Below are 114,369 nucleotides of genomic sequence, written 5' to 3'. Positions count from 1 at the left end.
GCCTTGGCGCACGGCGTGCTGCAAGGTCGCCACTGCGTCGGGCGACCAGATGTGGGCCTCGCCGCGCATGCGGAACATGTATTCGCCGCCGACCTCGAGGCTGTTGCGCAGCACCGGGTCGTTGCCGAAGCCGTCGGTGTGGCGGCTGACCGTTTCGGCGGCGATCTCGTCCAGCCCGACGCCTTCGATCAGCGTCGCCGTGCCGGTGAAGTACTTCTGCACGAAGTCCGACTTGAGCCCGATGGCGTCGAATATCTGCGCGCCGCAATAGGACTGGTAGGTCGAGATGCCCATCTTGGACATCACCTTCAGGATGCCCTTGCCGATCGACTTGATGTAACGGGAGACGACTTCGTAGGCGTCGACCTCCGCCGGCAATTCGCCACGCTTGTGCATATCGAGCAGCGTGTCGAAAGCGAGATAGGGATTGATCGCCTCGGCGCCGTAGCCGGCGAGACAGCAGAAATGATGCACCTCGCGCGGCTCGCCGGATTCCACGACGAGCCCAACCGACGTGCGCAATCCCTTGCGGATCAAATGATGGTGCACGGCCGCAGTCGCCAGCAGTGCCGGAATGGCGATGCGGTCCGGGCCGAGCTGACGGTCCGACAGGATGATGATGTTGTAGCCGCCGGCGACCGCCGCCTCGGCGCGCTCGCATAGCCGGTCGATGGCGCCCTGCATGCCGGCCGCGCCTTCATTCGAACCGTAAGTGATGTCGATCGTCTTGGTGTCGAAACGGTCTTCGGTGTGGCCGACGGAGCGCAGCTTCTCCAGATCGCCATTGGTCAGGATCGGTTGGCGCACTTCGAGCCGCTTGCGGCGCGAATTGCCGACAAGATCGAAGATGTTGGGCCGCGGCCCGATGAAGGACACCAGGCTCATCACCAGCTCCTCGCGGATCGGGTCGATCGGCGGATTGGTGACCTGTGCGAAATTCTGCTTGAAATAGGTGTAGAGCAGCTTTGATCTGTCCGACATTGCCGAAATCGGCGTGTCGGTACCCATCGAGCCGACCGCTTCCTGGCCGGTGGTCGCCATCGGCGACATCAACAGCTTGGTGTCCTCCTGGGTGTAGCCAAACGCCTGCTGGCGGTCGAGCAGTGAGACATCCCTGCGCAGGGCGCGCGGCTCGACCGGGTTCAGATCCTCGAGGATGAGCTGTGTGTTGGCGAGCCAGCTCTTGTAGGGGTGCCTGGTCGCGATCTCCGACTTGATCTCCTCGTCGGAAACGATGCGGCCCTTGTCCAGGTCGATCAGCAGCATGCGGCCGGGCTGCAGCCGCCACTTCTTGACGATCCTTTCCTCCGGCACCGGCAGCACGCCGGCTTCCGAGGCCATGATGACGCGGTCGTCATCGGTGACGATGTAGCGTGCCGGCCGCAGCCCGTTGCGGTCGAGCGTGGCACCGATCTGGCGGCCGTCGGTGAAGGCAACCGCCGCCGGCCCGTCCCACGGCTCCATCAGGGCTGCGTGATACTCGTAGAAGGCCTTGCGGTCCTGACCCATCAGCTTGTTGCCGGCCCAGGCTTCCGGGATCAGCATCATCATGGCGTGGGCGAGCGAATAGCCGCCCTGCGTCAGGAATTCGAGCGCATTGTCGAAGCAGGCGGTGTCGGACTGCCCTTCATAGGAGATCGGCCACAGCTTCGAGATGTCGTTGCCGAACAGTTCGGAATCGACCGAGGCCTGCCGCGCCGCCATCCAGTTGACGTTGCCGCGCAGCGTATTGATCTCGCCATTGTGGGCGACCATGCGGTAGGGATGCGCCAGCTTCCACGACGGGAACGTGTTCGTCGAGAAGCGCTGGTGGACCAGGATCAGCGCCGTCTCGAAACGCGGGTCGGTGAGGTCCTTGTAGTAGGCGCCGACCTGATAGGCCAGGAACATGCCCTTGTAGACGATGGTCCGCGACGACATCGAGACGACATAGAAGCCGTTGTCGACGCCTTTGGTCTCTTCGTGGATACGGCCGGAAATGACCTTGCGCAGGATGTAGAGCCGCCGCTCGTAATCGTCGTCGTTCTCGATCTCGGCGCCGCGGCCCAGGAACACCTGCCGGTGCACCGGCTCGGAAGCGGCGATGTCGGGCGCCTTGGACAGCGATGAATTATCGACAGGCACGTCGCGAAAGCCGAGCAGCGGCTGGCCCTCGAGTTGCGCCACCTCGGCGATGATGCCTTCGATATGCGCCTGCAGCTCCGGGTCGCGCGGCATGAACACGTGGCCGACGGCATAGTGGCCGGGCTTCGGCAGTTCGACCCCTTGCTTGGCCATCTCCTCGCGGAAGAAGCGGTCCGGCAGCTGCACCAGCACGCCGGCGCCGTCGCCCATCAGCGGATCGGCGCCGACGGCGCCGCGATGCGTCAGGTTTTCGAGCACGGCAAGGCCGTCCTCGACGATCTGGTGCGACTTCACGCCCTTCATGTTGACGATGAAGCCGACGCCGCAGGCATCATGCTCGTTGCGCGGATCATAGAGGCCGTGCGCGGCATAGCCGGTGCTGGTTCGCCCAATATTGGTCAGGGACGGATTTTTGACGGCTGCCGCTTTCGTCTGCGCGGCCTTCGTCGCAGATGGCGTCATGTCCGTCATCGTCCTGTCCTCCGTTCCGTCCCCTTCGGGCGCTGGTTTCCGTCGGGAAGCGCGTGGCTCCCCTTTCAATCTTGCGGCACGTCTTGCGAAATTCTTGCCGACCGTGCGGCTTTCCGCATCGTTCGCATATGGTATTCGTACAGGCCGGAGCCAGGCTGTCTAGCTGTCGCTCGCGGCAATGCCGCAGAGGCGCAATCATATGCCAATGCGGCCAGTTTTGTGCGACAAAATAAGACAGCACTACTGTCCTAAATTTTTATGACAGAAATTTTGGATGCACACAAGACCGATTCACAAAATTCTTGAGGCTTTCGCGACAGAAAATTGCGCGGAACGCCGTGTCAGCGTAGCCTTCAGTCGCTGCATCTACGCTCATGCGTTTCGCTGGCTTTAGCGGATTTTCGGCATCTGCCACTTGCGGCCGGCATGCGAAAGCGGCCAAGCTCGCATCGATTTCCCCAGCATAGGCAGACGCATGATTTTCGCTTCCGACAATTGGGCAGGCGCCCATCCCCGTATCGCTGCCGGCCTGTCGGGCCATGCCGACGGCTTCTCCACCGCCTATGGCGACGGTGCCCTCGACAAGGCCGTTTACCAGCGCTTCAATGAAATCTTCGAATGCGAGGTCGCGGTGTTTTTCGTCGCCACCGGCACCGCTGCCAATTCGCTGTCGCTGACTACCTATAACAAGCCAGGCGGCATTTCCTTCTGCCATCGCGAATCGCACGTCATCGAGGACGAATGCGGTGCGCCGGAATATTTCACCGGCGGTTCGCGGCTTTATACAGTCGAAGGCGCACTCGGCAGGATCGATGCCGGCAATCTGGAACGGGCGGTGGACCGTTTCGCACCCGAAAACGTCCATTCCGGGCGGCCGGTTGCCGTTTCGATCACCCAGTCGACCGAAGTCGGCACCGTCTACACGCTGAACGAAATCGCCAGGATTTCGGCGATCGCAAAGCAGCATGGACTGCCGCTGCACATGGATGGGGCCCGCTTTGCCAATGCGCTCGTCGCGCTGGAAACGACGCCGGCCGAAATGACCTGGAAGCACGGTGTCGACATCCTCTCCTTTGGCGGCACCAAGAATGGCTGTTGGTGCGCCGAGGCGATCGTGCTGTTCGACCTCGAGCGAGCCAAGGAATTGGCCTTTTTGCGCAAGCGCGCGGCCCAGCTGTTCTCGAAATCGCGCTTCATCGCCGCGCAATTCGATGCTTATTTCAGGGGTGGGCTATGGCTCGACACAGCACGGCACGCCAATGCGATGGCGGCACGGCTTGCCGCGGCGATAGAAGATTCCCCTTCGGCCCGGCTGGCCTGGCTGCCGCAGGCGAACGAGGTCTTCGCAGTCATGAAAAAGGCCGAGGCCGAAAGAATGCAAGCGGCAGGGGCGGCCTTCCACGACTGGCACAGGCCGCTCGGCTACGACAGCTACATTGGCGAAGACGAAGCGCTCTATCGCTTTGTCACCAGCTTCGCGACCACGCCCGACGAGGTCGACCGTTTCGGCTACCTGCTCGCCGGATAGCAAGCCTTGCCCACCAGCAAAAAGAGCGGCGCATTGCTGCACCGCCCTTTCTTCCCGGGGAGTTGGCGTCCCGGAGTTTAGCTGCCTGGCTTAGGCGACAGTCTTGGCCTCGATCTGCTTGGCCTTGGCCGGAGCCGAGGTGATCGCGATCTTGCGCGGCTTCAGCTCTTCGGGGATGTTGCGCTTGAGGTCGACGAAGAGCAGGCCGTTCTTCAGCGCGGCGCCGACAACCTCGACGTGATCGGCAAGCTGGAAGCGGCGCTCGAAGGCTCGGCTGGCGATACCGCGATAGAGCAGTTCGGAGCCTTCGCCATTGCCTTCCTCCTTGCGCTCACCCTTGACGGTCAGCACATTGCGGTGAGCTTCGATCGAAATCTCATCTTCCGAGAAGCCGGCCACAGCCATCGAGATGCGATAGGCATCCTCGCCCGTGCGCTCGATGTTGTAAGGCGGATACGTCTGGCCTTCCGGCTGCGCAAGTGAATCGAGCATGGTGAACAGCCGGTCAAAACCGACGGTCGAACGGTAGAGCGGGGAAAAATCAACGTGACGCATGGTGTGTTCTCCTGTTGAGCAACAAGGTTGCGTATGGCCGGTGCGAAACCCGTGACGGCGTTCCGGATGGCCAGCGGCCCCGACATTGGCGACCGCATGACAAATTTGGGAAGCCGGCGACGGCATTTCAAGATTTCCCGCGTCCGAACGGGACCGGTTCCGGCCCACGTCCCGATGCCGATGAACGGCAGATGAACCGTGGCTTCGGCGAGCGTTCAGCCAGGCGGCACTAAAACTGTTCTCGAGATCACGAACAGGTCGCCGGAAAAGGCGACACGACGAGGCCGAACCGGGTGTAACGTCCCTTCCTCCCGGTCGACAGAGGCCGGAAGCACGCCAAGGCTGCTTCCGGCCTTACTTGTTCGCTGCCTGGGTCGACCTCCCCGGCGTCCCGAATTCCTTTGCTTTTGGCGCATGGGCGTTTATGCCTGACTTGCGCCCACGCCGGCACCGACACCAACCAAACACCGTATGACCGATCTTCTCCACCAGCCCCCTCTCTTCCACGAAACTCCGGGCAATCCGCTGCCGGAAAACACGGCCGGCGGCTTCTTCACCACGCGCGACGGCAAGAAGATCCGCTATGGGCTGTTTGCCGCGGTTGCCCGCCCGATGAAGGGCACCGTCGTTGTCCTGACCGGCCGCAACGAGTGCATCGAGAAGTATTTCGAGACCATTCGCAACCTTACCGACCGGGGCTTTGGCGTGGCAACCCTCGACTGGCGCGGCCAGGGCGCTTCCGACCGGCTGATCGGCGACCGACAGCGCGGCTTCGTCCGGAGCTTCTTCGACTACACCGGCGATCTGGAGCAGTTCTTCGAGGAGATCGTGCTGCCCGATTGCCGAGGACCCTACTACATACTGGCCCACTCGGCCGGCGCGGTGATTGCGCTGCTCGCCGCGCCCTCGATGGCGAACCGCGTGCGCCGCATGGTGCTGATCGCACCGTTCTTCACCGTGCCGGACCTGCCGGTTTCGGTAAAAACCGTCCGCCGCATCTGTTCGCTGTTCTGCCTTCTCGGCCTTGGCCGACTCTATGCCGCATGGGGGCCGCGGCCCAAGGAATCGGTGCCCTTCGCCATAAACAAGCTGACCAGCGACCCGGAACGCTATCGGCGCAATACGCTGATCTACGAAACCTATCCGCAGCTGGCGCTCGGCGGACCGACGATCCGCTGGCTGAAGGCGGCGACGGAGGCGTCCTTGATCGTCAGCGACCCGGATTTCATGGCCAAGATCCACGTGCCCTTGCTGATGATCGCCGCCGGCGCCGACCAGGTCGTCTCGACCAGGGCAGTCGAGGCCTATGCGAGACGTCTGCGCGTCGGCTCGCTAGTGATGATCGACGGCGCCCGCCATGAGATCCTGCAGGAAGCCGATCTCTATCGCGAGCAGTTGCTAGCCGCATTCGATGCCTTCATCCCCGGAACCGGTGACGTCTGAGCCACATACCTTGTCCGGCTTCAGCTCGTGCGGGCGAAATCCATGATCCAGTTGGTCTCCCATGCCTTGCCGCCGTCCGGCGAAAAGGCCTGCTCCCAGCGCGCCGACCCGTCCGTGATCCGCGACCACAGGAAGCGGACCTGGATCGGCTGGCCGTCGAAGACGTCTTCGCACAGGAACGTGCCGACGCCCGCCACGAAAGTGCCGCGCATCGGAACATCGATGGTCGACGGATTGCGGCCGTCGATCCACCAGATCGACCATTGCCTCGCCGCAGGGTCGAAGGTCCGCAAGGTGGCGGCGCGATAGGGCCCGCCGGGCAATTCAATCCAATTGTCGTCGACATTGCCGAGGCCGCCAAGGATCGGCCGCACCTCGCACGTGCCGCCAAACACATCCCAGTTGCCGTCGCCCTGCAGCCGCTTCTGCAATCTTCGATGGCCGACGGTCCAGCGCCCGAAAAAGAAATCGAAATCGCTCCGCCCGTCCGCCGGAGCATCGGAATGGCTGGCTGCTGGCTGCGTCGGCATCTATGGTCCTCCCCGGCTGACAGCGTTCCATAGCGCATGCCAACTGACATCATCCTGTCAGGAGGTATGGCAACGATCTTGCCTGGGCAGCAATGGCCAATCTCAGCCGCGCAGCGCCGCCATTGCTGCCGCGTGCAGCTCCGGTGTCGCCGCCGCCAGGATGTCGCCGCCCTTTTCCGCCGGTCCGCCTTCGAAAGTGGTGATGACGCCGCCCGCCTTCTCGATGATCGGGATCAGCGCGACGATGTCGTAGGGCTTCAATCCGGGATCGGCGACGATATCGACGCTGCCCGCCGCCACCATGGCGAAGGCATAGCAGTCGGTGCCGTAGCGGGCGAGTTGGACCTGTTGCTCGAACAGGTCGTAGCGCAGGCGCGCGTCTCCCTTGAACAGCGCCGGCGTGGTGGTGAACAGCGTCGCCTCGGCGAGATTCGTCGTCTTGCGCGTCGCGAGTTTTCGCGGGCCACCGGGACCTTCATAATGCGAGCCCGAGGCATTGGCGTAGAACAGCTCGCCGGTGAAGGGCTGCGACATCATGCCGGCGACGGCATCGCCGTCGACCGTCAGCCCGACCAGCGTGCCCCATACCGGCAGGCCGGAAATAAAGGCGCGCGTGCCGTCGATCGGATCGATCACCCAGACATGCCGGCTGGAGATGTTTTCGCCGCCATGTTCCTCGCCGAGAATGCCGTGATCGGGGTACTGCGCTGATATCAGCGCCCGGATGGCGCGCTCGGCCTCGCGGTCGGCCTCGGTGACCGGGTCGAAGCTGCCGCGCTCCTTGTTGGTGACCGCGCCCTGGTTGCGGAAGCGCGGCAAGGTCTCGGCTGCGGCGGCACGCGCAATGCGCCGCATGAACTCGATGCTGATGTCCAACTGATTCTCCCGCTCCAGCATGTTTGGAGATGCCCGTTTGCCTACGGATTTATGCCGAAACAAAGGCGTTCGGAGCCTCTCGCATGGTGCCAACTGTTGCTCGAATGCAACGCCGCCGTCATGGAAATGCAGTTTCCACTTCACAGTGAATTAAAAAAGCCGGAACGCGCCTTGACATTTGTGCAGCGCACAATACGTTTGTTCTCGGACAGGGGTTCCTGTCCATGCCCTCCTTGGGCGTTTCCTCCCTAGACTTCGACCGTGTCGTGCAAACGATGCGGTCTTTTTTTACGCTGCCGCATGAGCGGCGAGTACCGCGATTCCGCGGCTATTCCGCGGCCAGCGGCAGATCCATGAAATTGTGATCGGGCATCGCCATCAGTTCGGCCGAAAACCGCGCCAGATCGTCGGCCAGGGCGTCGAAACCAGCCGATCTCTGGAACGTCCGCTCATTCATGTAGAGCCCGCGATTGACCTCGATCTGCAGCGCATGCAGATGGCGCACGGGGCGGCCATAGTGCTCGGTAATGAAGCCTCCGGCATAGGGCTTGTTGTGGGCGACGCTGTAGCCCATGCCGGTGAGCAGGCCGATCGCCGTCTCGGTCAACGCCGCCGCGGCGGAAATGCCAAAGCGGTCGCCGACGATGAAGTCCGGCCGCAAGCCGCTGTCGCCGACCCTTATGCTTGCCGGCATCGAGTGGCAGTCAATCAGCACGGCGTAGCCGAAGCGCGCATGGGTTCTGGTCAAAAGCCGTTTCAGCGTCTCGTGATAGGGCTTGTAGACCGCTTCGATGCGCGCCACGGCTTCCGCCAGCGGCAAGCGGCCGGAATAGATGTCGAGCCCCTCGCCGACCAGCTTGGGCACGGTGCCGAGCCCGCCGGCCACCCGCGCCGAGCGGATGTTGCAGAATGACGGCACCGGTTCGGCGAACATGCGCGGGTCGAGTTCCCACGGCTCCCGGTTGACGTCGAGATAGGCGCGCGGGAAGTTTGCCGCCAGCATCGGCGCCCCGAGCGCGACGGCGCCGCCGAACAATTCCTCGACATAGCAGTCCTCTGAGCGGCGGATGGCGTTGCGGTCCAGCTTGGCCATAGCCATGAACCGGTCCGGATAGTAGCGGCCGCTATGCGGCGAGTTGAAGAGGAAGGGAACGCGCTGTTCGGCGCCCGATCGGATTTCGAAGGGTGGAACGACCGAAAAATCCTCGGCTGCCGTTTTCAATTTGAACGAACCCGGAAATACCAATGCATCATGATAGGAAAGTGCCACCTCGCCGCCCGCATGTCCAGCCGCCGAAGCGCAAGCCAAAACAGGATTGTGCGGCCAACGTTCACTTGATGTTTACCGTCGCCTCCTCATATACAGCATGGTTAACGGGCTTGCCGCACGGCATTGTCGGTTGGGTGATTCGGACGGGACAAGATGGCACGCATTCTGCTGGCGGAAGACGACGACGACATGCGCCGGTTCCTCGTCAAGGCGCTGGAGCGCGCCGGTTATCAGGTCAGCGATTTCGACAATGGCGCCAGTGCCTATGAGCGGCTGCGCGAGGAACCTTTTTCGCTACTTTTGACCGACATCGTCATGCCCGAGATGGATGGCATCGAGCTCGCCCGTCGCGCCACGGAGATCGATCCCGACCTCAAGGTGATGTTCATCACCGGCTTCGCCGCCGTCGCGCTGAACCCTGATTCCAAGGCGCCGAAAGACGCCAAGGTGCTATCGAAGCCGTTCCACCTGCGCGACCTCGTCAACGAAGTCGAAAAGATGCTGCAGGCCGCCTGACGCGTTTTTTCTCGCGTCTTGACCGACCCGGCAAGCCAGCCATTCTTTCGCTTTTCCCGCTATTGACGTGCCGAACCAAAAATGGTGTATGCGCGGCTTCGGATGGGCGTGTAGCTCAGCGGGAGAGCACTGCATTGACATTGCAGGGGTCACAGGTTCAATCCCTGTCACGCCCACCATCCAGACAATCCCTCGATTGGCCGTCGGTATTTTTCGTCGACTGACGTTCCCGGCCTATACCGGCGTCAGGCCGCACCGAGGCGCAGATCGCCGGTCTCGATGTGCTCCAGAAACCAGGCATAGGTCTGTTCCAATCCGCTGCGCAGCGAGTAGCGCGGGCGCCAGCCGGTGGCGAACAGACGCGACACGTCCATCAGCTTGCGCGGCGTGCCGTCCGGCTTCGTCGCATCGAACGTTATCGCGGCATCGGCGCCAGCGACCGACACGATGGTGCGGGCAAGGTCGGCAATGGTGATGTCTTCTCCCGAGCCGACATTGATGTGGCTCTCGCCCGAATAATTCTTCAGCAACCAGACCAGCGCGTCGGCGGCGTCGTCGACATGCAGGAATTCACGCATCGGCGTGCCTGATCCCCACACCTCCAGGCTCTTGCGGCCGGCGCGCCTGGTCTCGTGCGCCTTGCGCATCAGAGCGGGCACGACATGGCTGGAATTGAGGTCGAAATTATCGCCCGGGCCGTAGAGATTGGTCGGCATCGCCGAGATGTAGTCGACGCCGTATTGGCGCCGATAGGCCTGGCATAGTTTCAGCCCGGCGATCTTGGCGATCGCATACCATTCGTTGGTGGGTTCGAGCGGCCCGGTCAGCAAGGCGTCCTCGGAGATCGGCTGCGCCGCGAATTTGGGATAGATGCAGGATGAACCGAGAAACAGCAGCTTCTGCACCTCGTTGCGGAAGGCGCTGTTGATGACATTGTTTTGCATGACGAGATTGTCCTGCAGAAAATCGACCGGAAGCCTGTTGTTGGCCAGGATACCGCCGACCTTGGCCGCCGCCATCACCACTGCATCCGGCTTGCGGTCGGCCATCCAGCGCCGCACGCCGGCCTGGTCGAGAAGATCGAGCTCGGCGCGCGAGGCGGTCAGGACTTCGCAATCCTCGTCGGCCAATCTGCGCAGGATGGCGGAGCCGACCATGCCGCGATGTCCGGCCACGAAAACGCGCTTGCCTTGAAGTTCGAAGGTCATCAGCTTACCCCATTGCAGAACGGCAGCTATGCCAGTTGGCCGGCGGAGCGCCGGATCGGCTTCTCTGTTGCCGGACGCATACCGCATACAGATTTGCCCAGACAAGGCAAATCGCAAAGCCACCCGAAGCAACCTTTGGATCGGACGCTGTAGCGCTCGCGATCAGACGCCCGCTACCGCACAGAGGCTTGTCATTCTGGCAATGGCAAGCTCGGGGTCGGCCAGCAACCCTGCCTGGTCGGCAAGGCGAAAGACATCGGAATAGTGACGGATGCCGCGCGCCGATTGCATGCCGCCGACCATCGAAAAATGCTCCTGGTGGCCGTTCAGCCATGCCATGAAGACGATGCCGGCCTTGTAATATTCGGTCGGCACCTCGAAGATTTTGCGCGACAGCGGCACTGTCGGCGCCATCAGCGCGTCATAGCCGGCGCGGTCGCCGTCGGCCAGCTTTGCCAGCGCTGCATTGGCGACCGGCGCGATGGCATCGAAAATGCCGAGCAGCGCGTGCGAATGTCTGTCGCCGTCGCCGGCGATCAGCTCGGGGTAATTGAAATCGTCGCCGGTGAACATCAGCACGCCCTCAGGCAGCCGGTCCCTGAGCGCAATCTCCTTGCCGGCATCGAGCAGCGATATCTTTATGCCTTCGACCTTGCCGGCATGGCGTTCGATGATCGCGACCACCGTCTCCAGCGCAGTTTCGAAATCGCTGCTGCCCCAGTAGCCTTTCAGCGCCGGGTCGAACATGTCGCCCAGCCAGTGCAGGATGACCTTGCCGGAGGCCTGGGACAGGATGCGGTCGTAGACGCCGATATAGTCGTCGGGGCCTTTGGCGACCGCCGCCAGCGCCCGGCTGGCCATCATGATCGCCTTGCCGCCAAGCCCTTCGATGAAGCCGAGCTGTTCTTCATAGGCCGCGATGACATCGTCTAGCCTGCTGGCGCCCCCCGCCAGATGGTCGGTGCCGGCGCCCGACGCAAGATCGGCGCCTTCGACGCTGCGCGCCTCGGCGATCGAGCGGCGGATCAATTCCTTGGCATTCGCCCAGTCGAAACCCATGCCGCGCTGAGAGGTGTCCATCGCTTCGGCGACACGGAAGCCAAGCCGCCAGAGGTGATGGCGAAACGCCATCGTCTTGTCCCAGTCGACCGCGGGCCTCGACCACGGATCGGTCATGGCGAGGGGATCGGCAACGACATGGGCGGCGGCGTAGGCGATGCGCGAGAAGCGAGCGCCGGCCACAGGCTGCACCGGCTGGCCGACAAGCCGGTAGCGGACACGGCCGGCGCCTTCCCCGGGCAAGGTGATGTCCATGGCTCTCTCCCTTACCAACGCCTATTAAATGGAACGTTCCAACAAATCAAGATATTTTGCCGCCCTGCCTCGTGCAGCGAAAATTGCTGCATCGCAGCAGCCGAAAGCCCTGCTTGCCGGAGAATTGCGCCACCGAGCCGCATTTTTCCCGGGTTCGCAAAAACGCGATTGACTCAAATGCGCCGCAGGGATTAGATCGTTCCAATAAAATCGCACAAGAAACCACCGGGAGGACGGATCTGGATGGCCAGCCGGGCCAAGGCAACGATACTCGACATAGCCCGTGAGGCGGGCGTGTCCAAATCGACGGTATCGCTGGTGCTGCAAGGCAGCGGGCTGATCCGGCCCGAAACCGCGCTCAAGGTGCGCAAGGCGATCGAGGACGTCGGCTATGTCTACAACCGCGGCGCCGCCAATCTGCGCAAGGCCCATTCCAACGTCATCGGCATGGTCATCAACGATCTCACCAATCCGTTTTTCGCCGAGCTCGCGGTCGGCATGGAGCGCGTCTTCCAGTCGGCCGGCGTCGTGCCTTTCATCGCCAATACGGCTGAAAACCCGGTGCGCCAGGAAGAGGTTCTGAAATCGTTGATGGAGCAGGGTGTCGCCGGGCTCGTCGTGTCGCCGGCGCGCGGCACCACGCCTGGCGCGTTCCGTCGCCTTGAGACCGCAGGCGTTCCGGTCGTCTTCGTCATGCGCCGGCTTCCCGAAAGCCGTATCCCGGTGATCACGCCCGACAATCATCGCGGCGCCTATCTCGCCACCGCCCATCTGATCGGCAAGGGCCATCGCCGGCTGGCCTTCTTCGGCGGCTCGTCCGACCTTGTCGTCTATCACGAGCGCCTGGGCGGCTTTCGCGAGGCCTGTGAAGCGCTCGGGATCGAACCGGCCGACAGGCTGGTCTTCGAGGGCGAAACCAGCCGCAAGGGCGGTATTGCCTGCCTGGAAACCGCACTTGCCATGGCCGCGCCGCCGACCGCGGCCCTTTGCTTCAACGATGCGGTCGCCTTCGGCGTCTTGCTGGCGCTGCGCAAGCGCGGCCTGGAACCCGGCGCGGACTTTGCCGTCGTCGGCTTCGACGACGTCGCCGAGGCCGAGCACTATATGCCGGCGCTGACCAGCGTCGCGGTGAACACCGCCGGCCTCGGCGAGCGCGCCGCCCATGTCGTGCTGAAGATGATCCAATCGCGCACCACGCGCGCCGAGGATCATATCGGCGCCGTCAACCTCGTGGTCAGGGAAAGCTGCGGCCCCGATCGCAACGAGCATGGCTGTGCAGGAATGGGAGACGCGGCATGACCGTCAGTTGGGGGCTGATCGGCGCCAGCACGATCGCAAGACAGTTCATGATCGGCGCCATCCGCGCGCAGAAGGACGGCGAGATCGCCGCGGTGATGAGCTCCAGCCCGGAGCGCGCCGCCACTTACGCCAGTGAAAACCGCATTCCGGCGGCGGTCTCGACGCTCGACGCCCTGCTCAAATCCGATATCGACGCCGTCTACATCTCGACCACTAACGAATTGCATCTCGAACAGGCACTCGCCGCCATCGAGGCGGGAAAGCATGTGCTGTGCGAAAAGCCGCTGGCGCTGACCAGCGCCGACGCGCGCAAGATGGTCGCGGCGGCCAGGGCCGCCGGCGTCGTGCTCGGCACCAATCACCATCTGCGCAATGCCGGCTCGCATCGGGCGATGCGCGAAGCGATCGCTGCCGGCCGCATCGGCAGGCTGATCGCCGCGCGCGTCTTCCACTCCGTCTATCTGCCGGAAAACCTGCAGGGCTGGCGCATCACCAGGCCGGACGCCGGCGGCGGCGTGGTGCTCGACATCACCGTCCACGATGCCGACACGCTGCGCTTCGTGCTCGGCGACGATCCCGTCGAGATCTCGGCATTCACGCAGTCGGCCGGCATGGCCGCCGGCGGACTGGAAGACGGCGCCATGTGCCTCTGGCGCTTCGCATCGGGCGTCATCGCCCAATCGCATGAGGGCTTCACGACAAAATTCGCCGGCACCGGCTTCGAGGTGCATGGCAGCGAAGGCTCGCTGATCGCCAAAAATGTGATGACGCAGAAGCCGGTCGGCTCGGTCTTGCTTCGCACGGCACAGGGCGAGGAGGAATTGAGCTTCGACCGCGAAGACCTCTATGCCCGTTCGCTGCGCGAATTCCACGCAGCGATCCGTGGCGACGGCCAGCCGTCCGCCACCGGCGAGGACGGCGTCTGGTCGCTGACATCAGCCGAGGCGGCATTGCAATCGGCCAGGTCCGGAAACGCCGTTGCCATCGACCCGAAGCTCGGGAGCGCCGCGTGAGCAAGCTCGTTTCAGCGGCTGAAGCTGCCGGCCTGATCAGGGATGGCATGGTCGTTTCCGTGTCATCGTCGAGCGGCCTCGGCTGTCCGGATGCGGTGCTGGCTGCCGTCGGCGAGCGCTTCGACGCGGAAGGCCATCCCAGGGACATCACGACGCTGCATCCGATCGCCGCCGGTGACATGTACGGCATCAAGGGCATCGACCATCTAGCCAAGCCCGGCCTGTTGAAGCGCACTTTGTGCGGCTCCTATCCGTCCGGGCCGTCATCGTCGGAACCGCCGCAGATCTGGAAGATGATCGGCGACAATTCGGTCGCCGCCTATAACGTGCCGTCCGGCATCCTGTTCGACATGCATCGCGAGGCCGCGGCCAAGCGCCCCGGCGTGCTGACCAAGGTCGGGCTCGATACCTTTGCCGACCCGCGCCATCAGGGTTGCGCCATGAATGCTGCCGCCAGCGAGCCGATCGTTTCGGTGCAGCAGTTCGACGGCGAGGAATGGCTCTATTTCCGCTCGATCGTACCGCAGGTCGCGATCATCCGCGCCACCACGGCGGACGAGCGCGGCAACCTTACCTATGAGCATGAGGGTGCCTATCTCGGCGGCCTCGAACAGGCGCTGGCCGCCCGCAACAATGGCGGCATCGTCATCGCGCAGGTCAAGCGCGTCGTCGCGATCGGCACGCTGAAGCCGCACGATGTGCGCGTGCCCGGCGTGCTGGTCGACCATATCGTGGTGGCGCCCGACCAGTTGCAGACGACGCTGACGCCTTACGATCCGGCCATCTCCGGCGAGATCTTCCGGCCACTGTCGAGCTTTCGCAACGCCGAGATGAACGTCCAGAAGGTCATTGCGCGCCGCGTCGCCATGGAGCTTGCCGACGGCATGGCGGTCAATATCGGCTTCGGCATCTCGGCCAATGTGCCGCGCATCCTGCTCGAGGAAGGCCAGCACGGCAAGGTCACCTGGGTCATCGAACAGGGCGCGGTCGGCGGCGTGCCGCTGCTCGATTTCAAGTTCGGCTGCTCGTCGAATGCCGACGCCTTCATGCCTTCGCCGCACCAGTTCATCTATTTCCAGGCCGGCGGCTTCGACGCCTCGCTGCTGTCCTTCCTGCAGATCGACCGCCACGGCTCTGTCAATGTCTCGAAGCTTTCGGCGCGGCCGCATGTCACCGCCGGCGCCGGCGGCTTCGTCGACATCACCGCGCGGGCGAAGAAGATCGTCTTTTCCGGTTTCTTCAATGCCGGCGCCAAGTTGTCGCTTGCCGGTGGCGGCATCCGCATCGACCAGGAGGGCAAGGTCAAGAAAGTCGTCGGCGAGGTCGAGCATATCTCCTTCTCGGGCAAGCGTGCCGTCGCGCAGGGACAGGATATCACCTATGTCACCGAGCGCTGCGTGATGAAGCTGACGCCTGCGGGGCTGATGGTGACCGAGTTGGCGCCGGGCATCGACCTCGAGCGCGATGTGCTGGCGCAGGCCGAGATCCCGCTCGCCGTCGCCAACGACCTGAAAGTGACGCCGGATGCGCTCTACCGGGACCGGCCGATCGGCCTATCGCTCAATGGCGGCGCGTCGCTTGGAGGCGCACATGGCTGAGCGTCTGGTAACCTTTGAAACCGACGGCGCCATCGGCATTGTCACGCTGCGCCGGCCGGAGAAATTCAACGCGCTCGATATTCCGATGCTGCGGGCGCTGGAAGCGGCACTCGACGAGGCCGAGACAGCAACCGGCGTCCGCGTCGTGCTGGTCTGCGGCGAAGGCAAGGGCTTTTGCGCCGGCGGCGACGTCGAGGCTTGGGCAGAAATGAGCGCTGCCGATTTCCAGGTGCAATGGGTGCGCTACGGCCACCGCGTCTTCGACCGGCTGGCGCGGCTGCGGCAGCCGACGATCGCCGTTCTTGCCGGCCATGCGCTGGGCGGCGGGCTGGAACTGGCGGCGGCTTGCGACTTTCGCGTGGCGGAAACGCAGGTGAAGTTGGGGTTCCCCGAAACCTCGATCGGCGTCGTTCCCGGCTGGTCCGGCACCCAGCGCGCCGTGCGCCGCTTCGGCGCGCAGGCAGTGCGGCGGATGGCGCTCGGCGGCGAGGTGTTTCTGGCTACCGAGGCTCTTGCTCTGGGGATTGTCGACCGGGTGGTCGAGACCGGCAAGGCGTTCGCCGAAGCCAAGGCCTGGGCCGGCAAGATCGCCGAGCGCGGCCCGCTCGCGACCGAAGCCGCCAAGCTGATGATTACAATCGCCGAGGGCGAAGAGAGTGCTGCCGCGACCGAAGCGCTGGCCAGCGGCTTCATCGCGCTGACAAGCGATCTCAGGACCGGCGTCGAGGCTTTCAAGACCAAGCAGAAGCCGGCGTTCTCAAGATCTTAGGAACCTGGAAATCACATGAACGCACCCCTCAACATCGCCATGCCCGCCGAGGCAGCCGCAGCGCCGAAAAGGTACCGGCTGCTGATCGGCGGCAGGTTCATCGACGCCCAGGACGGCCGCACGCTGGAGCGCAGCAGCCCCGGCCACGGCTTCACCGTCTCGCGCTATGCACAGGCCGGCGCGGCGGACGTAGAGGCGGCGGTTCAGGCCGCGCACAAGGCCTTCGAGACCGGCCCGTGGCCGCGCATGAAGGCAGCCGAACGCGCCGCGATCCTGCTCAAAGCTGCTGACCTGATCGAGGCGCGGCTGGACGAGATTGCCCGGCTCGACGCACTGGAATCCGGCAAGCCGATTGCGCAGGCGCGCGGCGAGATCGGCGGCGCCGTCGATATCTGGCGCTATGCCGCGGCACTTGCCCGCACGCTTCACGGCGAAAGCTACGCCAATCTCGGCGACGCCATGCTCGGCGTCGTGCTGCGCGAACCGATCGGCGTCGTTTCCATCATCACGCCGTGGAATTTCCCGTTCCTTATCGTCAGCCAGAAACTACCCTTCGCGCTCGCCGCCGGCTGCACGGCGGTGGTCAAGCCGAGCGAGATGACCTCGGCCTCGACTTTCGTGCTCGGCGAGATACTGATGCAGGCCGGCTTGCCGGACGGCGTCGTCAACATCCTTGCCGGGTTGGGCGCCGATGTCGGCGCACCGATGGTCAGCCATCCGCTGGTCGAGATGGTGTCGTTCACCGGCTCCACCCGCGTCGGCAAGATGACCATGGCGTCTGCCGCCAACTCGCTGAAGAAAGTCGCGATGGAGCTCGGCGGCAAGAACGGCCAGATCGTCTTTCCCGATGCCGACCTCGAGGCCGCCGCCGACGCGGCGGTGTTCGGCGGCTTCTTCAATGCCGGCGAATGCTGCAATGCCGGCAGCCGGCTGATCGTCCATGAGGCGATCGCCGACGAGTTCCTCGGCGCCGTCAAAGCCCTCACCGCCAAGGTGGTTGTCGGCGACCCGCTCGACGACCGCACCAAGGTCGGCGCGATGATCTCCGCCGACCATATGGCCAAGGTCACCGGCTACGTGACGGCAGCGGAAAACGGCGGCGGCCGGATCTGTAGCGGCGGCAATCAGCTTGCTTCGAGCGCCGGCCAGTATCTTGATCCGACCATCGTTCGCGATGTCACCGAAGACATGGCCATTGCACGCGAGGAAGTGTTCGGTCCGGTGCTCTCGGTGCTGACTTTTGAATCGATTGAAAGGGCGTTGCACATCGCCAACAACACGCCCTATGGTCTGTCGGCGGGCGTGTGGAGCGCCAGCATCGATACCTGCATGTCGGTGGCGCGGAATGTGCGTTCGGGAACCGTTTGGGTGAACACGTTCATGGAGGGTTACCCCGAGCTGCCTTTCGGCGGCTACAAGCAGTCCGGTCTCGGACGCGAACTCGGCAAGCGCGCCGTCGAGGATTATACCGAGGAAAAGACAATCCAGTTTCATCGCGGCCAGCGCACCGGATGGTGGGTCGGCTGAGTTGGGAAGAACCCGGTGGGCATCCGCCGGTCGTGTAAGTTCAACAAGGGAGGAAGTACATGTTGCGCAAACTGCTTATCGGGACGGCTCTCGCATCGGGCGTTGCGTTCGCGGCCCATGCCGAGGACGTCAAGGAAGTCCAGATGCTGCATTGGTGGACGTCGGGCGGCGAAGCTGCCGCTCTGAACGTGCTCAAGCAGGATCTGGCCAAGGAAGGCTTTGCCTGGAAGGACGTGCCGGTGGCCGGCGGCGGCGGCGACGCTGCCATGACCGCGCTGAAGGCGATGGTGGCAGCGGGCAACTACCCGACCGCCTCGCAGATGCTTGGCTATACCGTGCTCGATTACGCCGCAGCCGGCGTTATGGGCGACCTGACCGAGACGGCGATAAAGGAAGGCTGGGACAAGTCCGTTCCCGCGGCCCTGCAGAAATTCTCCGTCTATGATGGCAAGTGGGTCGCGGCTCCGGTCAACGTCCACTCGGTCAACTGGCTATGGATCAACAAGGCGGTGATGGACAAGATCGGCGGCACCGAGCCCAAGACCTTCGACGACTTCATTGCGTTGCTGGACAAAGCCAAGGCGGCGGGCGTCATCCCGCTCGCGCTGGGCGGCCAGAACTGGCAGGAAGCGACAATGTTCGACTCAGTCGTGCTGTCGACCGGCGGGCCTGAGTTCTACAAGAAGGCCTTCAACGACCTCGACGAGGAGTCGCTGAAGTCCGACACGATGAAGAAGTCGTTCGACAATCTCGCCAAGCTCGTCACCTATGTCGACCCGAACTTCTCGGGCCGGGACTGGAACCTCGCCACCGCCATGGTCATCAAGGGCGATGCGCTGGTGCAGGTGATGGGTGACTGGGCCAAGGGCGAATTCAACGCCGCCAAGAAGGTCCCGGGCACCGACTTCCTGTGCTACCGCTTCCCGGGCACCGACGGCAGCGTCGTCTACAACTCCGACATGTTCGGCATGTTCAACGTTCCGGAGGACCGCAAGGCCGCCCAGATCGCCCTGGCCACCGCCACGCTGTCGAAGAGCTTCCAGTCGGCCTTCAACGTCGTCAAGGGCTCTGTTCCGGCCCGCACCGACGTGCCGGACACCGATTTCGACGCTTGCGGCAAGAAGGGCATGGCCGACCTGAAGGCCGCCAATGAAGGCGGCACGCTGTTCGGTTCGCTGGCGCAGGGCTATGGCGCGCCTCCCGCGGTTGCCAACGCCTACAAGGATGTCGTCTCGAAATTCGTGCACGGCCAGATCAAGACCTCGGACGAGGCCGTGACCCAACTGGTCAGCGCGATCGAAGACGCCAAGTAAGGCACCCGCCCATGTGAATGATCTCCCCGGCGCAAGCCGGGGAGATCCCCTGCGGCGAGGTTTTGCGGTTGCGCCGACCGGCACGCTTTCGTGCCGCAGAGCCCGAGACAGCAGAATTCCGGACCCGCCATACGGAATGGACAGATGAGCACAGTTGCTGAAACCAGTATCACGCTGACGCCGGAGCACGATGCCCGTCCGGGCGCCACGGTGCGCTCGCGCCTTCAGGACGCGCTGCCGAAGCTCGTGCTGGCGCCGAGCTTCGCCGCCACTATCGTCTTCGTCTACGGCTTCATCCTGTGGACGATCTATCTGTCCTTCACCAATTCCAAGACCTTTCCCTCCTATGCGATCACCGGGCCACGCGCCTATCAGCGGCTATGGCGCTGGACTTTCGAAAGCGATCCGCCGTCCTCCTGGTACACGTCGATCACCAATATGGGGATTTTCGGCTTCCTCTATATTTCCATCTGCCTGGCGCTCGGCCTGTTCCTGGCGATCCTGCTCGACCAGAAGATCCGCGGCGAAGGTGTGCTGCGGCCGATCTACCTCTACCCGATGGCACTGTCGTTCATCGTCACCGGCGTTGCCTGGAAATGGTTTCTGGACCCCGGCCTCGGCCTCGAGCAGACGCTGCACCAATGGGGCTGGACGAGCTTCCATTTCGACTGGATCAAGAACAAGGATTTCGTCATCTACACAGTGGTCATCGCCGGCGTCTGGCAGGCGTCGGGCTTCATCATGGCGATGTTCCTGGCCGGCCTGCGCGGCATCGACGGCGAGATCCTGAAGGCGGCGCAGATCGACGGCGCCACCACCTTCCAGCTCTACCGTCGCATCGTCATCCCGCTGCTGCGGCCGATCTTCCTGTCCGCCTTGATCGTCCTCGCGCATCTCGCCATCAAATCCTACGATCTGGTGGTCGCGCTGACCAGCGGCGGGCCGGGCGGTTCGGCCTGGCTGCCGTCCAACTTCATGTATGAGTACACCTTCAAGCGCAACGAGATGGCCGTCGGCTCGGCCAGCGCCGTGATCATGCTGATGACCATCACCGCGATCATCGTTCCCTATCTCTATTCCGAGCTTCGGGAGAAGCCGCGATGAGCGCCGTGGCCACTCCTGCTCGCCAGAGCACTGGCGGTATCAGCGCCAGGACGGTCAACCGTATTGTCATCTACGGGCTGCTGGCGCTGTTCGCGCTGTTCTATCTGATGCCGCTGTTCGTCATGCTGGTGACCTCGTTCAAGACCATGGACGAAATCCAGAACGGCAACATGCTGGCGCTGCCGCAGGAGCCGACCTTCGCACCTTGGATAAGGGCGTGGAGCGAGGTTTGCTCGGGTCTCACCTGCGTCGGCATGAAGGGTTATTTCTGGAACTCGATCAAGATGGTGGTTCCGGCCGTCATCATCTCGACCCTGCTCGGCGCGCTCAACGGCTATGTGCTGACGAAATGGCGCTTTCGCGGGGCGACGCTGGTGTTCGGGCTGATGCTGTTTGCCTGCTTCATTCCGTTCCAGTCCGTCCTCTTGCCGATGGCAACGATCCTCGGCAGCCTCGGCCGGTTCGGCGTCAAGCTGCAGAACGCGACCGGCCTCACCTTCGGCTTCGGCAATCCGACCGTGAACCTGGTGTTCGTTCACGTCGTCTACGGCATCGGCTTCACCACCCTGTTCTTCCGCAATTATTACGAAGCGTTTCCGAACGAGCTGGTGAAGGCGGCGCAGATCGACGGCGCCAGCTTCTTCCAGATCTTCCGGCGCATCATGCTGCCCAACTCGCTGCCGATCATCGTGGTGACGGTGATCTACCAGTTCACCAACATCTGGAACGACTTCCTCTTCGCTTCCGCCTATGCCGGCTCAGGCGACGTGATGCCGATGACGGTGGCGCTGAACAATGTCGTCAACACCTCGACCGGCGTCGTCGAATACAACGTCAACATGGCGGCGGCGATGATCGCCGCGCTGCCGACGCTCCTCGTCTACGTGCTCGCCGGCCGCTATTTCGTGCGCGGCCTGATGGCCGGCGCCGTCAAAGGATAATCGCATGGCTTTTCTGGAAATTGACGGGCTGAAGAAGCGTTTCGGAGCGGTCGAGATCCTGAAAGGCATCGACCTCGACCTGGAAAAGGGCGGCTTCCTCGTGCTGGTCGGGCCTTCCGGTTGCGGCAAGTCCACGCTGCTCAACACTATTGCCGGCCTGGAAACCATAACCGAAGGGGAAATCCGCGTCGACGGACGCACGATCAACGATCTCCACCCCTCCAAGCGCGACATCGCCATGGTCTTCCAGAGCTACGCGCTCTATCCGAACATGACGGTTGCCGGCAATATCGCCTTCGGCATGGAGATGCGCGGCGTGCCGGCCGGCGAGCGCCAGAAGGCGATCGACAAGGTGGCGAAGGTCTTGCAGATCGGCCATTTGCTGAAGCGCAAGCCAAGCCAGCTCTCCGGCGGCCAGCGCCAGCGCGTCGCCATGGGCCGGGCGCTGGTGCGCGATCCAAAGCTGTTCCTGTTCGACGAGCCTTTGTCCAATCTCGATGCCAAGCTGCGTGTCGACATGCGCATCGAGATCAAGCGCCTGCACGCCACCACCGGCACCACCATCGTCTACGTCACCCACGACCAGATCGAGGCGATGACGCTGGCCACCAAGATCGCGGTGATGCGCGACGGCGAGGTGCAGCAGTTCGGCACGCCAGCCGAAATCTATAACAATCCGGTCAACCTGTTTGTTGCCGACTTCATGGGCTCGCCGGCGATGAACCTGATCCCGGCGACGATCGGCAGCAACGGCAGCAGCTTCTCCGTCGTCATGGAGCGCGAGGCGCGCCAGCCGATCTCGCTGCCGCTGGGCAATGCGCCGGCCGGCCTGTCGGCATTCCAGGGAAAACCGATCATCTTCGGCGTCCGCCCGGAAGCACTGACCGATCCCGAGGGTGCCGAACGCAACGCCTCGAACATCGCCCGCGCCGACTGTCACATCGAGGTCATCGAGCCGGCCGGCTCGGATACGTTCGCGGTCACCAATCTCGGCGGCAAGGCGGTGGTGGCGCGGCTGCGCGCCGATGCCAAAATCCAGCCCGGCACGGTCACGCCGCTCGCCTTCAACCTGACCAAGGCGGTGTTCTTCGATCCGGCGACCGAGAAACGCATCGTCTGACCGCCATGACAAATCCCGACATCGTCATCATCGGCTCCGGCATAGGTGGCGCCACGATCGCCTCTGGCCTTGCCGGCGGTGGCGCCTCGATCCTGATGCTGGAGCGCGGCGAACCACTGCCAGCAACGCCGCACACACGCGACACCCGCGCAATCTTCGTCGATGGCCACTATAGGCCGAAGGAGATGTGGCTCGAGGCCGGCGGAGCGCCTTTCAACCCGGGCAATTACTACTATGTCGGCGGCAATTCGAAATTCTACGGCGCGGTGCTGATCCGCTACCGCAGGGAAGACTTTTCGGAGATGGAGCACTATGGCGGCATCTCGCCGGCCTGGCCGTTTTCCTATGAGGAATTCGAACCCTGGTATTCCAGGGCCGAGCAGCTTTTCCGCGTGCGCGGTGCACTCGGCGAAGACCCGACCGAGCCGTTCCACTCGATGCCCTACCCTTTCGGGCCGGTGCCCGACGAGCCGCCAATCGCGCGTGCCCGCGCCGAGTTGAAGAGCCTGGGCCTGCACCCGGCATCGCTGCCGCTCGGCGTCGACATCGAAGCCTGGCTGAAAGACGGCAGCACGCCGTGGGACGCTTTTCCCAACACCGGCGTCGGCAAGGTCGACGCCCAAACGGGACCGCTGGCCGCCGCCCTTGCCGACCAGAAGATCAAGCTCGAGACCGGCGCCCATGTCGAATATCTCGAGGCATCGCCGGATGCGAGGACGATCATCGCCGTCCATTATCGACAGAACGGTACGCTGAAGAAAGTCGCGCCGAAGCTGGTCATCCTATCGGCCGGCGCAGTCAATTCCGCCGCCATCCTGCTGCGCTCGCCCACCCCTCAGGGCAGAGGCGGTGGCAAAGGCCTGGCCAACCGCTCCGACCAGGTCGGCCGCAACTTCATGAATCACAATTCGAGCGCCATGCTGGCGATCGATCCACGCCGCCGGAACAAATCCGTCTACCAGAAGACGCTGATGCTGAACGATTATTATCTGTCCGACGGCAAGTGCGGCAAGCCGCTCGGCAATGTCCAGCTCCTCGGCAAGCTCGACGGCAACATCCTCAAGGCCAATGTCAGGCGCGCGCCCAAATTCGCGCTCGATTTCATGGCCGGCCGCGCCGTCGACTGGTATCTGATGTGCGAGGACCTGCCCGATCCCGAGAGCCGCATCATGATCGACGGCAAGGACATCGTCATGCAGTGGCGGCGCTCCAACATGCAGTCGCTCGACGGACTGACCAAGGTGATGCGCGAGAATTTCCGCGCCTGCGGCTATCCGATCGTCCTGTCGCGTCCGTTTGACAAGCGCACGCCCTCACATCAGTGCGGCACGGTGAAGATGGGCAACGATCCAGCGACCTCGCCGCTCGACCCGTTCTGCCGCTCCTTCGACCACAGCAATTTGTTCGTCGTCGATGCCGGCTTCCTGCCGAATTCGGCCGCCGTCAATCCGGCGCTGTCGATCGCCGCACAGGCGCTGCGCGTCGCCGATCATATCCGCAAGACGGAGCTTGCAACATGAGCCGCCCGGCAGCGATCGTCACCGGCGGCGCGCGCGGCATCGGCCTTGCTTGCGCCGAGGCGCTGGCCGACGCAGGCTTCGACATCCTCCTCTCAGACCTTGCCGACGAAGCCGCCGACGGGCTCGCCGCCGACATCACCGGGCGCGGCGCGAAGTTCGCCTATGCCAGCAGCGACATCGCCGACCTCGACGGCCACGCAGCGCTGATTGATGCCGCGACAAGCGCCTTCGGCCGCATCGACTGCCTGGTCAACAATGCCGGCATCGGCGCCGTCCTGCGCGGCGATCTGCTCGAGCTCAAGCCCAAAAATTTCGACCGGGTGCTCGGCATCAATCTGCGCGGCACCGTATTCCTCAGCCAGGCCGTCGCCAAAGCGATGCTCGGCCTGCCAAGCGATGGTGCGAGATCGATCATCACCATCACCTCGGTCAGCGCCGCCATGGCCTCGCCGGAACGTTCCGATTACTGCATCTCCAAGGCTGGGCTTTCGATGTGGGTGAAGAACCTGGCGCTGCGGCTTGCCACCGAAAACATCGCCGTGTTCGAGGTGCGGCCGGGCATCATCCGCACCGACATGACCGCGGGTGTGACCGCCAAATATGACGGGCTGATCGACGGCGGGCTGGTGCCGGCGATGCGCTGGGGCGAGAGCGAAGATATCGGTGCCGCCGTGGCAGCACTCGCCGGTGGCAAGTTCGGCTTTTCGACCGGCTCGGTCATCAATGTCGATGGCGCGCTGTCGGTGCCGAGGCTATGAACAGGTGACGCCATGACGGACTACATAATCGTCGGCGCCGGCCCGGCCGGCTGCGTACTCGCCAACCGGCTGAGCGAAGATCCGTCGCATCAGGTGCTGCTGCTCGAAGCCGGCGGCAAGGACTGGCATCCGCTGATCCACATGCCGGCCGGTTTTGCCAAGATGACCAAGGGCATCGCCGCCTGGGGCTGGTCGACGGTGCCGCAAAAGCACATGAACGACCGCGTCTTCCGATACACGCAGGCCAAGGTGATCGGCGGCGGCTCGTCGATCAACGCGCAGATCTACACGCGCGGCAACGCCCGCGACTACGACGCCTGGGAGAAGGAAGAAGGCCTTGCCGGCTGGGGCTATCGCGACGTGCTGCCCTATTTCAAGCGCGCGGAGAACAACCAGCGTTATGCCAACGATTTCCACGGCGACCAAGGCCCGCTCGGCGTGTCGAACCCGATCGCGCCGCTGCCGATCTGCGAGGCCTATTTCCGTGCCGGACAGGAGATGGGCATCCCCTTCAATCCCGACTTCAACGGCGCCAGCCAGGAGGGCGTCGGCTATTACCAATTGACGCAGAAGGACGCGAAGCGCTCCTCCGCCTCGGTCGCCTATCTCAGGCCGATCCGGGAGCGCAAGAATCTCACCATCAGGACCGGCGTTCTAGTGACACGCATCGTCGTCGACAAAGGCCGCGCCGTCGGCGTCGAGATCGTCGACAGGCCGGGCGGCCAGCCAACGATCCTGCACGCCGAGCGCGAGGTGATCGTCTCGTCCGGCGCCATCGGCTCGCCGAAGCTTTTGCTGCAGTCGGGCATCGGCCCGGCCGACCATCTGAAGGCGGTCGGCGTGACACCGGTGCACGATTTGCCCGGCGTCGGCTCCAACCTGCAGGATCATCTCGACCTGTTCGTCATCGCCGAATGCACCGGCGATCACACCTACGACAACTACGCCAAGCTGCACTGGACGGCTTGGGCCGGGCTGCAATATCTGCTCCTGAAGAAAGGCCCGGTGGCCTCCAGCCTGTTCGAGACCGGCGGCTTCTGGTACGCCGATCCGACCGCCGCCTCTCCCGACATCCAGCTGCATCTCGGCCTCGGCTCCGGCATCGAGGCCGGCGTCGAGAAGCTGAACAATCCGGGCGTGACACTGAACTCGGCCTTCCTGCGCCCGCGCTCGCGCGGCATGGTGCGGCTGAACAGTGCCGACCCGGCCGACCGCCCGCTGATCGATCCGAACTATTGGTCCGATCCCTATGACCGTGACATGTCGATCAAGGGGCTGAGGCTGGCGCGCGAGATCATGCGGCAGAAGGCGCTGCAGCCCTATGTGCTGCGCGAGGTACTGCCGGGACCCGACCTGCAGAGCGGCGACGAGTTGTTCGACTACGCTTGCCGCAGTTCCAAGACCGACCACCACCCGGTCGGCACCTGCCGCATGGGCCACGATGCGATGAGCGTGGTAACGCCAGATCTCAGGCTGCGCGGTATCGAGGGCCTGCGCGTCTGCGACGCCTCGGTGATGCCGCGCATCCCCTCCTCCAACACCAATGCCCCGACGATCATGGTTGGCGAAAAAGGCGCCGATCTGATCCTTGGCCGCGAGCCGCTGCCGCCGGCGGTGTTTTCCACCAACCGAGCGGCATGAGGGACAAAGAATGATCAGGCATTGTGTCTTCGTCAGATTTCGCAACGATGTCGCCGACGCCGAGCGCGCGGCAATCCATGCCGATCTCGAAGCGTTGCGGGCTGTGATCGACGGCATGGGCAAGGTCGAATTCAGCGCCAATACCAGCCCGGAACCCTTCGCCCGCGGCTTCACGCACGGCTTCACCATCGACTTTCGCGACGCTGCGGCACGCGATGCCTATCTGGAGCATGAAGCGCACCAGCGAGCCGGCGCAAAACTGGTCGCGGCGCTCGAAGGCGGCACCGACGGGCTGATGGTGTTTGATCTGGAGATCGCGTGACTATCCCATTCTCAGCGCAACGACGCCGGCAACGATGCTAAGCACCGCGGCACCTCGCCATGCCGTCATCTTCTCGCCGAGCGCGAAGACCGAGATCATCATGGCGAACAGGATCGATGTTTCGCGCAGCGACGCCACCGAGGCGATCGGCGCCTTGGTCATCGCCCACATCACGATCCAGTAGGCGCCGCCGCTGAGCACGCCGGTATAGATTCCGGCCTTCCAGTCGCGCGCCAGCACCGGCAGCGCCTGTGGGCCGCGAAAGACGACGCATAGCACCAGCGCCCACAGCGCATCGCAGACGAACAGCCAGGCGGCATAACTCGACGCGGTGGCGGCCAGCCGCGCGCCGCTGCCGTCCGACAGCGTGTAGCTGGCGATGAAGATCGATGTGCCCAGTGCGAAGCCGACGGCGCGCAGGTTCAATTTCTCCAGATGCGCGCCGCCGCGAAACGACAGCACCAGCGTGCCCGCCGACAACAAGAGGATGCCGAGAATGGCGAGCGGCGCCGGCATCTCGGCAACCACCACAACGCCCCCCAAAGCGGCCAGCAATGGCGCGGTGCCGCGCGCCAGCGGATAGGTCTGGGCGAAATCGCCGGCCTTGTAGGCGCCGATCAGGAACGTCCTGTAGCCCATGTGGAAGACAACCGAGGCGAGGATGTATGGCCACACTTCCGGCTTCGGCACCTCGACGAAAGGCAACGTCACCAGCGCAGCGGCACCCATGCCGAGCGTCATCAGTGTGATCGACAGAAAACGGTCGAGATGGACCTTGACCAGCGCGTTCCAGATCGCATGCATGGAAGCGGCGGCGAGCACCGCGAAAAAGACAAACAGGCTCATCGGCGGTTCATCCGCCGCCCGTCCCGATGACGATCGGCGTCTCCAGGTCGATATCGACCCAGAGCGGAAAATGGTCGGAAGCGATTTGCCCGATATCGGCGCTGACCGAGCGCACGCGCCCGGCAAACATGCCGCCGACGAAGCAATGGTCGAGCCGGCGCTTTGCCAGCCTACCATCGATAGTCTTCACATGGGTGTGGAAATCCGCTGTTGCGACGGCGGCGGCATCGACAAAACCGTCGAGATAGGCGGCACCGCGATGATAGGGCGCGCTGCCGACAATGCGCCGGTACTCGGCGCTATCCGGCTCCATGTTGAAGTCGCCCAACCAGATCGCCGTTACGGGGTTTTCTGGCTCCTGTTCGCCATTGCTCCAGTTGCGCGCCGGCTCGTCGTCGGCGCCGCTCCATGGACCGCCCTCGGACGGCGCGCGGCGATGCTCGGCGAGCAAATAGTCGATCTGCTCCAGCCGCTCCTCGGCCGCGATATGCGCCAGATGCAACGACAGCACCCGCACCGGACCGGCAGGGGTGCGGATCATGCATTCGAGTGCGGCATTGCGGGTGTTGAGCGGCCGCAGCGTGCGCCTGAGCGGCAGCGTATGCAGCCGCGACCAGACGATCGGAAGCTTCGACAGAACCATGGTGCCGAATTGCCGCCGCCGGTTGACGATGCGGCCTCCACGCCGGTGGCTGGCATCCATGTCGAAGGCCGGCCCGTAGACCCAATGATAGTCGGGCAGCAATTGCGAAAGAAGTTCCGGCTGGTCGTCCTCGTTGCTGCGCAACCAGTGCCGTTCCACCTCCTGCAAGGCGACGATGTCGGCGCCGGCCACGACCTTGGCACAACGCGCCAGGTCGTAGCGGCCATCGCTGCCGAAGCCGTACTGGATGTTATAGCTGACCAGCTTCATTGCTTATCCGGCTCAGTTTCCTGCTGGCAGTAGCCGTTCGCTGACAGCCTTGCAATGTGCAGCCGGGCGGAGGGAGCTTGGGCCAGATGCTAAGTGGTCAGCGGCTGGAACCGACCGGGCGGGGATGCTGCCAGTTCCGACCAGTCGATTTCTTCCTCAAGGCGGTGGTAGGCTTCGTCGCCGATCGTCCCGTCGATGCGCAAACGCTCCAGCGCATCGCGCTGGCTCTTGATGGCGTAAAGACGCAATCTGTCATACTCGGTCGCCGCCTGGGCATCCTCCGGGTTTTCGGCGATGGCGCGCTGGGCGGCATATTGCTCTCGCACCGCCCCGGCCGCGCTCGATGTCTTGCCGCTGAGCACGTCCAGCGCCGCCTGCATGATGGCGACGCGCGCCTGCGCCACCTCCCGGTCGACCGTCCGGTCGAGGTCGAGATTGAGCAGAAGCAGCAACGGTTTCAGGCTGACGCCTTGCAGCACCAATGTGCCGAGCACGACCGTGAAAGCGGCGAGCACGATCGGATCACGGCCCGGAAAGTCGGCCGGCAAGGCGAAGGCTGCCGCAAGCGTCACCAGGCCACGCATGCCGCACCAGCCGATGAGCACGCCGCCGCGCAATGTCGGTGCGTCCTTCCGCCTGTCCTCGTCGCCCAGACGTGCCAGCGCTCTGAGGATCGCGCCGCAGCCCAGAACCCAGACGAGCCGCGATACGATGACGACGGCCAGCACAGCCAGGGCAAAGACGAACGCCTCGCTTTGTCCTTGCTCGGCAAGTCGGCCGACGATGGACCGCGCTTGCAGGCCCATCAGAACGAAGGCCAGCACGTTGAGCACGAACACCGCCGTCTCCCAGACCGAGTAGGAGCTGACACGATTCCTTGCCGGCATGCGGCGCGGCGATGTACGTGCGATCGTCATGGCATAGACGACGATCGTGATGATGGCGGAAAGCCCTATCCTGTCGGCCAGGATCCAGACGCCGAAGGTTGAGGCGAATTGCACCACGGTGCCGCTCGCCGGGTCGTCGATGCGGCCGAGTATGGCGAGAGACAACCGGCCGAGCACATAGCCTGCGGCAAGGCTGCCGACCGTCGACAGCAGGATCATTGGAACGGCACTGCTCAACAGGATGGAGCCGGCGGCTGCGGAAACCGACATCCTGTAGATCAACAGCGCCGTGGCGTCGTTGAGAAGGCTCTCGCCTTCCAGGATGGCGGTGATGCGGTGCGGCACCTTGAACTGTCCGAGCACGGCCGCCGCCGCCACCGCATCGGGCGGCGCTACGATCGCGCCGAGCGCTATGGCCGCGGCAATGGGCAGGCCTGCCATCGTCCAGCCGACCAGCGCGACCGTCACGGTGGTGAAGATGACGGCGCCAAGCGCCAGCAGGATGAGCGAAACCTTGTAGCGGTTGAGATCGCGCAGCGACGTGTCATAGGCCGCGTCGAGCAGAACCGGCGCGATGAACAGAGCGAGCGCCAGCTCCGGGTCGATCTCGATGGTCGGGGCAAACGGCAGGAAGGCGATGCCGGCGCCGGCCAGCGCCAGCAATGACGGATAGGGAATCTGCAGACGCCGCGACAGCGCGGTCAGGGCGACCGCGATGAGAAGCAGGACAAGGGTGAGTTCAAAAAGCGCCATGCCTTATCGTAGCGGTGAAGCCGGGCGATTGGCACTGCAAAAAACGGCCACGGCTTAGGCTGCTGGTGAATGGTGAATGGTGAATGGTGAATGGTGAATGGTGAATGGTTGCTTGCAGAGCAATTTCGGCGCGTAAAGCGCATTCTCACTATTCACTATTCACTATTCACCATTCACTCTTCTCCTAATGCAGCACCAGCATGTCGCCCGACGAGAACGAAATTTCGGCCTTTTCGCCGACGGCCGGCGGCGGCGTGGCCGGGCTGTTGAACGTGTCGAGCGAGACCGTGCTGCCACCGATGCCGACGCGCACCCGGATGACCGAGCCGAGGAAATGCACCTCGGCGATTTCGCCCGAAAGGCTGGAGTCGCGGCCGGGGTGACGCCCGAGCGAAATCGCTTCCGGACGCAGTGCCAACGACAGCGTGTCGCCGGATTTCGAGCCGTTGAGCTTGCCCTTGAGCGAGACCTCTTGCGAATTGACGCGAACCTTGCCCGAAGCCGCGTCGGTGACCGTGCCTTCGAGCACGTTCAGCGTGCCGACGAAATTGGCGACGAATTTGGTTGCCGGCCGGTTGTAGATCTCGAACGGCGTGCCGACTTGCTCGGCCTTGCCGCCATACATCACCGCGATACGGTCGGAAATCGACAGCGCCTCTTCCTGGTCGTGGGTGACGAAGATGGTGGTGATGCCGAGCTTCTTCTGGATCGAGCGGATTTCCTCGCGCAGCGACACGCGCACCTTGGCGTCGAGTGCCGACAGCGGCTCGTCGAGCAGCAGCAGTTTCGGCTTGGGCGCAATCGCCCGCGCCAGCGCGATGCGCTGCTGCTGACCGCCGGAGAGCTGATAGGGATAGCGGTCGCCCATCTGCGGCAGCTTGATGATGTCGAGCATCTCGGCAACGCGCCTGTCGGCATCGGCCTTCGGCATGCCGGCGACCTTCAGCCCGAAGCCGATATTCTGTGCCACGGTGAGGTTCGGAAACAGCGCATAGGCCTGGAACACCATGCCGACATTGCGCTGGTTGGGCTTCAGCCGGGTGATGTCCTTGCCGGCCACGACGATCTTGCCGGCGCTTGGCTCCTCGAAACCGGCGACCATGCGCAGCACCGTCGTCTTGCCGCAGCCCGACGGGCCGAGGAAGGAGACGAATTCGCCCGGCTCGACGTCGAGGTTGAAATCCTGCACCACGGTGATGGGGCCGAAGGATTTTCGCACATGCTGGATTGAGAGGAATGGCTCGGTCATGGCTTTTTCCTTCGGGTCAGTTCGGACGGTTCGCCGATCGCGGCGCGAAGCGCGACAAGATCTGGATCAGCGACATGCAGCCCCAGGTGATGGCGAAGGCGATGATGGCAAGCGCCGCCGGCTCGTAGGCGCGGTTGGCGCCGACGTTCTGCAGATAGGGTCCGAAAGCAGGCCGGTTGAGCAGGCTGGCCATGGTAAATTCACCGATGACGATGGCGAAGGTCAGGAAGGCGCCCGACAGCACCGCGATCAGCACGTTGGGCAGGATGACCCGAGTGATGATCGTGCCCCAGCCGGCGCCGAGGATCTGCGCCGCCTCAGTCAGTGTCCGCACGTCGATTGTGCGAAGCCCGGTGTCGACGGCGCGATACATATAGGGCAGCGCGAGTGTCGCATAACCGATGACCAGCAAGGCATTGGCTCCTGTCTCGCTGGCCAGGAACGGCAGCGGTGAGTTCGACCCGTACATTCTGATGTAGCCGAAGACGATAACGATGGCCGGGATGACCAGCGGCAACAGCGTGATGAACTCGACGACGGGCCTTAGCTGCGGCAGCCGCAGACGAATCCAGTACGCCGCCGGCACCACCACCAGCACGCCAAGGACGATAGTGAAGATGGCGGCGACCACCGAATAGATGAAGGTCGCCTGGAAGCGGGGATCGCCGAGCACGACCTGATAAGCATCGAAGGAATAGGCGCCGCGCCGCATGCGCATGGAGAATTCCACGGTCGCGATCAGCGGAATGAAGAAATAGGCCGCGCCCAGCGCGAAGACGATCCAGGCCCAGAATCTGCCGGACTTCATTTGAGCCACCTCTCAGAGCGCGTCCGGAACCAGATGTAGAAGACATTGGCCAGCCCAGTGATGACGATCATGCCGAAGGCGATGGCGTAGCCGAGATGGGCATTGTGCAGCACGTCACCGCGGATCTGCGCGTAGAGCAGGATAGGGACGATATTAAGCGAGGAGCCGGTCAGAGCGTAAGCGGTGGCGATGGCACCGAAGGCGTTGGCGAACAAGAGGATGACGGTGCCGAGGAAACTTGGCCAGATCACCGGAATGACGACCATGCGCCAGAACTGCGCCTGGGTCGCGCCAAGCGTTGCCGCCGCTTCGCCCCATTCCTTCTTCAGCCCATCGATCGCCGGCACGATGATCACCACCATCAGCGGGATCTGGAAATAGACATAGGTCAGCGTCAGGCCCCAGAACGACAGGATGTTGAAACCATGGGCATAAATGTTGAAGCCGACCAAGACGTTGAGCAGCACCGTGGCGAGCCCAAGCCGGCCGAGCGTCGCGAGAAAGGCGAAGGCCAGCGGCACGCCGGCAAAATTGGAGGCCACGCCGGAAAAGGTCAGTGTCGCCGAGCGTATCCACTCCGGCAGCCCGCCGCGCACGATGGCGATGGCAATGGCAAGCCCCGCGAAAGCACCGATCAGCGACGAGGCGAGGCTGACCTTGATTGAGATCCAGTAGGCGGCAACGATCGACGGCTGCGCCAAGGCCGCTATGTTTTCGAAAGTGAATTCGCCGGCATCGTTCCGGAATGCGCCCAGCATCAGATAGAGCGTGGGCAGGATCAGGAACATGATGGCGAAGATGAAGAAAGGCGCAACGCCAAGCCATTGCGTCGGCAGCCTCATGCTGCGGGCGTCGGCAGGAGGCGCGGTCTTCCCGGCAACAGCGTGATCGGACAACGAGATATCGGTCATGCGCCGGCTACCGTCCTGGAGGTATGCCGGGCGGCGATCTAAGCCGCCCGGCTGATCTCAAGTCTTACTTGACGTTGGCGCCGACGACGGCATCCCAGTTCTTGGTGATGGCTTCCTTGGCCTTGCCCTGCTCGTCGAGCGTCGGGAACACCGCGGCTGCATAGGACTCGGCCGGCGGCAGCTTGGCCATCACGTCAGCCGGGAGCTTGCCACTCTTGGCGAGGTCGTTGAAGCGGATCGGGTGACAATAGCCCTTCAGCCAGCCGATCTGGCCTTCGTCGGAATAGAGATATTCCAGCCATAGCTTGGCAGCATTCGGGTGCGGCGCGTAAGCACTAATCGCCTGAACATAGACGCCGGCGACGACACCGGTCTTCGGCACGACGACGTCGACCGGCGGATTGCCCTTCAGCGTATCACGGCCGGCAAGCGCGTTATAATCCCAGGTCACCAGGATTGGCGTCTGGCCTTGGGCAAGCGTCGCGGGCTTGCCGATGACCGGCACGAAATTGCCGGCGGCGTTGAGCTTCTTGAAGAAGTCGAGACCAGCCGTGCCGGCGGCTTCGCCGGCAGCCGCACCGCCGGAAAGGCCGGCGGCATAGACTGCCTGGATGGCCTGGTTCGAAGCACGCGGGTCACCGGCGAGCGCCACGGTATTGGCGAATTCCGGCTTCAGCAAGTCGGCCCAGTCGGCCGGCGCTTCCTTGACCAGGTCCTTGTTCACCAGAAACGAAAGCACGCCGTAATAGTCGCCGGTCCAAAAGCCTTCGGCATCCTTGGCGCTGTCCGGGATCGAGTCCCAGGTTGATACTTTATAAGCCTGGATCAGGCCATCCTTCTTTGCGGTCGGGCCGAAGCTCAGGCCGACGTCGATGACGTCGGGCGCTTGCGGGCCCTTGTTGTCCTTGTTGGCCTTGATCGCCTCGACCTCGTCGCCGGAGCCGGCATCGGGGTTGAGCTCGTTGATGGTGAGTTCCGGATATTTTGCCTTGAAGCCGTCGATGACCGCGCCGTAGCCGCACCAGTCATGCGGCAGCGCGATGACCGTGAGCTGGCCTTCAGCCTTGGCTGCGGCGACCAGTTCATCCATGGACTGGGCCGACGAGATGGCAGAGGTCGCCATCAGGGCGACGGCCGAAAGGGAAAGCAGTTTTCCCGTGAATTTGAACATGTGTTCTCTCCGTTGAACTGACGCCGTTGGACGCCTGCGATGCGGTATCGTTTTCGTGTGACAGCCAGATGAAAGCTTTGTGAAAGCGATGCCCCGCAGTACGAAAAAGTAAACTCTTTTTAACCGGCTGTAGCAATCGCTTCGCGATTCTTTTTCCGGCTAACTAGTTTCGATCTTGCCTTTCATCTTTCCCCCTTTCCTTTGCCTCTTTTCCCAAGTCGATTTCCGATGCGAAAATTTTCTCAGACGGTGCCGGCGATGGCGTTTTCGAGCAGCGTCAGCGCCGCCTTTTTGGTCAGCTTGACCGGGTTGCCGCCGGCGGTCGGATCGACCACCGCCATGTCGGCGATCAGGCCCTTGCGTTTCTTGTCCATGTCGAGCCCCTTGATCAGGCCGGGCAGCGCATGCGGCACCTTGAGCTCCTTGCGCAGCTTGATGATCGCCTTCGCAAAACCGTCGAAGCCGCCCTTGATGCCGCAATAGGCGGCGAGCCGGGCTATGCGCGGCTCGATCGCCTCTCGGTTGAAGGCCAGCACGTAGGGCATGAACACGGCGTTGGTCATGCCATGGTGGGTGTCGTAGAGCGCGCCGATCGGATGCGACAGCGAATGAATCGCTCCAAGCCCTTTCTGGAAGGCGGCCGCTCCCATGGCAGCGGCGCTCATCATGTTGGCGCGGGCGACCAGATCCTTGCCGTTGGCATAGGCTTTCGGCAGGTTTTCGAAGACCAGCCTTATGCCTTCCACGGCGATGCCGTCGGCCATCGGGTGATAGCCCGGCGCGCAATAGGCTTCGAGGCAATGGGCAAGCGCATCCATGCCGGTGCCGGCGGTGATGAAGCCCGGCATGCCGACCGACAGCTCCGGATCGGCAATGACGATCGCCGGCAAAAGCTTTGGATGGAAGATGACCTTCTTGGTATGGGTCGCTTCATTGGTGATGACGCCGGCGCGGCCGACTTCCGAGCCGGTGCCGGCCGTGGTCGGCACGGCGATGATCGGCGCGATCGCATCGGCATCGGCGCGCGTCCACCAGTCGCCGACATCCTCGAAATCCCAGACCGGCCGCGTCTGCCCGGCCTGGAAGGCGATCAGCTTGCCGAGGTCGAGCGCCGAGCCGCCGCCAAAGGCAATGACGCCGTCATGCTTGCCCTTCTTGAACACGGCAATGCCGGCGGTCAGGTTGGAATCCACCGGGTTCGGCTTGACCTCGGAAAATACGCCATACGGCACCTTGGCGTCGTCGAGGATCTTCAGCGTCGAGGCCACCACCGGCAGCCTGGCCAGTCCCGGATCGGTGACGAACAGCGGCCGCTTGATGCCGGTCGCCGCCAGCACCTCCGGCAGCTCCTTGATGCGTCCGGCGCCGAAGCGGACGGTCGTCGGGTAATTCCATTTGGAAACGAGTTTTGTCATTTCGACCTTCTTGACTGCTTTCGTGCTCTCGGATGTCGTCAATTCACAAAGGTATTGGCCACACGGTCTGACCGCATCATGTACGGAATCCAGATGGCTGCGGCCCAGACGGAACGGTAAATTCCGCGCATCGTTTCGCTGTCGAACGCATCAGCCAAGGTTGGAAAGCTCTCGCGAAAAACCAGATGCGCGGCCCATGGGTCGAGGATGGCATATACCGGCATCGCGACTGCCCAAATCATGTACCAGCCCGGGAATATCTCCCAGCGCTTGAACATGAAGAACAATAACAGGACCGGGGCTGTAAGGCTTAGAACGCCTGCTGTCACCAGTTCGGCAACGAGCAGCGCGCCTTGAGAAAAACTGAAGGCCTGCCAGTCGAAGCCGAGATAGTCGGTATTGTGCAGTTGTACCAACCCCAGTATCGGCGTGAGCATCAACCCGAGCATCGGCAGGACAAGCCATCCGCCGATACCCTCGGGACCCTCACCATCTGGCAGCACCGATTGTTGTGTATCCGCCATTACTCCCCCTCAACAGCGATCGCATGCCTGTCGATCGCCACCTTAGATCACCTCGCGCAGATGGTATGATTTCGGCCTGGTCAGATTGTCGTAGCCGATGGCCGACAGTGCCGCGCCCTTGCCGGTGTCCTTGACGCCGGTCCAGACCAGCGCCGGGTCGAGATAGTCGCAGCGGTTCATGAACACGGTGCCGGTCTCGACGCGGTCGCCGATCGCCGCCGCGTGGTCGGTGTCGCGCGTCCAGATAGAGGCCGTCAGCCCATAGGGGCTATCGTTCATCAGCGCGATCGCCTCCTCGTCGTTGCGCACCTTCATGATGCCGACGATCGGGCCAAAGCTTTCCTCGCGCATGACGCTCATCTGGTGGTCGACCTGGGTCAGCACTTCCGGCGCCAGATAGGGGGAACCTTGCCTGTCGTTGGCCACCTTCATATTGATGTGTGCCCTGGCGCCCTTGCGCAGCGCCTCGGCCTTCTGCTCGCGGATCAGGTCGGCGAAGCGCGCCTGCGCCATCGGCCCCATGGTGGTCGCCTGGTCGAGCGGATTGCCGACGACGTAGTTCCTGGTCTCGGCAATGAAGCCCTCGACGAATTCATCGTAGACCTTCTCGTGGACATAGACGCGCTCGATGCCGCAGCAGCACTGGCCGGAATTATAGAAGGCGCCGTCGACCAGATTGGCAACGGCATGGTCCATCTTTGCGTCCGGCAGCACATAGGCCGGATCCTTGCCGCCGAGTTCGAGGCCGAGCGTCATGAAGGTGCCCGCCGCCGCGTTCTCGATGGCGCGGCCGCCGGCGACCGAGCCGGTGAAGTTGACGTGGTCGATCTTGCCGGAGCCGAGCAGCCTTTCAGTCTGCGCGTGGTTCAGGACGAGGTTCTGGAACAGGCCCTTGGGCAGGCCGGCCTTATCAAACGCCTGCTGAAACCGTTCGCCGACCAACAATGTCTGTGCCGCATGCTTGAGGATGACGGCGCTGCCCGCCATCAGCGCCGGGACGATGGTGTTGACGGCGGTGAGATAGGGATAGTTCCACGGCGCGATCACCATGACGACGCCGAGCGGCATCTTCTTCACATAGCGCCGAAAGCCGTCCTTCGGGTTGGAGGCCATGACCGGCTTCAAGGCCGCCTCGGCGATCTCGACCATGTAGCTGACGCGTTCCCTGACGCCGCCGAACTCGCCGCCATAGCGCACCGGCCGGCCCATCTGCCAGGCGATCTCCGGCACGATCTCGTCGGTCATGGCGACCAGCGCTTCCAGCATGGCAAGCATGTACTTGCCGCGCTCGACGACCGGCGTCTCAGCCCACTTCTCCTGCGCCGCCTTGGCACGTTCGACCGCGGCACCGATCGCCTGGTCGGTGGCAAGAGGCCGTTCGGCATAGATCGAACCGTCGACGGGGGATTTTATCTTCACGGTTTCCAAAGAGGTCTCCAAATCAACAAGGCACTGTTTTGACGAAGCCGGCCGCGCCATAGGCAAGGATTGCGCGATCGCGGGTGATGATCTCGAGGTTTTTCGAGCGCGCCGTGGCTATGATGATCCGATCCGTTGGATCGTTGTGAACGACGCCGGGCAGGAACGAAGACTCGACCAAAAGCTCACTGTCGATCCCCTCGACGCTCGCTGCCCCGGTCTGCACGAACCGTTCGAACCATGCGAGCGGTGACTTGATGAATGGCAACCGGCCCTTGGCTACAAGCATGCCGATTTCCCAGGCGGACATCACGGAAACGGCGATCACGCTGCCATTTTTGCGTGCGCTGGTCACCTTCTCGACCGCAGCCCTCGTGACCGGCTGCTCCGTTGACAGCAACAGCATGAAGCATGTGTCGAGCAGAACCCCCTCACTCGTCATAGACATTGCCCCAATCCGGATCGGCGGGCGCGGTATAGTCGACGTCCGGAAGCAGGGTGAGCGTCCCGGCCATGCATCCAAACAACGGATCGGCACCCCGAGGCGGCACGATGTACTCTTCCTTGTTGCCATTCATGTCGTCCACGAAATCCACTTGCCCCTCCTTGAAACCAGACCGGCGATCAGGCTCCGACGGCCTCGCCGCATGATTGGAACTTCCGAGGTGCACCAATATCTCGCTCTCCTGCCGGTCGAGAATTTCAGCGATCTTGCGTATCTCGTCGACCTGCATACGCCGCTCACCGTTCAGTGTCCGCGACAAGGCGCTGTAGTGTATGTTCATGCGGCCGGCCATGCTGCGTACCGTGAGCTTGCGCTCGTTCATTCGACTCATGAACCACGCCTTGTCGACATGGGCTCTACCTTTGGGCAAACGCTGCCTCCTGCGTGTTGCTGGTGCGATACCCGCAACAATATTGCGTAAAGCGCAACGCCGTCAATACCGTTCGAACCCCCTGTGCAGTTCCCAGTCCGTAATCCGGCGGTCGTACTCCAACTGTTCCCAGTGTGCCGTGTGGACGTAATGTTCCAGCACATCGTCGCCGAGCGCCTGCCTCAGCATTTTCGATTCCGCCAGCGTCGCGGTGGCGTCGCGCAATGTCTTTGGAATTTCAGGCAGCTGCGAGGCCTGGTAGGCATCACCGACGAAGGGCTTCTGCAGTTCAAGCTTTTCATCGATGCCGGCAAGCCCGGCCGCGATCAGCGCGGCGAAAGCCAGATAGGGGTTCAAATCGGCGCCGCCGATGCGGCATTCCATGCGGATGCCCTTGGAGCCTTCGCCGCAAAGACGGAAGCCGGCAGTGCGGTTGTCTTCGCTCCACATGATCTTGGTCGGCGCGAACGTGCCGGCCTGGAAGCGCTTGTAGGAGTTGATGTAGGGCGCCAGGAACCAGGTGAATTCCTTGGCATATTTGAGCTGGCCGGCCGCCCATTGCTGGCCGAGCGTCGACAGCGTCCACTCGGCATTTTTGTCGTAGAACAACGGCGTCTTGCCGTCGGCGCTCCACAACGAATTATGGATGTGGCTGGAATTGCCGGCGAGCCCGTAATTGTACTTGGCCATGAACGAGATCGCCTTGCCTTCGGACTCGGCGATTTCCTTGGCGCCGTTCTTCAGGATGACGTGGCGGTCGGCCATGTCGAGCGCCTCGGCGTAGCGGACATTGATCTCTTCCTGGCCTGGCCCCCACTCGCCCTTCGAATTCTCGATCGGGATGCCGGCCGCCTCCATCTCGTTGCGCAGCCGGCGCATGACGCCTTCTTCCTTGGTGGTGATGCCGATCTGGTAGTCGCCGATGTAGGGCGATGCCGTCTCGAGGCCCTGCCAGTGCTTCTTGCGGGCGGAATCGTAGGTTTCGCTGAACAGATAGAATTCGAGCTCGGAAGCGAAATAGCCGATATAGCCGCGATCCTGCAGCCGCTTGACCTGCTTCTTCAGCATGGCGCGCGGCGAATGCGCCAGGTCGTCATGGGTATGGTGGTCGAGCACGTCGCAGATCACCAGCGCCGTCTTCTCCAGCCACGGAACGAGCCGCAGCGTCACAAGGTCCGGCTTCATGACAAAATCGCCATAACCCTTCGACCAGCTCGCCGCCTTGTAGCCGGGCACCGGTTCCATATCGATGTCTGCCGCCAAGAGATAGTTGCAGCCATGCGTCTCGTCATGCGCGGAATCGACGAAATAACGGGCCAGGAACCGCTTTCCCGCGAGCCGGCCCTGCATATCGACGATGCAGGCCAGCACCGTGTCGACCTCGCCGCTGGAGACCGCTTGCTTCAACTGATCGAACGAGAAATTTCCGGCCATTCCTTTGGCACTCCAGCGCTTGTCGTTTCGGGCTTGTCACTTTGAAAAGGAAACGGAAATCCATGGCCGGCACGATGCCGGCCATGGTCATCAGAGAGCGTCAGGCGCCGGCTTCGCCGACGGCTATCTCGGCTGCCTTGATCGCCGCCTGGCGCTTTGCGATCTGGTCGCCGATGGGCGGACCCTGGAAGCGGCGGTTCTCGAAACCGAACCAAAGCACCGCGGTCAGCACAATGAAGCCCAGGGTGATATAGAGCACTTTGTCGTTCGGCGGCTGGATGGCGATGTAGAAGATGATCGCCATGCCGATGACCGACAGGATGCAAAACAGCTTGAACAGGCCGGCGCCGAGATTCCATGGGCCGGGGTTCGGCCATTTCTCCGTTCCGAAAGCCATCATGCCGAGCACGATCGGAATAATGAAGGACAGAAACAGGAACACCAATGTCGAATTGACGACGATGGTATAGATGTTCGTGCCGCCGACCGAGATGAACTGGGCAAGAAAGACATAGATGACCTCGAGCACAGCAGCCGTCCAAATCGCATTGACCGGCGTGCGCCAGGTCGGGCTGACCTTGGCTAGCGAGGCCGAGCCGACCGGCATGCCGCCGTCACGCGAAAAGGCGAAAAGCATGCGCGAGGCAGAGGTGACCGTTGCCAGACCGCAGAGGAACTGCGCGATCAGAATGCCCAGATAGAGCAGTGTCTTCAGCCACGCCGGCAAGATTGCGTCCATCGTGGCGAAGAACACGCCCCAGCCCTGCTTGGCGCCGGCCGCCAGATCCGGAATCGCCAGTACGATCGCGCACAGCATCACCCAGCCGATCAGCGACGACCAGAGTACGGACGAAACGATTGCCCGCGGAACCGAGTGGGCCGCCCTCAACGTTTCTTCCGAAGTATGCGCCGACGCGTCATAGCCAGTGATGGTGTAAACCGGCAGCAGCAGGCAGAGCAGGAAGAGATACGTCATGGAATCGGACTGCGGGAAAACACCGCCCCCCGCATCGCCCGAATAGTTCGTGAACGTCCACAGCCGCGTGATGTCGATCGCTGGCGCAAACACCAGGCAAGCGACGATCAGCACGGCTGTCGTTGCCAGGATCAGGAAGCCGGAGGCGTCCGTCAGCATAGCCGTCAACCTGATGCCGAAATGATTGAGCAGCGCCTGCAACACCGTGATGAAGGCGACAAACCCGACGATCTCACCAGGCGTGCCGGTCATGCCGAAGGCTGCGCCGAAAGTGCCGACGAAAAAGAAAGCCGTGCCGATGTTGATCGCACCGAGCACGGTGATCAGGCCGAGCAGGTTGAGCCATGCGGTCAGCCAGCCAGTGAAACGGTTCCCCAGAATAGATGCCCAGTGATAGAGGCCGCCCGCGGTCGGAAATGCAGAGGCGATCTGGGCCATGGCGAGCGCGAAAAGTCCCGAAACCATGCAGCCGACGATCCAGCCGATACCAGCGCCCGCGCCACCAATGGACGATGTCGCTTGCGCGAAGGAATTGATGCCGCCTGAGAGAATGCAGATGATCGAGAACGAGATCGCGAAATTCGAGAAGCGGCTCATGCTTCGAGAAAGTTCCTGAGCATAGCCCATTCCATGGAGAACTTTCAGGTCCTCCTTCTTATCAACTTCACTGTAACCCGGTGCTACCATTTTGAAGTCCCCTTTTGGTTTCTTAGCTGGCCGATTGAACTGACTTTCCGACTGCGCTTGGTCTGGGGCCATTGGCCGCCTCGGGCTCCAGATTGAGAAAAATGCCGGTGAGCAGATCCGCCCATTTCCGCTGCCCGGCCGCGCCGGAGATCTCGTCGTTGCGGATTTCGATCATCGCGCAAGGCAGCCCGCGCGAGCGCGCATGGCGTTCCAGCGTGAAATAGACCCGGTCGGCCGGCGAATAGGGTTCGTTGACGCCGACGGTGACGCCGGCGAGCCGCTTCAGCGCCGCGATCAGCGGCGCCGCCAGCCGGCGGTCCTCGTCATGGATGATGCCGATGTGCCAGGGCCGGCTTTTGCCTTTGTAGAGCGGCGTGAAGGAATGGATCGAGACCAGCCTGGTCTCCCGCCCGGCCGCCAGGCGCTCGTCTACGATCGTTGCGATCCGCTCGTGAAACGGTCGCCACGCCAGCGCGATGCGCGCCTCCCGCTGGTCGGCCGAAAGTCCCTGGTTGGCCGGGACCACGGTTTTTTCGCTGGCGCTGACCGTCACTATCAGGTCCGGCGCGTCGAGCGGGCGGTTGCAGTCGATGACGAGCCGCGAGATGCAGGTCTCGACCAGCGTCGCATCGAGCGCCTCGGCCATGCGGCGCGCCACCGGCAAGGCGCCGGGATCCCAGGCGATGTGGCGGGAAAGATCCTCGGCGGCAAGGCCGAGCGTTCCGAATTCCGGTGGCAGGAAATTTGAGGCGTGGTCGCAGGTCAGCACGAAGGGGCTCGATCCGCCGGGGTTCGTCACCCTTACGGTTTCAGGCGATGCAAGGCTGGCGGGCCGTGCTGTCTCCATTGTCTGCTGTCCCCGGGGAGCGCTGTATCGTATGTTACGTATTTTGCCTCATTGCGTCCCTGCGGATGATTTCATACAGTTTGGCCGGCTTTGTCAAACGCGATTTCGATAATGCGCTAACGGCACGGCCAGGGTGGGGAAAAACATGGTTTCCAGCATTGCCGAACTGATCTCCGACCGCATCGGCACCATGCCGGCAGGCGAGCGGCGCGCAGCGCAAGCGCTGATCGCCAGCTATCCGCTGATCGGGCTGAAGACGGTCGCCGAATTCTCGGCTACGGCCGGCGTATCATCGCCCACGATCCTGCGTTTCGTCGCCCGGCTCGGCTTCCAGAACTATCCGGAATTCCAGTCGACGCTGCAAGACGAGCTGGCGGCGCAATTGCAGTCGCCGGCCTCGCGCACGCTCAATCCGCCATCGCCGGGCAGCAGCGCCGTGTCGCCGATGCTGGAGGCGACCCTCGACAACATGCGCGAGACCTTCCGGCATCTCTCGGACAAACAGCTTGCCGACATCGTCGCCAAGCTTGCCGACCGGCGCGGCAAGACATTCCTGATCGGTGGCCGCTTCACCGACCCGCTGGCGCGCTACATGGCCGCCCACCTCGCCATCATCCAGCCCAACGTTTTTCACCTCGGCGGGCAGGAAAGCGTCTGGCGCGACCGACTGATCGACATGGGTAAGCGCGACGTGCTGGTGATCTTCGACATCAGGCGCTACCAGGACAGCCTGGTCCGCTTTGCCGAGACGGCCAACCAGCGTGGCGTGCAGATCGTGCTGTTTACCGACCAGTGGCTGTCGCCGATCGCCCGCTTCGCCCGCCACGTCATCGCCGGGCGCACCGCCGTGCCTTCGGCCTGGGACTCATCCGCCGCCCTTTTCGTCGTTGCCGAAGCGCTGATCGGCGCCGTCACAAGGCAGCTCGAGGCCGACGGCGCCAAACGCATCCGCGAGCTGGAAAGCCTGCGGTAGAGCCCCTCCGGAAAGGGACGCGTTTCGCTTCGGTCTAGTCCTCTAAAAAACTGATCATCTGCAGGATCAGGATCAGCAAAAAGACGCCAAAGACAGTCGCAAAAACCGCTGCCAGCAGGACGGTGCGTTGTTTCTTACCCATGGCTTTCCCCCCGAAAGCATAGTCCCCGTCCACGAATACGAATGTCAGTCCCGCCCCACTGCTCGGCCACCTCCCAACTCCTCAAGACCCGCCTGCGGCTGGGGCGGAGGAGTAACGACGACTGGTTCACGCGCGAAATGAACAGCTTACCAAGGTGCTCGCTAACGGGCACGGCCGCATCATTCATCCGACCCATGTCACGGCCGAATGACCACCTTGCATTTCGGGCTTAACCATTCAGCCGCTAAAGCGTGCCCCACCCCAGCTACTTTACCCATGGCAAGCATGATCGAAGTTCGGCTAGCCTTGTCGACGCGAAGCCGCTTCCTGAACCAAAGCGCGGTGAACTGCACGGAGGAATTCGATGAGCTATCTGGACGAGCTGTTCTCAGTCGCCGGCAAGACGGCGCTGGTCACCGGCGCCGCGACCGGCATCGGCCGCATGGCGGCGACCGCTCTGGTCATGGCCGGCGCCGCGGTGATGATCGCCTCGCGCAAGAGCGAGGATTGCGTCAGGGTAGCGGGCGAGTTGAACGGCCTTGGCGCATCCGGCCGGGCGGAAGGTTTTGCCGGCGACGTCTCCAGCGAGGCCGGCATTGCGGCGCTTGTGGCCGAGGTCAGGGCGCGGACCGAGCGGCTGCATATCCTGGTCAACAATGCCGGCATCTCCTGGGGCGCGCCGCTGGAAAGCTTTCCCTACCATGCCTGGGCCAAGGTGTTCGGCGTCAACGTCACCTCGGTCTTCCACCTGACGCGCGAATTGCTGCCTCTGCTCGAGGCCGCGGCCAGCGACGCCGACCCGGCCCGGGTGATCAACCTCGGATCGGTGATGGGCACGCAGCCTTTAGCCGAAGATGCCTACTCCTACTCGGCCTCGAAGGCCGCGGTTCACCACCTGACGCGCATCCTGGCAATCGAGTTCGCCGCCCGCCGCATCACCGTCAACGCCTTTGCGCCTGGCCCTTTCCAGAGCCGGATGACGGCCTTCGCCACCGGCACCGAGGACCAGGCAAGACATATCGGCAACCACGTTCCGATCGGCCGCATCGGCGCACCGGATGACATTGCCGGCGCAACGCTCTATTTGTGCAGCCGGGCCGGCAGCTATGTCACCGGCGCCATCCTGCCGATCGATGGCGGGCAGTCGGTGCAACACGGGCTGACATTGTTCAAGGAATGAGACGCACGCCATCCGGCGAGTGAAATGCCGGGGGTGAAGATGGAGGACATCAGCGTGGAACCGATCAGTCTCGATGTGCTTCTGGCCAACGTCGGCAAGGAAGTCGGCGTGTCGCCATGGCGGGTCGTCACCCAGCGCATGATCGACCAGTTCGCCGATGCCACCGACGACCATCAGTTCATCCATTGCGATCCGGAACGCGCCAGCCGCGAAACGCCGTTCGGCGGCACCATCGCGCATGGCTTCCTGTCGCTTTCGCTGTTGTCGGCGATGACCTTCGAAACCATGCCGCCGCTGGAAAACAGCAAGATGGGCGTCAATCACGGCTTCGATTCGCTGCGCTTCCTGGCGCCGGTGAAGACCGGCTCGCGCATCCGCACCCGTTTCGTGCTGGCCGACGTCAAGGTCAGGCCGTCGGGGTGGGTGCAGACGGCGCACGACGTGACGATCGAGATCGAGGGCTCGAAAAAACCGGCGCTGACCGCGCGCTGGCTGACGCTGACCCTGATCGAACGCCAGCCGGAAGCGGTCTGACTCTCGTCAGGCGGAGAAGCCCAAATCTATCTGTGCCAAATCTATTTAGCTTCGGCCGCGACGTACTTCATGTGGCGGCTGACCTGCAGCGCAATGTAGACGACCAGTGAACAACCGATTGGGAACACGATCTCGTTGAGGCCGGTTGCGATCGCCTGTGGCATTGCGAGAGCAGCGTCATTTGCCGCGGCCGTCTCGATGGTCAGCACCGTGGTGCCGCCGCCGAATACCGCGCCTATCAGGGCGCCTGCCAGCGCGAAATGGAGCGGACGCGGTTCTTCCTTCGATGCCAGCGACGCCAGTGCCCAGCCGAGCAGCCCGTATTCGATCGCCCGCAGCACACCGAGCGTCGTGAGCGACAGGATGGCCGGCTTTGCCGCCGCGTCCAGCGCGCTGACCATAACCTTTTGCGTCCCTTTGGCGATGCCCATCGCCAGTGGCTCCGAAATCGCACCGATCAGGCCACCGAGCGAGCCTCGCACCTTGGTGAGCGCCGTGCCGAGGCTGACGCCGGCGCAGACGAAGAACGACCAGGTCACGCCTTGCGCCAGTTCGATCAGAAACTGCGTCGTCGCGGGGTTGGCACCTGCCGCAAATCTGACGGTCAGAATGAGAGCTTCCATGGCGAAGCCGAGCGCGATCGCCAGCCATGCGACAGTCAAGCTTCTGCTTCGTGCCACCCTTGCCCGACGCCGTACAGCGTATATATGCTGCATCCAGCCATCAGTCATAAGGCAGTAGAAAGTTGCAGCTAAGCGTCCAGGAGCGCCGCGAAAAACAAAAGGCTGAACTGCGTTCCGAACTTGTCGACGCCGCGCACAAGCTTGTCCAGGAAGAAGGCTATGACGGCCTCACCATCCGCAAGCTCGCCAAGCGCGTTGGCTATGCGCCGATGTCGGTCTATTCCTATTTCGCCGACAAGCAGGACATCCTGTTCGCGCTGGCCGAGGATGCCTTCGAGACCTTGGCCAGGCGCATCGCAAATCATACGGCCGACGACCCGATCGAGGCGCTCAAGGCGGTGCTTGTCGAATACGCCGCCTTTGGACTGGAAAATCCCAACGAATACCGCACCGTCTTCATGACCGAAAAAGTCAGGCCGCCAGCCGGAAAGACCTTCGCCGAAATGGAGAGCGGCAACCCGGCGATGAAAGTGCTGATCGCGAGGGTCGAAGCCTGCGTTGCCGCCGGCAGGCTCAAAGGCGATCCACGCGCCATCGCCACCATGCTGTGGGCGGTCGGCCACGGCGCCATCTCGCTGCTGATCACCTTCCCGTTCTACCCGTTCGGCGACCAGACGACGTTCATCACACGGATCGGCGACATCATGCTCGAAGCCATCGCCGCGCACGAGATTGCGCCGCTCACGCCGCCGGTCAACTGCTGAAGAGCGGCGCTCCTCCCGATCTGTAATTTCTCCGAACGCTCCGGCGCCGAGCGTCCGGCAATTCCTGCGCTCAATTTCTCCGTACATGTACGATTTTGCTTGAACTCCCTAAGTCCTGGGCGTATCTGTACGCAATTCCGTACATGTACGAATCCAATAACTGGAAACCGGAGACAGACCATGAAGAAGGCAATCCTCGCGCTCGCCGCCCTGCTGGCGCTCTCTGGCGCCGCATTTGCCGGCAGCAGTCAGACAGGCAAGCAAGAAGCGGCCTGCATCGACACCAAGGTCGATGTGAAGCTCGATTGCGCGCCGACCGGATCGCTTGAAAAGGCGGACGCCGCGACCCACAAGGCCGACAGCAAGGGCCCGAGGCTCGGCATCGGCATCGACCCGTGGATCGTGCCAAGCAGCTTCTGAGCCGATCGGGCGACAATACGCGGTGAGGAAACGAAAGGGCGGCAGCAATTTCCGGCCGCCCATCGTGCCGGCCTCAGCCCTGCTTTTTGTCACCCCGCGCAGATCATTTCTTGCGCTTCTGTCCCACCACGCTTTTGGGCTTGCCGGGTCTTGCCGGTGCGCCGGGAATGGCCGTTCCGGTGATCGACACCGGATCGCTGGCCGGGAATGTATCCTCGAGGCCTTCCTCGAGTTCCTCTTCGATATCCGTCCCAGTGCGCTGCTCGTCTTCGAAAGAGCGCACGGCCGGCGTCTTGACCGGCGACTTCGGCGCGGAGTTCGGCGGCATTTGGATTCTCCCTCGGCTCGCTGTCGCAGAACGGCCGGGCGCGGCGAACATGCCTATGCTGCCGCGTCGCGCGCTGCCTCCGACAGAAAAGTAAAGACATAATCGGAAAAGGAACGCCAGCATTCGACGCGGAACGCGTCGGCCGCCGTGCGCACGAGCACGATTTCGACCTTGCCGAGAATGGTGCGCGACGCCGCCCCGACCGGAAAGGCGCCGAGCGACAGATCCTGCGGGCAGCCGGCATTGATCGTCGTCGCGGCAGCCGGACCGGTAACCGATATGGCGACGTTGCGGTGCGAGATGCCGACCGCCGAATGCAGCTCGGAAATCTTGGCGCAATCGACGAGTGGATCTTTGCCGCTCTCATCGATGACCAGCCATTCGTCCGGCCCGAGCCACAAGGCCGTGCGTCCGGCCTTTGCCGCCGAGGTTTTCGGCCTTTGCGGCAGGACGACGCCGAGCGCTTTCGAAAGAGCCGCAATCGAGGCTTCCGGCGCGCGCAGCGATATGCGCTCGGCCGGCGGCAGCACGGCAAGTGTAACGCCGGCGGCGGAAAGCGACTGGCCGGCGAGAGCCGGACGGCGTTCGACTGAGGGTCCGGCGGCGTCGGTTTTCAAAGCGGCCTTAGCCATTGAGGCGCTCCCCCTTCTCGTCGAAGAACACCATGCCGGTGACCTCCACCTCGATCACCCCGTTCGGCATCGGCACATAGAGCGTCTCGCCCGTGCGATCGCGGCCGCCGGCGACCAGCCCCAGCGCGATCGAGCGGCCGCAATTTTGCGACCAATAGCTCGAGGTGACATGGCCAATCATCTTCATCGGGATTGCCTGCTTCGGGTCCGCCACGATCTGCGCGCCCTCCTCCAGCACCACCTTGGGATCCCTGGTCTTCAGGCCGACAAGCTGCTTGCGGCCCTTGGCGATCAGATCCGGCCGCGCCATGCCGCGAATGCCGACGAAGTCGGTCTTCTTCTTGCCGACCGCCCAGTCGAGCCCGGCGTCGTTCGGCGTCACCGTGCCGTCGGTATCCTGGCCGACGATGATGTAGCCCTTTTCAGCGCGCAGCACATGCATGGACTCGGTGCCGTAAGCACAGGCGCCATGCTTCTGGCCCTCGGCCCATAGCGCTTCCCAGACTGCCTCGCCGTAATCGGCCGGCACGTTGACCTCGAAGCCGCGCTCACCGCTGAACGACATGCGAAACAGCCTGGTCGGCACGCCGCAGATCCGGCCTTCGCGCACGGACATATGCGGCAGCGCCTCATCCGACATGTCGATGCCCTCGACCAGCGGCGCAATGATGTCGCGAGACTTCGGTCCCTGCACGGCAATCACCGCCCATTGCTCGGTGATCGAGGTCAGCCAGACGTTGAGATGCGGGAACTCGGTCTGGAGATAGTCTTCCATATGGTTCATGACGCGCGGCGCGCCGCCGGTCGTCGTCGTCACATGGAAACGGTCGGGTGCAAGCCTGCCGACGACACCGTCGTCATAGATGAAGCCGTCCTCGCGCAGCATGATGCCGTAACGGCAGCGGCCGGGCTCGAGCTTCTCCCATGGATTGGTGTAGAGCAGTTCCATGAATTTGGCCGCATCCGGCCCGACCACCTCGATCTTGCCCAGCGTCGAGGCGTCAAACAGGCCGGCTGTCTTGCGCACCGTGACGCATTCGCGGTCGACGGCGGCATGTATGTCCTCGCCCGGCTTCGGGAAATACCAGGCGCGCTTCCATTGGCCGACATCCTCGAATACAGCGCCCTGGCGCTCGGCCCAGGGATGGATCGCGGTCTTGCGGGTCGGGTCGAACAGCGGACCCCGCGCGTGCCCGACGATCGAGCCGAATGTCACCGGCGTATAGGGCGCGCGGAACGTCGTCAGCCCGACCTGCGGGATCGGCTTGCCCAACGTCTCGGCGGCAATCGCCAGGCCGTGCATGTTGGAGGTCTTGCCCTGGTCGGTCGCCATGCCATTGGTGGTGAAGCGCTTGACGTGCTCGATCGAGCGCATGCCCTCATGCACTGCCTGGCGGATGTCCTTAGCGGTGACGTCGTTCTGGAAGTCGACAAAGGCCTTGACCGTCGTATCCGATCCGGCACCGGGTGCTGCACCCAGCATGCCGCGCGACCAGCTCTCGCCGGCGTCGACCTTCGGCTTGGTGCCCTTGGCCGGCCTGCTGCCGGCGTCCTTGGCCGCCTTGGCGCCCGCTGCATAGGCCTCGTCGATCGTCGCCGACAGCCCGTCGGTACCGTTGCAGGCGCCGACCGAGACGCAGTCCTGCGCATAAATTCCGGGCACGAAGCGCTTGGTCTCGTCATTGAAGGCGACCTTGCCGCGCGATTGCGAGAACAGATGCACCGATGGCGTCCAGCCGGCCGACATCAGAATCGCGTCAACCGGCATGGTGCGCTCGCCGCCGCCATTCTTCGGCTGCACAGTCATCGACGACACCCGCAATTTGCCGCCGGCGCGGATCACCGCGCGGCCGAAATTGACCTCGATGCCGAGCGCCCTCGCCTCGTCGATCGCCGGCCCGGTCGGGTTGTCGCGCAGGTCGACAATCGCCGCCACGTTGATGCCGGCCTTTTTCAGGTCGATCGCCGCCGCATAGGCGGAATCGTTCGCCGTATAGACGCCGATATTCCTGCCGACGGCGACGCCGTAATGGTTGAGATAGGTGCGCGCCGCCGACGCCAGCATGATGCCCGGCCGGTCGTTGTCGGCAAACACCATGTGGCGCTCGATGGCGCCGGTCGCCAGCACCACGCGTTTGGCGCGAACCTGCCACAGCCGCTCGCGCGGCAGGTCGCGGCCGGGGTTCTGCAGATGGTCGCTGACGCGCTCGACCAGCCCGACGAAATTCTGCGCGTAATAGCCGAAGGCCGTGGTACGCGGCAGCACGCGGACATTGTCCATCGCGCTCAACTTGGCGAGAGCCGATTGCGCCCAGGAAAAGCCGTCCTGGCCTTCGATCTTCGCGCCGCTCTCGAAGCGCAGACTGCCGCCGAATTCCGCCTGCTCGTCGGCAAGGATAACGCGCGCGCCGGTCTCGGCCGCGGCCAATGCCGCTGCGATGCCCGCGGCACCGCCGCCAAGCACCAGCACCTCGCAATGGGCGAAGCGCGCCGAATAGTGGTCGGGATCCGGCTGGTCAGGAGCGACGCCGAGACCGGCGGCGGCGCGGATCTTGGGCTCGTAGAGGTTTTTCCACGCGGCCTTCGGCCACATGAAGGTCTTGTAGTAGAAGCCGGCCGAAAGCATCGGCGAGGCAATACTGCTGACGGCACCGATGTCGAAAGCGAGCGACGGCCAGCGGTTCTGCGACTGTGCGGTCAATCCGTCATAGAGTTCCTGCACCGTGGCACGCACGTTCGGCGTCTTGCGTGCCGCGTCGCGCTTGATCTCGACCAGCGCGTTCGGCTCTTCGGCGCCGGCCGACAGAAAACCGCGCGGCCGGTGGTACTTGAACGAGCGGCCGACGAGATGGACGCCGTTTGCAAGCAGCGCCGAGGCCAACGTATCGCCCTCGATGCCGGTATAGGGGCGGCCGTCGAAGCTGAAGCCAGCTATCTTTGCCTGTTTGAGCCGCCCGGCGCCGGCAATGCGGAACGTGGCGCTCATTTGGCGGCTCCCGGCAGCTTGGTGGGCTTCGGTTCGCCGGCCTTGTAAGTCATCAGGAACCTGTCGCTGACGGTGTCGCGCACGGCATTGAAGAACCGCGCACAGCCATGCATGTGCCGCCAGCGCTCATAGATGATCCCCTTGGGATTGGAGCGGATGAAAAAGAACTTTTCAAAATCGTCGTCGCTCTCGCCGGCGATGTTTGGGGATCGCGCGATATGCGCCTCGCCGGCGTTGCGGAATTCGAGCTCCGGACGCTCTTCCTCGCAATAGGGGCAGCGGATGAGAAGCATGGTTGGTCCTACAGTTCGCCGTGGCCGACGCGAGCGCCGGCAGGTTGGTCGCAAAGCCTCTGGCCCATCGTCACGAAGGGCGCCACCAGCCGGATGCGCTCCTCGATGCTGGCTACCGGGCGGAAAAGGTCGCGATACGCCATATTGCCGACCGAAAGCGTCATCGGTTCGGTCGTCACGATGACGTAGCGCCGCTCGAATTTTTCGCCTTCCTCGAGATCGGCTGGCCGGTTCTCCATAAAGGTGACCACTCTCTGACCGGCGCTCCAGGCGCAGGCGAGTACACCCTCGTCGACGGAAAACGGCCAATCCGCTTCATTGCCGGCGCGGCTGATGGGCTGCAGGCGCACCTCCTCTGGCGTGGGGATATGGAACAGGCCTTGCTCGCCGGCGAGCATCAGCGGCATGGCGACGGCCATCTCGGTCATCATCAGTGCGCCACCGCCGCCGCCGCCGCCTCGTCGATGAGGCGGCCGGTGCGGAAGCGCTCGATGGTGAAGGGCGCGTTGATCGGGTGCGGATCGTCCCTGGCGATCGTATGGGCAAAGACATGGCCCGAACCCGGCGTCGCCTTGAAGCCGCCTGTGCCCCAGCCGCAATTGACATAGAGGCCGGGCACCGGCGTCTTGGCCAGGATCGGCGAACGGTCCGGCGTCACATCGACGATGCCGCCCCATGAGCGCAGCATCTTCATGCGCGTGAAGATCGGGAACATCTCGCAGATGGCGTCCAGCGTATGCTGCAAAATGTGCAGCCCGCCGGTCTGCGAATAGGAGACATACTGGTCGGTGCCGGCGCCGATGACGAGCTCGCCCTTGTCGGATTGCGAGATATAGGCATGCACGGTGTTCGACATCACCACGCAAGGCACCACCGGCTTGACCGGCTCCGACACCAGCGCCTGCAGCGGATAGCTTTCCAGCGGCATGCGCACGCCGGCCATGTTCATGATCACCGATGAGTGCCCGGCGGCAACCACGCCGACCTTCCTGGCGCCGATGAAGCCGCGCGTCGTCTCGACGCCGGTGACCGCGCCGTTCGGCGCCCGTTTGACGCCGGTGACCTCGCAATTCTGGATGATGTGGACGCCGCGCGCCGAGGCGCCGCGCGCATAGCCCCAGGCAACCGCATCGTGACGCGCCGTGCCGCCGCGGCGCTGCAGGGAGGCGCCCATCACCGGATAGCGCGCACCGGGCGAAATGTTGAGCGGCGGGCAGAATTCCTTGGCCTGCTCCGGCGTCAGCCATTCATTGTCGATGCCGTTCAGCCGGTTGGCATGGACGTGGCGTTTCAGCACCTGGATGTCGTGGATGTTGTGGGCGAGCATCATGACGCCGCGCGGCGAATACATGACGTTGTAGTTGAGCTCCTGGCTGAGCCCGTCCCACAGCTTCAGCGCATGGTCGTAGATGCCGGCGCTCTCGTCGTAGAGATAGTTCGAGCGGATGATGGTGGTGTTGCGCCCGGTATTGCCGCCGCCGAGCCAGCCTTTTTCCAATACCGCAACATTGGTGATGCCGTGCACGGTGGCGAGATAATAGGCGGTGGCCAGGCCGTGGCCGCCGGCGCCGACGATGATGACGTCGTACTCCTTCTTCGGCTCCGGCGAGGACCACTGTTCCTCCCAACCCTTATGGCCGCGCATGGCCTCGCGGGCGATGGCGAATACCGAGTATTTCTTCAACGTCGCAGGCCTCGCAAATGGCGGCCGGGCAGATCAGCCAGCCCCGGCGCGCGAGCTTGTATCACTAGCGAAACCGTGCTGCCAGCCTTGCACTGTTTGCGACGGCGCTTGCCGTTTTGCGCCGTGGCGAAAAAGCCGCATCCGGGCAGGTTGATGCAATTGCCTTCCACCGCTATCCGTCGCCTGACGATCGGAGGATTATGGCGGTGGGTAACGTCTGGTGGAATCTGACATTGCGCTTCTTGCTGGAGCTCGCCGCTTTGCTCGGCCTCGGCATGGCGGGCTGGAGCCTCTCAGCGGGCATGTGGCGCTGGATCCTTGCCGTGGCATTGCCGTTCGTTGCCGCCGCGCTCTGGGGAATCTTCGCGGTGCCGAACGATCCGAGCCGCTCGGGGCGGGCGCCGGTTCCGGTGCCGGGCGGTTTGCGGCTGGTGCTCGAACTCGTCATCCTGTTCGGCGGCGCTGCCGGATTCCACCTGGCCGGTTACACGACAGCCGGCATTGCCGTCGCCCTGCTGATCGCTGTCAGCTACGCATTTTCGCTCGATCGGCTCGGCTGGCTGCTTAGGCGATAGTCGCCTTGCCCCTGTTTGCGACGGCGCTTGCCGTTTTGCGCCGTGCTTTCACTGGTCGCTCTTCTGAGCTTCGCCTTTTGAGGGGTCAGCCGGAGCACGCTTCAGGATGCACGGCCCGATTGCATAGATCGGCCGCAAATAACCCTCACGGCAATCGGCGGCGATTTTACGAATTTCCGCATCGTCTGACTGCTCCACCATGGCCACGAAGCGCTCGACGATCACCTGGCGCGGCCTAATAGCCACTGCCGCAGCAAAGCGCCTCAACACGGCATCCGGATGCGCGAGCAACCGTGGCAGGTCCTTGGCGCTCGGCATGTTATATTGACCATAAGCATTGACCAGTGTCTTGAAAGCCGAGTCCGGACGCAGGGTAGCGGCATTTTCCACCGCAAGCCTTAGCTGCCAGCGCTCCGCAAGGCAGATGAACTGGACGACCCTCCACCGCACACCGGCATGTTCGTCATCCAGCCGCAGCATGAGGCGACCGAGAACGGCTCCATCGGCCGGCGTCGTGCATCCCAGAAGCGCCTCGATCGCGTCGAACCGGATACCCGAAGATTCACTGTCGAGCAGATCGGCGATCTCCGCGACGACGCAATTCATCTTGTAACTCATTTTGGAATTGGCTTCGGCCACCAAGTACGCGGCAGCGGCCTGTGTATGAAGGTTGCCGGACGTCAGCAGCGGCCGGAGGTTTTCAAGGGGAAAGCCTTTGCCAAATTCCGATTGAAGGGCGATCGTCAACTCGCTGTCGCCCTCGAAGCCGGGGGCCAACAACTTGATCATTATGTCTTGGGGGGTCATTGGAATGGGTGGCGCGTCCACCCGCAAGGTTGAATGGTGACTTGGTAGCCCTCTGCCCCTCCGGCGTCAAGAAATCTTCGCAGATGCCTGCGCAAGTATCGGGTGGTCCGCACCGCCCCGATTTGCGACCAAGCATCCAATTGCCGGCCGGAGCCGGCGCGAAAAAAGAATGCAGAAAATGTTCACACTTGCCAACAAAGTCGCCATCGTCACCGGCGCCAGTTCCGGCATCGGCCGCGCCACGGCAAAGCTCTTTGCCGAGCAAGGCGCCAGGGTGGTCGTCGCGGCCCGCCGCCAGGCCGAACTCGATGCGCTCGTAGCCGAAATCGCGGACGCCGGCGGTACGGCCGTTGCGCTTGCCGGCGATGTTCGCGACGAAGCCCATGCAAAAGCCCTTGTCGAGGTGGCGGTCGAGAACTTCGGCGGGCTGGATATCGCCTTCAACAATGCCGGTTCGGTCGGCGAGATGGGTCCGATTTCCGACCTCTCGCTGGAGGGCTGGCGAGAAACGTTGGATACCAACCTGACCAGCGCATTCCTTGGCGCGAAATATCAGGTGCCGGCGATGGTCGAACGCGGCGGCGGATCGCTGATCTTCACCTGCACTTTCGTCGGCCACACCGTCGGCATGCCCGGCATGACCAGCTATGCCGCCAGCAAGGCCGGGTTGATCGGACTGACGCAGGTTCTAGCCGCCGAATATGGCGCCAAGGGCGTTCGGGTCAACGCGCTGCTGCCCGGCGGCACCGACACGCCTTCGGCAACGTTCAAGACACCGGAATCGCGAGCCTTCGTCGAAAACCTGCATGCCTTGAAGCGCGTCGCCGAGCCAGAGGAGATCGCCCGCTCGGCGCTTTACCTGGCTTCCGATGCATCGAGCTTCACCACCGGCACGGCACTGTTCGCCGACGGCGGTGTCTCGATCACCCGCACGTGAAGCGTTTTCGCGGTCGGCGTCGGCCCGCCAGCCGCAATACCGGAAAAACCGGTCTTGCTTTTCCCGGCGATTTGACGATTCCGTCTTCTCCTCGAAAACGGGTTGGAAACATGCTGCTGATCAGGACCTATATCGCTGCAAGCGCAATCGAAGGCGTCGGCGTGTTCGCCGCCGAGCCGATCCGGAAAGGGGCGCAGATCTGGCGGCTCGATCCGGACTTCGACCGGCTGATCCCGATGGAAAGATACGAGACGGCGCCGCCGCACCTCAAGGAATTGCTCGACAGATATGCCTATCCCAGTCCGGACCGGCCGGGCTTCATGGTCTATGAGGTCGACAATGGCCGCTTCATGAACCACGCCGACAAGCCGAACACCGACTTTTCGCAATATGGCGGGGCCACCGCGACTCGAGACATCGCCGCCGGCGAGGAAATAACCTGCGACTACGGCGAGTTCTTCGAGGGTTTCGAGCAGCTCCACCTGGCCACGGCGTAGCGGCGCCTATCTGGCCCAAGGCGAATTTTGTTCTTGCTTTGTGCCGGCAGCTATGCTACTAATCTCCATATGGTGCTGATTCACACCAAGGACGGCCCTGAGGCGGGTTGTTCGTTTCGGGATCGGCACCGCCTCTCAATCGGCTGTGGACAGAGCCCCTTGATTCTGCTATCAGCCGCCCCAATTCGTGGTGTAACGCGCCGCGGAGGCTTGCGGCTGTAGCCGCTTGCCTGTTGATTTCAAACCCGAAAGACAGGATTGCACGTGCAGGTACTCGTCCGCGACAACAATGTTGATCAGGCGCTTCGCGCGCTCAAGAAAAAGATGCAGCGCGAAGGCATCTTCCGCGAAATGAAGATGCGCGGACATTACGAAAAGCCCTCCGAGAAGCGCGCCCGTGAAAAGGCGGAAGCCGTGCGCCGTGCCCGCAAGCTGGCCCGCAAGCGCGCCCAGCGCGAAGGCCTGCTGCCGATGACCCCGCGTCCGGTCGCGGCCGGTGCTGCCGGTGCCGGTGCTCCGCGTCCGCCGCGGTTCTGACGTCAATTTTTCGTCCTTTTCCAAGGATATCCAAGGTGGCGCGATGCGGAATCGCCGCCACCTTTTTGTTGTGAGTTCGACCCGGTCCGAGAGGACCGGTTGGGAGAGATGCCGGTTCGGAGGGGGAACGGACCAGACGGCGCAGTAAGGACAGGGCAGACATGGACGCAATCACCGTAGAGCGCAGAACCGCGTGGCGCGGCCTCGCCCTGACGGCAGCCCTGCTTTCCGGGATGGCGCTTGCCAGCTGCCAGAGCGTTCCGACCGGCGAGTTCAACAACATCGACAAGGCGCAAGGCTCGAGCGAGAACATCTCCTCGCTGTCGGCGGTGATCCAGCGCAACCCCCAGGATCCGGAAGCCTACAATGTGCGCGGCTCGGCCTATGGCCGCGGCGGCCAGTACCAGGCGGCGCTGAAGGACTTCAACACCGCCATCCAGCTCAATCCGAATTTTTACCAGGCCTATTCGAACCGTGCGCTCATCCAGCGCTTCCTCGGCGATCAGGCGAGCGCGCTCGCCGACTACAATCGCTCGATCCAGATCAATTCCAACTATGACGCCGCCTATATCGGCCGCGGCAATCTCTACCGCAGGGCGGGCCGGGTCCAGGAAGCCTTCAACGATTTCCAGAAAGCCATCCAGCTCGACACGACCGATGCGCGCGCCTATCACAATCGCGGCCTGATCTACCAGAGCCAGGGCCAGCACGCCTTTGCCATCGAGGATTTCTCGACCGCCATTTCGTTGGCGCCGGACGCCTCCGAGCCCTACAATGGACGCGGCCTCTCCTACCTTGCCATGAACGACGAGGACAATGCCTTCGCCGACTTCAACATGGCGATCAAGCTCGACGGCAAGAATGCCGAGGCCTGGTCCAACCAGGCGTTGATCTACGAGCGGCGCGGCGACAAGGTCAGGGCCGCGAAATCCTACCGCGAGGCCGTGCACCTCAATCCGACCTACCAGCCGGCCAAGGACGGCCTGGCCCGCACCAGTGCCGGCTGAGCGGCCGGTTAATCGGGCCTCCGTTTCCGCACTCCGACAACCCTGCGTTTAGCTTCGCCTTGCTGGCGCCAAGTTTTCGGCGGAACGCTCGGCGTGCTCAGCCGTTTGTACAAGGCAATTTCGAAAGGACCCTGCCATGATCAAGAAACTCGCTTGTGCCGCTGTTCTCGCCACGACCGTCGTTGCCGCTCCCGCCAGCGCCAGCAAACTCCAGCTCGGCGTGCTCGACTGCACCATCGACGGCGGCACGGCCTATCTCGTCACCTCCAACAAGGGTGTTTCCTGTGTCTTTCGTCCGCATCGTGGCGGCCCCTCCGAAGTCTATACCGGGGTGATTTCCAAGCTCGGCGTCGATGTCGGCCGGACGCATCAGGGCCAGCTGGTATGGGCGGTCCTGGCGGCGACCCGCAACCACGATGAAGGCGACCTTGCCGGCAGCTATTATGGCGTGAACGCCGAGGCCAGCGTGGTCACCGGTGGCGGCGCCAATCTCCTGGTCGGCGGCCTCGACAGCGCCTTTTCGCTGCAGCCGCTCAGTGTCCAGGCACAGACCGGCGTCAACCTGGCGGTCGCCGTCACTTCGCTGGACCTGATCCATTCGTTCAAATAGCGGCCTGTGGCAAATACGGCCCGTGGCCTTTCATCATGCGCCGGGATAGGACGGTTCCGCGCCGCGTAGTCGCCGGCGCGTGGCAGCCTTTTGATTGGGCGCCTTGCGGCTTCGAAATTGACCGATGATCGCGCGGTGGCGCCAAACTCATTCTGCGCGCAGCGCTTCGATCGGCTGTAGGCTTGCGGCCTTGCGGGCGGGATAGTAGCCGAAAAAGACGCCTACAGCCGCGGCAAAGCCGATAGCCAGCAGGACGGCGCTGAGATCGATGATCACCGGCCATTGAGCGATAGACCCAACGGCGATTGCAGCAACAATCCCAATACCAGCACCTAGAATACCCCCGAGCAGGGCAAGCGTTGCTGCCTCAACGAGAAACTGGGCAAGGATATCTCGCCGTCGCGCGCCCACCGCAAGCCGCAGTCCGATCTCGCGGACCCGCTCCGTCACCGTCGCCAGCATGATGTTCATGATGCCGATCCCGCCCACGACCAGCGAAATTGAGGCCACCGCCGAAAGCAGCAGCGACACCACGCGTGTGGTCGAACCTTCGGCATTCGCAGCTTCGGCGAGGTTGCTCACCATGAAGCTGTCTTCCTGACCTGTCCGCAACCGGTGACGCTGCCACAGGAGTTGGCGGATCGCTGCCATCGTGCCCTCGGCCGAGGTCCAATCGGCGAACTTGACGGTGATGTTGTGTACGAAGGTCGGATTGGCACGGCTCGTGCCAATGAACTGACGTCGCGCCGTCCTCAGCGGCACAAGTGCCACATCGTCCTGATCATCGCCCCACACGCTCTGGCCCTTCCGCTCCAGCAGTCCGATCACCGTGAACGGCACGTCGCGGATGCGGATCGCGGCGCCCAGCGGATCGGCTTTTCCGAACAACTTCTCCCGCATCGTCGTTCCGAGGAGCACCACGTTGGCGACGCGGTTGTTGTCCTCCGGGGTCATCTCCTGCCCGGCAACAACCCTCCACTCGCGCGCTGAGAAATATTCCGGCGTCACGCCGCGAAGCACGCCTTGCCAATTGGCGGAGCCGATCGTGAACTGCTCGCGGGCGTAGAGGAGTGGCGCCGCCACCACGACGCCGGGGATTTCCATTCCGATCGCCGCCGCGTCCTCTTCACTCAGCCGCGGCGCGCCACCGGCCCCAAGGCGGACGCTGCCCATCTTCGCACTGCCCGGACTGACGCTGATGAGGTTGGCGCCGAGGCTGCGGATCTGCGCAGTGATCCGTTCGCGCGCACCAACCCCGATCGCGATCATCACCACGACAGCGGCCACACCGATGATGATGCCCAACATGGTGAGCGCGCTGCGCATATGATGGGAGCGTAATGATCGCAGGGCGGTTCTTGTGCTACCGGACATTGTTGTACGCCAGCGCTAGACGGCGAGTGTCATCCAAAGGTCGGACCTGCTGTATGACAGGGGTGTCTGACAGAACGCGGCCGTCTCGAAAGGCTACAATGCGATCCGTATGGGCAGCTATCTCAGCCTCATGGGTGACCAGCACAATGGTCAGGCCCTCTCCATTGAGTCGGCGGAAAATTGCCATGATCTCCAGCCCTGTCTGGCTGTCGAGCGCACCAGTGGGTTCATCGGCCAGTAAAAGTAAAGGCTCCGTCACCAGGGCGCGGGCAATGGCAACGCGCTGCTGTTGTCCGCCCGAGAGTTCGGCAGGAGTATGTCTGGCCCGATCGGCGAGCCCTACCTTGGCCAGCATCGCCAGCGCTGCGCGCCGCCGCTCACCAGCCCACATGCGGCGATAGACAAGCGGCAGTTCCACATTTTCTAGTGCGCTGGCCCGCGGCAGCAGATTGAACGACTGAAACACGAAACCGATGTTCCTATTGCGGATCGCAGCGAGTTCATCGTGATGGAGTCCACCGACGTTTACCCCGTTCAGCCGATAGCGGCCTTCACTCGGACTGTCGAGGCAGCCCAGTATGTTCATGAAGGTAGACTTGCCCGATCCTGAAGATCCGATCACCGCGACGAATTCGCCTCGTTGAATCGTCATGCTCACCCCTTCGAGCGCCCACACCGGCTCTCCGCCAACACGGTAGCAATGGCGCAGCCGGTCGACGTCAATCAGAGCCATGAATACCTCACCACAACCGGAACTTGACCAGGACGGAAGACGCGTCATCGTCCCGACGCGGAGCAGTAGCAAGCCCCGTAATGACCTGCTGCCCCTCAGTCAGGTCGCCTGCCAGCACCTCTGTTGCACGACCGTCGGTGATTCCAAGCCGGAGCGAGACAAGCTTCGGCTCGCGGTCTGGCCCAAATACAAATACCTCGCCCGGGCTTCCCGCCTCTACGCCCGTTTTGGCAATGGCCGGCGCGGTTGATCGCGCCTCGTCCCCGGTATCACTCGGCGGCCGAAAACGCAGGGCCGCATTGGGCACTTTCAAGACCCCCTGTCGCTTGGCCATTACCACGCTCAGATTGGCGGTCATGCCGGGCAACAGCAGCTCATCGGAATTTTGCGTACCGACCACCACTATGTATGTGACGACGTTTTGAACGACCTGCGGTGCCTTGCGTATCTGTTTTACCGTGCCGGTGAAAATTCGGTCGGGATAGGCATCGGCAGTGAAAGTAACCGGCTGCCCGAGCGCAAAACGGCTAATGTCGGCTTCCACCACGGAAGCTTCCACCTGCATCTCAGTCAGGTCTTGAGCTATGGTGAACAGTATCGGGGTCTGCAGGCTAGCCGCCAGGGTCTGACCGCCACTGACGGCGCGATTGACCACTGTGCCGGTGACCGGCGCGCGTACATAGGTGCGGTCAAGATCAATTTGGGCCTGCTGAAGCACCGCTTCCTTCTGCTTCACCTGGGCAAGCGTGTTGGCGAGCTCCGCTTCTGCCATGTTGAGGGTCGCCTTGGCGGCTCGAACGACTGCCGATTGCGACAGTTCCTCGGCCTGGGCGGCAGTCGCCTGCGCCTTGGCAGAATTGTGCGCGGTATTCTCCCGCTCCCATTCTCCCACCGCGATGATCTTCTGCTTAGCCAGGGAACGTTTGCGGTTCACTTCCTGCGCCGCACCATCGAGCGCGATTTCGGCGCGTGTAGTCTGTGCGGCTGCAGAATCATATCTGGCCTCGGCGGTCTCCATCTCTGCCCTGGCCCGCTCGATCTGCGCCCGATGTACCGAAACCTGCGTTTGCGCCATCTCCCGTTCGGCAAGGGCTTGCGCTACTCTCGCTTCGTAAATCTCCGGCTCAACCCGGGCTATCACCTGGCCTTTGGTGACCTTGGAGTTGAAGTCGACATAGAGTTCCTTCACCCGACCCGAGAGCTGAGAACCGACTTCCACCATAACTAGCGCGTTCAGCGTGCCAGCCGCCTGCACCGTTGTGACGATATCGCCGCGCTCCACGGCTTGCGAGCGATAGGCGGGGGTATCGGGCCGGATGGAGGACGGCTCGAGGAGAGCTGAGAGCTGATTGAAGGCCGACAAAACCTGGCCGGAAGTCACCGATGGTGTCGGTCCCATGGAACTCCCGGGCGTTACCGCCGCGCCGAGGATTACCGTAACGAACAAAACGCTGCGCATCATGTTCTGACCACCTCTGAGCCGGAAGGGAAAGGTAGTCCCTTCCAGCTCTTTAATCTGCACTTGGCAGTGCCGCAGAGGAATTCTACGAACCTATAGAATAAACCCGTCAACAGCCAAATACATAGATGTTTATTCGAAAATTTCGGATATTACTACTTGCAGTGGCCGGGATTACCCTCGCAGGCCGTCTCGGTCTTGTTGCCAATGTTGCCTTGGCCTTCAGCCGTATCCTGCGTTGCCGTGCCGAACGCATTGCCATTCACATCCTTCGTGGTCTCATTGCACACGCAGTCCGGAACCGACCCCGTCTTTGTACAGGAGGCCACGCCAGCGGTGCCGCAGAAGTCCGTGCACTGTGTCTGCGATACGCCGGGACAGGTCTGCGCTAGCGCTCCGCCTGTTCCAAGCAACAGTGCCCCACCCATGAAAGCCGCAGCCGCGGCCACCTTTAAACCACTACATCTACATCCAATAATCATGTTTTCCTCCGATTTTGCCAGAGCTAGAGGGTGCTGCGCAGGCCATCTCTGGCACTGGTCGGCAGCATGAGGGCGCAACAAAGCCCTCGATTCGGTTCGATCGATTATGCTGTGGGGGATGCGGAAGTTATGAGGCCGCCAGCAACGGCTTTAAGCCGCCGGGCCTCCCAAGACTCTTTCGGGTGACAAGACTCTTTCGGATGAAGGGCCCTCTGCGGCGCACAGAATCGCCGCAATACTTGGCCTGCGCAAATCGGCAGCGCCCATTGTCGTGCTCCAGTACGACTGTAAGCGGGAATATTTCTTCTTGCTAATATATTAACCATATTTGCGGAAGCTGGCAACCAGTATCTGGGATATGCGTCGGTTGAGGTGCTGCTAAATCGATTGGTAGAACGGCGTGAACATCGCAATCGGCGTCAGCCAGTATCAGTTGCGCCGCAGAGCGGGTTGATCGTGGAGCCGAGATGCACGATCACCCTGGCTTCCGGCCTACATCATCATCTCAGCACACCGGAAACCGCTTGAACTCAACTGCGGTTGAGGTTTTACAAGCCGTCCCCGAAGCGCCGCGTGCCCATTTGGAGACGAAGAGCGCTCCAATATTTTAGACCAGCGTCTAGGGAAGCTCGGGGGGCTGGATGACCAAAACAAGCACAAACGGGGTCGATTGGCGCGCGCTGTGGGCGAGCGGCGACCTGGCGCGCTTCTGCTTTATCGGCCTCGGCATCCTGCTGCACGCCACCAACGAAACCATGGTAGCAACGGTCATGCCGGCCATGGTCGGCGACCTCGCCGGCGTGCAACTGGTCGGCTGGTCGCTGGCGATCTACGAGTTCGGCGCCATCGTTGCCGGTGCGGCCGCCGGACGGCTGGTGAGCTATGTCGCGCTGCGTACCAACATGATGGTCGCCGCAATGCTCTATGCCGTCGGCGCGCTGGTCTGCGCCACCGCGCCTTCGATGCCGCTGTTCCTCTGCGGCCGCCTGATCGAAGGGCTCGGTGGCGGCGCGCTGGTGTCGCTGGCCTTCGTCTCGGTCGAGCGGCTGTTTGCCCGCGCGATCTGGCCGCAGCTTTTCGGCGTCATGTCGGCGATCTGGGGTGTCGCCGCCTTCAGCGGGCCGGTGCTCGGCGCCGTCATGACCGAATTCTCGTCCTGGCGCTGGGCCTTCGGCGTCTTCACCCTCGGCGGCACGGCCATGGCGCTGGCAAGCTTCCTCGTGCTCGATACGCCTGAAGCAACGAGGCCGCAGGCGAAGGGCGGCTCGGCGCCGCCCTTCCCCTTTGCGGCACTTGGCTGCCTCGCCGGCAGCGTCGTGCTGATTGCCACTGCCGGCGTCGACATCGCCCTGCTGCGCTCGTCGCTGCTGCTCACCCTCGGCCTGATCGGCCTGGCGCTGTTTATCTATATCGACGCACTGAAGCCGCGCTCGCGCCTGTTCCCGTCGCGGCTGTTCTCATGGCGCTCGCCGGTCGGCGCGGGCATGACCATGGTCGCGGCGTTTTCGGTGGCGACCTGCTCGTTCGCGGTCTACGGGCCGCTGCTTCTGACCAGCCTGCAAGGCATTCCGATCCTGACCACCGGCTACATCATCGCCGCCGAATCGATCGCCTGGTCGATCCTGTCGATCCTCGTCGCCAATGCGCCGCCAGAGCGAGAGCGGCTGATCATCGTCGGCGGGGCGCTGATGATCGCCACGGGCGTCGCCGGTTTCGCCTATACGGTGCCGGCCGGCTCTATCCCGTTGATCCTGCTTTGTGCCTTGCTGCAAGGCGGCGGTTTCGGCATCGCCTGGCCGTTCGTCACGCGTGTGATCGTGGCATCGGCCAAGGAAGGCGAGCAGACGATCGCCTCGGCCGCTGTGCCGACCATGCAGCGCATCGGTTATGCCGTGGGTGCGGCACTGACCGGCATCGTCGCCAACGCCAGCGGCTTTTCCGAAGGCCTGAACCGCGAGGCCGCGGCGAACGTCGCCGCCTGGCTGTTCCTCGCCTTCATACCGCTCGGCATCCTGGGATGCCTCGCCGCCCTGCGGATTTCGGGGACGACCGACACGAAGCCGGCGAAGCTGTCAATCTCCGTGGGGGAGATTGACTAGACAACGACCGTCTTCAGCCGGTCGGCGATTAGTGCCGCGAGCCGCGTCGCCACCTCGTCCTTGCTCATCTCCGGCCATTCCTCGACGCCGGCCTTCGAGACGATTCGCACCTTGTTGCGGTCGCCGCCCATCACGCCCGGGGAACCATCTTCATGCGAGACATCATTGGCGACGATAAGATCGGCGCCCTTTTTTGCGAGCTTGGCCTCGGCATTCCTGACCAGATCCTGCGTCTCCGCGGCGAAACCGACCACCAGCATCGGCCGCTTTTTGTGGTGCCCGACACCGGCAAGAATATCGGGATTTTCCACCATCTGCAGCGAGGGCGGCCCCTCGCCCGCCATCTTCTTGATCTTTTCCCCGGCCGAACTTTGAGTGCGCCAGTCGGCGACAGCCGCGACGAACACCGCCGCGTCGGCCGGCAGCAACTGCTCGACCGCGTCCTTCATCTCGACGGCGGTTTCGACGTGCAGCGTGGCGACGCCGGCCGGATCGGCAATGCCGACCGGGCCGGAGACGAGACGCACGTCGGCGCCGAGCCTGGCCAGCGCCGCCGCGATGGCGTGGCCCTGCTTGCCCGACGAGCGGTTGGCGATGTAGCGCACCGGGTCGATCGGTTCATGCGTCGGTCCGGAAGTGACGATGATCCTCCTGCCTGCCAGCGGCTTTGGCCGGCTGTCGAGCAGCGCCTCGATCGCGGTGACGATCTTCAGCGGCTCGGCCATGCGGCCCTCGCCCACCTCGTTGCTTTCGGCCATCTCGCCTTTCGCCGGGCCGACGAATGCGACGCCGTCCTTGCCCAGCATCGCGCGGTTGCGGCGGACCGCCGGATGCGCCCACATTTTCGGGTTCATCGCCGGCGCCATCAAAACCTCCTTGTCGGTGGCGATGAGCACCGTCGAGGCAAGGTCGTTGGCGTGGCCGTTGGCGAGCTTTGCCATCAGGTCGGCGGTGGCCGGCGCCACGACCAAAAGGTCGGCCTCGCGCGACAGCCTGATATGGCCGATGTCGTGCTCGTCCTGCCGATCGAACAGTTCGGTGAAAACATGGTCGGCGGACAGCGCCCCGGCCGACAGCGTAGTGACGAACTCCTGCGCCGCCGCGGTCATCACCACCCGCACTGCCGCACCGCGCTCGCGCAGCCGGCGGATCAGGTCGAGCGCCTTGTAGGCGGCGATGCCGCCGCCGATGATCAGCAGGATGCGCTTGCCGGAGAGGATGCCTCGCGGGCTGGAGACGGCGACCACCGACGTTGCCGGACTCTGCGAACTCGTCAGTTCGCGCAGTGTTTTCTCGATCTGGTCGATGCGACCGGCCGAACCGAACTGACCTTCGACCGCTGCGCGGATCATCACCCGCGCTTGGTCTTCCATCGACCGGCCATTCTCCGCCGCCAGTCGGCGCAGCAGGTCCTTGACCTCGTCATCAAGGTTGCGGATCGTGATGCTGGCCATCTGATTGCACCTTGCCCGGAATTGCTGAGTGCAATGATAGCAATGCAATCACTTTGCAACAAGCGCTAGAATATACGCCAGGCGATATACACCAGCGTCAGCGCGATCACCCACAGCGCCAGCCGGCCGGAGCGGGTGTGGCGCGCCTCGGCTTTGCCGATCGCGTCCGCCGTCCCCTCGTCGAAGCGCAGGCCGTTTTCGGCCATCAAGTCGATTTCGCGCGACAGCCGCTCGGTACGGGCTGCGAGGTCCGGCGCCTGACGGGCCAGCGCCAGCAGCGCGTTGGCACCGTCGCGCGCATCGGCCAGCAGGGCGCGCGGGCCGAGATTGCGGGCAATCCAGCCGCTCACCACCGGCTCCGACGTCTTCCACATGTTGAAGGCCGGGTCGAGGGTGCGGGCGACGCCTTCGACAACGACCATGGTCTTCTGCAGCAGCACCAGCTCGGACCGCGTCGCCATGTCGAAGAGGTCGGTCACCTCGAACAGCAGCGTCAACAGCTTGGCCATCGAGATGGTCTCGGCCGGCTGGCCGTGGATCGGTTCGCCGATCGCCCGGATCGCCTGGGCGAAAGCCGCGACATTGTGCTGGCGCGGCACGTAGCCGGCCTCGAAATGAACTTCGGCGACGCGCTGGTAATCGCGCGTGATGAAGCCGTAGAGGATTTCGGCGAGGAACCGGCGCTCCTTCCTGCCGAGCCGGCCGGCAATGCCGAGATCGACGGCGACGATGGTGCCGTCGGCCTCTATAAACAGGTTGCCCGGGTGCATGTCGGCGTGGAAGAAACCGTCACGCAGCGTATGGCGCAGAAACGACTGAACGAGGTTGGCGGCAATCGCCTTCAGGTCGTGGCCGGCGGCGGCAAGGCCGGCAACATCGTTCATCTTGATGCCGTCGACCCATTCCATGGTCAGCACGTCACGACCGGTGCGCTCCCAGTCGACCGACGGCACACGGAAGCCGGGATCGTCCTTGGTATTCTCGCCGAGCTCCGAAAAAGCCGCCGCCTCCAGCCTCAAATCCATTTCGATTTTGGTCGTCTGGGCCAGTGTCTCGGTCACCTCGACCGGCCGCAGCCGGCGCGACGACGGGATGTATTTTTCCTGCAGCCGGGCGGCGAGGAAATAGCTCTCGAGATCGCGAAAGAAGCGGCGGCGCACGCCCGGCCGGATGACCTTTACTGCTACCCGGGTAATGACGCCGTCCTGCAGGGCTTCGGCGGTATGAACCTGGGCGATCGAGGCGGCGGCGACGGCCTCGCCGAAACTGACATAGAGCTCCTCGATCTTGCGTCCGAGCGAGGCTTCTATCGCTGCAACGGCCTCGGCCTTCGCAAACGTCTCCATCTTGTCCTGCAGCATGGCGAGATCAAGCGCGATATCGTTTCCGACGACATCCGGCCGTGTCGCCAGGAACTGGCCGAGCTTGACGTAGGACGGGCCGAGCCGCACGACCGCCTTGGCCAGCCTGTCGCCGCGCTCATAGGCAAGCGCGCGACGGCGGGTGAACAGCCGGGCCATGCGCCAGCCGAATTTCGGCAAGCCGAAGAGCTCGTCACCGGGCAAAGCCGCGATGACACCCTCGCGGACCAGCACCCAGCCGGCCCGTACGAGCCTGAAACCAGCGCCGATGCTGCTCATGGCTGGCTTTGCCCCGCCGATTTCCGAGACCGGCGAAGAGCACATTGAGTACGAAAGATACGGGCCAGCCTCAAAGCTTCCAGCCCGAGTGGAGCGCGGCGATGCCGCCGGAGTAGTTGCGGAACGAGGCGCGCTCGAAGCCCGCGCGCGAAATCATCGCCGCGAAATTCTGCTGATTGGGAAATTTGCGGATCGATTCGACCAGATAGGAATATGGCTCGCCATCGCCGGTCACCGCCTTGCCGATCCGCGGAATGGCGTTGAACGACCATGCTTCATAGACCTTGTCGAGCAGCGGCATCTCGACCTCGGAGAATTCAAGGCAGAGAAAGCGCCCGCCAGGCTTCAGCACGCGATAGGCTTCGGCAAGCGCCACATCGATGCGCGGCACGTTGCGGATGCCGAAAGCGATGGTGTAGGCGTCGAAAGTAGCGTCGGCAAAAGGCAGTTCCTCGGCATTGGCTTCGACGAAATCGGTATTTGCCGACAGGCCCTTTTTCTCGGCCCGGTCGCGGCCGACGGCGAGCATCGAGCCGTTGATATCGAGAACCGTTGCATGAGCGTGCCTGCCGCTCGCCTCGACGATGCGGAAGGCGACATCGCCGGTGCCGCCGGCAACGTCGAGAACGCTCCAGCCCGGCCGCTTCGGTGGATTGAGCCAGGCGACCATGGCGTCCTTCCACAACCGATGCAACCCGGCCGACATCAGGTCGTTCATCAGGTCGTAGCGGTTCGCCACCTTGTGGAAAACATCATTGACCAGAGACTGCTTGTCGCCTGGCCCTACCCGCTTGAAACCATAGGAGGTTTCCATGCCGCCCGCAGCAGTGGTTCTTTCAACCGACATCGTCTTGATCCGCCATAAAATCGGCGGGACCATAGCCGATCGATGGTGCGGGCGCTATTGTTTAAGGCGCGGTGTTCGGCCGCGCTTCGAAGCAGGTTCCGGAAAAGTGTCACACGGTTTTTCGACAGGAACTTGCGTCATAAGAAAAAGCCTGACGGGATAATTGAATGCCTTTGAAAGCAGAACTGCACTGCCACATCGAAGGGGCAGCGGCGCCTGAGCTCGTCCTCCGCCAGGCTGAGAAATACGGCAAGGATGCCTCGCCCTACATCCAGGACGGCTCCTTCGTCTGGCACGACTTCACCTCTTTCCTCGCCGCCTACGACTTCTCGTCGGACCTGTTCCGCACCGAAGAAGACTATGCGCGGCTGGCCGACCATTACCTGACCAGCCTCGCCCGCGACGGCGCCATCTATTCCGAGGTTTTCACCTCGCCCGACCATGCCAGCAAGGCCGGGCTGTCGCCGAAGGCCTATACCGACGCGCTCGGCGAAGGCATGGCCCGCGCCAAGGCGAAGACCGGCATCGAAGGCCGCATGATCGTCACCGGCGTGCGCAATTTCGGTGTCGAATCGATCGAGCGGGCGGCGCGTTTCGCCGCGCGCTGCGGGCATCCGCTGGTCACCGGTTTCGGCGTCGCCGGCGACGAGCGGATAGGCGACCTGGAAGATTATGTCAGGGCCTTCGAGATCGCCCGCGAGGCCGGCCTCGGCATCACCGTCCATGCCGGCGAATTGATGGGCTGGGAGAGCGTCGAGGCGGCACTCGACCACATCCGCCCGTCTCGCATCGGCCATGGCGTGCGCGCCATCGAGAACCCCGAGCTTGTGCGGCGCATCGCCGACGAAGGCGTCGTGCTCGAATGCTGCCCTGGCTCCAACATCGCCCTGAAAATCTTCGACAGCTTCGCCGACCATCCCTTCCCCGCCTTGCGGGCAGCGGGCTGCAAGGTGACGCTCAACTCCGATGACCCGCCCTATTTCTGGACCTCGCTGAAACGCGAATACGACATCGCTGCCGAGCATTTTGCGATGGACGACAAGGCGCTCACCGCCGTCACCAGGACGGCCATCGAGGCAGCCTTCGTCGACAGGAAGACCAGGGCGGTGCTGCTGGGCAGACTCGGCGCCAAGGGCAGGTGAATGGTGAATGGTGAATGGTTCACCCGGCGCTTCGGTTCGTCAACCGCGAGCTTTCCGCGCAACCAAGGACTCGCAAACCAGTTCACTATTCACTATTCACCATTCACCATCCACTATTCACCTGCGCAGTTGGAGAACACCATGAAGGGCGTCACCGTCGTCGACCATCCGCTTGTCCAGCACAAGCTGACCATCATGCGCAAGAAGGAAACCTCGACGGCCGGCTTCCGGCGGCTGCTGCGCGAGATCTCGCTGCTGCTCGGCTACGAGGTCACCCGCAACCTGGAACTGACGACGACGACGATCGAGACGCCGATCGAAACGATGGAGGCGCCGACGCTGGAGGGCAAAAAACTGGTCTTCGCCTCGGTGCTGCGCGCCGGCAACGGCTTGCTCGAAGGCCTGCTCGATCTGGTGCCGGCGGCGCGTGTCGCCCATATCGGCCTCTATCGCGACCACGAGACGCTGGAAGCGGTCGAGTATTTCTTTAAGGCGCCGGGCGACCTCGCCGACCGGCTGGTGATCGTCGTCGATCCGATGCTGGCGACCGCCAATTCGGCGATCGCGGCGATCGACAAGCTGAAAGGCCGCGGTGCCACCAACATCCGCTTCCTCTGCCTGCTGGCGGCACCAGAGGGCCTCGAGCGGTTTACCCAGGCGCATCCCGATGTTCCGGTCTTCACCGCTTCCATCGACCGCCAGCTCAACGAAAAGGGCTACATCATGCCGGGTCTCGGCGATGCCGGCGACCGCATGTACGGCACCAAATAGATCCGTTTACCGATTGTTTACGCAAACGGCTGGTTTCCGCACTCGTTAAAGCGGCAATCACCATGTCGGACTAAGGATCGGCAACCACAAAGGCCGGTCCATGCTGCGCAAGCTCCTCATCCTTGGCGTGTTTGCCGGAACGTCGGCATCGCTGCCGATCGTGTATCAGTCCAATTCACAGGTAATCGAGCGGCTGTTGAAATCCGCCATCGGAGCCAGGCCGGCCGACACACAAACCGACCTGAATCTCGCCGCCGTCCCGGACAGGCCCACAACGCCGCAGCCGCTCGGCCGCAAGGTCGTCGTCACCGCGGACTCGCGCGGGCATTTCATGTCGGTCTTCAAGTTGAACGGCCGCCAGATCGACGGCATGATCGATACCGGTGCCACGCTCGTCGCCATCAACACCTCGACTGCGCGCAGGATCGGCATCTCGCTCAATTCGACGGACTTCAGCCATCAGGTCAACACCGCCAATGGTGCGATCAAGGCCGCCGTGGTGACGATTGATCGCCTGCAGATCGGCAAGATCACCGTCGAGGGCGTCGAGGCCGTCGTGCTCGACGACAGGGCGCTGCACACCAACCTGATCGGCATGAGCTTTCTGCAGCGGCTCGAAAAATACCAGGTCGAAGACGGCAAGCTGCTGCTGGTTCAGTAGAACGTGATCCCGAACCGCAGGTCCGCGCCAGCGAAAAGTGGGGACCGGTTTTCGGACAAGATCGTGGTCCAAAGAACGATAGAGCCCATCCGATACCATCGGAATGGCTCTACCCGCGCGGCAGGATCCGCCGGATGACGGTTTTCTCCGTGGCCGGTCTGGAAGTGCCGATCATATAGGCCGAAAGCACGGCGGCCGCGGCCGCTTCGGCATCCCCGGTATTACGGGCATGGACCAGCGCCAGCGCTTCGCCGGCCCGCACTTCAGCACCGACCGGCAACAGCCTGGTGATGCCGACGGCGTGATCGATCCTGTCGTCGGGCCGCGTCCGCCCGCCGCCAAGCCCGACCACGGCAAGCCCGATCTCGCGGGTCGCGATGCCGGTGACAAAGCCGTTCGCGCTCGCCTTGACCGCGAATTCCGTTGCCGCTTTCGGCAAATATTTTTCCGGATTGTCGACAAAGTCGACGGGACCACCCAGTGCCGCCACCATGCGCGCGAAGACGGCAGCGGCGCGGCCGCCGGCCAGCGTTTCGGCGGCGCGGCGCAGGCCGTCCTGGTTGGACGACACCAGGCCTGCCGATTGCAGCATCTCGGCGGCCAGCGCCAGCGTCACGTCCTCCAGCCGCCGGTCGCGAAAGCGGCCGGTGAGAAAATCGACGGCGTTGCGCACCTCGACCGCATTGCCGGCGGCGGACGCCAGCGGCTCGTTCATGCCGGTGACCAGCGCCGAGGCCTTAAGGCCGGCGCCATTGGCGACGTCGACCAGGCTGTTGGCCAGTGCGGTTGCGTCGCGCGATTTCTCCATGAAGGCGCCGTTGCCGACCTTGACATCGAGCACCAGCGAACCAAGGCCGGCCGCCAGCTTCTTCGACAGGATCGAGGCGGTGATCAGCGGCACCGATTCCACCGTTCCCGTCACATCGCGGATCGCGTAGAGCCTGGCGTCGGCGGGTGCCAGATCGGCGGTCTGGCCGATGATGGCGCAGCCGGTTTCGAGCACGGTCTTGCGGAAGCGCGCAACATCCGGCTGGCTGATATAGCCGGGGATGGCATCCATCTTGTCCAGCGTGCCGCCGGTATGGCCGAGACCCCTGCCGGAAATCATCGGCACATAGGCGCCGCAGGCAGCGACGATCGGCGCCAGCATCAAGGAGACGTTGTCGCCGACGCCGCCCGTCGAATGCTTGTCGGTGACCGGGCCGGGCAGATCCGACCAGTCGAGCACATCGCCGGAATCGCGCATCGCCATAGTCAGCGCCACCGCCTCGTCGCGGCTCATGCCGTTGAAGAACACCGCCATGGCAAAGGCGCCGACCTGCGCGTCGGTGACTGTGCCGGCGGTCAGACCCTCGATGAAGAACGCTGTCTCCTCAGCCGAGAGCTTCTGGCCATCGCGCTTGCGGCGGATGATTTCCTGTGGAAGCATCAGGCGTCGACCTTGTGCTCCGGAAGCCCGTCCTGAAAAACACGCTGCAGAATGGTCGCCAGCCGCGCGCCGCCGACCGGCGCCATGTCCTTGGTCTCCTGGTGCGACAGCTCGGCTCCGGTCATGCCGGCGGCAAGGTTGGTCACGACCGAACACGCGGCGACGCGCAGCCCAAGGAAGCGGGCGAGAATGACCTCCGGCACCGTCGACATGCCGACCGCGTTGGCGCCCATGACGCGCGCCATGCGGATCTCGGCGGGCGTCTCGAAGCATGGGCCGGAGAACCACATATAGACGCCCTTGTGCAGCGTGGTACCGGTGGCCTTCGCCGCCTGCTCGATGGCGGAGCGGAGAGCGGCGTCGTAGGCTTCGGTCAGGCCGACGAAACGGCGGTCGCTCGGTTCGCCGATCAGCGGGTTGGAGCCCGAGAAATTGATGTGATCGGTGATCAGCATCACCGAGCCCGGGCCCATCCCGGGATCGACCGAACCGGCGGCGTTGGTGAGGATCAGCCTGGAGATGCCGAGGCCGGCGAGCACCTCGAGTGCCGGCCGCATCGCCGCCGCGTTGCCGTGCTCGTAATAATGCGCCCGGCCGGACAGCATCAGCACCGGCGTGCCGGCAAAGAGCCCCGCCACCACCTCGCCGGCATGGCCGCTGACTCCGCTTCGGGGAAACCCCGGCAAGTCGGCGTAGGAGATGCGCACCGCATCCTCGACCTGGTCGACAAGCCCGCCAAGCCCTGACCCCAGCACCAAGGCGGTGGTCGGCGCCAGCCCGTCCAGCCTTTCGACGAGGTGATCGAGCGCTTCCTTCATTTCAGCACATCGCCTTCAAACCCGTATGGCAGCAACTCGCCCATGGTCACGGTCTCAACCACGCCGCTATCATCGCAGAGATAGAATTTCGTCTCCGGCCGGCAGAATTCCGCCAGCCGCTGCCGGCAGCCGCCGCAGGGCGAGCATTTTGCCACGCGTTCGGCGATCACGGCGATTTCCGTGATCTTGCCGCCGCCGCCCATGACGTAGTGGCCGAGCGCGGTGGTTTCGGCGCACCAGCCCTCCGGATAGGACGCGATCTCGACATTGGCGCCGGTGAAGACACGGCCGTCCTCGGTGCGCAACGCCGCGCCGACCGGAAATTTCGAATAGGGCGCATAGGCCTTGGCCATGGCGGCTTTCGCCGCATCGAACAGATCATGAGCCATGATAGATCAGCGTTCCTTGACATACGGCACGCCGCCGGCGCGCGGCGGGATTGCCTTGCCGATGAAGCCTGCAAGCAGGATGACGGTCAGCACATAGGGCAGCGCCTGCATGAATTGCACCGGCACCTTGCCGATCAGCGGCAGCGGCGTGCCTTGCAGGCGGATCGACGCCGCGTCGAGGAAGCCAAACAGCAGGCAGGCAAACATGGCGTTGACCGGTTTCCATTTGGCGAAGATCAGCGCGGCCAGCGCGATATAGCCCTTGCCGGCGGTCATGTCCTTCACGAAGCCGCCATTCTGCACCATCGACAGATAGGCGCCGGCAATGCCGGTGAGGACGCCGGTGCAGATCAGGGCGCGGTAGCGCAGCCAGGCGACCGATATGCCGGCGGTATCGACCGCCGCCGGGTTCTCGCCGACGGCGCGCAGGCGCAAGCCGAAGCGGGTGCGGAACAGCACCCACCAGGTGAACGGCACGGCCAGGAAGGCGAGATAGACCAGCACGGAATGGCCGGAGATGAGTTCCGAATAGATCGGCCCGAGGATCGGCACGCTCCTGAACGCCTCCGCGCCCGGCCAGATGATTGCCTCGAAGCGCTCGCCGGCGGCCAGCGCCGGCGTGCGCCCGCCTTGCTGGAACCAGGCCTGGCCGAGCATGATCGTCGATCCGGCGGCAATGAAATTGATCGCGACACCCGAGACGATCTGGTTGCCGCGATGGGTGATCGAGGCAAAGCCGTGGATCAGCGCGAAGGCAACCGAGATGAGGATGGCCACGCCGAGGCCGAGATAGGCCGAGTGGAAGACCGAGGCGGCGGCCGCACCGGCGAAGGCGCCGACAAGCATCTTGCCCTCGAGCCCGATGTCGAAGACGCCGGCCCGCTCCGAGTAGAGGCCGGCGAGACAGGCGAGCAGCAAGGGCACCGACAGGCGGATGGTCGAGTCCAGGACCTGTACGATGGCGTTGAAGAAATCCATCTCAGGCGCCCTTCCCCTTGACCGCTTCCATGCCGACCGATTTCGGGCTGAGCGAGGCGAACAACGCCTGGACGTAGGGCCGGAACATATGCTCGAGCGCGCCGGCGAACAGGATGACGAGGCCCTGGATGATAACGATCATGTCGCGGCTGATCGCCGGCATCTCGAAGGCGAGTTCGGCGCCGCCCTGGTAGAGCATGCCGAACAATATTGCCGCCATGACGATGCCGACCGGATGCAGGCGGCCCATCAGCGCCACCGCGATGCCGACGAAACCGGCGCCCGAAACGAATTCGAGTGCGACATTGTGCTGGTCGCCCATCGTCGGGTTGAGCGCCATCATGCCGGCTAGCGCGCCCGAGATCATCATCGCGATGATGATGATGCGGATCTCCGAAATGCCGGCATAGCGCGCCGCTTTCGGGCTGTGGCCATAGGTGCGCATCTCGTAGCCGAGCTTGGTGCGCCAGATCAGCACCCACACCAGGAAGGCCATGGCTAGCGCCAGCAGGGAACTGACGTTGAATGGCGCCGAACGGATTTTGGCGCCGAACAATTCGATGACCCAGTTGAGCTTCGGCAGTTGCGCGCCTTCGAGGAAGGTGCGCGTCTGCGGTGCCATCGAGGCGGGGGGCTTCAAGTACCCGACCAGCGCACGGACCATGACGCTGGCGGCGATGAAATTGAACATGATGGTGGTGATGACGATGTGCGAGCCGCGCTTGGCCTGCAGATAGGCCGGGATCAGCGCCCACAGCGCGCCCATCGCCGCGGCGGCGATAATGGCGATCGGGAAGGTCAGCCACCAAGGCAGCACGCTGTCGAAGGCCAGGCAAACAATGCCAATGCCGAGACCGGCGATATAGCCCTGGCCCTCGCCACCGATGTTGAACAGGCCGCAATGCGCCGCAACCGCCACCGAAAGCCCGCTGAAGATGAAGGTGGTGGCATAGAAAAGCGTGAACGCGATGCCTTGGCCGCGGCCGAAGGCACCCTCGACCAGGACGACGGCTGCGCGCAGTGGGTTCTCGCCAACCAATATGACGACGAAGCCGGCAACGACGAAGGCGACGAACAGGTTGATCAGCGGGATCAGGACGTAGTCGGCCCAGGCCGGCAGCTTGGCATAGGGAGTGCTCATTCCGCCGCCTCGCGCTGCTCGACGCCGGCCATCAGCAGGCCGAGCTCGCCCTCGGTCGCGTCGGGGCCGCGTTCGCCGACGATGCGGCCGGCAAACATCACCAGGATGCGGTCGGACAGCGAGCGTATCTCGTCGAGCTCGACCGAAACCACCAGCACCGCCTTGCCCTGGTCGCGCATGGCGATGAGGCGCTTGTGGATGAATTCGATGGCTCCGACATCGACGCCGCGCGTCGGCTGGCCGACGATCAACACGCCGGGATCTTGTTCCATTTCCCGCGCAAGCACGATCTTCTGCTGGTTGCCGCCGGAGAAATTGGCGGTCTTGAGGCGGCAGTCCGTCGGGCGGATATCATATTTGACGATCTTGTCCCGGGCATCGTTACGGATGGCGTCAATGTCAAGGAACGGCCCCTTCAGATAGCGCTCGTCGTCCTGGTAGCCGAGGATCGAATTCTCGTTCTCCTCGAAGGCCAGCACCAGCCCGACATGATGGCGGTCCTCCGGCACATGGGCAAGGCCGCGCTCGCGCAGCTCGCCAGGGTCGGCGGCGCCGGTGAGGTCGATCGGCTTGCCGTCGAGCATGACCGAGCCCGAAACGGCATGCCTGATGCCGGAAATCGCCTCGAGCAATTCGGACTGCCCGTTGCCGGCGACGCCGGCAATGCCGACGATCTCGCCGGCATGGACATCGAAAGAGACGTCGTCGACCATGGTGACGCCGCGGGAATCCTTCACCGTCAGGTTCTTGATCGCGAGCTTGACGCCGCCGGCCTTCGCCTCGCCCTTCTCGACGCGCAGCAGCACGCGCCGGCCGACCATCAGCTCGGCCAGTTCCTCGACCGTGGTCTTCTTGGTCTCCCTGGTCGCCACCATCGTGCCCTGGCGCATCACCGAGACGGTGTCGGTGATCGCCATGATCTCGCGCAGCTTATGGGTGATCAGCACGATCGTCTTGCCCTGCTCCTTCAGCTGCCTGAGGATGCGGAACAGGTGGTCGGCCTCGGCCGGCGTCAGCACGCCTGTCGGCTCGTCGAGGATCAGGATCTCGGCGCCGCGATAGAGCGCCTTGAGGATTTCGACGCGTTGCTGCAGGCCGACCGGCAACTCCTCGATGATGGCGTCCGGATCGACTTCGAGCCCGTATTCGCGCTCGAGCCGCTCCAGCTCGGAACGCGCCTTGGCGATGCTCTTCTTCAGCAGCGCATCGCTTTCGGCGCCGAGAATGACGTTTTCCAGCACCGAGAAATTGTCGACCAGCATGAAATGCTGATGCACCATGCCGATGCCGAGCGCGATCGCATCGTTCGGTGTCTTGATCGATGCCGGCTGCCCACCGACACGGATTTCGCCGGAATCGGCCTGGTAGAAACCATAGAGGATCGACATCAGCGTCGACTTGCCGGCGCCGTTTTCGCCGACGATGCCATGGATAGTGCCGCGCATAATCTCCAGATTGATGTCGCGGTTGGCGCGCACGGCGCCAAAGCTCTTGTCGATGCCGATCAGCTCGATTGCGGCTTGCGCCATGCAGCCTGTTCCCACTGTTATTTTTTTACCGCTTGGTCAAACGCCTAGCATGACGCCCAGTCTGTGCCAATTGGGTCCGTACCAATTGGCCGGAGCAGGGTTCACTCTCGACAAATCCCGCCATGCTTGTCAATTTCCAACGTGGCCGCAGCCTGCACAATCGCCTGATCGAGGATTTCAAATGACCATGCCCGAGGACCGGCTGACGACGCTGGAAATCCGCGCCGCCGAGCAGGAGAAGACCATCGAGGAACTGTCCGGCCAGATCGCCGAGCAGTGGAAGGTGATCGAGCGCATGCAGCGCAAGCTCGACGCGCTGACCGAGCGCTTCCTGGCGCTGGAGGAACAGGCCGCACCCGACGTGCCGGTGACAAAGCCGCCGCACTGGTGAGGCGGGCCGACAAGACAAAACCGCCGGGCTTTCACCCGGCGGCTCGTCAGTTCAGCAGTACCAGTCGATCAATAACGGCAATCGATCAATACGGGCAGGCATTGTCCGACATATAGTCGTGCACCTTGATGGTGCCGGCGATGATGTCGGCCTTGGCTTTTTCGACCGCCGCCTTCATTGCATCGTCGACAAGCGCCTTGTTGTTGTCGTCCATGGCGTAGTCGACGCCGCCTTCCTTGAGGCCGAGATCGTTAACGCCGGCCGTGAATTTGCCGTCCTTGGCATCCATGAAGGTGTTGTAGACGGCAACGTCGACGCGCTTGACCATGGAGGTCAGCACCTTGCCGGGCTGCAGGCCGTTCTGGTTGGAATCGACGCCGATGCCGAGCTTGCCGGCGTCGGCCGCTGCCTGCAGCACGCCGACACCGGTGCCGCCTGCCGCCGCGTAGACCACGTCGGCGCCCTGGTCGATCTGCGTCTTGGCGATCTCGCCGCCCTTGGCCGGATCGTTCCAGGCTGCCGGCGTATCGCCGGTCATGTTCTGGATGACGTCGGTGGCGCCGGCCGCCTTTGCGCCGCCGACATAGCCGCAGCCGAACCTGCGGATCAGCGGAATGTCCATGCCGCCGACGAAGCCGACCTTCTTGGTCTTGGAAGCCATCGCCGCCATCACGCCGACGAGGTAGGAGCCTTCCTGCTCCTTATAGACCAGCGAGCGGACATTGGGCTTGTCGACGACCATGTCGATGATGGCGAATTTGGTGTCGGGGAACTCGGTGGCGATCCTGTCAAGCGCGTCAGCCCACGAGAAGCCCGCCATGACGATGGGGTTGCGACCGTCCTCGGCGAAACGGCGTAGCGCCTGCTCGCGCTGGGTGGCGTTGCTGACCTCGAATTCCACATAGGGGATGCCGGTCTCGGTCTTGAACTTTTCAGCGCCGTTGAACGACGCCTCGTTGAACGATTTGTCGAACTTGCCGCCGAGATCATAGAGGATCGCGGGTTGAATGTCCGCGGCGAAGGCCGGAAGAACCATTGCAGCTGCGGCCATAAGGCCGAGAACGATACGTTTCATGTGATCCACACCCCTGTCGGTTATTTGTCCATTATGCACCGCATGCCGGCCCGGTTCTCCGGCAGGCATACGGCGTCGGGCAGGAGTGTCTTCCTCCCGCTTCGGGTCAATCTGGCACGGCCCGAAACAAAATTCACGTGGAATTTTGACCCTTTGGAAAAGCATGGCGCCGCATCGCGGCGCCACAGCATATTCCTTGCGTCAGGGGCATAAAATCAGGCGGAGACGGCGGCCGGAATGGCGCAGGAGACGCCGGTTCCCTGCAGGCCGCAATAGCCGTAGGGGTTCTTCGCCAGATATTGCTGGTGGTCTTCCTCGGCGAAGTAGAATTCCGGCGCCGGCGCGATCTCCGTGGTGATCTTGCCGCGTCCGGCGCCGCGCAGCGAACCCTCGTAGGCATCGCGCGAGGCGAGCGCCGCCTGGTACTGCGCGTCGTTGAACGTATAGATCGCCGAGCGGTAGGTGGTGCCGACATCATTGCCCTGGCGCATGCCTTGCGTCGGGTCGTGGCTTTCCCAGAACAGCTTCAAGAGCTCGGCATAGGACACGATCTTGGGGTCGTAGACGACGAGCACGACTTCGGCATGGCCGGTGAGCCCCGTGCAGGTTTCCTGATAGGTCGGGTTGGGCGTGACGCCGCCGGCATAGCCGGCCGCCGTGACCCAGACGCCCTCGACTTGCCAGAACAGGCGCTCGGCGCCCCAGAAGCAGCCCAGCCCGAACATCGCCGTTTCCATCCCTTCGGGATAAGGACCCTTGAGCGGCCTGTTCGAGACAAAGTGCTTCGATGCCGTCGGGATCGGCCGGTCGCGGCCGGGCAACGCCTCGGAGGGTTTCGGCAGGTTGAGCTTCTTGTTCAGCATGTCGCTGAGAAACATGTGTGGCTTCCTTTTCTTCTTGGTTGAGCCTTCCTGGTACGGGAACACCGGGTCAGGCTGGAAATGTCAGGTTGCGGCGAACCGCCCGCTGGGGCGCTGCCGCCTGTAACCGATGGCATAAAGAATGAACGCCAGCACCGCGAACACGGCAAAGCCGGGCTGACTGAGCACCCAGGCGATGGCACCGTCCCACAGCAGCGGGTTGATCTTATCGCGGACGAAGCTTTCGAAGGCGCTGCGCGTATCCGGCGAGACAGCGAGCCAGCTGGCGTTGAGCGGGGTCATCACCAGCGCCGAAGCCGCCACCGAGCGGGTCGCATCGAGCACGGCCATGATGACCGAAACCGAAAGCGCGACCATTGCAGCGAAACGAAAGACGAAGCGGAACATCCGGACCCTTCCTCCCCAGGAGTTTATCAGAATGTCGTGTCGGACTGTTAAATAGGACCTGCGCGCTTTATCCGCAATCGCGACACGTGAAGTTGAACCCGCGACCGCCGGTTCGCCGGAACCGGTGGCGCGCCGGACGGCAAGCACACCTCCGCGGATCGTTTCGATAGGCTCCCAACGGGTGCTCCGATAACATGGGCTGAGCATCCCTATCCGGCAAAGCGAATAGACTGCCGTTATGTCTTGGCATTCGGCACCGGATCGACTAGATGAGCCCCGCGCCTGTTGCTTTGACGGCTCGGGTGCGGGGAAAGGGTATCCGCTGGTTGACGGCGCCCACGGCCGGAATTCCGGCCGGAATCCCAAAGGAGATGCATCTCCCCAACCCGCGCGGCGAAACCGGCCGCGTCGAAAATGCTAAAAGGACGGAGAGGTGGCCGAGTGGTTGAAGGCGCACGCCTGGAAAGTGTGTTTACGGGAAACCGTAACGCGGGTTCGAATCCCGCTCTCTCCGCCACATTTTACCTCTTAAATCTTCACCTAACTCGTTGGATTTCCTCACTAATTTTACCGAGGCATCGGGCAACAATTTCCCAATTTGCTCTGGAATTTGCTCTGGAATCTGCTATGGTTTCTGGCGGAGAACTTGGATTTGAGGCGTCGGGCGATGGGATTGGGTGAAATGGGGAAACAGATCAAGCTCAAAAGGCGCGGCAAGGGCGGCATAATTTATATGGTGCGGCACGTCCCCATCCGGTATCGAGTGGTCGAGACGAGGGCCGAGATATGGGTCAATCTCAACACCGACTCCGAGACCTCGGCGCAACAGAAAGCGCCCGGCGTCTGGGACAAACTTATCGCGGCATGGGAAGCCAAACTGGATGGCGATACCACTGACGCGGAGAAGGCATTCGCATCCGCACAGGCATTGGCAAAGGCGCGAAACTATCGCTGGTTGCCGGCGCATGAAGTGGCGAAACTGCCACGGCATGAGTTTCTGGATCGCGTCGAGGCCGTCACCAAGCCGAATGGCGAGCCAGACAGGTTGGAGGCCATGGCCCTGCTAGGCGGCGCTAAGGAGCCGGCTATTAACGTCAGCCGGGCACTGGAACTGTATTGGGAATACGCGGCCGAAAAGACTCGCGGGATGAGCAAAGATCAAGTGCGGCGTTGGAAGAACCCACGTATCAAGGCCATCAAAAATTTCATTGCGGTGGTCGGAAATAAACCCATTGCCGAGATCACCCGGGACCACATGCTTGATTTCCGTGACTGGTGGAACAAGCGGATTGAGAAAGAGGACATGTCGCCGGGAAGCGCCAACAAGGACATCGGCTTCGTCGAAAACACCTTGCGGTTGGTTGAGGAAAAGAAGCGCCTTCGGATCGTATTCCCGTTCGGTAGGCTCACGTTCAAAGAGGATGATGACGACGACAACAAACGGCCGCCATTCTCGGAAAGCTGGATCAAGGATAAGATTTTAGCGCCGGGTGCATTGGACGGGTTGAACGATGAAGCCCGCGCCGTTGTTCATGTCATGGTGAACACTGGGGCACGGCCCTCTGAAATCGTTGGCCTGCTCCCGCATCATATCCGCCTTGACCACAACGTTCCGCACTTCGAAATCAAAGCCGAAGGGAAAAAGACCAAGAACAAGCCATCGAGGCGTGTCATCCCTCTCGTAGGGATCAGTCTGGAGGCACTCCGGAAATTCCCAGAAGGCTTTCCGACCTATCGATTCAAGGACAAGATCAGCGACACCGTGAACAAGTTCCTTCGGGAAAATGGTTTACTGGAGACCGAGGAACACACGCTCTATGGCCTGCGCCATTCTTTCGAGGATCGCCTGCTTGCCTCTAAAGTGGATGAGCGCATTCGGCGCGATCTAATGGGCCACAGCCTTGGGGGTCGGCAGCGATACGGTGATGGGGGCACGCTAGAACATGTGGCGGAGCTTCTAGCGACTATTGCCTACTGATGACGCCGGGCGGCTGCGATCGCCCTCGCCTTCGCGATCGGGTCGTTGATTAGCTCGGCTTCTGCGGCGGCAACCTCGGTTTCAAGGCGTTCGAAGATCGGCAGGTAGTGAGGTCGATGGCCCGCCATTGATGGTGTCATTGCGCCCGCGCCACCATAGACGATGTCAAACCCCCAAAAACCAGGAAAGGGCGACCAGGTTTTGCGCCGCGTGCTGAAAACCCCTCCCGATCATAAGACCGGGAAGGGCCAGCAGCCTGTAGCGCCTGGCTGGGTTGCATCAAGCCGCGGTGACTGCGAATCACCGCGGCTTTTCAATGGAACGGATAAAGAACAGACTCTGCAAGCTGAATCCCGCGCCATGCCCGGTATTTCACAATCACCTTTTCTTGCGTTTGGAGAGCAGGTTTCGCGCCTTTTGCTTAAGCGTGACCGGCTTCACCAATCCGCCGATAGGTCAGGCGCTTGTCGCGGGCCATTCCGCGCTTGAACACAGAAAACACGCCTTCAACCCTATTGGAGTGAACAACCACATTGCCTTCGCGGCGGGCATATTCACCGGCGGCATGGTTGGGCGGAGGCGCGATGCCCAAAGCTATGTGTGACAAGCTTCTTATGCTGGGGTCGGTCGGCCACAGCCTCCGCTTCGGCGATCATCCGCTGATCAGGGGCGCGACCCCAAGCGGTTGCATATTCAGGACGAGGCTCCAGGTTGCGGGTGGCCTCGGATGAAGCGTAGAAGGGTTCCCGGCAATTCCAAGGGGACGGGCTAGATTTGCCGCCTAGGGAAAGAAATAAGGGAGTCGATCCAGCAAGCCCATTGCAGTGGGGTTGTTTCGAGTTACACATGTTCCATTGCTGGGGTGTTTTGGCGGAATATGGCTACCACCGTTCAACAGAGCTTTGTTCAGCTCAAGTCCAACCTTGAGATCACGGGTCTACAGTCTGAAACAGTATCGACGCGGCAATCCGGTGTTCGTGATGTGATACAGGCTGGAATGCAGGTCAACGATACCTTTTTGACCGGCTCATACGCTCGCCACACGATGATTTGCCCGCTGAAAGAAGCGGATATCGATATCTTTTGTGTGCTCGAAAACAAGTACTTCCATTGGTACAACGGACAGAACGGTGGGCCTCCGGCGCTCCTCGATTTTGTCAAGAGAACGCTGCTCAAGACTTACACAACAACCCCAAGCATCTCCCGAAATGACCTTTGGTTGGGTATTCCCACTGTCGTCATTTCCGCACTGGTCGCCTTCACCAAGACCGCCGAGCAATATCCCTTTGTCGCTGCTGCAGCGGTAATCTTCTCAATTTTCGTCCCAGTTCTCTCAGGCATCACAACCTTTCTTAACCCCAACGAAAAAGAGGCCGCCCACCTTGCGGCTGCTCACGCCTATGACAGGCTCAACAACGCCGCACGTATGTTTTGGTCCATAGACTGCTGGGCTGCGGATGCGACCGACGAGGGTCTGACGAGTCAGATCCGGTCGCTGGTCGCCGAAAAGGACGATTTGAATAAGGCAAGTCCCCAAATCCCGAAGTCAGCTTACGAAAAGGCTAAGAAGGGTATTGAGGATGGCGAGGCATCGTTCAAGGTGGATTCAGCTTCGTCATAGAATCAAAGCCTGCGAAGCCCGCAAAACCCGACTACGGCAGTCTGTTTGGGCAGGGTCGCCATCGTGTTGTTGCCGCCTGCGCCGCCGCGCCGGCCAGGGCCAACATCAGCGAAGGTCATTGCTCGAAGACGCAAGAGGCCCCCGCCGACTTGCTTCCAGCGGCTCCGTCATCGCGGAAGATCTGGACTGGAAGGCCTTCGGCTTAGGGCTGGCTGACGAGGTCCTGTCCTTCATGACTTCGCTGAGGCTTGGTCGAGTCGGAAGCAACAGACGCAAAGGTGTTCGAACAGAATCCGTCGACTTTGACGACGCGGTCAAGCAGATGGGGTGCAATTTGCGAGGACCCGTGCTTGGCGTGGAGGACGAGGTCAGGCCGCCACCTCCGGAAGCAGGCCGCACTCTGCGGCCAGGGAGATAGCCGTTTCTATCCTGTCCGGAGTGGGCGCGGGAGTGAGTCTGCTCCTGCCCGGTAGCGCCGTCCAGCCACCCTCTTCCATCACCAGCTTGAGGCGCAGGATCGTCTTGCCGCCGCCGCGCGCGTCCTGCAGTCCTCTTCCTACCGCCCAGTAGACGTGCTGCGCTATCGCCCATGTCTCGATCGCGTGACGGACGAGTTCACGCGCCTGCGCATGCCGGCGGGCGTTACCTTCCCTGCCCGCCCTTCGCAGCGGCAGGCGGTCTTCCCGGTCGAAGGTTTCCGGGTCGTGCGGCGAGTGGGCGATGCACAGGGCGAGCGCTTGCGCGATCGCGGCCGCGAGGCCTTCCCTTGTCTGGCTGCGTAGCGCGTCGGCGATAGCCGCCGTCGCGGACGATGGTGGCGTTGTAGGGTCCGTTCCGTCCAGCCAATCGGATGCAGGTCCGGCCCCGTCGATTGCGGCTTCGGCGAGGAAGGCCGAGACCAGTGCGGGGGTGCCTAGCGGGCCGTCCGACTGGGCCAGCCTGTCCAGCGTCCATGCGAGCAGCGACTCTACGGCGTAGCGGAACAGCTGCCTGTATTGGAGCCGTCGCCACCGCGCCGCCGCTCTCTCCAACCCCTCGGGGACTTCGAAGCCGGGGTCTTCCCCGGCGAGAGCCGACCTCACCGCTTCGGTCGAACCCAGTTCACGGCGGGCGGCAGCGTGCAGAAGGAGCTTCATGCCTTCGGCCCGGGTCTCCGTAGCAAGGTCGCCAGTCAGGGTTCTCGCTGCATGTCTGCGTTCTTCTTCCGTCAGTTCGTCGGGCATCCATGCCTGCGCCCATTCAAGTGCTTCTTCTCTCGTGACCGTCGCCGGGCCGAAACCCGAAAATGCAGGATGGCCGAGGCGGTCGGCAATCCTGGCTTCGAATGCATCGAGAGCCGCGTCGACGTCGGTTGGCGGCACGAGAACCTTCGCGTTCACGTCGTTGCGTCCGAGCCAGCCCAGAGACTTGAGGCCCGGTCCGTAATTCACTGCGGCGGAGAGAGCCGTGCTGTCCGCGCGACCTTCCCGGAAGGCTTTCCACGCCGCTCCGTGGAAGTCCATCTTCTGCGCGCCAAGCAGCTGCGCCATGGCCTGCCGTCCTGGAAGATCCGTCTGGGTTCCCGAGATGAAGATCGACCAGGTGAAGATGACCTCGCAGCGCGCCACGAAGTCTTCGAGGACCGTTGCGTCGGTGTCCGGCCTGCCCTCGGCCTTGGCGAGCCTCAGCGCGCGCCGCCACGCCCAGGAGACGAAGGCGAACGGCCTGACGTGTCTCGCTACGTTGTTTAGGCCGTCAGCCACCATGTTCATCAAGTCGAAGTTCGTCTGTCGCAGGCCGCACGGATCTACCGAGGAATGCGCGATCTGCGTGTCGTCGACGACGCTGGGTCCATCCGCCGCGCTCGCCTCGGACAGGATTTCGGCCATTGTCCGCTTAGCCATCGACACCCTCCGGCAGAACGAGAACTTTCTGGCAGCAGTTGGCCGATCGGGCCACGCCAAGGCTTCTTAGCCTTCCCTGCTCGATCTTGGGGAGCGTCATGCGGCGGTTGCAGCACGATCCCGTGCCGCTCATTATGTAAACGCGGCGCCGAGCCGTTTCGGATGCGAAAGCGTCTGCCATCAGCTGCGATTCCGAGGGACACGAGCCGAGCAGTTCGGCATATCCGTCGCGGGGGATGCCGTGTGCCAGTGCAGCGGCGTATGCCCCTGCCTGCTCGCGCCAAGTCCTGATCTCTACGATCCTGGCCCAGGCCGCTTCGTAGGAGGCCTCACGCCCCATCGCGGCGATGAACGGTTCCGCTGGCTTTGCGGGAGGGCAGCAGTCTCCGTCGAGGTCGCCTCCGGTCCTCATGATGCGCTGGCGCGCCGCGCGCGCTGCGTCCGGGGACGGATCAGGTCCGCACAGGGCGAGGATCGCCGATGCGGCCTCTTCGTCCAGAGGTCCTTCCACGGCAGCCGCGCAGTAGGCATCCACCACCCGCTTCAGCCACTGTTCGGCCTTGCCTGCGGTTACCCGGTTGGTAAGTCTGTCACATGCATAGGCCACCAGGGTCATCGCCCTGAGCGCCGTCTCGCGGCTGGTTCCCTTCGCAAGCATGGCCTCGAGCACCTTATCCAGGACTTCGAGGGGATCCCGATTGGCTCCGCCGTCGGCCTTTCCGGTCTTCGGCTTCTTCCGGCCGTCGCCCGGCTCGGGTTCGTCTTCGTTGTCATCGCGTCCGATCGGACCGCGGCGCTCTTTAAGCGCGGACAGGAGCGCATCTACGAACCGTGCCCAGCCCCGGCCGGCTTCCCCGCCGCCCGGCATCGCCGTTGCCGAGCCGCCCGTGCTCCGCAGATCCGATGTCAGGATCATGGAAGGCCCTGTCGGCTTAGGTGCCGCGCTCCCTCCGCCTCCGGCGATCTCGGGCCGGAGGAAGCCGGGATTGTCGTGCGCCCATTCTAGTAGCACGCGGAAGTCGTCTGGCGTTTCGGTGCCGCCAAGAATAGCCATGAGACTGGCCGCAGCCTTTCCCGCGAACCGTCTCAGGCCCGTAATGGCCGAGAGAGATGCAAACCCTTCCGCGGCGCTCTGTCCCGCCTCGACCCTGAACACGACGCGCCCGCCTCGCAGCGACGCGGCCTCGAAGCCGGGGATCGCGACGTTGAAGCTCCCGTCATCGTCGAGGAAGGCATGGGCGAGCGGCTTCCATCCTGCGGGACCATAATGAAGGAGCTGGGCAGGCCCTTTCATCCTGGGCGAGAGCACGCGTCCCGTGATTGCGTCGCCAGTTACGGATGCGCGCAGCACGCCGGGCGGCGGGCCATCGTCGTCTGCTTCGTTTTCCAAAGGGAGAACGGGAAGCGGCACTGCGGCGGGGACAAGATGCCAGCTGACCGTCGAGCCGCGCTGCACGCGCGCCACGCAGGCCTCGACGTTGAAACCGGTCAGGGCCGCTCCGGAGGCGTTCGCGCTTCCAGAGATGATAAGCCTGCCGTTTCTGCAGGCCACTTCGAATGCCTTGGCGTGCAGCTTCCTGTTTGCCGTCTCCATAAAAGGTTCTGCCGCCACGGCAACGACCCGGGACTTCGCGCCGAACGGCCAGTTGGCCCCTGCCGTGCCCCGCACCGTACCTCCCGCATGCGCGTGAACGTGCACTTCCTCCAGCTTCAGCCGACTGCAGAGGTCGTCGACCGCTGCGCCGCCGTCCCAGAAGGGCGCGGCGACCGTGAGCCGGGTTGCGCCGCCGAGTTCTCCGGCGATGTCTTCCATGGACTGGGCGATGCCTCCTTCGAGGCTGTGCAGGAAGCGCACCGAACCATCCCCGCGTCCGCGGCCTGCCGCGCGCGAGAGATCCTGTGCGAGGGACGCGCACGCTTCCTGCGCCCCGTGAGTAATTCCCCGCTGACCGCCGAGCAGTTCAAAGAACCGCGCGGCCCCGTGGAAGGCATCGGCTGCAAACGAGGGATGAAGGTGCTCGGCAGTCTCAAGATTGCGGCCCCATCCGCTGAAGGTGAGGTTGCCCGATCCGACGATGAGATGGCAGTCGTCGTCGGATACGAACGCGGAGACCTTGGGGTGAAAGACCCCGTTGCTGACGGAAACGGGTTCGATCTCGTAGTCGCGGCCCGCGCGCTGCGCTCCCTGCTCGCTCAGTCCGGATCGGATTCCTTCAACGTCAGCGAGGATCAGCGCCTCCTGGCTGCGGCCCCGCACGAGTGCATCGAGAACGACGGATTCGAAGAACGACAGACTGAGCGCGTAGGTGGTGAAGACCGCCTTCCGCCACGGCTGGATTCCTGCGATTTCGGTAGGCTTGAACCCCAAGTTCCGTCCCCCTGGCACCTGTCAGCCGGACTTCGTAGCATCGATAGGCTTAAGAAAAGCGTATCTGAGATACCTCTGCAGGTAGCAGCACCATTGCTTATCTTGGTAGTCGGGCCATCCTCGGAAACTGTGGTCGAGCCGGCATGGCTGAGGTGTGTTGCTTCCAATGCCGCGCCCCCCACCCGACTGCACGGCGAGAACACGGACCGCAGAGTGATGCTTCTGCGGGAAGCTCATGGCCGCCAAAAGATCTACGGCAATGCCCACGCGGCCGTCGTGGGTTGCCTGCTAGCTCGTATGTCCGCTTTTTGGTTGCGGCTGGGATGGGCCCACGACCGACTTGGGTCGAAAGCGGACCGGCAGGTTCAAGACTCGAAATCTCAGAAGCCGACGTCAGGTCCCGCGGTGACACGTAGTGATCCCCGTCCGCCATGGCGCTTTCCCCCATTCACGCGCAGGGAAACATATTGCACGGAGTCGCCGGAACCGAGAAGCAGGCACCAAACCGACGCTGGGAACGAGTCCTTTCGTCAACGACGCCAGGCGCCTACGCTGCGCGGGCGGAGGGTAGGATTCGATGATCAGGGTTCTCGTTGATACGTGCGTGTGGCTCGACCTCGCAAAGGATTACAGGCAGCAAACCTTAATCCAGGCGGCGAAGGAGCTGTTCGATGCGCGCGAAATCGACTTCGTTGTGCCGGACGTCATCAAGGAGGAATTCGCGCGCAATAAGGAACGCGTCGTCCAAGACGCGCAGCGCAGCCTGCAGGCGCACTTCCGGCTCGTCAAGGAGGCCGTCGACCGCTTCGCGGAGGACGACTACAAGAAGGAGACGCTGCACTCCCTTAACGAAGTCGATCAGCGCATCGCCATGAAGGGCGAGGCCGTCAACAGCTCCATCGCGTGGATCGAGGGGCTGCTGTCCGCGGGGCTGAGCAAACAGACCACGAAAGCTATCAAGCAGCGGGTGACTGAGCGCGCGGTCGCGGGACTGGCGCCCTATCACCGTTCGAAGAACAGCGTCGGCGACGCGATCCTTGTTGAGACCTACGTCGATCTGGCGAAGGCCGCCAAAGCCAAGGGGCAACGCGTCGCCTTCGTGACACACAACACCAAGGACTTCAGCGACCCGAACGGCGACCAGCGCAGCCCCCACCCCGACATCGCCGCCCTTTTCGACGGCCCGCACTCAACGTATTGGACATCGCTGGGCGACCTTCTGAGAGCGGAACATCCGGGGTGGCTCGAGTTCGTTGACGAGGAGTTCGCGTGGACGGAGGAGCCGCGGAGACTGTCGGAGCTCATCGAGGCAGCGCGCCTGCTGGAGCGTCAGGTCTGGTATAACCGCCACTGGGGACTGCGCACACGAGTGGAGCGCGGAGACACGAAGGTCGTCACCAAGAAGCAATGGGAGGCCGCCAAGCCGCGCGACCGCAACAACGGGGTCATCGTCGACAGCATATGGGAAGGCGCGCTGGAGGCGGCGCGGAAAACCGAGGAAGAGGTCGGGCTGGAGAATCTCGGGCCATGGACCGACTTCGAGTGGGGAATGGTCAACGGCAAACTAAGTGCGATCCGCTGGGTTCTCGGCGAGGACTGGGACGAACTTTACACGTAGGGGGACGACACATGAGATTGGGCATCAATTGGGCGACCATCATCCCGGTCGGGATGTTCTGCCTGGCGCTGTGGCTGCTGCAGTCGGAGCTGTCGACGCTCTACGCTGTAGTAGAATCCACATGCGGCGAAGCATCGTGCGGAGAGAAGATCGCGATTGCGTACCAGCTGCTGTCGCTGTCGACGGTGGTCTCGGCAGCGGCGGTCGCCTGGGCTTCGTATCGTTTCAACACGATCTACAAAGGCAAGGGATAAGCAATGACAGACTGGCAGCTCGTCCTGCTCACGGCCTTCGTGACGACACTGGGAACTGGATTGGTGACATACGTCGGGCACCGTCTGACCGTATCGAAAGACACCAAAGACGAACACGACCGCGATGCGAGATACCTGGCAATCCGGGTCGTTTGCATCCTCGACCGCTTCATTGCTGGATGCAGCGAGGTAGTCGCCGACAGCGGGGAATCCGATGCCGAAGGCTATCGCCATACGACCGCCAAGTATCCAGACCTGCAGTTTCCAGACGACGTCGACTGGCGCTCCATCGCGCCGAAGCTGATGTATCGAATCCTCGCACTGCCGAATGACCTCGACAGCGCTCACAAGTCCATCCAATACATGGCAGACGTCGTTGCGACCCCTCCCGACTACGAAGAGATTTTCGAGGAGCGCAACTACCAGTTTGGGAAGCTTGGCCTCGCGGCCCTCGCGTTGGCCGACGAGATCAGGGAGACGTTCGAGATCCCGCTGCATAACTACGGACCGGGCTGGCATCCCAAACCGTGGTTCGAAAGGGCAACGGTTGAGATCGACCGCATGCGGAAAGAAGGCGCTGAATCGGCGGCAAACCTGATCCGGGCACATAATGAAAAGGTCGCGCGTGGCGAGGCAGTGAATCTGGCTCCGATGCCTAATGTCATGCCCGAGCGACAATAGTTTTTACTCCTTGCGCTTTTCCGTCACCCGGTCATCGCGGCAATCTTCCCAAGCTCCGTCCGGAGCCGTCGCGCGCTATCTAATCAGTCCGCCAGAGACGCCTTGTCATCAAGGAAACTGCTCTAGGCTTACCTTGAAGCCCTCCTTCGCCTATTCGCCGACGATGTTGGCTTTCGGGCAACGGCAAAGTTTACCTACAGGCCGAGATGCGGCGCGTTGCCGCCAACCAGTTATTGGCCGGAAGCGGACTTGCGGCTTGGAGGCTTGGAATGTGAGAAGCGGACGTTCAGGCGCCCCCATGCATCGACGCGATCTGACCCGAACAAGACCTCTGACCATCGCATGGCGACTGACCGCTTCGCGCCTAATGTCGGTCGTTTCAACGATCAGGTCCGTCCGTCAAAAGCGGACATGGCCGGGCCAAACACGGAGGCCATTGGGCCACAGCTCGGTTACAGCCATGCAGTCGGCTCCGGGCCCGGAACTCCTTCGTCGAGACAAGGGAGAACGGGTGGCACGACACGAAGGCAGCGCGGTCCGGCGATAGCGCCGTAAGGATGCGACGCGCGCAACGAAGAAGACCACCGCTTCGAAGTAATTCTAGTTTCCTGCGGACGCCTCGTGGGAGTAAGTTGTCCGCTGGAGAATCGGTTAGTCTTTTGGTCAGTAGGTTTGCATGATCCGGCTCGGCACCTTCAATGGTCCGGACCTTGCTGATGACTCGCGTATTCGCGCGGCTCGGCAGCAGCTCTTCGAAATCAGCGACGACCGACGGTCGAGCGCGCAGAGCGGCGTGCGCCTATCAATGAACGTATCTTCTACGAAGACCATGTAAGAGATGCGGTCCGCGAGCGCTGCAGGAGCAAATGCGTTTTCTGCGAGCAGAAGCCGACAGGAGAGGAGATTGTAGATCATTTTCGACCTGTGCGAGACGCTCGCGATCTGCACGAGGTCCCCGCTCGCGACTTTTATGCCTGGCTCGCCTACGAGTTCGACAACCTGATTTTCATTTGCCGGGAATGCGCCCACAACATGGGGACTTTCTTTCCGGTTTTTGGCGAGCGAGCGCCCACTGCCAGTCTTTGGTGAATGTTCTCGAAAGGTCGTGACGGCCGGAGCTCATGCATCAATCTGTCAGCCCTCACAAACGGATGTGCTGATGAAAACGCTGCCTGGAAGGAAAGTTATTGCCTCTGTTCTAGCCTTGGCTGGATATTGCGCTGTTGAGCTTTTCGCGGCCGCCGGTGGCCTGAACCCGGCAGTCGGCGAGGAGGTTTCGATCACCTCGAGATCGGTCTGCGCCGTCGCCGGAAAATCCACGCTTGTTCATCCTAAGCTTCTTTCGGGTCGTGCCGACTTCGATTGGTCCGAAGTGATGGTCTTCGAGTTCGAGGAGCCTGATATTGTTTGGGTTGGAACCGCGACGGGCAACAGCTTCCATCAGGCGCGGTTTCAGCGGTTGGAGGGAGGCTTCTCGATCGACTGGCCCATCAAGTCCGATCGCTACGGAGCTAAAATCAAAATCGACGACAAAGGGCACCTGGTAGGCGATTTGAATTACAAATTCCCTGACAATTCATCTCGCGAAAGCCATTATACGGGTCAGTGCAAAGCTGAGCACCGTTGGCCTGTCACTGTGACGCACAAGGAAATGGCTCAATGCGGTTCCGTTTGCGACGGGCTCGGCAAGAGAGCCGGCCTTTACTGCTCCGCGAACGCAACTCTATCGAGGGGAGCAGAGACTACGGTCATGCCGTCTGAGTTCGCACTCCATTTTCAGCCAGGGCGGATAGTGGTGATCGCCGAAAGGCTGAAGATCCAGCCGCTGATGGTGTCCCGATCTGAAGGTAATGTCGTTTTCATGACCTGGGCCAGAAATTCGACTCGTCACAAGCTTTCGATTCGACTTGATACGAAATCTTTGGAGATTGAAGGCAGCTACTCCTACAATTTGGGCGACGGCACGCAACGCTCTGGAGCTTACAAAGGGAAGTGTTCGGAGACAGACATGGAATCCGCGCTGCCCAAGGTCATGACTGCCGAAGAATTAACAAGGTCGCTGGCTTTTTGACCCGTTGCTCGAATTGACGTCCACTGAAGTGTAAGGAAGATCACTCCTGCACGAACCGTAGGGTCTGCCAACCCATTGAGGCGCAACCTAAAATAAGCGGAAACGAATCTCGCTTTTTACAATTACGAACACCAATAGATGTTGCGCACTTGACCGAAAAGTATACTTAAGTGAACCAGCGTCCCACACAACGTCATGCTCCCCAAACTAAGCTCATAGTGCCCAGCATCGCCACGAGCTCGCCTTGCCGATGGGTTCCGGTTTTTTGAAAGATTGCCTTAACCCTGTCGCGGGCCGTTTCAACTTTTATGCCAAGGATTTCGGCCGCCTCTGCGAGCGAGTTCCCCTTACCCAACCGTGCACAGAGCAGAATCTCGGCGGGGGTCAGCCCGAACTGTGCCGAAAGGGCAGAAACGTCGACCGAATTGCGCGGATGTGCGTTCAGGTCCCGCACGAGTACGAGGACCAGCGCACGCGTCAGAAAAAGTACCGAGACCCCACTTACACCGCGCGACACGGTCGGGAGCGCTGCCAGTGAAACCTGCCAGTTTCCGGCACTGTTGCTGAGATTTATTCGGGACCGGTCGGTGGGCAATCCTCTCGACAATGCGGCAACTGTACTGCGGAATAGGCCGTCGGCCCCTGTATCCGCAATACATACGCCGCCGTGCCGCAGCGCTGCAACCGATCCCAACGAAAACAGGTCCACGGCCTGCTGGTTTGCATCGCGGAGATGGCGGTCGCCGTCGATTACGAATGCTGCGCAACAAGCTCGATCGACCACTGCGGCTCCCGCCACTGCTTCCTCCGTCTGCTTTCTTAGGAATCGCCCGAGATCGACCGATCTCAATAGGTTGCCGCGTATGCGAGTAAGGACTTCAGCCGCGGCCTGGTCGTAGGTGCCCGTTCTCGAAAGGGAATAATGCAGGGGAAGATGGATGACTTCCCTTGGTCCGCCGTCGATCTTGATGCCGACCGCCGCTTCGATATCCTTCTGAGGCCGCAGCCAGTCGTTGTAGAACTCGGTATTAGCGAACAGGCGTGCCGGACAGTTTTTTTCGGCGACCAGGACCCTCCCGCTTTCGACGGCCTGCCACAGGGGTATCCAAGGATTTAGACTAGCGTAGTAGCCCGCATAAGACTTCAGGTATTCGGCTTCTATGTTATGCACCGCTTGGAAATTCAGTCTTTTCTCGGCGACATTGTGGCTAAGGAGAGAGCACATGGATCCGGGAAACGCCTCTCCCAGGACGCGCGGAACCGCATCCCACGAAGCATTGCCAAACGCGGCTGCGTCGATTGCCTCTGCAACAGCGCCGCTTATCAAGGCAACGCGCTCCTCGTCATAGACGGCGGCGAGCCATCCCCCCATTTTGACCATCGTGTCGACTTTGTCCCCCGGCACGCCTCTCTTAAGGCACAGCTAATTAAGTGTAGCCTGCATTCGCCACTTCGGGAAGATCAGCCAATTTGTGTAATTATCGCACAGACTCGCGTTAGTATTTTCTGTTTAGAAGACATTCTCCCAATCCGGGCGTAGGCGGTCAGCACAGATCTCTTCTCACCCTTGAATTCCTCCCGAGCGCCCTTCTCGTCATGCAAGGTCCTAGAGAGGAGTTCTGCAGCACTCGGAAATCGTGAACGGCCACTACGATACCACCCAAATGGGGGTTTCGAGGCGCGATGGCTACTGGAATATGGGTGCCGGCAATTTGCCGGATACACCTAAGAAACAATGTTCACGTTGGTTTAGGTGCGCATTGGGGGCAGGATGAAATGGCCGACAGATTCGCAACAAATGGCAGCGATGACGACGCACCTCAATGGATTGTGCGAGATCTAGCAGCGAACGAAGCATGCTCGCCACGTTCAGTTGCAAAGAACGGTACATTCGCCGTCAATGTGAATGATGCTATTCGCGTCAATACCGAAGGTCTCGGCAGTCCCATTGCTGTCCCCGCCATCACCACTAAACTGGTACGGGCGGCCATCCGCATCCTCATTATCCGTACCACCCTCGTTGTTCCCGCTCTCTTCGTTCCCACGTCCCCCCAAGCGCAGACAGCCGCCCCTACGGTGGACCTCTGCCTCGTCCTGGCGGCCGACATATCGGCCAGCATCTCCTCCAGTACCGCCCGCATGCAACGAGAGGGCCACGCTCAAGCCCTGACGCATTCCGACGTCGTGTCGGCCATCGCCCGCACCCGCACTGGGCGGATCGCCGTCACCTACATCGAGTGGTCGAGTCACGGCAACGCCTACACCATCTTGCCTTGGCGCGTCATCGAGAATGCGCGCGACGCGGCAGATGCGGCCGACGTCATCCGAGCCAGGGGCCACAACCCCGGCCAATATCCCCTCGGTCTTACCAGCCTCAGTTGGGCGATCATCTACGCCACCCAGACCCTCGCCCATTGCCCCGCCACTCCCGACCGCACCGTCATCGACATCTCGGCGAATGGCCCGAACAACGATGGCCCTCCTCCAGACACGGCTCGCGACAATGCGGTGGCCATCGGCCATACCATCAACGCCTTTGCTATCCCCGCACCGCTGCAACCACTCAAAGATCTGGCCCTCAGCCTCGACCCGGACGAAGGCACCTGGCAGAATCCCACAGATTATCTCTACACTCACGTCACCGGAGGCGCCAACAGCTTCGCGACCACCGCACACACTCTTGACGACTACTCGGTCGCCCTCCGCCGCAAAATCATCACAGAGATTTCCGGATTGTCCGACGTTGAAAAAATGCACCGAACGGTGGCCTCGGTGGCAGTTGAATGATCGGAGCTATGGTTTCGAATCTGCAACTGGAAAGCAATATTGCTCAGTTTCGCTCCACCGGACGCAATATTAAGCTCCGAGACTTAGACTCCCGAAATAGATTTCAATATTCGCTAGCACGGACTTCGGTTCAGGGGTCACGCACTACTGATTGGTGCGGCCGTTAACCGTTCTTCGGGCGTCCGGCGCTCTGCTCGCAGGCTTCTTGCGTGCCGGATAGCCGTTGGGATGCGGCGGTACGGCCTTCAGATAGGCGGCGATCGCGGCGCGGTCGTCTGCCGTCAGCTGGGCCATGTTCCTTTGCACATCGACCATGGCGCCGCCGACGGAATCGAATTCCGGCGTGAAGCCGGTTTCGAGATAGTTGGCGATGTCGGCTTCCGACCAATCGCCGATGCCGCCCTCACCCGAGGTGACGTTCGGCACGATTCCGTTTCCCTCGGCGGCTGTGGCGCCGGCCAGCCATTCACTCGTCCTGGTGCCGCCGGTGAAAGCGCGGGGCGTGTGGCATTCGCCGCAATGGCCAGGGCCTTCGGCCAGATAGCGGCCGGCCAATACCTGATCCGATATGTCGTCAGGGAAAGCAATCACCAGTTTGTTGCCTAGATAGAGCCGTTTCCACAGCCCGATGCCGCGACGGATGTTGAAGGGAAAAGCGAGCCTATGGGCGGGCGCCTTGCCGGCGACCGCCGGAAGCGTCTTCAGGAACGCGTAGAGATCGGCGATGTCGGCCGGTTTCATGCGCGCGTAGGACGCATAGGGAAATGCAGGGTAAAAATGCTCGCCGTCCGGCGACACGCCCTTCAGCATGGCATTGGCAAGATCTTCGACCGACCACGCACCGATGCCGTCCCTGGCATCCTGCGATATGTTCGGCGGCACGAAGATCCCGAACGGCGTCTTGAGCTCGAGGCCGCCGATCAATTGAAGGCGGGCGTCGCCTTGCGTGCCCGGCTTCGCATGACAGGATGTGCAACCGCCGGCATAAAAAATGCGCTTGCCCTTGGCGGCATCGCCAGGGCCGAGCTGCGCCTGGGTTTCAGCGTCGAGCGTGACCGGCGCCGACAGAAACCATCCGGCAATCGCACTGACACCACCCAGAACGAGGGCGGCGCCGACCGCCGCGACAAACGGCGAGGCAAAAGCTCTCATGTAATTGATCTCCGTTGGATAGCAGCGGCTTGCTCGATCAGTTTGCCGATATCGGGCGATAGAGCGTGATCCATTCTTTCGCTGGCCCGTACGCGTTCTAGCGGCCTCTTGGAACTCGTCTGCTCCCCTCACCCACCGGGCGGCGTCAAACGCAACGTCCATTGTAGTCCGACCCCGTACCTCCCATCACTATCCTTGTTGCCGTAGGCCCAGAAGTCCCGGTCTCCTATAAAAAACCCGTAACTAAGCCTACGATCGATATCCTGATCTACGTAGCGCTTTGTCGTACTAAACTCTCTCCAACCTTTACCTAGCAAACAACTCTTCACGTCCGCACGAATCTGATCATACGCTTTCAGAAAGTCACTTACTTTACTCCTATTGACCGAACAATAGGCAACTATTCGTTTGTCCTCTCGCCGCGCTCTGCAAACTGCTCGGGTTTCCCTATCAAAGTTAATTGTTTCTATAGATAGTTTTGGTGTTCCTGTAAAATTCCTATAATCAAGGTACTTACCGTCCTCCTTCAAGCGAATTTCTCCTGAAGTCAACTCGATTGCCGAAGTTAAGTTTTGGCAATAATCATCGCCTGCTGCCCAAAAATCATGGCCGACCAACACGTCGTCGGCCGCGGATCTGGCCGCACAACCGGAGAGGCTGCTGATCTCTTCGCGCGTCATAGGTCTCTTATTCACGTATGACTCTGATTGTATATATATAATATTAGACAAACTTGAATCAGCAGGCATTGCGACATTGTATATTTTTACCCCCCCGTCGTGCAAGGTGAGTGCAACTTTTCTTACCAACTCAAAATTAGCATCGGGCGTGCATATTACCTCAGTAGTGGCCTCCCCGTCGCCGGTATCGATATTTGTCTCAAATTGAACGCCTTCGGTCCGCAGCAGTGTTTCTATTAGCCCTGATTCTGTTGCCTTTTTGAAGTATATGACATCTGCGGGCAGCGGAATTAACTCCTCAGGCAGCAGCGGAATTAACTCCTCAGGCAGCAGCGGAATTAACTCCTCAGGCGGCGGAGGCAACAATGGAGATACCGATTTGTCGTCTTCTCGAAGAACCACGGGGGGGAGAAGCGAACTAAGTTCATTGAATGTAGTGGGGCGCTGCTGCCTGCCGATCGAAGCAGCGGCCTTTTCAACCTCTGATTTCACGCTCTCTGCGATCTCATTTATTGTCAGACCGGGCTTTGCCATTAGCGGCAGCAACTTGCGCGTAAAAAGGGAGTTCGGGTCCGGATCGTCGCTACAATCTCGCGTTTGCGAGAGACAGGGTAACGCCTCTTGCCTCGCTGCCGCCGCATAAAGGACGAAAGTCTGCTTAGGCGGGTCTGTAACAAGTGCATTTAGTCCGGATGCCGCTATCCCAGCCTTGCCAACTTCTTTGAGTTCTTCCCGGCACGCGTCAATTATCAGTATTTGCGTTTCAGCACCCTTCTCTTCTAGGTCGGCCATTATCTGTCGCAAAGAGAGGGCGTGGGCAGCGACCTCCGCCCTTAGCTGCGTTTTTCCGATGTCACTGTTGACGCGATTGGCATCCGTCGCAGCAAGCCAGTTGTCGCCGTCAAGTTCCAAGCCGTGGCCTGAAAAATAGAAGACTACAGTGTCGCCCCGCTGTACCGTCGCGAGGAAGAGGTCAAATTGCTCCGAGAGGTCGGAAAGAGTAAGGTCCGTTTCAAGTTGGACAGCAGCAAACCCGTCCTCGTTGAGCACTTTGGCGATGCTCCGTGCATCATTTACGGGCTTCCCGAACAGGCTAAGGTCAGGGTCCAGATAGTTGTCCACTCCGACGATGAACGCACGTTTGGCAGCAGAAGCTTGTCCGACAAAAAGCAAGGCCACGGCCAGGGCCAGCAATATGTTAGCGAGGCGCATTCTTGCTGCTCCGTGTCAGCGCGGTTCAAAACTGATTAATGACCAGCACTCGCCGGTTCTTTTCGGCCTCGGGGTGATCGGGATCGGCCAAGATTCGCTCCCCGTAACCCATCGCGATCAGCCTGTTGGGATTGATACCGCCTTGGCTTGTTAGATAGTCACGCACTGAGTGGGCGCGACGGAGCGATAAGCTGTCATTATACGCCTCATTCCCGCGTGAGTCGGTATATCCTCCAACAATGAAAGAGAACTTGAGGAGTCTTTCGTCCTGTAGCGCCCGGATAAGCATGTTCAAGCTCTCCCGCGTATCCTTAGTTAGATCGGCCGAATCATACCCGAACACGACTTGGACTTGAACGGAGGCCAAACTTCCGGCCTCGTCACGTAGGTCGTCAACCGCCTTTGCCGGATTTGCTGGGTCTGGGTCTGGAACGCGTTTTCCGACGTGCAGCGTTTTGCCGGGCGGAAGCGGCAGCAACGCCTTGACGATTTCGTCGGTCGAAAGTTCCTGTGACAGGACTGGTCCACAAAGAGTGAAGAGCATCGCGCATGCTCCCAAAAGTGCGCCTTGCATGCAGCGTCTGGTTTTTAGAAGCTGAGCGGCAGGGGACATTTCAGTAGACCGTTATCTGGATCGCAGTTTGAGTTCGCTTGCCGAGGGGCGTCGAGCCAGCCACAGACGCGACACGCGGCGTTATGATGAGGCTCTTGCTTGCAAAGTCCTGTATTTCGGTGAAGTCATTGGCGTGGAAGTCTGGCTGTACTGCATACGCATTGGGCTGGTCTTTGTCGCATACCGCTATGATCGTCTCAATGCCGCGATTTTCCTCGCCTACTGTAATCTCGAACGGCGCATCGTCTGATGGCACCTTCACATCCTTTCCACCTGGAATCTTATTGTCCTGTTGGAATTTGTTGGGAAAGAGAACCGTGCCAACCCCTTTCTGATCGAGGTCGACCAGGGTCAGAAAGCATTCCTTCTCCGAGCGCACAGTAGCGATGAGCTTGTCGCCGATGGCATAGGAGGTCTTATCGGATGTGAGAGCGAGATCGAAGCCTGTCTTCGTGTCGTTCAGCTTGACGGGCAGCGATGGTGTCGTGACCAACTTCGACGTTGTCAGCTTCGGCAGCAGGATCGGAAACAGTCTCTCGACCTCGTCGCGTGGCACGATTTTTTGCTGATCAAGGCGCCGCACAAGAGTCGCAGCTTCGCCGCCGAGTTGACCGGCCCTGTCCCGCAGTTCGCCGATCGTCAGCCCAAATTCCGCCGCCACAAGGGGCAGGTCAACCGGATCTTCATAGCGGGTCGCCAACGCTTCGGTGATCTCGACACCACCTCTAGCACTGATAACTTGGAAACCTCCACTCTCGTTCTTCGTTGCAAGCCCTGCAGAGTTCATTGCGCTGGCGAAGCGTTCGAGGTCAGCTCGCATGACCGCGTTCATTTCCTCAGATGGAACATAAAGAGCCGCGACCTTGTCTCGGACATCTAGAGGGAACGCCAAGTTTGGAGAAGCGCGATCGGCACCAAGAACATATGGGCCTACTTGGTCGACCTTGTCTGTAAGGTTCATGTTGATGCCGTTCGCATGGCAACTCATGCAGGAAATTCCATTGGCAACAACGTGATCGACCCGTGATGTGTCCTGGACGATATCCGTTGGTGCAGTGGGCAGGCTTTCCCCGGACGCTTTTGCCAAGTAATATGCCTGAAACCCATTGGGCAGGGACCAGATCGTCTCGCCGCCCTTGTGGTTAAACCCGAAAGCACCGCCCGGCCCTAGTGGATTGTCGAGCAGATTTTGATCGCCCGCACTGGTGGAGAAATCATAGGAAGTCCAGAACATGGGGGTGCCCGAACCGGCATGACGTTCAATTAGCCTGTTGTGTTGGCTTACACCGGAATTGACGAAGGCCGCCCGCTGTGCGGTCGCGTTCTCGGTATCGCGAACGATATCTACTCCGAGCGATTTTTGTAGTTCACCGAACGTTTCCGGGAGCTTCAACAGCTCGTTGTAAAGGGGGGCCCGCGAGGCGGTGAACGCAAGCCAGTCGGCTCGAACCATTGGAACATTTGTTCCCGTCAGCGAGGCCAGTAAAGCTGATTCAGGAACATTGGGTAGGACGCCGTAAGGGTACGCCGTGGTGATCAAATCCCAGTCCTCCAAGGTCCAGCCGAGGTCCGCGATATTGACGCGGAGGATCGATTTGGACGCATCGATCGGCTCAGGACGTATGACTTTGGACGAACGGGTCACTCCGTTGAGCAGTTTTGTCACCCCTTGCCTGTATAGTTCCAAGTCTTCCTCTGCGCGTCCGGCGTTGCGGGCTGCAGTAAGGGAAAGGTAGCGGGTAGTCCTGGCTCGTGCAGGTGGCAGCCTGCCCAGGTCGCTCGTAATGATCTTAACGGCTTCTTCATCCCGGATGATTGCAATGACTGGGGCCTCTGCCGCCTTCAGAGCGGAAACCCATTCACGCAGAGTCAAGATATCCGAATCTGAGGGACACTTGGCTGAACTTCGATCAATGTAGCAGTCTCCGTCATAGGGCATCTCACCATTGGCAACGAGAGAGAAAAGGTGAGACCCGTCAGGATTGCCAGGAACAACGTACTTGCTCGTATGTGCGAGAGCGTCCAGATCAAGGACGAACCCAAAATCCTTCTTCGGCTTTAAGAGCCCGGGGGACAGCTTTCCTGCTTGGTGGCAGCGGGAACAGTACTTCTCTAATACTCCATAGGCTTTCAAAGCTATTGCATCTTGCGGAGGACGTGGGACTTCCTCAGCGGCGAGCAATGTCGATCCTGTGAAAAGCGAAAATGCCGCGACGAGGATACGTCTTTTCATCTTGGTTCCGGATCGAAAAAAAGCTTCTGTGACGTGGCACAGCGTGCATATCGACACCACATTTTCTCCGAAACTATTTATATTTGCAAGTGCTAAAAAGGTTCAAGATTGCCATAACGGTGTCAGTCGGCAAGGTCTGGAATGGCGCACCTAGCGACGAGATTCACAGGATTAACCATATTCGGGCTCTCGGCTTGAGATCCAGTTCGGATCCCGATCGATTGGCGCCGTTCACGCAAGAGCATGAACGAAATCGGCCTCCGCTGGTGCTTGCAACACCGAACGGAGGCCTGACCCGCAACCTGGATCGAGGTTGGGCTATGAGAATTGATAGATGGCATTTCCGCGTCCGGAAGGAGACCGGCGGAGTTCGACGGTGCGGCAGTCGGGTTATCGACGCCATTTTGGACAATCGACAGGATCGCTGCCGCCTGATCCTTCGACAACGACATCGACAGGCTGGTCGATGAAGCGATGAAAGCGGCGCTCGCCGGAGATGTCCGGGGCGACATCACCTTCGGCGAGTATGCGTCGCTCTTCGGCTTCTTCCGTTCGGCGGTGATGCAGGAAGGCCGGCTGCTCGAACTGGCCATCGGGCAGGCCGTCCAGAAGAACCCCGACCTCAAACTCCTGCCGACAACGGCGATCCCGATCGTGCCCGCCGCGCAGGAGATGCTGAAGCGGACACCTTCCGACGAGATCAAGGGTGTGCGCTTTCCGTCTCGGGTACATTCGACCGAGACCTACAAGCCTGATCTCTTCGTGGTGAACAGAACAACACACAGCGGGCTAATTCTGGACATCAAACGGAGCCTCGGCTCCTACCGTCCTCAGGAAGTGGACCGGCTGCGATTCAGGATGCTGGCGGTGGCGGCGATCGCGCCGGAATGGGTGGCTGAACACCTGGGACCACTTCTGGTGAAGATCGAGACCGCGATCGTCGACGGAGCCGATCAGGTGTCTGATCCCGAGCGGGGCGTCTCCGGCTTTCAGAGATCGACCGCCTTCTCGAATCCGAGGGCGCTGCCAACTCCATCAGGCAGGTTCGGGAAGCGTTCTCCGGTCGGGTCCAGGATGAGCTTGCGCGCCGGTGCCAGACGCTGGCAGGCGACCGCCTCGAACCTCGCAAGTTCCTCGACGGAGTGAACCCTGCGGGCGGCCATGCGCCACCTGGGCATGAGCAGGCCTCTGTCGTTCCGTTGCAGGCGTCCCTGACGCAACAGCCTCGCTTCGGATACTCCTCAAGATCGACGTGCAGACTGCAGATCAATGAAATCGTGGCCATGCTGTAGGATTGCCTGCCTGTCAGCTTCAGCATCGAAGCCGCCGTTTTAACGCTGCTTACTGCTTTTGCTGACCGAAACCAGTCGGTTCGCTTCCGGCCCCAGACGCGACCTTTCGCGATCAGCTTGGGAAGGACCGCTGATGTGAAGGATTGCGGATGCCGGCCTTCTGCGAGAGGCGCCGTGCGCCGGGGCCGGCGTCCGGAAGCCTCCAAGGAAGGAACCCGCGGGATGCAGATCGCGGTCTCGGGTCTATGGGGATTTGACGGTTTCGCTTGGGCCGCTGTGGCCTCTGCGATGCGCCTGGCGGTTGGGAACGATGACGTCGACGGGCGAGCACGGCTTGCCTGGCCCGTGCATGCGGCGGTTTGGCGGTTGAAGAGCGGGCGATTTCGCCATGTTCGGCGGTATTTCCCGACCCATGAAGCTCAGGCGCACGCAGCCGTCCATCCGCCGACGGTGAGGTTCTTCGGCGGGCTGGAGCAGCGGTGGGCGGTTCGCGGTCATGGCGTCTTGGTGCTGTTGGCGAAGCCGGAGGATGGCGGCGCGCGGGCGTCGTTGCCGCGCCCGAAGGTTTCGATGACGATCATGTGGCCGCCGCAGCACGGACATGGCGGCCGCCAATCGGTCGGCGCAGCCGCTTCGGCAGTGTCGCCCGTTTCGCTGCGTTCGGCATCGGGCTGGCGGGCGGCGAGCAGTTGGCGAGCGCGCGCGATGTTGGCCTTGCGGCCGGCGCTGGCAAGCAGACCATAGTGGCGGATGCGGTGGAAGCCTTTTGGCAGGACGTGGAGCAGAAAGCGGCGGAGGAACTCGCTCGGTTCGAGCGTCATGGTCCGGTAGCGCTCGCTGCCGCTGCGGCGGTAGTGATGTGAAGCGGAACGTCACGCCCGCCTCGTCGAGCGCGATCAGCCGGCTGTTAGAGATCGCGACGCGGTGGGTATAGCGGGATAGATATGCCAGCACCGCCTCGGGTCCCGCGAAGGGCGGCTTGGCATAGACGAACCAGTTCTTCCTTCTGAGCGGCGCCAGGAAGGCAGCAAAGGCGCGACGATCGCCGAGGCCGGCATGATCGCCGAAGAACTTCAGCCGACCGGCGGCATGGGCCTCAGGGAGCTTCGCCAGGAAGAGCCGCCGGAACAGTTTTGAGAGCACACGCACCGGCAGGAGGAAGCCGGGCCGGCAGGAGACCCACCGTTCTCCATCCAGAGAGATACCGCCGCCGGGCACGATCATGTGGACGTGCGGGTGGTGGGTCATCGCCGAGCCCCAGCTATGGAGCACGGCGGTGATGCCGATGCGGGCGCCAAGATGCCTGGGATCGGTGGCAATCGTGAGCATGGCCTCGGAGGCGGCGCGGAACAACAGGTCGTAGATCACGGCCTTGTTCTGATAGGCGATGTCAGCGATCTCGGCCGGCAGCGTGAAGACGACATGGAAGTAGCCGACCGGCAGCAGATCGGCTTCGCGCGCGGCGAGCCAGTCCCTTGCCGCCGCGCCTTGGCATTTGGGACAGTGGCGGTTGCGGCACGAGTTGTAGGCGATTTGGCTGTGGCCGCAGTCCTCGCACGCCTTGACGTGACCGCCGAGGGCTGCGGTGCGGCAGGTCTCGATCGCCGACATCACCTTCATCTGGCCGAGGCTGAGATGGCCGGCATGGGCCGCACGCCATGCGGCGCCATGGCGATGGAAGACGTCTGCGACCTCCAGCGACGGGCGGCGCACCGCCGCCGGGTCAGGCGTCCGGTCTCGTCTCGTCCTCTGCGAACAGCCTGATCCGGTCGAGCGGGCTCATCACGGCGCGGATGGTTTTGGTGGCGACGCGGGCGTAGAGCGCGGTCGTGTCAAGTTTGGCATGCCCGAGCAGAACTTGAATCACGCGGATGTCGACGTCCTGCTCCAGCAGATGGGTGGCGAAGCTGTGGCGCAGCGTGTGCGGCGTCACCCGCTTCCTGATCTCGGCCGCTTCAGCGGCGGCATGGACGGCGCGGTTCATCTGCCGCGTGGAGAGCGGCGTGACCGGATTGCGACCCGGAAACAGCCAGCCCCGCGGCAGCATCACGCCGCGGCGTTTGCCCTCCCGCCACCAGGCCCGCAGGAGTTCGAGCAGTTGCGGCGACAGCATGGCGTGGCGATCCTTGCGGCCCTTGCCCTGTTCGACGCGGATCAGCATGCGGGTGCTATCGATGTCGGTCACCTTGAGCGCCACGATCTCGGAGACCCGCAGCCCCGCTCCATAGGCGGTGCCGAGGGCGGCCTTGTATTTGGGACCGGGTGCCGCTTCGAGCAGCCGTGCGACCTCCTCGACGCTCAGCACCAGCGGCAGCTTACGCGGCCGATGGATGACGGTGAGGCGGCGGGAAAGATCCGGCCGGTCGAGCGTCACCGTGAAGAAGAAGCGCAGCGCCGAGACCGCGCTGTTGATGCCTGGCGGCTGCATGCCGGTCTGCGTCTGGTGCAGCTGGAAACGGCGAAGATCCTCAGCCGTCGCCGTATCGGGTGAGCGGCCGATGAAGGCCGCGAACAACTTCACGCAACGGATATAGTCACGGCGCGTATCCTCCGTGAAGCCGCGCACGCTCATGTCTTCGATCATGCGCTCGCGAAGCGCGCTGCCGGATGGATGCGACAGATCGGGGGTCATCGGATGCTCCTCTCAAGCTGAAGGTTGACCCTTCATGCTCGGAGGCGGATGGCCGCCTGTCACCTCTGATCAAATACAGCCTCACCGGCGCTGCCGACGAAGCGTCAGCCTCGAAACCCGCGCCCTCCCGCGCGAGCGGGTTAGTTCTCTGGCGCAACTACGCCCTCAAGCGCGGTCGCCGGTAATGTCCGCTGTAAGGCGGTGGCACAACTAACTTTAACGGCCGACATCCTGCGCTAATCGGTCGCGGCATGAGGAACGAAGGTCACCAACGGGTCATTGAACGCTGGATAGCGAGGAAGGTCCCATTTGAGAGGATAATCGGCGCCGGAAAGGCGGCATGGGTCACGACTTTCCCCTTGGCCTCCCTTCAGGGATGGTCTGCAAGGAGTCGGATCTTGCCGGTAATCGCGGGTACCAAGCGTGTGCGAAGAGTCCAACGATCTGTGTCGTTGTCCAAACATCTGTGTCGTCCGACAAAAGCTTGACGCACCGACAGGATTCGAGCCTATGACCTATGCCTTCGGAGGGCAGCGCTCTATCCCGTTTCATCTTCGGAAGCGAAGAAGACTATAACGTGAGCCACCGTCCGAAAAAATTTGACAGATGCCTTGTTGTACGAGACAATTCCAGCAAGTCTTCCGACGGGGTCGGCGAACTTCCCATCAATTCTAAATTAAAGGTGTACTATGTCGTACTCGTATGTCCCGTCGACTCCGAATACAGCCGATCCACTGGCGAGATTTCGTTGCTCGATTGATTCTGCCAAACTCAACGTTCTTTCCCCCAGTGAAAGAGACGCGGTTAAGCAATATGACGTGATGATTGCACAGTGGCGTGCCGAGCTCAGCACCATTGAGCACAGTATCTCAACTTCTGCTGAGGGTCCGGTTAGATTCGCGCTGCTCCGACGCAAAAATGAACTTTGCGAGATGATTGGAGCGCTCTTCGCGTATGTTCGCCCCTTTCAACATTGATTGGCGACTTCCACAGCAACGATATCCAAGCTTACGAGACCGCAACTTCTGAACTTAAGTTCACACTGATGCAGAAAGATCGCTTCACCCGAGAAAATTTCGCAATGTTTTCGGGAGCAACGATGCAGAACTCAAGTTCCGCCTACACCGTGGCGGCCCTTCAATGGCTGTATTGAAGAGGGTTTGAAGATTGGCGTCTCGACGGCCGAAGGTTGGGAGTCTGACTTTTTTGCATTCCTAGATCGCAGACGTGTGACATCGTTGCCCGTAACCTTTCGGGGAGGCTGCATGGAACCTGCGATCTGAAATTTGCTTGTGGTCTAGTGGTGAAAGTCTGACACTTGGTACCGGTGGACGGCAAGAACCGACCCCTTGCGGACCATCCCTGATGGGAGGTCAAGGGAACGTCGTGACCCGTTCCCGTCGTTCTCGGCACACTTGATGAACGACTGCTGTGCGCCCGATCTAAGCCGCTCCGGATCGAATCCGCTGATCCCGAAACCTGCCGTAAGTTCATAATTAGCGTGGCCGCATATTTTGGCTGCGGCACGCATGTGTTTGAGCAGCTTTTTGCTCGTCGCCTCTCTCGAACGTAGCAACGGGGGAATTTTCACCCCAACGTACTTCCCGCGTGAATCGCGTGCGCCACTAGCTGCGTTTACATGCATACCGAAGCGTTCCTGAAGTGGGCCGTTGCGGGCAAAAAAGCCTCGTCGAGCGGACCTGCCAATTCTTCAGAGCGAGGCACCCATAGGTTACCGTGCAAGTGCATCGGGAGGTGCGGAACCGGTGTGGGGTCCCAGCTGACTCGCTCGTGGACAACGTGGCCATCTACCGACCAAATGATGGTGTTGGGTCGCCATTCAATCGCATAGGTATGGAAATCTTCAGTCACGTCGAAGCCTAGTTCGATACGGGCACGGAGACCTCGGTAACCGAAACCCATCGCACTCCCTTCATCACCAAAATAGGCCACCGCGCAGCTGATGGCTAGCTAGACCGCTTTTTAAATAGGTCGTCAAAAATGCGATCGGCACCCCATGCCTGGGCGGATGTGAAGGCAAGCAAGCGTTCATCCTCAGGGTTAAGCGGTTGCTCTCCTGGCTTGTAGCCGAGATCGTGCTCTGCTTCGGACCATGCGTGCTGAAAAAGCGTCTTGATCTGCAACTCGAAGACATCCGGGACCAGTGCCTTGTCCTCAGCAGCGCTATACAGGTCGCTCGGCATTAGGAGGATGTGGTGCCTACCAAAGTATCCAAACTCCCATTGGTGCTGAGGAACGACGTGTTTCGATTCGATTGGTCGAAACTCCCGAAGGATGACCTCTTCGATCACCGGAACGTCGCTCGAATAGAAGGCAATTATCCTCGCGCCGATCTGATCTTGAATCTGGTTGAGCGGATCATCGTATTTCAGCTTATCGCCGTCCGCCTTCTCCGCCTTGCTCATGAAGCGATCGATTGACTTTGGACGTGCGGTCACGCGGTCAACGCGAGGGGTGCCCGCAAAGATTTCGGTCAGATTGCCGATCAACGCTGTCGCTACCGGTGTCAGCGCTTTGGTGTACCGGTTCGTATAGTCGGTTCGAAGGTCCGTCATTTTGACCTCGCTATCTTCTCGGTCACGACAGAACCTACAGTGGAGTACTTGTATTCTCCGTCAACTTCAGCGTGGACCGGCTCCTTCGTGAAGACCTCATCAAAGTCGGCCGACGGCGCGGTAAGCACCGCTCCGGAGCTCAGCTCCACGGTGCGGTACGGCACCTGCTCAGTGAAGACAGGAGCGTCGAAAACGAAATTCTCAGCCTGGATTGCCGGATCCTTTATCTCGGCGAGGATTGCGTTGCGGGTGGGCTCAGAGAAGTGGAAGTGGTCAAGAAAGCCGTTCACGCTCGTGGTCTGTCCCTGCATACCTGGGCCGAGAGTGACCGCCGACGCGATCTCACTTTTGACGGTTACGTCCTTGGCTTTGCTGACCGCTGCTTTGAGCGCGAGCGCAAGCCGGCGCGTTCCGCGCGTAGGGGTCGTGCGAAGGCCGGAATCGAGGAAATCGTTGATCCAGTATTGAGAGACCTCACGCTCTCGACTCTCGATCTGTTTGTCGATGGCGCGGCCCGTCCAGAAGCCATTGGTCAGCGACGTATGCTGGTAGACGACCGCTTTGTATGAGTAAGCGTTTCTCATGAAGACGCGCTCAAGAAAGGCGAGGGTCAGGGTTGCCGCTTCTGCCTCCGCCAACACCGCACTATGAGCTGGGAAGCGCGACACCACGATCTTACGGTTTTGGCCGTCCTGACCCGCTACGAGAAACAGCAGTCCCAGGCCTGACCGTTTGGTGGTGTGCTGCGCCAGCCGCTCGGCCAATAGACGGCCGGTGTCGATCGTCCCATTGGTGAGGTGATTGATCAGAAGCGCTCGGCATGGGTTCGTCTGGGTGCCGTCTGCTCCCAGGCTGAACGCAATGTCGATTGTATACTCGTTATCTGAGCGCAGATATACCTCTTCCAACAGGTCGAAGAGCTTACCCTGTAGTGGAACAACAGAGCCATTGATAGCGTCGATCTCGTCGGCACCTTTGCCAGATAGACAAGGTATGTATAAATGCTTTGAATAGGCACGCTATTCCCCCCTGAAGTAAGTGCAGAAAAATCGCAAAATGGCCCCTTTGCTGCGGCTTGCTCCGCCACGTAGAAGCTTCTAGCACGAAATGTATCTCAAGCATTCGCTTGAAGATTGTCAAACGGCAGGCGCTAGAATGCGCTGCAGAAAGGAAAACGACCTCCCCATGATGCGATCTCCGTCAACGGGAAGCTCTCATCGGGCCATTCTCAAACCTTCGCTATACGGGACAGAAGGCCGGCTATCGCTGATGAGCGATACCGACATCTGCCGGTTCGCTACCGGCCCAAACGCTGCGGGCGGCAATGTGCCGCAAGTCGGACGTTCGAGTTCTCGATTCCGTTCGCTGTGAGCAGCCCTTCGAAGAAATGATATCAGCTTCGCTCGACCAGATCGATGAGTCGCAAGTAGCGAGGGTCTGAGGATAGCGCCGGATTTGTCTCGACAATTACAGCCAGCACTTTCGGCAACTCGTAGGGTGGCCGAGTGATGACCTGGGGCGTGACGGCGTTCATCAGGTCGAGAGTCGCTTCGGGGAAGCGTGTCGTGATCGGTTCTTCATCGTTGATCTCTCGGGTGAACCGATAGAACGGATGGTCATTCGTCTCCACGGGTACTAAGAACTTCTTCACGGCTCCATACACGGCTGGAAAGCTGTCGCCTGTGTCATCGAGAAGCCCAATCCAAGCTCTAATCGACGCCGAGGTGCGGAACCTGCGTTCCCTGGGCCAGACCTCGTTGATGAACGGGACGACAAGCTCGGTCCAGCCATTTTCGTTTTGCTGGCCAACCTCGCCAAGCCAGAAGATGAACCGGTTCCGAGACTCATCAGCCATGGACCGCAGCACCGTGCGCATCTCTCGTTTGGTCAAACCGTCGGGCTGATCAGGGTGAAAGACACGCATGAAGCCGAGCCACTGCGCCGCAACATTCGAGAGGTCACGATCCCAAGAAAATCCGTCGATCCATGGGAAGAGGTCAATCAGCAGAGGCTTGATGAGCTCAGCCAAAGGCGGCCATGGCACTTGTCCGCCATGAAGGAACCCGTTCCATGCCGGTTCCGAGGCTGGGTGATCGAACGCCAACATCGGGATGAGGCGTTCCTGGGCCCAAATGGGATCGACGTATATGAGCCAGTTCAGTCTCCTCATCGCAATCGATAAAGCGTGATCCGAACCCTCGCCAGTTGCTGCGAAGAGGCGCTCGACGCGAGTCTTGATGTACTCGGGAATCAATGACCCTGCTTTTTGGGTCTCTCCAGGCACGGCATGGAAAAGGGCCTCTGTACACATTCCCAGAGGGCCGTTGATTGCATGATCGAGGGTTCGTCTAGACCGTTCGGCGATTTCGTTGCCTTGGCGAACCTCACCAAGACCACTCTCTGCGGCGTCCGCTCCACCGCTCAGAATGCCGTCAACGATGTGATCGTAGACGAACCAACCAAGACCATCGTCGAACTCAAGCACCGACACAAGTTTCTGTTCGATCCAGCGCCCCAGGGTGTGTCGCAACTCTGCGATCACGCTATGCGGCAGTCGGGCCAGCCTGTGGAGGAACACACGTCTCAGCCGAGGTGAGATATCCTCGGGCAGATCGTCAATCATCGACGACCAGAATGCCTGCAGGTATTCGCCCGTCTTTCCGGCGACGGTCAGCGCAGACAGCGCCGTCCTCGGTTTGGTCTTCACAAGCCCGGTGAAAGAGCGCTTCTCGGTGAAGCTGGCGAAGTCGCGCTTCAGGTCATCCTTTGCCCGTGGCACGATCTCGTTTACTGGAAGGTGCAGAAGCGCGTCCGGCGTCTCATCTGTCCCGACCCAGCCAATATGTGAGCCTCTCTGAGTGACCGTCGAGGCCGCCCACCCATCGTTCCATCGCGGAATGCCTTCTATGATATCTACGAGCCGAGCCATATGGTCGGCTGAAAGAACGCAACCCTGTAGTTCAAGGTATCTGCCGTACCGTGCTGCGAACCCGTCTCGTACGGCGGGATACTCTTCATCTGACCAATGGGAGCGTTGATCAGGACCGGCCAGAATGCGCTCGGTCAGTCGATCCTGGTGCTCCGGCGAAAATTCGGGCCACCTGTCCGCAAGTAGGAACAGAAACTCCCGGACGACATAGATGTCCCAGAACGATGCCTGATCGAAGGCCAGCACGGCCTCTGCAACGTGGCCGGCATCGAAGACGTGACCTTTGGCGAAAGCATACAGCTTGAGTTTGCGGAAGAAGTACCTGTCCGATTCAGGCCAGGTCGTGGCGTGGGCATTGGCCAAATCTGGTCGACGGTCAGCGATCCGGTCGAATAGCTGGATGAACAATGTCATGGCTTCCGACGCTTTCGCAACGTGTTCTCGGCCATTGACCTCTCGTTCTGGGTAGCAGGTGGGCGTCTGAAAGTAGACCGTCTCGATATCTGCCAGCAGGCCGGAGGCAACGTTAAGCTGATCTTCCAGGATGCCGAACACTTGAGGCAATGCCTCGTCAGGCACCTCTAGGTGCTCGTTATGCCGTTCAAGAAACTTGATCTCGAACTGGCCAAGATCACTGAGACGGATGTCGTCCCAGGTTGCCGTCGGCGGTCTGGAACTGCCGAGGCCAAACGGAGGTCTGATATCAACCCTGGGAGTAGAGACTTGTCGAAGATCGCGCAGAACGCTGGACGTCCAGCCTTCGATGGCAATCCTTTTCTTAAGGTCGAACCAGTTGCCGTCCCAATGGTGGTTACGAGGGTCGCGATGGTGCTCCAGAATCAAATTCCAGACATGGCGAGTACGCTCATGGAGGGCCGCTGACCCTTCAATACGCCATTTGATCTGTTGCAGCAGTCGCGGATGCAGCCCGTTTTGGCGAATGGCCCACCACGCCAACACAGGGCTGTTGATAGACTTACCTATCCAGGTGATGAGATGCCCTAGTCTGACCGGGATTGCCTCAAAACCATCGGCTTGCCTTCCACCTAGGCGATGGAACTCGTGCGGATTGTCATCCCCTAGACGCCAAACAAGAAGGTTGTCGTTGCTGACGCCTTGCCGACGATCCTCTTCCGAGATGTTTTCAAGATCGTCATCGAGCCTATAGGCAAGTCTTGGATCGAACGTCTCAGCGTCTTTTCCGTAGCCACTGCTCTGCTCAGCAGACCGAACGTTCGCATCCATTACACATACCCATTCCGGATGGGGTGCGGGTTCGGTTTCTGAGAATAATCTCGTGCCCTGTACGGAACGAAGCACATGGGCAACTTGACCGCGTTGGTGAGGAGCTATCTCCTTCGGGTCCTGTCGCCCGGCCGTTATCACGGATGCCCGCCATTGGCGTGGATCGTCGGCGCGATCTGCCCAAGCTTCCATTGTTGTCCACAGATGGGCATGATCTGTATACGCTATGGCCGTTACGCCTCGATCCAGCCACTTGGCTTCGATATCTTCAGGCAACCCCCGATCAAACGCATAGAGACGAGAGCGGTCAAAAAGCCCATCGTGGTTGAGCCCTTGGAGCAGATATTTGATTGGCGGGTCCTCGGCCTGATAGCCAACAAGGACTACAGTGTAGCGGCTCAGCAAGTTTCTGATGAAATTGGTCGCCCATCCTTCAGAAAGATATGCGCGACCGAAGTCTGCGCTACTCAATACGTATGGATGATGTGCAGAACTTACGTCTGATAACCTGCCATGCAGGTAAGTGATACCCTCTATCATCGTTCCGAAGGCAAGATCAGGGAATGCGGGAGGAACGTGGTAGACCATCTGTCCGGCGGGCGTTCCTGCTTCGAATAGAAGATCGAAATTGGTTGTGACGATCTGCGGCGCGCCGCTCTGGTTCGAGGATATCCGTTTGATTAGACGGTGCTCTCGCCCAACCTCATCGGCAGTTGGGGGAGCACTGAGCCGTTCAGTGACTAGAGCGTTCACCTCGTCCTTGCCGTACTCCTGGTGTAGCAGGTTGAAGATTTGATCCAGCGGCACGTTCGCGCCCGACGGATCATCCAGCCACGGCTGGAAAGCGAACATGATCTCTGTGTCCTCTGGAGGATCGAAGAATTCGATTACATGTCGGGTGAGACCGATAAAACTGGGCATACCCGAGGGCAATGAAACACCAGCCCCGCAAAGGAACACGACGCGACCAGCATCGGCTCGTTCTAGAAGGATGTCAGGTATGGCGGGTCCGTCGGAATGAAATCTCATGGCCTTATAATATCGACGGCAGTTGTGGCTGCCAAATAACAACGGTGGACTTTGGGCCGGCAGCTGACTGGCACTAATCGAAATGCGCAGATCAGTTGGTAGCGTCTATTTCCAAATTGAATTAATCTGAAAGGATGATCGACATTCCAGAGGGCACCAAGGGTAGCCTCTTGCCGTCTTCTGCGAGAGACAGAAGTTTTAGCGAAGCTGTATAGCGTTGTCCACAGCGTTGGAGACCGTCATGACCTATGAAGTCCTTGCGACCGTTGATCCGTTCGACCATCAGGGACTGTCTCGTCCTGTTGCTGGGCAAATCTGAATGTCCCGGTACTTCGCGAATGAGGCCGATTTCCACCAGCGCATTATCGATAATCCCGACGCCTTCCCCGCTCTGTTTCGGGGGGGCACCGGCGGCCCATACTTTGTTTTGGGCTCACGAGCTTACACTGCATGATGCCGGTCGCGGAGGGGGAAAGGGAAGCGCAGACTTGTTGACCGTCGACCAGACGGGAATGGTCTGGCTTATCGAGGTAAAGTTCAATTTCTCGCTCGAATCTGGAGCACAGGTTTGGCACGGCCAACTCGCACGGTACCGCAAAGCGTTGAGGACAATGAGCTGGCAGGAGATTGTGCGCTATACGCATCGATTCCTTACAGGCTTCGAGCAGACCAAACCTCAGCTTTCGCTTCGCAGGGATGCAGTCAGCCTTGACGAATGCGTCGTCGAATGGCTGGCGGCGGTTGAAGCTAACGCGGTCCCGGGGGTCTCGATTGTGTCGGAAATGGCAGAGAGACTGCGTTCCGGGAACTTTGGAGTTATGCTTGTATCGGATTACTTCAACGCATCCGATCTGGCCGGGGCGCAATCCTTTGCGGACAGCGTGCATGCTGGTCCAGTGGCATATGCAGTCGTCAATCCGGATTCGACCGGTTTCCATTGGCGCGTAAAATACTTCCGGCCGGGAGCCGATCAGAGTTTGGTAGAGGGTGCATATGTCACGAGCGATTTCGTGCCAGAGAAAATGCCGCTTGTCACACCAACTCGCCTTCGCTCACTTGTATCTCCTGCGTGTCGCAATTTGCTCGACACCCTCGTTTATCCTCGGCTTTACGCGCTTGGCTGGAATGAACGGCACGTCGCAAAGCGTAGCGCATTCGATGCTATTATTCCGGCTGGTGGAAGTTCACTTCCTCTCCTGGTTATCGGCACATCTGAACTGGATGCGAAAGCTTTGCAGCGTCATACCAAAATCGACGGCGGTCAGACGCTTAAGATCAATCCGCGTTTCAAGACAGTTCTGAATCAAACCGGCAATCTGGCCTTCGTAAACACCTACATGAAGCGCTTCTACGAACTGGGATGGCGTGGTCGTAGGCGCGAGAACAAGCATTTACGTTGGGGCGTAAACAGATATCTCAGCCGAGGAGATTAGAGCATCCGAAGCGGCAATGATCTACAATGCCGCCAGCACCCTTGGGGAACTGACGGCATCGATCTAAACCACGAAGCCACCCCATTAGCCAAACTGCCGCACCACATTCCGGGGCAAGTCGTGGCGGGACAGTGACTACACGGCTGTTAGCACCAAACGTACAGGAACCGGCGTCACACCCTAGCAAAAAGGCGAGGTTGTTAGCTAACTCTTGCTCTGGTTTTTGCTCTGGTTTTTGCTCTGGGAAACCAGCTAAGTATTTGAAATCATTAGCGTCATTTTGTCACAGAAGGTCGTAAGCGCTGTTCTCAGGCCACGGCCTTTAGCTCGGGGGCGCGGATGTAGGCCCAAGGCAGCAGGTCGTCGATCCGGCTGTTCCGATGGCCGTTGACGATCCT

Annotated in this window: 100 protein-coding genes, 2 tRNA genes and 2 pseudogenes (1 of these 104 only partly in view); 44 read left to right on the top strand and 60 right to left on the bottom strand. The window is 61.8% G+C overall.

Annotated elements, in window-relative coordinates; translation table 11 throughout:
* On the bottom strand, nt 1–2,595 hold the 5' portion of the coding sequence (gene gltB / locus NKI17_RS11085; protein ID WP_352905926.1) for a glutamate synthase large subunit. It extends 2,136 nt beyond the left edge of the window; the window shows 2,595 of its 4,731 coding nt (coding positions 1–2,595); it begins with the start codon at nt 2,593–2,595; the stop codon falls past the left edge of the window.
* A 475-nt stretch (nt 2,596–3,070) separates the two neighbouring features.
* Here gltB and NKI17_RS11080 point away from each other — a divergent pair, with 475 nt between their 5' ends.
* Nucleotides 3,071–4,123, top strand: a complete 1,053-nt coding sequence (locus tag NKI17_RS11080; RefSeq protein ID WP_352576130.1) for a threonine aldolase family protein — start codon at nt 3,071–3,073, stop codon at nt 4,121–4,123.
* A gap of 90 nt (nt 4,124–4,213) precedes the next feature.
* On the opposite strand, the gene NKI17_RS11075 is transcribed toward NKI17_RS11080, so the two are convergent.
* Complete coding sequence (locus NKI17_RS11075; RefSeq protein WP_352905924.1) at nt 4,214–4,678, bottom strand: Hsp20 family protein; 465 nt, start codon at nt 4,676–4,678, stop codon at nt 4,214–4,216.
* Between the two features lie 471 nt (nt 4,679–5,149).
* Here NKI17_RS11075 and NKI17_RS11070 point away from each other — a divergent pair, with 471 nt between their 5' ends.
* Nucleotides 5,150–6,121: an alpha/beta fold hydrolase gene (locus tag NKI17_RS11070; protein WP_352633671.1), complete on the top strand. Its 972-nt coding sequence runs from the start codon at nt 5,150–5,152 to the stop codon at nt 6,119–6,121.
* Between the two features lie 20 nt (nt 6,122–6,141).
* Here the strand turns inward: NKI17_RS11070 and NKI17_RS11065 are convergent, their stop codons facing one another.
* The 3 genes from NKI17_RS11065 to NKI17_RS11055 form a co-directional block, all read right to left on the bottom strand.
* Nucleotides 6,142–6,651: a DUF1579 domain-containing protein gene (locus NKI17_RS11065; RefSeq protein WP_352588141.1), complete on the bottom strand. Its 510-nt coding sequence runs from the start codon at nt 6,649–6,651 to the stop codon at nt 6,142–6,144.
* 102 nt (nt 6,652–6,753) lie between these two features.
* Nucleotides 6,754–7,527 carry a histidinol-phosphatase gene (hisN, locus tag NKI17_RS11060; protein ID WP_352568152.1) on the bottom strand — a complete coding sequence of 258 codons (774 nt, stop codon included), beginning with the start codon at nt 7,525–7,527 and terminating at the stop codon, nt 6,754–6,756.
* A 328-nt stretch (nt 7,528–7,855) separates the two neighbouring features.
* Entirely contained in the window at nt 7,856–8,797 is a 942-nt protein-coding gene (locus NKI17_RS11055) for an N-formylglutamate amidohydrolase (RefSeq protein ID WP_352488728.1), read from the bottom strand.
* Between the two features lie 153 nt (nt 8,798–8,950).
* Here NKI17_RS11055 and cpdR point away from each other — a divergent pair, with 153 nt between their 5' ends.
* A complete protein-coding gene (cpdR, locus tag NKI17_RS11050; RefSeq protein ID WP_006199474.1) occupies nt 8,951–9,313 on the top strand; it encodes a cell cycle two-component system response regulator CpdR in 363 nt (120 codons plus the stop codon).
* Between the two features lie 104 nt (nt 9,314–9,417).
* A tRNA-Val gene (locus NKI17_RS11045) sits at nt 9,418–9,492 on the top strand.
* 66 nt (nt 9,493–9,558) lie between these two features.
* Here NKI17_RS11045 and fcl read toward each other — a convergent pair.
* Together fcl and NKI17_RS11035 are read right to left on the bottom strand one after the other, a co-directional pair.
* Entirely contained in the window at nt 9,559–10,521 is a 963-nt protein-coding gene (fcl, locus tag NKI17_RS11040; protein WP_352905922.1) for a GDP-L-fucose synthase, read from the bottom strand.
* A gap of 162 nt (nt 10,522–10,683) precedes the next feature.
* Nucleotides 10,684–11,835, bottom strand: coding sequence for a dihydrodipicolinate synthase family protein (locus NKI17_RS11035; RefSeq protein ID WP_352905920.1), 1,152 nt, complete (start codon nt 11,833–11,835; stop codon nt 10,684–10,686).
* A 28-nt stretch (nt 11,836–11,863) separates the two neighbouring features.
* On the opposite strand from NKI17_RS11035, the gene NKI17_RS11030 reads away from it, so the two are divergent.
* From NKI17_RS11030 to NKI17_RS10965, 14 genes are all read left to right on the top strand, one after another.
* Nucleotides 11,864–12,007, top strand: coding sequence for a hypothetical protein (locus NKI17_RS11030; protein ID WP_352905918.1), 144 nt, complete (start codon nt 11,864–11,866; stop codon nt 12,005–12,007).
* A gap of 71 nt (nt 12,008–12,078) precedes the next feature.
* The gene (locus NKI17_RS11025) at nt 12,079–13,134 is read left to right on the top strand and encodes a LacI family DNA-binding transcriptional regulator (RefSeq protein ID WP_352454053.1); all 1,056 of its coding nucleotides are present in this window, start codon (nt 12,079–12,081) and stop codon (nt 13,132–13,134) included.
* Nucleotides 13,131–14,147, top strand: a complete 1,017-nt coding sequence (locus NKI17_RS11020; protein ID WP_352568156.1) for a Gfo/Idh/MocA family protein — start codon at nt 13,131–13,133, stop codon at nt 14,145–14,147. The genes NKI17_RS11025 and NKI17_RS11020 overlap by 4 nt, the downstream gene beginning before the upstream one ends.
* The gene (locus NKI17_RS11015; RefSeq protein WP_352905916.1) at nt 14,144–15,745 is read left to right on the top strand and encodes an acyl CoA:acetate/3-ketoacid CoA transferase; all 1,602 of its coding nucleotides are present in this window, start codon (nt 14,144–14,146) and stop codon (nt 15,743–15,745) included. Before NKI17_RS11020 ends, NKI17_RS11015 begins: the two co-directional genes overlap by 4 nt.
* Nucleotides 15,738–16,514 (top strand): enoyl-CoA hydratase/isomerase family protein, encoded by a 777-nt coding sequence (locus NKI17_RS11010; RefSeq protein ID WP_352568158.1) that lies wholly within the window; start codon nt 15,738–15,740, stop codon nt 16,512–16,514. Before NKI17_RS11015 ends, NKI17_RS11010 begins: the two co-directional genes overlap by 8 nt.
* Before the next feature lie 15 nt (nt 16,515–16,529).
* On the top strand, nt 16,530–18,041 hold the full coding sequence (locus NKI17_RS11005; RefSeq protein ID WP_352576140.1) for an aldehyde dehydrogenase family protein: 1,512 nt from the start codon (nt 16,530–16,532) through the stop codon (nt 18,039–18,041).
* 59 nt (nt 18,042–18,100) lie between these two features.
* The gene (locus tag NKI17_RS11000) at nt 18,101–19,354 is read left to right on the top strand and encodes an ABC transporter substrate-binding protein (protein ID WP_031194023.1); all 1,254 of its coding nucleotides are present in this window, start codon (nt 18,101–18,103) and stop codon (nt 19,352–19,354) included.
* Nucleotides 19,355–19,498: 144 nt separating this feature from the next.
* Complete coding sequence (locus NKI17_RS10995; protein WP_023675368.1) at nt 19,499–20,458, top strand: carbohydrate ABC transporter permease; 960 nt, start codon at nt 19,499–19,501, stop codon at nt 20,456–20,458.
* Nucleotides 20,455–21,399, top strand: coding sequence for a carbohydrate ABC transporter permease (locus NKI17_RS10990; RefSeq protein ID WP_023675367.1), 945 nt, complete (start codon nt 20,455–20,457; stop codon nt 21,397–21,399). The genes NKI17_RS10995 and NKI17_RS10990 overlap by 4 nt, the downstream gene beginning before the upstream one ends.
* A gap of 4 nt (nt 21,400–21,403) precedes the next feature.
* Nucleotides 21,404–22,519 (top strand): ABC transporter ATP-binding protein, encoded by a 1,116-nt coding sequence (locus tag NKI17_RS10985; protein ID WP_352690483.1) that lies wholly within the window; start codon nt 21,404–21,406, stop codon nt 22,517–22,519.
* 5 nt (nt 22,520–22,524) lie between these two features.
* A complete protein-coding gene (locus NKI17_RS10980; RefSeq protein ID WP_352905914.1) occupies nt 22,525–24,039 on the top strand; it encodes a GMC oxidoreductase in 1,515 nt (504 codons plus the stop codon).
* A complete protein-coding gene (locus NKI17_RS10975; RefSeq protein ID WP_352633685.1) occupies nt 24,036–24,797 on the top strand; it encodes a 3-ketoacyl-ACP reductase in 762 nt (253 codons plus the stop codon). The genes NKI17_RS10980 and NKI17_RS10975 overlap by 4 nt, the downstream gene beginning before the upstream one ends.
* Before the next feature lie 12 nt (nt 24,798–24,809).
* Nucleotides 24,810–26,438 carry a GMC family oxidoreductase gene (locus NKI17_RS10970; RefSeq protein WP_352633687.1) on the top strand — a complete coding sequence of 543 codons (1,629 nt, stop codon included), beginning with the start codon at nt 24,810–24,812 and terminating at the stop codon, nt 26,436–26,438.
* Between the two features lie 10 nt (nt 26,439–26,448).
* Nucleotides 26,449–26,760: a Dabb family protein gene (locus NKI17_RS10965; RefSeq protein ID WP_352448247.1), complete on the top strand. Its 312-nt coding sequence runs from the start codon at nt 26,449–26,451 to the stop codon at nt 26,758–26,760.
* Here the strand turns inward: NKI17_RS10965 and NKI17_RS10960 are convergent, their stop codons facing one another.
* The 15 genes from NKI17_RS10960 to NKI17_RS10890 all read right to left on the bottom strand — a co-directional run bounded on the left by NKI17_RS10960 (nt 26,761) and on the right by NKI17_RS10890 (nt 42,475).
* Nucleotides 26,761–27,606, bottom strand: a complete 846-nt coding sequence (locus NKI17_RS10960; protein WP_023675361.1) for an EamA family transporter — start codon at nt 27,604–27,606, stop codon at nt 26,761–26,763. It lies immediately after the preceding gene.
* A gap of 7 nt (nt 27,607–27,613) precedes the next feature.
* Entirely contained in the window at nt 27,614–28,519 is a 906-nt protein-coding gene (locus NKI17_RS10955) for an endonuclease/exonuclease/phosphatase family protein (protein ID WP_352633689.1), read from the bottom strand.
* 89 nt (nt 28,520–28,608) lie between these two features.
* On the bottom strand, nt 28,609–30,159 hold the full coding sequence (locus NKI17_RS10950; protein WP_023675359.1) for a cation:proton antiporter: 1,551 nt from the start codon (nt 30,157–30,159) through the stop codon (nt 28,609–28,611).
* A 184-nt stretch (nt 30,160–30,343) separates the two neighbouring features.
* A complete protein-coding gene (locus NKI17_RS10945; protein WP_023675358.1) occupies nt 30,344–31,408 on the bottom strand; it encodes an ABC transporter ATP-binding protein in 1,065 nt (354 codons plus the stop codon).
* Between the two features lie 16 nt (nt 31,409–31,424).
* Nucleotides 31,425–32,216 carry an ABC transporter permease gene (locus NKI17_RS10940; protein WP_023675357.1) on the bottom strand — a complete coding sequence of 264 codons (792 nt, stop codon included), beginning with the start codon at nt 32,214–32,216 and terminating at the stop codon, nt 31,425–31,427.
* The gene (locus NKI17_RS10935) at nt 32,213–33,127 is read right to left on the bottom strand and encodes an ABC transporter permease (RefSeq protein ID WP_023675356.1); all 915 of its coding nucleotides are present in this window, start codon (nt 33,125–33,127) and stop codon (nt 32,213–32,215) included. The genes NKI17_RS10940 and NKI17_RS10935 overlap by 4 nt, the downstream gene beginning before the upstream one ends.
* Nucleotides 33,128–33,191: 64 nt before the next feature.
* Entirely contained in the window at nt 33,192–34,298 is a 1,107-nt protein-coding gene (locus NKI17_RS10930; RefSeq protein WP_023675355.1) for an ABC transporter substrate-binding protein, read from the bottom strand.
* Nucleotides 34,299–34,540: 242 nt separating this feature from the next.
* Complete coding sequence (locus NKI17_RS10925; protein ID WP_023675354.1) at nt 34,541–35,713, bottom strand: iron-containing alcohol dehydrogenase; 1,173 nt, start codon at nt 35,711–35,713, stop codon at nt 34,541–34,543.
* Nucleotides 35,714–35,751: 38 nt separating this feature from the next.
* Entirely contained in the window at nt 35,752–36,237 is a 486-nt protein-coding gene (locus tag NKI17_RS10920) for a DUF2569 domain-containing protein (protein ID WP_023675353.1), read from the bottom strand.
* Nucleotides 36,238–36,279: 42 nt separating this feature from the next.
* A complete protein-coding gene (locus tag NKI17_RS10915; RefSeq protein ID WP_352905911.1) occupies nt 36,280–37,716 on the bottom strand; it encodes an aldehyde dehydrogenase family protein in 1,437 nt (478 codons plus the stop codon).
* Nucleotides 37,679–38,104 carry a type II toxin-antitoxin system VapC family toxin gene (locus NKI17_RS10910; RefSeq protein WP_352702937.1) on the bottom strand — a complete coding sequence of 142 codons (426 nt, stop codon included), beginning with the start codon at nt 38,102–38,104 and terminating at the stop codon, nt 37,679–37,681. The genes NKI17_RS10915 and NKI17_RS10910 overlap by 38 nt, the downstream gene beginning before the upstream one ends.
* On the bottom strand, nt 38,088–38,531 hold the full coding sequence (locus NKI17_RS10905; protein WP_352682532.1) for a helix-turn-helix domain-containing protein: 444 nt from the start codon (nt 38,529–38,531) through the stop codon (nt 38,088–38,090). The genes NKI17_RS10910 and NKI17_RS10905 overlap by 17 nt, the downstream gene beginning before the upstream one ends.
* Nucleotides 38,532–38,594: 63 nt before the next feature.
* The gene (locus tag NKI17_RS10900) at nt 38,595–39,965 is read right to left on the bottom strand and encodes a glutamine synthetase family protein (RefSeq protein WP_352905910.1); all 1,371 of its coding nucleotides are present in this window, start codon (nt 39,963–39,965) and stop codon (nt 38,595–38,597) included.
* A 100-nt stretch (nt 39,966–40,065) separates the two neighbouring features.
* Nucleotides 40,066–41,628 carry an amino acid permease gene (locus tag NKI17_RS10895; RefSeq protein WP_352588205.1) on the bottom strand — a complete coding sequence of 521 codons (1,563 nt, stop codon included), beginning with the start codon at nt 41,626–41,628 and terminating at the stop codon, nt 40,066–40,068.
* Between the two features lie 22 nt (nt 41,629–41,650).
* Entirely contained in the window at nt 41,651–42,475 is an 825-nt protein-coding gene (locus NKI17_RS10890) for an N-formylglutamate amidohydrolase (protein ID WP_352588208.1), read from the bottom strand.
* 145 nt (nt 42,476–42,620) lie between these two features.
* Between NKI17_RS10890 and NKI17_RS10885 the strand changes: the two genes are divergently transcribed.
* From NKI17_RS10885 to NKI17_RS10875, 3 genes are all read left to right on the top strand, one after another.
* Entirely contained in the window at nt 42,621–43,448 is an 828-nt protein-coding gene (locus NKI17_RS10885) for a MurR/RpiR family transcriptional regulator (RefSeq protein ID WP_023675348.1), read from the top strand.
* A 506-nt stretch (nt 43,449–43,954) separates the two neighbouring features.
* Complete coding sequence (locus tag NKI17_RS10880) at nt 43,955–44,770, top strand: SDR family oxidoreductase (RefSeq protein WP_023675346.1); 816 nt, start codon at nt 43,955–43,957, stop codon at nt 44,768–44,770.
* Between the two features lie 39 nt (nt 44,771–44,809).
* Nucleotides 44,810–45,304, top strand: coding sequence for a MaoC family dehydratase (locus NKI17_RS10875; RefSeq protein WP_031211357.1), 495 nt, complete (start codon nt 44,810–44,812; stop codon nt 45,302–45,304).
* A gap of 41 nt (nt 45,305–45,345) precedes the next feature.
* Here the strand turns inward: NKI17_RS10875 and NKI17_RS10870 are convergent, their stop codons facing one another.
* Nucleotides 45,346–45,966, bottom strand: a complete 621-nt coding sequence (locus tag NKI17_RS10870; RefSeq protein ID WP_352755030.1) for a hypothetical protein — start codon at nt 45,964–45,966, stop codon at nt 45,346–45,348.
* Between the two features lie 83 nt (nt 45,967–46,049).
* Here NKI17_RS10870 and NKI17_RS10865 point away from each other — a divergent pair, with 83 nt between their 5' ends.
* Together NKI17_RS10865 and NKI17_RS10860 are read left to right on the top strand one after the other, a co-directional pair.
* Complete coding sequence (locus NKI17_RS10865) at nt 46,050–46,691, top strand: TetR/AcrR family transcriptional regulator (RefSeq protein WP_023675343.1); 642 nt, start codon at nt 46,050–46,052, stop codon at nt 46,689–46,691.
* A gap of 180 nt (nt 46,692–46,871) precedes the next feature.
* A complete protein-coding gene (locus NKI17_RS10860) occupies nt 46,872–47,111 on the top strand; it encodes a DUF680 domain-containing protein (RefSeq protein ID WP_352755032.1) in 240 nt (79 codons plus the stop codon).
* A 103-nt stretch (nt 47,112–47,214) separates the two neighbouring features.
* On the opposite strand, the gene NKI17_RS10855 is transcribed toward NKI17_RS10860, so the two are convergent.
* Genes NKI17_RS10855 through NKI17_RS10830 form a run of 6 tightly spaced genes read right to left on the bottom strand, consistent with a single transcriptional unit; the run spans nt 47,215 to nt 53,034 of the window.
* Nucleotides 47,215–47,439, bottom strand: a complete 225-nt coding sequence (locus NKI17_RS10855) for a hypothetical protein (RefSeq protein WP_023675341.1) — start codon at nt 47,437–47,439, stop codon at nt 47,215–47,217.
* Between the two features lie 53 nt (nt 47,440–47,492).
* Nucleotides 47,493–48,071 (bottom strand): sarcosine oxidase subunit gamma, encoded by a 579-nt coding sequence (locus NKI17_RS10850; RefSeq protein WP_352755035.1) that lies wholly within the window; start codon nt 48,069–48,071, stop codon nt 47,493–47,495.
* The gene (locus tag NKI17_RS10845) at nt 48,064–51,057 is read right to left on the bottom strand and encodes a sarcosine oxidase subunit alpha (RefSeq protein WP_352827571.1); all 2,994 of its coding nucleotides are present in this window, start codon (nt 51,055–51,057) and stop codon (nt 48,064–48,066) included. The genes NKI17_RS10850 and NKI17_RS10845 overlap by 8 nt, the downstream gene beginning before the upstream one ends.
* Nucleotides 51,054–51,350, bottom strand: coding sequence for a sarcosine oxidase subunit delta (locus NKI17_RS10840; RefSeq protein WP_292519105.1), 297 nt, complete (start codon nt 51,348–51,350; stop codon nt 51,054–51,056). Before NKI17_RS10840 ends, NKI17_RS10845 begins: the two co-directional genes overlap by 4 nt.
* A gap of 8 nt (nt 51,351–51,358) precedes the next feature.
* Nucleotides 51,359–51,781: a hypothetical protein gene (locus NKI17_RS10835; protein WP_023675337.1), complete on the bottom strand. Its 423-nt coding sequence runs from the start codon at nt 51,779–51,781 to the stop codon at nt 51,359–51,361.
* The gene (locus NKI17_RS10830) at nt 51,781–53,034 is read right to left on the bottom strand and encodes a sarcosine oxidase subunit beta (RefSeq protein ID WP_352568178.1); all 1,254 of its coding nucleotides are present in this window, start codon (nt 53,032–53,034) and stop codon (nt 51,781–51,783) included. The genes NKI17_RS10835 and NKI17_RS10830 overlap by 1 nt, the downstream gene beginning before the upstream one ends.
* A 200-nt stretch (nt 53,035–53,234) precedes the next feature.
* On the opposite strand from NKI17_RS10830, the gene NKI17_RS10825 reads away from it, so the two are divergent.
* Complete coding sequence (locus tag NKI17_RS10825; RefSeq protein WP_352568179.1) at nt 53,235–53,609, top strand: YrdB family protein; 375 nt, start codon at nt 53,235–53,237, stop codon at nt 53,607–53,609.
* A gap of 48 nt (nt 53,610–53,657) precedes the next feature.
* On the opposite strand, the gene NKI17_RS10820 is transcribed toward NKI17_RS10825, so the two are convergent.
* Nucleotides 53,658–54,398, bottom strand: a complete 741-nt coding sequence (locus tag NKI17_RS10820) for a hypothetical protein (protein WP_352644111.1) — start codon at nt 54,396–54,398, stop codon at nt 53,658–53,660.
* 196 nt (nt 54,399–54,594) lie between these two features.
* Here NKI17_RS10820 and NKI17_RS10815 point away from each other — a divergent pair, with 196 nt between their 5' ends.
* The 5 genes from NKI17_RS10815 (at nt 54,595) to NKI17_RS10795 (ending at nt 58,004) form a co-directional block, all read left to right on the top strand.
* Nucleotides 54,595–55,353 carry an SDR family oxidoreductase gene (locus NKI17_RS10815; RefSeq protein ID WP_352644249.1) on the top strand — a complete coding sequence of 253 codons (759 nt, stop codon included), beginning with the start codon at nt 54,595–54,597 and terminating at the stop codon, nt 55,351–55,353.
* Nucleotides 55,354–55,463: 110 nt separating this feature from the next.
* Nucleotides 55,464–55,850, top strand: a complete 387-nt coding sequence (locus tag NKI17_RS10810; protein ID WP_352454023.1) for an SET domain-containing protein — start codon at nt 55,464–55,466, stop codon at nt 55,848–55,850.
* Between the two features lie 264 nt (nt 55,851–56,114).
* Complete coding sequence (gene rpsU / locus NKI17_RS10805; RefSeq protein WP_023675331.1) at nt 56,115–56,387, top strand: 30S ribosomal protein S21; 273 nt, start codon at nt 56,115–56,117, stop codon at nt 56,385–56,387.
* Between the two features lie 161 nt (nt 56,388–56,548).
* Nucleotides 56,549–57,394 carry a tetratricopeptide repeat protein gene (locus tag NKI17_RS10800; RefSeq protein WP_352469482.1) on the top strand — a complete coding sequence of 282 codons (846 nt, stop codon included), beginning with the start codon at nt 56,549–56,551 and terminating at the stop codon, nt 57,392–57,394.
* Between the two features lie 136 nt (nt 57,395–57,530).
* Nucleotides 57,531–58,004 (top strand): DUF992 domain-containing protein, encoded by a 474-nt coding sequence (locus tag NKI17_RS10795; RefSeq protein ID WP_352469481.1) that lies wholly within the window; start codon nt 57,531–57,533, stop codon nt 58,002–58,004.
* Between the two features lie 147 nt (nt 58,005–58,151).
* Here the strand turns inward: NKI17_RS10795 and NKI17_RS10790 are convergent, their stop codons facing one another.
* The 3 genes from NKI17_RS10790 to NKI17_RS10780 are packed head-to-tail and all read right to left on the bottom strand — an operon-like array spanning nt 58,152 to nt 61,573.
* Nucleotides 58,152–59,330 carry an ABC transporter permease gene (locus tag NKI17_RS10790; RefSeq protein WP_352568181.1) on the bottom strand — a complete coding sequence of 393 codons (1,179 nt, stop codon included), beginning with the start codon at nt 59,328–59,330 and terminating at the stop codon, nt 58,152–58,154.
* 37 nt (nt 59,331–59,367) lie between these two features.
* Nucleotides 59,368–60,111: an ABC transporter ATP-binding protein gene (locus NKI17_RS10785; protein ID WP_352568182.1), complete on the bottom strand. Its 744-nt coding sequence runs from the start codon at nt 60,109–60,111 to the stop codon at nt 59,368–59,370.
* A 7-nt stretch (nt 60,112–60,118) separates the two neighbouring features.
* Nucleotides 60,119–61,573 carry an efflux RND transporter periplasmic adaptor subunit gene (locus NKI17_RS10780; RefSeq protein ID WP_352568183.1) on the bottom strand — a complete coding sequence of 485 codons (1,455 nt, stop codon included), beginning with the start codon at nt 61,571–61,573 and terminating at the stop codon, nt 60,119–60,121.
* Nucleotides 61,574–62,693: 1,120 nt separating this feature from the next.
* Between NKI17_RS10780 and NKI17_RS10775 the strand changes: the two genes are divergently transcribed.
* Nucleotides 62,694–64,151, top strand: a complete 1,458-nt coding sequence (locus NKI17_RS10775; protein WP_352633708.1) for an MFS transporter — start codon at nt 62,694–62,696, stop codon at nt 64,149–64,151.
* Here NKI17_RS10775 and coaBC read toward each other — a convergent pair.
* The 3 genes from coaBC to ubiE form a co-directional block, all read right to left on the bottom strand.
* Complete coding sequence (gene coaBC, locus NKI17_RS10770; RefSeq protein WP_352568184.1) at nt 64,148–65,605, bottom strand: bifunctional phosphopantothenoylcysteine decarboxylase/phosphopantothenate--cysteine ligase CoaBC; 1,458 nt, start codon at nt 65,603–65,605, stop codon at nt 64,148–64,150. The genes NKI17_RS10775 and coaBC overlap by 4 nt on opposite strands.
* Before the next feature lie 65 nt (nt 65,606–65,670).
* On the bottom strand, nt 65,671–67,245 hold the full coding sequence (ubiB, locus tag NKI17_RS10765; protein WP_352568185.1) for a 2-polyprenylphenol 6-hydroxylase: 1,575 nt from the start codon (nt 67,243–67,245) through the stop codon (nt 65,671–65,673).
* Nucleotides 67,246–67,315: 70 nt separating this feature from the next.
* Entirely contained in the window at nt 67,316–68,092 is a 777-nt protein-coding gene (ubiE, locus tag NKI17_RS10760; RefSeq protein ID WP_352568186.1) for a bifunctional demethylmenaquinone methyltransferase/2-methoxy-6-polyprenyl-1,4-benzoquinol methylase UbiE, read from the bottom strand.
* 167 nt (nt 68,093–68,259) lie between these two features.
* On the opposite strand from ubiE, the gene NKI17_RS10755 reads away from it, so the two are divergent.
* The 3 genes from NKI17_RS10755 (at nt 68,260) to NKI17_RS10745 (ending at nt 70,666) form a co-directional block, all read left to right on the top strand.
* Complete coding sequence (locus tag NKI17_RS10755; RefSeq protein ID WP_352454014.1) at nt 68,260–69,234, top strand: adenosine deaminase; 975 nt, start codon at nt 68,260–68,262, stop codon at nt 69,232–69,234.
* A gap of 141 nt (nt 69,235–69,375) precedes the next feature.
* Entirely contained in the window at nt 69,376–70,005 is a 630-nt protein-coding gene (upp, locus tag NKI17_RS10750; RefSeq protein WP_023675320.1) for a uracil phosphoribosyltransferase, read from the top strand.
* A gap of 100 nt (nt 70,006–70,105) precedes the next feature.
* The gene (locus tag NKI17_RS10745) at nt 70,106–70,666 is read left to right on the top strand and encodes a TIGR02281 family clan AA aspartic protease (protein ID WP_352568187.1); all 561 of its coding nucleotides are present in this window, start codon (nt 70,106–70,108) and stop codon (nt 70,664–70,666) included.
* A gap of 109 nt (nt 70,667–70,775) precedes the next feature.
* Here NKI17_RS10745 and deoA read toward each other — a convergent pair whose 3' ends face one another.
* From deoA to NKI17_RS10715, 6 genes are read right to left on the bottom strand one after another with little or no spacing between them, the layout of a single operon-like run.
* Complete coding sequence (gene deoA, locus NKI17_RS10740) at nt 70,776–72,095, bottom strand: thymidine phosphorylase (protein WP_352568188.1); 1,320 nt, start codon at nt 72,093–72,095, stop codon at nt 70,776–70,778.
* Nucleotides 72,095–72,913, bottom strand: coding sequence for a purine-nucleoside phosphorylase (locus NKI17_RS10735; protein WP_352568189.1), 819 nt, complete (start codon nt 72,911–72,913; stop codon nt 72,095–72,097). The genes deoA and NKI17_RS10735 overlap by 1 nt, the downstream gene beginning before the upstream one ends.
* Complete coding sequence (cdd, locus tag NKI17_RS10730) at nt 72,910–73,302, bottom strand: cytidine deaminase (protein ID WP_352568190.1); 393 nt, start codon at nt 73,300–73,302, stop codon at nt 72,910–72,912. The genes NKI17_RS10735 and cdd overlap by 4 nt, the downstream gene beginning before the upstream one ends.
* Before the next feature lie 6 nt (nt 73,303–73,308).
* Nucleotides 73,309–74,280: an ABC transporter permease gene (locus NKI17_RS10725; RefSeq protein ID WP_352568192.1), complete on the bottom strand. Its 972-nt coding sequence runs from the start codon at nt 74,278–74,280 to the stop codon at nt 73,309–73,311.
* A 1-nt stretch (nt 74,281) separates the two neighbouring features.
* Nucleotides 74,282–75,421 (bottom strand): ABC transporter permease, encoded by a 1,140-nt coding sequence (locus tag NKI17_RS10720; RefSeq protein ID WP_023675313.1) that lies wholly within the window; start codon nt 75,419–75,421, stop codon nt 74,282–74,284.
* Entirely contained in the window at nt 75,418–76,950 is a 1,533-nt protein-coding gene (locus tag NKI17_RS10715) for an ABC transporter ATP-binding protein (RefSeq protein WP_352454009.1), read from the bottom strand. The genes NKI17_RS10720 and NKI17_RS10715 overlap by 4 nt, the downstream gene beginning before the upstream one ends.
* A gap of 181 nt (nt 76,951–77,131) precedes the next feature.
* Between NKI17_RS10715 and NKI17_RS10710 the strand changes: the two genes are divergently transcribed.
* Nucleotides 77,132–77,341 carry a SlyX family protein gene (locus tag NKI17_RS10710; RefSeq protein WP_352568193.1) on the top strand — a complete coding sequence of 70 codons (210 nt, stop codon included), beginning with the start codon at nt 77,132–77,134 and terminating at the stop codon, nt 77,339–77,341.
* 85 nt (nt 77,342–77,426) lie between these two features.
* Here the strand turns inward: NKI17_RS10710 and NKI17_RS10705 are convergent, their stop codons facing one another.
* From NKI17_RS10705 to NKI17_RS10695, 3 genes are all read right to left on the bottom strand, one after another.
* Nucleotides 77,427–78,416 carry a BMP family lipoprotein gene (locus NKI17_RS10705; RefSeq protein ID WP_352905907.1) on the bottom strand — a complete coding sequence of 330 codons (990 nt, stop codon included), beginning with the start codon at nt 78,414–78,416 and terminating at the stop codon, nt 77,427–77,429.
* A gap of 215 nt (nt 78,417–78,631) precedes the next feature.
* Complete coding sequence (msrA, locus tag NKI17_RS10700; RefSeq protein ID WP_352568194.1) at nt 78,632–79,294, bottom strand: peptide-methionine (S)-S-oxide reductase MsrA; 663 nt, start codon at nt 79,292–79,294, stop codon at nt 78,632–78,634.
* A gap of 66 nt (nt 79,295–79,360) precedes the next feature.
* Entirely contained in the window at nt 79,361–79,684 is a 324-nt protein-coding gene (locus NKI17_RS10695) for a hypothetical protein (RefSeq protein ID WP_352568196.1), read from the bottom strand.
* 427 nt (nt 79,685–80,111) lie between these two features.
* Here NKI17_RS10695 and NKI17_RS10690 point away from each other — a divergent pair.
* Nucleotides 80,112–80,201: transfer RNA gene (locus NKI17_RS10690), tRNA-Ser, on the top strand.
* A 150-nt stretch (nt 80,202–80,351) separates the two neighbouring features.
* Entirely contained in the window at nt 80,352–81,662 is a 1,311-nt protein-coding gene (locus tag NKI17_RS10685; protein ID WP_352905906.1) for a site-specific integrase, read from the top strand.
* Here the strand turns inward: NKI17_RS10685 and NKI17_RS10680 are convergent.
* On the bottom strand, nt 81,656–81,790 hold the full coding sequence (locus NKI17_RS10680; protein ID WP_352905905.1) for a hypothetical protein: 135 nt from the start codon (nt 81,788–81,790) through the stop codon (nt 81,656–81,658). The two genes, NKI17_RS10685 and NKI17_RS10680, sit on opposite strands and share 7 nt — an antisense overlap.
* Before the next feature lie 293 nt (nt 81,791–82,083).
* Nucleotides 82,084–82,230 (bottom strand): annotated as a pseudogene (locus NKI17_RS10675) (IS1595 family transposase); the annotation flags it as partial.
* A gap of 309 nt (nt 82,231–82,539) precedes the next feature.
* Here NKI17_RS10675 and NKI17_RS10670 point away from each other — a divergent pair.
* Nucleotides 82,540–83,283, top strand: a complete 744-nt coding sequence (locus NKI17_RS10670) for an SLATT domain-containing protein (protein WP_352905904.1) — start codon at nt 82,540–82,542, stop codon at nt 83,281–83,283.
* A 368-nt stretch (nt 83,284–83,651) separates the two neighbouring features.
* Here NKI17_RS10670 and NKI17_RS10665 read toward each other — a convergent pair whose 3' ends face one another.
* Nucleotides 83,652–85,166: a hypothetical protein gene (locus NKI17_RS10665; RefSeq protein ID WP_352905902.1), complete on the bottom strand. Its 1,515-nt coding sequence runs from the start codon at nt 85,164–85,166 to the stop codon at nt 83,652–83,654.
* Nucleotides 85,159–87,534 carry a phospholipase D-like domain-containing protein gene (locus tag NKI17_RS10660; protein WP_352905901.1) on the bottom strand — a complete coding sequence of 792 codons (2,376 nt, stop codon included), beginning with the start codon at nt 87,532–87,534 and terminating at the stop codon, nt 85,159–85,161. The genes NKI17_RS10665 and NKI17_RS10660 overlap by 8 nt, the downstream gene beginning before the upstream one ends.
* A gap of 577 nt (nt 87,535–88,111) precedes the next feature.
* Between NKI17_RS10660 and NKI17_RS10655 the strand changes: the two genes are divergently transcribed.
* From NKI17_RS10655 to NKI17_RS10640, 4 genes are all read left to right on the top strand, one after another.
* Nucleotides 88,112–89,152, top strand: coding sequence for a PIN domain-containing protein (locus NKI17_RS10655; RefSeq protein WP_352905899.1), 1,041 nt, complete (start codon nt 88,112–88,114; stop codon nt 89,150–89,152).
* Nucleotides 89,153–89,163: 11 nt separating this feature from the next.
* On the top strand, nt 89,164–89,406 hold the full coding sequence (locus NKI17_RS10650; RefSeq protein WP_352905898.1) for a hypothetical protein: 243 nt from the start codon (nt 89,164–89,166) through the stop codon (nt 89,404–89,406).
* A gap of 3 nt (nt 89,407–89,409) precedes the next feature.
* Nucleotides 89,410–90,087: a hypothetical protein gene (locus tag NKI17_RS10645; RefSeq protein WP_352905897.1), complete on the top strand. Its 678-nt coding sequence runs from the start codon at nt 89,410–89,412 to the stop codon at nt 90,085–90,087.
* 1,159 nt (nt 90,088–91,246) lie between these two features.
* Nucleotides 91,247–92,158: a hypothetical protein gene (locus NKI17_RS10640; protein WP_352905896.1), complete on the top strand. Its 912-nt coding sequence runs from the start codon at nt 91,247–91,249 to the stop codon at nt 92,156–92,158.
* Nucleotides 92,159–92,351: 193 nt separating this feature from the next.
* Here the strand turns inward: NKI17_RS10640 and NKI17_RS10635 are convergent, their stop codons facing one another.
* Nucleotides 92,352–93,563, bottom strand: a complete 1,212-nt coding sequence (locus NKI17_RS10635; RefSeq protein ID WP_352905895.1) for a helix-turn-helix transcriptional regulator — start codon at nt 93,561–93,563, stop codon at nt 92,352–92,354.
* A gap of 371 nt (nt 93,564–93,934) precedes the next feature.
* Here NKI17_RS10635 and NKI17_RS10630 point away from each other — a divergent pair, with 371 nt between their 5' ends.
* Entirely contained in the window at nt 93,935–94,945 is a 1,011-nt protein-coding gene (locus NKI17_RS10630; protein WP_352905894.1) for a DUF1194 domain-containing protein, read from the top strand.
* Nucleotides 94,946–95,089: 144 nt separating this feature from the next.
* Here the strand turns inward: NKI17_RS10630 and NKI17_RS10625 are convergent, their stop codons facing one another.
* From NKI17_RS10625 to NKI17_RS10610, 4 genes are all read right to left on the bottom strand, one after another.
* Nucleotides 95,090–96,097: a cytochrome c gene (locus tag NKI17_RS10625; RefSeq protein WP_352905893.1), complete on the bottom strand. Its 1,008-nt coding sequence runs from the start codon at nt 96,095–96,097 to the stop codon at nt 95,090–95,092.
* Between the two features lie 128 nt (nt 96,098–96,225).
* Complete coding sequence (locus tag NKI17_RS10620) at nt 96,226–97,989, bottom strand: caspase family protein (protein ID WP_352905892.1); 1,764 nt, start codon at nt 97,987–97,989, stop codon at nt 96,226–96,228.
* A gap of 25 nt (nt 97,990–98,014) precedes the next feature.
* On the bottom strand, nt 98,015–98,533 hold the full coding sequence (locus NKI17_RS10615) for an OmpA family protein (protein WP_352905891.1): 519 nt from the start codon (nt 98,531–98,533) through the stop codon (nt 98,015–98,017).
* A gap of 70 nt (nt 98,534–98,603) precedes the next feature.
* Complete coding sequence (locus NKI17_RS10610) at nt 98,604–100,835, bottom strand: DUF4384 domain-containing protein (protein WP_352905890.1); 2,232 nt, start codon at nt 100,833–100,835, stop codon at nt 98,604–98,606.
* Between the two features lie 474 nt (nt 100,836–101,309).
* On the opposite strand from NKI17_RS10610, the gene NKI17_RS10605 reads away from it, so the two are divergent.
* Nucleotides 101,310–101,981 carry a hypothetical protein gene (locus tag NKI17_RS10605; RefSeq protein ID WP_352905889.1) on the top strand — a complete coding sequence of 224 codons (672 nt, stop codon included), beginning with the start codon at nt 101,310–101,312 and terminating at the stop codon, nt 101,979–101,981.
* 640 nt (nt 101,982–102,621) lie between these two features.
* On the opposite strand, the pseudogene NKI17_RS10600 reads toward NKI17_RS10605, so the two are convergent.
* The 6 genes and pseudogenes from NKI17_RS10600 to NKI17_RS10575 all read right to left on the bottom strand — a co-directional run bounded on the left by NKI17_RS10600 (nt 102,622) and on the right by NKI17_RS10575 (nt 112,361).
* Nucleotides 102,622–103,840: pseudogene (locus NKI17_RS10600) on the bottom strand (IS91 family transposase).
* A gap of 10 nt (nt 103,841–103,850) precedes the next feature.
* A complete protein-coding gene (locus NKI17_RS10595) occupies nt 103,851–104,759 on the bottom strand; it encodes a tyrosine-type recombinase/integrase (RefSeq protein WP_352905888.1) in 909 nt (302 codons plus the stop codon).
* 1,635 nt (nt 104,760–106,394) lie between these two features.
* Nucleotides 106,395–106,682 (bottom strand): glycoside hydrolase family 16 protein, encoded by a 288-nt coding sequence (locus NKI17_RS10590; protein WP_352905887.1) that lies wholly within the window; start codon nt 106,680–106,682, stop codon nt 106,395–106,397.
* Between the two features lie 44 nt (nt 106,683–106,726).
* Nucleotides 106,727–107,335 (bottom strand): GTP pyrophosphokinase, encoded by a 609-nt coding sequence (locus tag NKI17_RS10585; protein WP_352905886.1) that lies wholly within the window; start codon nt 107,333–107,335, stop codon nt 106,727–106,729.
* Nucleotides 107,332–108,243 carry a hypothetical protein gene (locus NKI17_RS10580; RefSeq protein WP_352905885.1) on the bottom strand — a complete coding sequence of 304 codons (912 nt, stop codon included), beginning with the start codon at nt 108,241–108,243 and terminating at the stop codon, nt 107,332–107,334. Before NKI17_RS10580 ends, NKI17_RS10585 begins: the two co-directional genes overlap by 4 nt.
* Nucleotides 108,244–108,728: 485 nt before the next feature.
* Entirely contained in the window at nt 108,729–112,361 is a 3,633-nt protein-coding gene (locus NKI17_RS10575) for an SIR2 family protein (RefSeq protein WP_352905884.1), read from the bottom strand.
* Between the two features lie 665 nt (nt 112,362–113,026).
* Between NKI17_RS10575 and NKI17_RS10570 the strand changes: the two genes are divergently transcribed.
* Entirely contained in the window at nt 113,027–113,971 is a 945-nt protein-coding gene (locus tag NKI17_RS10570; RefSeq protein ID WP_352905883.1) for a hypothetical protein, read from the top strand.
* Nucleotides 113,972–114,369 lie beyond the last annotated feature (398 nt).

It is taken from the genome of Mesorhizobium sp. M0816, assembly GCF_040320005.1.
Classification (GTDB): domain Bacteria; phylum Pseudomonadota; class Alphaproteobacteria; order Rhizobiales; family Rhizobiaceae; genus Mesorhizobium.
The sequence above is the reverse complement of the archived record's forward strand: the minus strand, read 5'-3'. Positions and strand labels throughout refer to the sequence as shown.

What these genes read in the sequence shown, in the direction of transcription:
- NKI17_RS11080 (WP_352576130.1), top strand. Translation starts at nt 3,071, where the DNA reads ATGATTTTCGCTTCCGACAATTGGGCAGGCGCCCATCCCCGTATCGCT.
- NKI17_RS11075 (WP_352905924.1), bottom strand. Translation starts at nt 4,678, where the DNA reads ATGCGTCACGTTGATTTTTCCCCGCTCTACCGTTCGACCGTCGGTTTT.
- NKI17_RS11070 (WP_352633671.1), top strand. Translation starts at nt 5,150, where the DNA reads ATGACCGATCTTCTCCACCAGCCCCCTCTCTTCCACGAAACTCCGGGC.
- NKI17_RS11065 (WP_352588141.1), bottom strand. Translation starts at nt 6,651, where the DNA reads ATGCCGACGCAGCCAGCAGCCAGCCATTCCGATGCTCCGGCGGACGGG.
- cpdR (WP_006199474.1), top strand. Translation starts at nt 8,951, where the DNA reads ATGGCACGCATTCTGCTGGCGGAAGACGACGACGACATGCGCCGGTTC.
- fcl (WP_352905922.1), bottom strand. Translation starts at nt 10,521, where the DNA reads ATGACCTTCGAACTTCAAGGCAAGCGCGTTTTCGTGGCCGGACATCGC.
- NKI17_RS11035 (WP_352905920.1), bottom strand. Translation starts at nt 11,835, where the DNA reads ATGGACATCACCTTGCCCGGGGAAGGCGCCGGCCGTGTCCGCTACCGG.
- NKI17_RS11030 (WP_352905918.1), top strand. Translation starts at nt 11,864, where the DNA reads ATGGAACGTTCCAACAAATCAAGATATTTTGCCGCCCTGCCTCGTGCA.
- NKI17_RS11025 (WP_352454053.1), top strand. Translation starts at nt 12,079, where the DNA reads ATGGCCAGCCGGGCCAAGGCAACGATACTCGACATAGCCCGTGAGGCG.
- NKI17_RS11020 (WP_352568156.1), top strand. Translation starts at nt 13,131, where the DNA reads ATGACCGTCAGTTGGGGGCTGATCGGCGCCAGCACGATCGCAAGACAG.
- NKI17_RS11010 (WP_352568158.1), top strand. Translation starts at nt 15,738, where the DNA reads ATGGCTGAGCGTCTGGTAACCTTTGAAACCGACGGCGCCATCGGCATT.
- NKI17_RS11005 (WP_352576140.1), top strand. Translation starts at nt 16,530, where the DNA reads ATGAACGCACCCCTCAACATCGCCATGCCCGCCGAGGCAGCCGCAGCG.
- NKI17_RS11000 (WP_031194023.1), top strand. Translation starts at nt 18,101, where the DNA reads ATGTTGCGCAAACTGCTTATCGGGACGGCTCTCGCATCGGGCGTTGCG.
- NKI17_RS10995 (WP_023675368.1), top strand. Translation starts at nt 19,499, where the DNA reads ATGAGCACAGTTGCTGAAACCAGTATCACGCTGACGCCGGAGCACGAT.
- NKI17_RS10990 (WP_023675367.1), top strand. Translation starts at nt 20,455, where the DNA reads ATGAGCGCCGTGGCCACTCCTGCTCGCCAGAGCACTGGCGGTATCAGC.
- NKI17_RS10985 (WP_352690483.1), top strand. Translation starts at nt 21,404, where the DNA reads ATGGCTTTTCTGGAAATTGACGGGCTGAAGAAGCGTTTCGGAGCGGTC.
- NKI17_RS10980 (WP_352905914.1), top strand. Translation starts at nt 22,525, where the DNA reads ATGACAAATCCCGACATCGTCATCATCGGCTCCGGCATAGGTGGCGCC.
- NKI17_RS10975 (WP_352633685.1), top strand. Translation starts at nt 24,036, where the DNA reads ATGAGCCGCCCGGCAGCGATCGTCACCGGCGGCGCGCGCGGCATCGGC.
- NKI17_RS10970 (WP_352633687.1), top strand. Translation starts at nt 24,810, where the DNA reads ATGACGGACTACATAATCGTCGGCGCCGGCCCGGCCGGCTGCGTACTC.
- NKI17_RS10965 (WP_352448247.1), top strand. Translation starts at nt 26,449, where the DNA reads ATGATCAGGCATTGTGTCTTCGTCAGATTTCGCAACGATGTCGCCGAC.
- NKI17_RS10960 (WP_023675361.1), bottom strand. Translation starts at nt 27,606, where the DNA reads ATGAGCCTGTTTGTCTTTTTCGCGGTGCTCGCCGCCGCTTCCATGCAT.
- NKI17_RS10955 (WP_352633689.1), bottom strand. Translation starts at nt 28,519, where the DNA reads ATGAAGCTGGTCAGCTATAACATCCAGTACGGCTTCGGCAGCGATGGC.
- NKI17_RS10950 (WP_023675359.1), bottom strand. Translation starts at nt 30,159, where the DNA reads ATGGCGCTTTTTGAACTCACCCTTGTCCTGCTTCTCATCGCGGTCGCC.
- NKI17_RS10945 (WP_023675358.1), bottom strand. Translation starts at nt 31,408, where the DNA reads ATGACCGAGCCATTCCTCTCAATCCAGCATGTGCGAAAATCCTTCGGC.
- NKI17_RS10940 (WP_023675357.1), bottom strand. Translation starts at nt 32,216, where the DNA reads ATGAAGTCCGGCAGATTCTGGGCCTGGATCGTCTTCGCGCTGGGCGCG.
- NKI17_RS10935 (WP_023675356.1), bottom strand. Translation starts at nt 33,127, where the DNA reads ATGACCGATATCTCGTTGTCCGATCACGCTGTTGCCGGGAAGACCGCG.
- NKI17_RS10930 (WP_023675355.1), bottom strand. Translation starts at nt 34,298, where the DNA reads ATGTTCAAATTCACGGGAAAACTGCTTTCCCTTTCGGCCGTCGCCCTG.
- NKI17_RS10925 (WP_023675354.1), bottom strand. Translation starts at nt 35,713, where the DNA reads ATGACAAAACTCGTTTCCAAATGGAATTACCCGACGACCGTCCGCTTC.
- NKI17_RS10920 (WP_023675353.1), bottom strand. Translation starts at nt 36,237, where the DNA reads ATGGCGGATACACAACAATCGGTGCTGCCAGATGGTGAGGGTCCCGAG.
- NKI17_RS10915 (WP_352905911.1), bottom strand. Translation starts at nt 37,716, where the DNA reads ATGGCGCGGCCGGCTTCGTCAAAACAGTGCCTTGTTGATTTGGAGACC.
- NKI17_RS10910 (WP_352702937.1), bottom strand. Translation starts at nt 38,104, where the DNA reads ATGTCTATGACGAGTGAGGGGGTTCTGCTCGACACATGCTTCATGCTG.
- NKI17_RS10900 (WP_352905910.1), bottom strand. Translation starts at nt 39,965, where the DNA reads ATGGCCGGAAATTTCTCGTTCGATCAGTTGAAGCAAGCGGTCTCCAGC.
- NKI17_RS10895 (WP_352588205.1), bottom strand. Translation starts at nt 41,628, where the DNA reads ATGGTAGCACCGGGTTACAGTGAAGTTGATAAGAAGGAGGACCTGAAA.
- NKI17_RS10890 (WP_352588208.1), bottom strand. Translation starts at nt 42,475, where the DNA reads ATGGAGACAGCACGGCCCGCCAGCCTTGCATCGCCTGAAACCGTAAGG.
- NKI17_RS10885 (WP_023675348.1), top strand. Translation starts at nt 42,621, where the DNA reads ATGGTTTCCAGCATTGCCGAACTGATCTCCGACCGCATCGGCACCATG.
- NKI17_RS10880 (WP_023675346.1), top strand. Translation starts at nt 43,955, where the DNA reads ATGAGCTATCTGGACGAGCTGTTCTCAGTCGCCGGCAAGACGGCGCTG.
- NKI17_RS10875 (WP_031211357.1), top strand. Translation starts at nt 44,810, where the DNA reads ATGGAGGACATCAGCGTGGAACCGATCAGTCTCGATGTGCTTCTGGCC.
- NKI17_RS10860 (WP_352755032.1), top strand. Translation starts at nt 46,872, where the DNA reads ATGAAGAAGGCAATCCTCGCGCTCGCCGCCCTGCTGGCGCTCTCTGGC.
- NKI17_RS10855 (WP_023675341.1), bottom strand. Translation starts at nt 47,439, where the DNA reads ATGCCGCCGAACTCCGCGCCGAAGTCGCCGGTCAAGACGCCGGCCGTG.
- NKI17_RS10850 (WP_352755035.1), bottom strand. Translation starts at nt 48,071, where the DNA reads ATGGCTAAGGCCGCTTTGAAAACCGACGCCGCCGGACCCTCAGTCGAA.
- NKI17_RS10845 (WP_352827571.1), bottom strand. Translation starts at nt 51,057, where the DNA reads ATGAGCGCCACGTTCCGCATTGCCGGCGCCGGGCGGCTCAAACAGGCA.
- NKI17_RS10840 (WP_292519105.1), bottom strand. Translation starts at nt 51,350, where the DNA reads ATGCTTCTCATCCGCTGCCCCTATTGCGAGGAAGAGCGTCCGGAGCTC.
- NKI17_RS10835 (WP_023675337.1), bottom strand. Translation starts at nt 51,781, where the DNA reads ATGATGACCGAGATGGCCGTCGCCATGCCGCTGATGCTCGCCGGCGAG.
- NKI17_RS10825 (WP_352568179.1), top strand. Translation starts at nt 53,235, where the DNA reads ATGGCGGTGGGTAACGTCTGGTGGAATCTGACATTGCGCTTCTTGCTG.
- NKI17_RS10820 (WP_352644111.1), bottom strand. Translation starts at nt 54,398, where the DNA reads ATGATCAAGTTGTTGGCCCCCGGCTTCGAGGGCGACAGCGAGTTGACG.
- NKI17_RS10815 (WP_352644249.1), top strand. Translation starts at nt 54,595, where the DNA reads ATGTTCACACTTGCCAACAAAGTCGCCATCGTCACCGGCGCCAGTTCC.
- NKI17_RS10810 (WP_352454023.1), top strand. Translation starts at nt 55,464, where the DNA reads ATGCTGCTGATCAGGACCTATATCGCTGCAAGCGCAATCGAAGGCGTC.
- NKI17_RS10800 (WP_352469482.1), top strand. Translation starts at nt 56,549, where the DNA reads ATGGACGCAATCACCGTAGAGCGCAGAACCGCGTGGCGCGGCCTCGCC.
- NKI17_RS10795 (WP_352469481.1), top strand. Translation starts at nt 57,531, where the DNA reads ATGATCAAGAAACTCGCTTGTGCCGCTGTTCTCGCCACGACCGTCGTT.
- NKI17_RS10790 (WP_352568181.1), bottom strand. Translation starts at nt 59,330, where the DNA reads ATGCGCAGCGCGCTCACCATGTTGGGCATCATCATCGGTGTGGCCGCT.
- NKI17_RS10785 (WP_352568182.1), bottom strand. Translation starts at nt 60,111, where the DNA reads ATGGCTCTGATTGACGTCGACCGGCTGCGCCATTGCTACCGTGTTGGC.
- NKI17_RS10780 (WP_352568183.1), bottom strand. Translation starts at nt 61,573, where the DNA reads ATGATGCGCAGCGTTTTGTTCGTTACGGTAATCCTCGGCGCGGCGGTA.
- NKI17_RS10775 (WP_352633708.1), top strand. Translation starts at nt 62,694, where the DNA reads ATGACCAAAACAAGCACAAACGGGGTCGATTGGCGCGCGCTGTGGGCG.
- coaBC (WP_352568184.1), bottom strand. Translation starts at nt 65,605, where the DNA reads ATGGCCAGCATCACGATCCGCAACCTTGATGACGAGGTCAAGGACCTG.
- ubiB (WP_352568185.1), bottom strand. Translation starts at nt 67,245, where the DNA reads ATGAGCAGCATCGGCGCTGGTTTCAGGCTCGTACGGGCCGGCTGGGTG.
- ubiE (WP_352568186.1), bottom strand. Translation starts at nt 68,092, where the DNA reads ATGTCGGTTGAAAGAACCACTGCTGCGGGCGGCATGGAAACCTCCTAT.
- NKI17_RS10755 (WP_352454014.1), top strand. Translation starts at nt 68,260, where the DNA reads ATGCCTTTGAAAGCAGAACTGCACTGCCACATCGAAGGGGCAGCGGCG.
- upp (WP_023675320.1), top strand. Translation starts at nt 69,376, where the DNA reads ATGAAGGGCGTCACCGTCGTCGACCATCCGCTTGTCCAGCACAAGCTG.
- NKI17_RS10745 (WP_352568187.1), top strand. Translation starts at nt 70,106, where the DNA reads ATGCTGCGCAAGCTCCTCATCCTTGGCGTGTTTGCCGGAACGTCGGCA.
- deoA (WP_352568188.1), bottom strand. Translation starts at nt 72,095, where the DNA reads ATGCTTCCACAGGAAATCATCCGCCGCAAGCGCGATGGCCAGAAGCTC.
- NKI17_RS10735 (WP_352568189.1), bottom strand. Translation starts at nt 72,913, where the DNA reads ATGAAGGAAGCGCTCGATCACCTCGTCGAAAGGCTGGACGGGCTGGCG.
- cdd (WP_352568190.1), bottom strand. Translation starts at nt 73,302, where the DNA reads ATGGCTCATGATCTGTTCGATGCGGCGAAAGCCGCCATGGCCAAGGCC.
- NKI17_RS10725 (WP_352568192.1), bottom strand. Translation starts at nt 74,280, where the DNA reads ATGGATTTCTTCAACGCCATCGTACAGGTCCTGGACTCGACCATCCGC.
- NKI17_RS10720 (WP_023675313.1), bottom strand. Translation starts at nt 75,421, where the DNA reads ATGAGCACTCCCTATGCCAAGCTGCCGGCCTGGGCCGACTACGTCCTG.
- NKI17_RS10715 (WP_352454009.1), bottom strand. Translation starts at nt 76,950, where the DNA reads ATGGCGCAAGCCGCAATCGAGCTGATCGGCATCGACAAGAGCTTTGGC.
- NKI17_RS10710 (WP_352568193.1), top strand. Translation starts at nt 77,132, where the DNA reads ATGACCATGCCCGAGGACCGGCTGACGACGCTGGAAATCCGCGCCGCC.
- NKI17_RS10705 (WP_352905907.1), bottom strand. Translation starts at nt 78,416, where the DNA reads ATGAAACGTATCGTTCTCGGCCTTATGGCCGCAGCTGCAATGGTTCTT.
- msrA (WP_352568194.1), bottom strand. Translation starts at nt 79,294, where the DNA reads ATGTTTCTCAGCGACATGCTGAACAAGAAGCTCAACCTGCCGAAACCC.
- NKI17_RS10695 (WP_352568196.1), bottom strand. Translation starts at nt 79,684, where the DNA reads ATGTTCCGCTTCGTCTTTCGTTTCGCTGCAATGGTCGCGCTTTCGGTT.
- NKI17_RS10685 (WP_352905906.1), top strand. Translation starts at nt 80,352, where the DNA reads ATGGGATTGGGTGAAATGGGGAAACAGATCAAGCTCAAAAGGCGCGGC.
- NKI17_RS10680 (WP_352905905.1), bottom strand. Translation starts at nt 81,790, where the DNA reads ATGGCGGGCCATCGACCTCACTACCTGCCGATCTTCGAACGCCTTGAA.
- NKI17_RS10670 (WP_352905904.1), top strand. Translation starts at nt 82,540, where the DNA reads ATGGCTACCACCGTTCAACAGAGCTTTGTTCAGCTCAAGTCCAACCTT.
- NKI17_RS10665 (WP_352905902.1), bottom strand. Translation starts at nt 85,166, where the DNA reads ATGGCTAAGCGGACAATGGCCGAAATCCTGTCCGAGGCGAGCGCGGCG.
- NKI17_RS10655 (WP_352905899.1), top strand. Translation starts at nt 88,112, where the DNA reads ATGATCAGGGTTCTCGTTGATACGTGCGTGTGGCTCGACCTCGCAAAG.
- NKI17_RS10650 (WP_352905898.1), top strand. Translation starts at nt 89,164, where the DNA reads ATGAGATTGGGCATCAATTGGGCGACCATCATCCCGGTCGGGATGTTC.
- NKI17_RS10645 (WP_352905897.1), top strand. Translation starts at nt 89,410, where the DNA reads ATGACAGACTGGCAGCTCGTCCTGCTCACGGCCTTCGTGACGACACTG.
- NKI17_RS10640 (WP_352905896.1), top strand. Translation starts at nt 91,247, where the DNA reads ATGAAAACGCTGCCTGGAAGGAAAGTTATTGCCTCTGTTCTAGCCTTG.
- NKI17_RS10630 (WP_352905894.1), top strand. Translation starts at nt 93,935, where the DNA reads ATGGCCGACAGATTCGCAACAAATGGCAGCGATGACGACGCACCTCAA.
- NKI17_RS10625 (WP_352905893.1), bottom strand. Translation starts at nt 96,097, where the DNA reads ATGAGAGCTTTTGCCTCGCCGTTTGTCGCGGCGGTCGGCGCCGCCCTC.
- NKI17_RS10620 (WP_352905892.1), bottom strand. Translation starts at nt 97,989, where the DNA reads ATGCGCCTCGCTAACATATTGCTGGCCCTGGCCGTGGCCTTGCTTTTT.
- NKI17_RS10615 (WP_352905891.1), bottom strand. Translation starts at nt 98,533, where the DNA reads ATGCTCTTCACTCTTTGTGGACCAGTCCTGTCACAGGAACTTTCGACC.
- NKI17_RS10610 (WP_352905890.1), bottom strand. Translation starts at nt 100,835, where the DNA reads ATGAAAAGACGTATCCTCGTCGCGGCATTTTCGCTTTTCACAGGATCG.
- NKI17_RS10605 (WP_352905889.1), top strand. Translation starts at nt 101,310, where the DNA reads ATGAAAGCGGCGCTCGCCGGAGATGTCCGGGGCGACATCACCTTCGGC.
- NKI17_RS10595 (WP_352905888.1), bottom strand. Translation starts at nt 104,759, where the DNA reads ATGACCCCCGATCTGTCGCATCCATCCGGCAGCGCGCTTCGCGAGCGC.
- NKI17_RS10590 (WP_352905887.1), bottom strand. Translation starts at nt 106,682, where the DNA reads ATGGGTTTCGGTTACCGAGGTCTCCGTGCCCGTATCGAACTAGGCTTC.
- NKI17_RS10585 (WP_352905886.1), bottom strand. Translation starts at nt 107,335, where the DNA reads ATGACGGACCTTCGAACCGACTATACGAACCGGTACACCAAAGCGCTG.
- NKI17_RS10575 (WP_352905884.1), bottom strand. Translation starts at nt 112,361, where the DNA reads ATGTTCGCTTTCCAGCCGTGGCTGGATGATCCGTCGGGCGCGAACGTG.